Origin of the sequence: Streptomyces sp. NPDC101160, from assembly GCF_044768205.1 — a bacterium.
Taxonomy (GTDB): Bacteria; Actinomycetota; Actinomycetes; order Streptomycetales; family Streptomycetaceae; genus Streptomyces.
On sequence record NZ_JBIWPJ010000002.1, the window covers coordinates 780,976 to 865,821 of the forward strand.

Annotated in this window: 78 protein-coding genes and 1 pseudogene (1 of these 79 only partly in view); 43 read left to right on the plus strand and 36 right to left on the minus strand. The window is 72.6% G+C overall.

What is annotated here, in order from left to right; genetic code table 11:
* The 3 genes from ACIRSU_RS09050 to ACIRSU_RS09060 form a co-directional block, all read right to left on the minus strand.
* On the minus strand, window positions 1-487 hold the 5' portion of the coding sequence (locus tag ACIRSU_RS09050) for an alpha/beta hydrolase (RefSeq protein ID WP_403790066.1). It extends 587 nt beyond the left edge of the window; only the first 487 of its 1,074 coding nucleotides appear in the window; it begins with the start codon at window positions 485-487; its stop codon lies off the left edge, out of view.
* A complete protein-coding gene (locus tag ACIRSU_RS09055) occupies window positions 484-2,043 on the minus strand; it encodes a flavin-containing monooxygenase (RefSeq protein WP_403790067.1) in 1,560 nt (519 codons plus the stop codon). The genes ACIRSU_RS09050 and ACIRSU_RS09055 overlap by 4 nt, the downstream gene beginning before the upstream one ends.
* 232 nt (window positions 2,044-2,275) lie before the next feature.
* Complete coding sequence (locus ACIRSU_RS09060; protein WP_403790068.1) at window positions 2,276-3,481, minus strand: PucR family transcriptional regulator; 1,206 nt, start codon at window positions 3,479-3,481, stop codon at window positions 2,276-2,278.
* A 1,017-nt stretch (window positions 3,482-4,498) separates the two neighbouring features.
* On the opposite strand from ACIRSU_RS09060, the gene ACIRSU_RS09065 reads away from it, so the two are divergent.
* The 3 genes from ACIRSU_RS09065 (at window position 4,499) to ACIRSU_RS09075 (ending at window position 8,785) form a co-directional block, all read left to right on the plus strand.
* Window positions 4,499-5,362 carry a phytanoyl-CoA dioxygenase family protein gene (locus tag ACIRSU_RS09065; RefSeq protein ID WP_403790069.1) on the plus strand — a complete coding sequence of 288 codons (864 nt, stop codon included), beginning with the start codon at window positions 4,499-4,501 and terminating at the stop codon, window positions 5,360-5,362.
* Between the two features lie 428 nt (window positions 5,363-5,790).
* Window positions 5,791-7,044, plus strand: coding sequence for a nitrate/nitrite transporter (locus tag ACIRSU_RS09070; protein WP_403790070.1), 1,254 nt, complete (start codon window positions 5,791-5,793; stop codon window positions 7,042-7,044).
* A gap of 193 nt (window positions 7,045-7,237) precedes the next feature.
* The gene (locus ACIRSU_RS09075) at window positions 7,238-8,785 is read left to right on the plus strand and encodes a long-chain fatty acid--CoA ligase (RefSeq protein WP_403790071.1); all 1,548 of its coding nucleotides are present in this window, start codon (window positions 7,238-7,240) and stop codon (window positions 8,783-8,785) included.
* A gap of 173 nt (window positions 8,786-8,958) precedes the next feature.
* Here ACIRSU_RS09075 and ACIRSU_RS09080 read toward each other — a convergent pair whose 3' ends face one another.
* Window positions 8,959-10,341, minus strand: a complete 1,383-nt coding sequence (locus tag ACIRSU_RS09080; RefSeq protein WP_403790072.1) for a flavin monoamine oxidase family protein — start codon at window positions 10,339-10,341, stop codon at window positions 8,959-8,961.
* Between the two features lie 297 nt (window positions 10,342-10,638).
* On the opposite strand from ACIRSU_RS09080, the gene ACIRSU_RS09085 reads away from it, so the two are divergent.
* The 4 genes from ACIRSU_RS09085 to ACIRSU_RS09100 all read left to right on the plus strand — a co-directional run bounded on the left by ACIRSU_RS09085 (window position 10,639) and on the right by ACIRSU_RS09100 (window position 14,454).
* Window positions 10,639-10,977 (plus strand): hypothetical protein, encoded by a 339-nt coding sequence (locus ACIRSU_RS09085; protein WP_403790073.1) that lies wholly within the window; start codon window positions 10,639-10,641, stop codon window positions 10,975-10,977.
* A gap of 349 nt (window positions 10,978-11,326) precedes the next feature.
* Window positions 11,327-11,809: a hypothetical protein gene (locus ACIRSU_RS09090; RefSeq protein ID WP_403790074.1), complete on the plus strand. Its 483-nt coding sequence runs from the start codon at window positions 11,327-11,329 to the stop codon at window positions 11,807-11,809.
* Window positions 11,810-12,211: 402 nt separating this feature from the next.
* Window positions 12,212-12,637 carry an aspartate 1-decarboxylase gene (panD, locus tag ACIRSU_RS09095; RefSeq protein WP_403790075.1) on the plus strand — a complete coding sequence of 142 codons (426 nt, stop codon included), beginning with the start codon at window positions 12,212-12,214 and terminating at the stop codon, window positions 12,635-12,637.
* A 413-nt stretch (window positions 12,638-13,050) separates the two neighbouring features.
* Window positions 13,051-14,454 carry a transglycosylase family protein gene (locus ACIRSU_RS09100; RefSeq protein ID WP_403790076.1) on the plus strand — a complete coding sequence of 468 codons (1,404 nt, stop codon included), beginning with the start codon at window positions 13,051-13,053 and terminating at the stop codon, window positions 14,452-14,454.
* Here the strand turns inward: ACIRSU_RS09100 and ACIRSU_RS09105 are convergent.
* Window positions 14,335-15,318 carry a DMT family transporter gene (locus tag ACIRSU_RS09105; RefSeq protein ID WP_403790077.1) on the minus strand — a complete coding sequence of 328 codons (984 nt, stop codon included), beginning with the start codon at window positions 15,316-15,318 and terminating at the stop codon, window positions 14,335-14,337. The two genes, ACIRSU_RS09100 and ACIRSU_RS09105, sit on opposite strands and share 120 nt — an antisense overlap.
* Before the next feature lie 116 nt (window positions 15,319-15,434).
* Window positions 15,435-16,145 carry a carbonic anhydrase gene (locus ACIRSU_RS09110; RefSeq protein WP_403790078.1) on the minus strand — a complete coding sequence of 237 codons (711 nt, stop codon included), beginning with the start codon at window positions 16,143-16,145 and terminating at the stop codon, window positions 15,435-15,437.
* 237 nt (window positions 16,146-16,382) lie between these two features.
* Here ACIRSU_RS09110 and ACIRSU_RS09115 point away from each other — a divergent pair, with 237 nt between their 5' ends.
* The 3 genes from ACIRSU_RS09115 to ACIRSU_RS09125 all read left to right on the plus strand — a co-directional run bounded on the left by ACIRSU_RS09115 (window position 16,383) and on the right by ACIRSU_RS09125 (window position 19,066).
* Window positions 16,383-17,051 carry a (2Fe-2S)-binding protein gene (locus tag ACIRSU_RS09115; RefSeq protein WP_403790226.1) on the plus strand — a complete coding sequence of 223 codons (669 nt, stop codon included), beginning with the start codon at window positions 16,383-16,385 and terminating at the stop codon, window positions 17,049-17,051.
* A gap of 72 nt (window positions 17,052-17,123) precedes the next feature.
* Complete coding sequence (locus tag ACIRSU_RS09120) at window positions 17,124-18,620, plus strand: SDR family NAD(P)-dependent oxidoreductase (RefSeq protein ID WP_403790079.1); 1,497 nt, start codon at window positions 17,124-17,126, stop codon at window positions 18,618-18,620.
* 275 nt (window positions 18,621-18,895) lie between these two features.
* Window positions 18,896-19,066, plus strand: a complete 171-nt coding sequence (locus ACIRSU_RS09125; protein WP_403790080.1) for a hypothetical protein — start codon at window positions 18,896-18,898, stop codon at window positions 19,064-19,066.
* 73 nt (window positions 19,067-19,139) lie between these two features.
* Here ACIRSU_RS09125 and ACIRSU_RS09130 read toward each other — a convergent pair whose 3' ends face one another.
* The 4 genes and pseudogenes from ACIRSU_RS09130 to ACIRSU_RS09145 all read right to left on the minus strand — a co-directional run.
* On the minus strand, window positions 19,140-20,567 hold the full coding sequence (locus ACIRSU_RS09130; protein WP_403790081.1) for a lipase maturation factor family protein: 1,428 nt from the start codon (window positions 20,565-20,567) through the stop codon (window positions 19,140-19,142).
* A 22-nt stretch (window positions 20,568-20,589) separates the two neighbouring features.
* Window positions 20,590-20,760: a hypothetical protein gene (locus ACIRSU_RS09135; protein WP_403790082.1), complete on the minus strand. Its 171-nt coding sequence runs from the start codon at window positions 20,758-20,760 to the stop codon at window positions 20,590-20,592.
* A gap of 48 nt (window positions 20,761-20,808) precedes the next feature.
* Complete coding sequence (locus tag ACIRSU_RS09140) at window positions 20,809-21,366, minus strand: DUF1990 family protein (protein ID WP_403790083.1); 558 nt, start codon at window positions 21,364-21,366, stop codon at window positions 20,809-20,811.
* Window positions 21,367-21,611: 245 nt separating this feature from the next.
* Window positions 21,612-22,436: pseudogene (locus tag ACIRSU_RS09145) on the minus strand (YndJ family protein); the annotation flags it as partial.
* 213 nt (window positions 22,437-22,649) lie between these two features.
* Between ACIRSU_RS09145 and ACIRSU_RS09150 the strand changes: the two are divergent.
* From ACIRSU_RS09150 to ACIRSU_RS09180, 7 genes are all read left to right on the plus strand, one after another.
* The gene (locus ACIRSU_RS09150) at window positions 22,650-23,879 is read left to right on the plus strand and encodes a DUF6777 domain-containing protein (RefSeq protein WP_403790084.1); all 1,230 of its coding nucleotides are present in this window, start codon (window positions 22,650-22,652) and stop codon (window positions 23,877-23,879) included.
* A gap of 95 nt (window positions 23,880-23,974) precedes the next feature.
* Window positions 23,975-26,101 (plus strand): SpoIIE family protein phosphatase, encoded by a 2,127-nt coding sequence (locus ACIRSU_RS09155; RefSeq protein WP_403790085.1) that lies wholly within the window; start codon window positions 23,975-23,977, stop codon window positions 26,099-26,101.
* 279 nt (window positions 26,102-26,380) lie between these two features.
* Window positions 26,381-27,262 (plus strand): Fpg/Nei family DNA glycosylase, encoded by an 882-nt coding sequence (locus ACIRSU_RS09160; RefSeq protein WP_403790086.1) that lies wholly within the window; start codon window positions 26,381-26,383, stop codon window positions 27,260-27,262.
* Window positions 27,263-27,302: 40 nt separating this feature from the next.
* A complete protein-coding gene (locus ACIRSU_RS09165; protein WP_403790087.1) occupies window positions 27,303-28,061 on the plus strand; it encodes a LytR/AlgR family response regulator transcription factor in 759 nt (252 codons plus the stop codon).
* Between the two features lie 84 nt (window positions 28,062-28,145).
* Window positions 28,146-28,529, plus strand: a complete 384-nt coding sequence (locus ACIRSU_RS09170; RefSeq protein WP_403790228.1) for a hypothetical protein — start codon at window positions 28,146-28,148, stop codon at window positions 28,527-28,529.
* A gap of 25 nt (window positions 28,530-28,554) precedes the next feature.
* Window positions 28,555-30,378 (plus strand): cation acetate symporter, encoded by a 1,824-nt coding sequence (locus tag ACIRSU_RS09175; RefSeq protein ID WP_403790088.1) that lies wholly within the window; start codon window positions 28,555-28,557, stop codon window positions 30,376-30,378.
* A complete protein-coding gene (locus tag ACIRSU_RS09180) occupies window positions 30,375-31,580 on the plus strand; it encodes a sensor histidine kinase (RefSeq protein ID WP_403790089.1) in 1,206 nt (401 codons plus the stop codon). Before ACIRSU_RS09175 ends, ACIRSU_RS09180 begins: the two co-directional genes overlap by 4 nt.
* A 4-nt stretch (window positions 31,581-31,584) precedes the next feature.
* On the opposite strand, the gene ACIRSU_RS09185 is transcribed toward ACIRSU_RS09180, so the two are convergent.
* The 3 genes from ACIRSU_RS09185 to ACIRSU_RS09195 all read right to left on the minus strand — a co-directional run bounded on the left by ACIRSU_RS09185 (window position 31,585) and on the right by ACIRSU_RS09195 (window position 33,223).
* Entirely contained in the window at window positions 31,585-32,028 is a 444-nt protein-coding gene (locus ACIRSU_RS09185; RefSeq protein ID WP_403790090.1) for a hypothetical protein, read from the minus strand.
* Window positions 32,029-32,216: 188 nt separating this feature from the next.
* Window positions 32,217-32,636, minus strand: coding sequence for a PaaI family thioesterase (locus ACIRSU_RS09190; protein WP_403790091.1), 420 nt, complete (start codon window positions 32,634-32,636; stop codon window positions 32,217-32,219).
* 5 nt (window positions 32,637-32,641) lie between these two features.
* Window positions 32,642-33,223, minus strand: a complete 582-nt coding sequence (locus ACIRSU_RS09195; protein ID WP_403790092.1) for a sigma-70 family RNA polymerase sigma factor — start codon at window positions 33,221-33,223, stop codon at window positions 32,642-32,644.
* A 239-nt stretch (window positions 33,224-33,462) separates the two neighbouring features.
* Here ACIRSU_RS09195 and ACIRSU_RS09200 point away from each other — a divergent pair, with 239 nt between their 5' ends.
* Window positions 33,463-34,671 (plus strand): CapA family protein, encoded by a 1,209-nt coding sequence (locus tag ACIRSU_RS09200; RefSeq protein WP_403790093.1) that lies wholly within the window; start codon window positions 33,463-33,465, stop codon window positions 34,669-34,671.
* Between the two features lie 27 nt (window positions 34,672-34,698).
* Here ACIRSU_RS09200 and ACIRSU_RS09205 read toward each other — a convergent pair whose 3' ends face one another.
* Window positions 34,699-35,145 (minus strand): universal stress protein, encoded by a 447-nt coding sequence (locus ACIRSU_RS09205; protein WP_403790094.1) that lies wholly within the window; start codon window positions 35,143-35,145, stop codon window positions 34,699-34,701.
* A gap of 90 nt (window positions 35,146-35,235) precedes the next feature.
* Here ACIRSU_RS09205 and ACIRSU_RS09210 point away from each other — a divergent pair, with 90 nt between their 5' ends.
* Window positions 35,236-36,144, plus strand: coding sequence for a polysaccharide deacetylase family protein (locus ACIRSU_RS09210; RefSeq protein WP_403790095.1), 909 nt, complete (start codon window positions 35,236-35,238; stop codon window positions 36,142-36,144).
* Window positions 36,145-36,211: 67 nt separating this feature from the next.
* On the opposite strand, the gene ACIRSU_RS09215 is transcribed toward ACIRSU_RS09210, so the two are convergent.
* The gene (locus ACIRSU_RS09215) at window positions 36,212-36,874 is read right to left on the minus strand and encodes a class F sortase (RefSeq protein WP_403790097.1); all 663 of its coding nucleotides are present in this window, start codon (window positions 36,872-36,874) and stop codon (window positions 36,212-36,214) included.
* Between the two features lie 387 nt (window positions 36,875-37,261).
* Between ACIRSU_RS09215 and ACIRSU_RS09220 the strand changes: the two genes are divergently transcribed.
* Window positions 37,262-37,795: a hypothetical protein gene (locus ACIRSU_RS09220; protein WP_403790099.1), complete on the plus strand. Its 534-nt coding sequence runs from the start codon at window positions 37,262-37,264 to the stop codon at window positions 37,793-37,795.
* A gap of 161 nt (window positions 37,796-37,956) precedes the next feature.
* Here ACIRSU_RS09220 and ACIRSU_RS09225 read toward each other — a convergent pair whose 3' ends face one another.
* The 3 genes from ACIRSU_RS09225 to ACIRSU_RS09235 form a co-directional block, all read right to left on the minus strand.
* Window positions 37,957-38,520 (minus strand): hypothetical protein, encoded by a 564-nt coding sequence (locus ACIRSU_RS09225; RefSeq protein WP_403790101.1) that lies wholly within the window; start codon window positions 38,518-38,520, stop codon window positions 37,957-37,959.
* A 180-nt stretch (window positions 38,521-38,700) separates the two neighbouring features.
* The gene (locus tag ACIRSU_RS09230; protein WP_403790102.1) at window positions 38,701-39,465 is read right to left on the minus strand and encodes a hypothetical protein; all 765 of its coding nucleotides are present in this window, start codon (window positions 39,463-39,465) and stop codon (window positions 38,701-38,703) included.
* Window positions 39,466-39,504: 39 nt separating this feature from the next.
* Window positions 39,505-40,122, minus strand: a complete 618-nt coding sequence (locus tag ACIRSU_RS09235) for a hypothetical protein (RefSeq protein ID WP_403790104.1) — start codon at window positions 40,120-40,122, stop codon at window positions 39,505-39,507.
* Window positions 40,123-40,618: 496 nt separating this feature from the next.
* On the opposite strand from ACIRSU_RS09235, the gene ACIRSU_RS09240 reads away from it, so the two are divergent.
* A complete protein-coding gene (locus ACIRSU_RS09240) occupies window positions 40,619-41,431 on the plus strand; it encodes an SAM-dependent methyltransferase (RefSeq protein ID WP_403790106.1) in 813 nt (270 codons plus the stop codon).
* Complete coding sequence (locus ACIRSU_RS09245) at window positions 41,428-43,668, plus strand: putative bifunctional diguanylate cyclase/phosphodiesterase (protein WP_403790108.1); 2,241 nt, start codon at window positions 41,428-41,430, stop codon at window positions 43,666-43,668. Before ACIRSU_RS09240 ends, ACIRSU_RS09245 begins: the two co-directional genes overlap by 4 nt.
* A gap of 76 nt (window positions 43,669-43,744) precedes the next feature.
* Here the strand turns inward: ACIRSU_RS09245 and ACIRSU_RS09250 are convergent, their stop codons facing one another.
* The gene (locus ACIRSU_RS09250; protein ID WP_403790110.1) at window positions 43,745-44,641 is read right to left on the minus strand and encodes a LysR family transcriptional regulator; all 897 of its coding nucleotides are present in this window, start codon (window positions 44,639-44,641) and stop codon (window positions 43,745-43,747) included.
* Window positions 44,642-44,736: 95 nt separating this feature from the next.
* On the opposite strand from ACIRSU_RS09250, the gene ACIRSU_RS09255 reads away from it, so the two are divergent.
* The 4 genes from ACIRSU_RS09255 (at window position 44,737) to ACIRSU_RS09270 (ending at window position 49,173) form a co-directional block, all read left to right on the plus strand.
* On the plus strand, window positions 44,737-45,474 hold the full coding sequence (locus tag ACIRSU_RS09255; protein WP_403790112.1) for a succinate dehydrogenase: 738 nt from the start codon (window positions 44,737-44,739) through the stop codon (window positions 45,472-45,474).
* Window position 45,475: 1 nt separating this feature from the next.
* Window positions 45,476-47,428: a fumarate reductase/succinate dehydrogenase flavoprotein subunit gene (locus ACIRSU_RS09260; protein WP_403790114.1), complete on the plus strand. Its 1,953-nt coding sequence runs from the start codon at window positions 45,476-45,478 to the stop codon at window positions 47,426-47,428.
* Window positions 47,425-48,213 carry a succinate dehydrogenase/fumarate reductase iron-sulfur subunit gene (locus ACIRSU_RS09265; RefSeq protein ID WP_403790116.1) on the plus strand — a complete coding sequence of 263 codons (789 nt, stop codon included), beginning with the start codon at window positions 47,425-47,427 and terminating at the stop codon, window positions 48,211-48,213. The genes ACIRSU_RS09260 and ACIRSU_RS09265 overlap by 4 nt, the downstream gene beginning before the upstream one ends.
* 126 nt (window positions 48,214-48,339) lie before the next feature.
* Complete coding sequence (locus ACIRSU_RS09270; protein ID WP_403790118.1) at window positions 48,340-49,173, plus strand: class II glutamine amidotransferase; 834 nt, start codon at window positions 48,340-48,342, stop codon at window positions 49,171-49,173.
* Between the two features lie 27 nt (window positions 49,174-49,200).
* On the opposite strand, the gene ACIRSU_RS09275 is transcribed toward ACIRSU_RS09270, so the two are convergent.
* Window positions 49,201-51,597 (minus strand): ATP-binding cassette domain-containing protein, encoded by a 2,397-nt coding sequence (locus tag ACIRSU_RS09275; protein ID WP_403790120.1) that lies wholly within the window; start codon window positions 51,595-51,597, stop codon window positions 49,201-49,203.
* 9 nt (window positions 51,598-51,606) lie between these two features.
* Window positions 51,607-52,647, minus strand: coding sequence for an MsnO8 family LLM class oxidoreductase (locus ACIRSU_RS09280; RefSeq protein ID WP_403790230.1), 1,041 nt, complete (start codon window positions 52,645-52,647; stop codon window positions 51,607-51,609).
* An 80-nt stretch (window positions 52,648-52,727) separates the two neighbouring features.
* Between ACIRSU_RS09280 and ACIRSU_RS09285 the strand changes: the two genes are divergently transcribed.
* A complete protein-coding gene (locus ACIRSU_RS09285; RefSeq protein ID WP_403790122.1) occupies window positions 52,728-53,216 on the plus strand; it encodes a hypothetical protein in 489 nt (162 codons plus the stop codon).
* Between the two features lie 13 nt (window positions 53,217-53,229).
* Here the strand turns inward: ACIRSU_RS09285 and ACIRSU_RS09290 are convergent, their stop codons facing one another.
* Complete coding sequence (locus ACIRSU_RS09290; RefSeq protein ID WP_403790124.1) at window positions 53,230-53,445, minus strand: dodecin; 216 nt, start codon at window positions 53,443-53,445, stop codon at window positions 53,230-53,232.
* Between the two features lie 235 nt (window positions 53,446-53,680).
* On the opposite strand from ACIRSU_RS09290, the gene ACIRSU_RS09295 reads away from it, so the two are divergent.
* From ACIRSU_RS09295 to ACIRSU_RS09305, 3 genes are all read left to right on the plus strand, one after another.
* Entirely contained in the window at window positions 53,681-54,928 is a 1,248-nt protein-coding gene (locus ACIRSU_RS09295) for an extracellular solute-binding protein (protein ID WP_403790126.1), read from the plus strand.
* A 181-nt stretch (window positions 54,929-55,109) separates the two neighbouring features.
* The gene (locus ACIRSU_RS09300; RefSeq protein WP_403790128.1) at window positions 55,110-55,937 is read left to right on the plus strand and encodes a GNAT family N-acetyltransferase; all 828 of its coding nucleotides are present in this window, start codon (window positions 55,110-55,112) and stop codon (window positions 55,935-55,937) included.
* A gap of 14 nt (window positions 55,938-55,951) precedes the next feature.
* A complete protein-coding gene (locus tag ACIRSU_RS09305) occupies window positions 55,952-56,983 on the plus strand; it encodes a lysophospholipid acyltransferase family protein (RefSeq protein WP_403790232.1) in 1,032 nt (343 codons plus the stop codon).
* Here the strand turns inward: ACIRSU_RS09305 and egtD are convergent.
* From egtD to egtA, 4 genes are read right to left on the minus strand one after another with little or no spacing between them, the layout of a single operon-like run.
* The gene (gene egtD / locus ACIRSU_RS09310) at window positions 56,878-57,843 is read right to left on the minus strand and encodes an L-histidine N(alpha)-methyltransferase (RefSeq protein WP_403790130.1); all 966 of its coding nucleotides are present in this window, start codon (window positions 57,841-57,843) and stop codon (window positions 56,878-56,880) included. The genes ACIRSU_RS09305 and egtD overlap by 106 nt on opposite strands.
* On the minus strand, window positions 57,840-58,592 hold the full coding sequence (gene egtC, locus ACIRSU_RS09315; protein WP_403790132.1) for an ergothioneine biosynthesis protein EgtC: 753 nt from the start codon (window positions 58,590-58,592) through the stop codon (window positions 57,840-57,842). The genes egtD and egtC overlap by 4 nt, the downstream gene beginning before the upstream one ends.
* Complete coding sequence (gene egtB / locus ACIRSU_RS09320; RefSeq protein ID WP_403790134.1) at window positions 58,592-59,911, minus strand: ergothioneine biosynthesis protein EgtB; 1,320 nt, start codon at window positions 59,909-59,911, stop codon at window positions 58,592-58,594. The genes egtC and egtB overlap by 1 nt, the downstream gene beginning before the upstream one ends.
* Window positions 59,908-61,176, minus strand: coding sequence for an ergothioneine biosynthesis glutamate--cysteine ligase EgtA (egtA, locus tag ACIRSU_RS09325; RefSeq protein WP_403790135.1), 1,269 nt, complete (start codon window positions 61,174-61,176; stop codon window positions 59,908-59,910). The genes egtB and egtA overlap by 4 nt, the downstream gene beginning before the upstream one ends.
* A 129-nt stretch (window positions 61,177-61,305) precedes the next feature.
* On the opposite strand from egtA, the gene ACIRSU_RS09330 reads away from it, so the two are divergent.
* The 3 genes from ACIRSU_RS09330 to ACIRSU_RS09340 all read left to right on the plus strand — a co-directional run bounded on the left by ACIRSU_RS09330 (window position 61,306) and on the right by ACIRSU_RS09340 (window position 62,829).
* Window positions 61,306-62,136: a TIGR02452 family protein gene (locus ACIRSU_RS09330; protein WP_403790137.1), complete on the plus strand. Its 831-nt coding sequence runs from the start codon at window positions 61,306-61,308 to the stop codon at window positions 62,134-62,136.
* Between the two features lie 65 nt (window positions 62,137-62,201).
* Window positions 62,202-62,372: a hypothetical protein gene (locus ACIRSU_RS09335; protein ID WP_403790139.1), complete on the plus strand. Its 171-nt coding sequence runs from the start codon at window positions 62,202-62,204 to the stop codon at window positions 62,370-62,372.
* Between the two features lie 82 nt (window positions 62,373-62,454).
* Window positions 62,455-62,829 carry a hypothetical protein gene (locus tag ACIRSU_RS09340; RefSeq protein WP_403790141.1) on the plus strand — a complete coding sequence of 125 codons (375 nt, stop codon included), beginning with the start codon at window positions 62,455-62,457 and terminating at the stop codon, window positions 62,827-62,829.
* A gap of 160 nt (window positions 62,830-62,989) precedes the next feature.
* Here the strand turns inward: ACIRSU_RS09340 and ACIRSU_RS09345 are convergent, their stop codons facing one another.
* From ACIRSU_RS09345 to ACIRSU_RS09355, 3 genes are all read right to left on the minus strand, one after another.
* Window positions 62,990-64,402: a flotillin family protein gene (locus tag ACIRSU_RS09345; protein WP_403790143.1), complete on the minus strand. Its 1,413-nt coding sequence runs from the start codon at window positions 64,400-64,402 to the stop codon at window positions 62,990-62,992.
* Window positions 64,403-64,484: 82 nt separating this feature from the next.
* Window positions 64,485-64,709, minus strand: coding sequence for a hypothetical protein (locus ACIRSU_RS09350; protein WP_403790144.1), 225 nt, complete (start codon window positions 64,707-64,709; stop codon window positions 64,485-64,487).
* A gap of 74 nt (window positions 64,710-64,783) precedes the next feature.
* Complete coding sequence (locus tag ACIRSU_RS09355) at window positions 64,784-66,058, minus strand: MFS transporter (RefSeq protein WP_403790146.1); 1,275 nt, start codon at window positions 66,056-66,058, stop codon at window positions 64,784-64,786.
* 225 nt (window positions 66,059-66,283) lie between these two features.
* On the opposite strand from ACIRSU_RS09355, the gene ACIRSU_RS09360 reads away from it, so the two are divergent.
* The 3 genes from ACIRSU_RS09360 to ACIRSU_RS09370 all read left to right on the plus strand — a co-directional run bounded on the left by ACIRSU_RS09360 (window position 66,284) and on the right by ACIRSU_RS09370 (window position 68,959).
* Window positions 66,284-67,306: a LacI family DNA-binding transcriptional regulator gene (locus tag ACIRSU_RS09360; RefSeq protein WP_403790148.1), complete on the plus strand. Its 1,023-nt coding sequence runs from the start codon at window positions 66,284-66,286 to the stop codon at window positions 67,304-67,306.
* Window positions 67,307-67,339: 33 nt separating this feature from the next.
* Window positions 67,340-67,660 (plus strand): hypothetical protein, encoded by a 321-nt coding sequence (locus ACIRSU_RS09365; RefSeq protein WP_403790150.1) that lies wholly within the window; start codon window positions 67,340-67,342, stop codon window positions 67,658-67,660.
* 111 nt (window positions 67,661-67,771) lie between these two features.
* Window positions 67,772-68,959 carry a thiolase family protein gene (locus ACIRSU_RS09370; RefSeq protein ID WP_403790151.1) on the plus strand — a complete coding sequence of 396 codons (1,188 nt, stop codon included), beginning with the start codon at window positions 67,772-67,774 and terminating at the stop codon, window positions 68,957-68,959.
* Between the two features lie 99 nt (window positions 68,960-69,058).
* Here ACIRSU_RS09370 and trxA read toward each other — a convergent pair whose 3' ends face one another.
* The gene (gene trxA, locus ACIRSU_RS09375) at window positions 69,059-69,424 is read right to left on the minus strand and encodes a thioredoxin (RefSeq protein ID WP_403790153.1); all 366 of its coding nucleotides are present in this window, start codon (window positions 69,422-69,424) and stop codon (window positions 69,059-69,061) included.
* Window positions 69,425-69,543: 119 nt separating this feature from the next.
* Between trxA and ACIRSU_RS09380 the strand changes: the two genes are divergently transcribed.
* Window positions 69,544-70,977, plus strand: a complete 1,434-nt coding sequence (locus ACIRSU_RS09380) for a dihydrolipoyl dehydrogenase family protein (RefSeq protein WP_403790154.1) — start codon at window positions 69,544-69,546, stop codon at window positions 70,975-70,977.
* On the plus strand, window positions 70,974-71,930 hold the full coding sequence (locus tag ACIRSU_RS09385) for a hypothetical protein (protein ID WP_403790156.1): 957 nt from the start codon (window positions 70,974-70,976) through the stop codon (window positions 71,928-71,930). The genes ACIRSU_RS09380 and ACIRSU_RS09385 overlap by 4 nt, the downstream gene beginning before the upstream one ends.
* Here the strand turns inward: ACIRSU_RS09385 and ACIRSU_RS09390 are convergent.
* A complete protein-coding gene (locus ACIRSU_RS09390; protein WP_403790158.1) occupies window positions 71,927-72,478 on the minus strand; it encodes a TetR/AcrR family transcriptional regulator in 552 nt (183 codons plus the stop codon). The two genes, ACIRSU_RS09385 and ACIRSU_RS09390, sit on opposite strands and share 4 nt — an antisense overlap.
* 222 nt (window positions 72,479-72,700) lie before the next feature.
* On the opposite strand from ACIRSU_RS09390, the gene ACIRSU_RS09395 reads away from it, so the two are divergent.
* The 4 genes from ACIRSU_RS09395 (at window position 72,701) to ACIRSU_RS09410 (ending at window position 80,285) form a co-directional block, all read left to right on the plus strand.
* Window positions 72,701-74,146 (plus strand): purine-cytosine permease family protein, encoded by a 1,446-nt coding sequence (locus tag ACIRSU_RS09395; RefSeq protein WP_403790160.1) that lies wholly within the window; start codon window positions 72,701-72,703, stop codon window positions 74,144-74,146.
* Between the two features lie 54 nt (window positions 74,147-74,200).
* The gene (locus tag ACIRSU_RS09400; protein ID WP_403790162.1) at window positions 74,201-75,850 is read left to right on the plus strand and encodes an amidohydrolase; all 1,650 of its coding nucleotides are present in this window, start codon (window positions 74,201-74,203) and stop codon (window positions 75,848-75,850) included.
* Between the two features lie 60 nt (window positions 75,851-75,910).
* The gene (locus tag ACIRSU_RS09405) at window positions 75,911-76,354 is read left to right on the plus strand and encodes a VOC family protein (protein ID WP_403790163.1); all 444 of its coding nucleotides are present in this window, start codon (window positions 75,911-75,913) and stop codon (window positions 76,352-76,354) included.
* A 181-nt stretch (window positions 76,355-76,535) separates the two neighbouring features.
* Window positions 76,536-80,285 (plus strand): choice-of-anchor D domain-containing protein, encoded by a 3,750-nt coding sequence (locus ACIRSU_RS09410; RefSeq protein ID WP_403790165.1) that lies wholly within the window; start codon window positions 76,536-76,538, stop codon window positions 80,283-80,285.
* Between the two features lie 116 nt (window positions 80,286-80,401).
* Here ACIRSU_RS09410 and ACIRSU_RS09415 read toward each other — a convergent pair whose 3' ends face one another.
* The 3 genes from ACIRSU_RS09415 to ACIRSU_RS09425 form a co-directional block, all read right to left on the minus strand.
* Window positions 80,402-81,043 carry a DUF305 domain-containing protein gene (locus tag ACIRSU_RS09415; RefSeq protein ID WP_403790167.1) on the minus strand — a complete coding sequence of 214 codons (642 nt, stop codon included), beginning with the start codon at window positions 81,041-81,043 and terminating at the stop codon, window positions 80,402-80,404.
* Window positions 81,044-81,138: 95 nt separating this feature from the next.
* Complete coding sequence (locus tag ACIRSU_RS09420; RefSeq protein WP_403790169.1) at window positions 81,139-81,558, minus strand: DUF6153 family protein; 420 nt, start codon at window positions 81,556-81,558, stop codon at window positions 81,139-81,141.
* Window positions 81,559-81,752: 194 nt separating this feature from the next.
* Window positions 81,753-82,040, minus strand: coding sequence for a tetratricopeptide repeat protein (locus ACIRSU_RS09425; RefSeq protein WP_403790234.1), 288 nt, complete (start codon window positions 82,038-82,040; stop codon window positions 81,753-81,755).
* 188 nt (window positions 82,041-82,228) lie between these two features.
* Between ACIRSU_RS09425 and ACIRSU_RS09430 the strand changes: the two genes are divergently transcribed.
* Window positions 82,229-83,194: a pirin family protein gene (locus tag ACIRSU_RS09430; RefSeq protein WP_403790171.1), complete on the plus strand. Its 966-nt coding sequence runs from the start codon at window positions 82,229-82,231 to the stop codon at window positions 83,192-83,194.
* 103 nt (window positions 83,195-83,297) lie between these two features.
* Here ACIRSU_RS09430 and ACIRSU_RS09435 read toward each other — a convergent pair whose 3' ends face one another.
* Window positions 83,298-84,197, minus strand: a complete 900-nt coding sequence (locus ACIRSU_RS09435) for an ABC transporter permease (protein ID WP_403790172.1) — start codon at window positions 84,195-84,197, stop codon at window positions 83,298-83,300.
* The coding region (locus ACIRSU_RS09440) for an ABC transporter ATP-binding protein (protein WP_403790174.1) at window positions 84,184-84,846 on the minus strand (663 nt) is incomplete at its 5' end. The genes ACIRSU_RS09435 and ACIRSU_RS09440, both read right to left, overlap by 14 nt.

Consider the following 84,846-nt stretch of genomic DNA (forward strand, 5'->3'; position numbering starts at 1 on the left):
GCGGGGCGGGGAAGGGATGCTCCGGAGCGAGCCGGTACTCGACGGAGAGCACGTCGACACCTGCCTTGAGAGCCAGGAGCTTCACCGGAGAGTCGTAGGAGGCCCGGCTGCCGAGGACGAACCCGCCCCCGTGGAAGAACAGGACGAGTCCGCGCGACGAGGAGCCCGCCCGGTAGCGGGTGGCCTGCAGGCCGCCGGGCAGCCGGAGTTCTTCCTGGATCGCGAAGGACGGCATCCGGTCGGCGAATATCCGCGACTCCGCTTCGACCACTTCGCGGGCGCCCGCCGGAGCGAGGTCGCTGTAGTCGTCGCCCGCCTCGGTCATCCGCATCAGGAGGGCGATCTCGGGCGCCATCTCCTCGCCGTCGGTGTTGACAGGCACGTCCGCCAATCGGCGAAGGACGGGCTGGGGAAGGCGACAGGCGAGGACACCCATCGCCCGCTGGATCCGCTCCGCCAGGGTGAGCTTGGCCCGGGACGAGGTCATCGTGTCGCTCCCCGCCGGTGGGAAGTGGTGGTCTGCGGCTTCCCGCCCTCGGACCGCACCGGCGCCGAGTTCCTGGCGCTGAAGCGCAGGTGCCTGTCGAACAGGGCACCCTTGAGGAGCTTGGCGTCCTGACGGTACGAGGTCAGCATCCGCCAGGGCAGCCCGGTGCCCTGGCGCGGAAGCGTGTCCATCGACCTCGTGACGTAGCCGGCGGTGAGATCGAGCAGCGGCCGCGTGGGCATGCCCGCGTCGGGCACCGGGACGGCGATCTCGTGACCGTGGGCGTCCATGTGCTTGATCAGGTCGCAGATGTAGCGGCTCGTGAGCCCCACCTTCAGGGTCCACGACGACGACTTGGTGTATCCGAGCGCCACGACCCAGTTGGGAACACCGGAGAGCAGCATCCCGCGGTAGGTCACCGTGTCCGCGAGGACGACCGGCTTCCCGTCCACGCTCTGCCGGACTCCTCCGAAGAACCGCATGTTGAGACCGGTCGCCGTCACGATGACATCGGCCTTCAGCTCGCGTCCCGAGGTCAGCAGGATGCCGTTCTTCGTGAAGCGCGCGACCCGGTCCGTGACGACGGATGCCCTCCCGTCGCTGATGGCCTTGAAGAAATCGCCGTCCGGGGTGGCGCACAGGCGCTGGTCCCACGGCTCGTACGGCGGATTGAAGTGGGTGTCGACGTCGAAGTCGGCCGGGAGAGCCTTCTTGGTGTAGTGACGGATCAGGGCGCGTCCGGCTCGCGGAAACGTCTGCACGAACTTGACGAAGGTCTGGTCGCGCCAGATGTTCTTGCGCCTCGTCAGCGCGTATCCGCGCTCGGGGCCGAAGAGTTTCGTCAGCTGCAGCGACAGCGCGTCGACACGCGGCATCTCCATGATGTAACTCGGCGTCCGCTGGAGCATCGTGACGTGGGCCGCCGCGCCAGGACCCACCGTCATGGCCGGCAGGAGGGTGACCGCCGTGGCGCCACTGCCGATGACGACCACCTTCTTGCCGGAGTAGTCGTAGTTCTCCGGCCAGTGCTGCGGATGAAGAATGTCACCGGTGAACTCGTCGCGGCCCTCGAAGTGGGGCGTGTACCCCTCGTCGTAGCGGTAGTAGCCGGTGGCGCCGTACACCCAACGCGCCTTCATGGCCAGCTCGGTGACCGCTCCGCTGCCGTCAGTGGTCCGCACCGTCAAGGTCCACAGAGCCTCGTCGCTCGACCAGTCCGCCGACACGACCTCGTGCCGGAGCCGGATGAGCCTTTCCAGGCCGTACTCCTCGACGGTCTCCCGCAGGTAGTCACGAATCAGGTGGCCGTCGGCAATGGCGGATTCGTGGCGCCAGGGCTTGAATTCGTATCCATACGTGTGCAGATCGGAGTCCGACCGGATCCCGGGGTACCGGAAGAGGTCCCAGGTGCCTCCGATGTTGTCGCGCCCCTCGAGCACCGCGATCTTCTTGCTGGGGAACTCGTTCGTCAGGTAGCAGGCGGCTCCGATTCCGGAAATACCCGCCCCGATGACGACGACGTCAAAACACTCTGCCGAAACGGTAGAGGCATCCATGCCACCACTCCCTTGCATCTGTGGTTCAGCGGCTGGGCTTCATGGTGCCTAGGTTTGGTGTGGCGCTATACACACAGAACGCGCGAGTTCCGGTGGAAGGTGGTGCACCCTGCACACTTCCGGTGTCTGAGCGTCGAACGGGGGGCGAACTTTGAGTCCGCTGACGCCGATCAACGCAACGGCCCCGCCGGCCGGTGCGGGCGGGGCCTACGAGGAGGGGACAGAGCCCTGGTCAGTCGCTCGGCTGCTGGTCCTGCCGGAGCTCCAGGAGCATCAGGGCTGCGTCGACCCCGGTCGGGTCCTGATCGAGAGGTCGCGGCAGCATGGCCCGTGCCCGGGCCAGCCGGCGGTCGACCGTGTTCCGGTGCGCGAACATCCGTTCCGCGGTGCTCGAGATGTTGAACCGTTCACTCACGTACATGCGGACCGTGCGCTGGATGACCGGGTCGGCTGTCGCGAGCTCACCCAGAGTGGTGGCGACGAACTGCTCCGCCTTGGCGAGATCGGCGCTGAGCAGATCGACGAGGTAGGCATCCTCGTAGCGCACGACGGCGTGCGGAGACCGCAGCCGCGCGAGGAGTCGCTGCGCCGCGACGGCGTCCAGATGGCTGGTGCGGAAGCCCTCGACGTCCCGGGCCGGCCGCCCGAACGCCACCCGGATGCCCGGCGTCTTGGCGAGGACCTTCTGGATCTCCGCTACCGGCGGAACGGTCCTGACCGGCATCCACAACCACTGGGAGGAGGTGCTGACCACCAGCGTCAGACGACGCGTGGCACCGCATGCCCGCATGACGTGCTCGGCCACTTCCTCCAGGTGGGGGGCATGCTCTTCGGAATCGGCCCACACGATGGCCGCGACGTGATGCCCCGTCAAGGCGTAGCCGAGCTGCTCCTCCGCTCGTACGCGGCTGATGGGTGCGCCTTCCAGCAGGAGCTGCGTGGTGGCGAAGCGCTGGGTGTGGGCACCGCGTCCCAGCTCCGACCGTACGTCGTCCGTGTACGCCGCCACTGCGGCGATCGAGTCGTCCACGAACGCCGTCATCGAATTGCCGGACACCTCGACCAGTTCGCGCAACTCGTCGTGATCCGTGGTGGCGGCGAAGCAGGCGTCGATCCACCACTGCCAGCCGACCCGCTGCGCCGCCCTCCACGACCCGAGGTCGTTGATGTCCATGCCGCGCAGCACCAGGTCCCGGGCGTAGATGTACATCTCCGGGTCCCTGGACGGCTCCACTCGCCGGCCCGGAGCGTGCAGGTTCGACACGAGCCAGTGCGTCATGTTCGCCTTGTTGAGGCGCCGGTCCGCTTCCGCCAGCACGGGATCTTCCACGATTGCCCGCTCGCTCGTACCACCCAGCGAAGCGGCCCACAGCCTGTCCAGAACGTCCTCTGACAGGGGCAGCATCTGCTCAGCGATTGCTCGGATCAGCTCGGACACCCGTGCGGATGGCGCTGGCCACAACTCTTCCATAGCGCGCACAGCGTACTCTCGGCGGCCGTGTGTGGTGAACCGCCGGGCGGGGACGAACCAGCCTCGGCAGCGCTCGTATCCGCGCTCGACGTCGGATACCGATGAGTAGGCTCCTGCGTCGTCACCGATGAGGCACGCAAGGTCATCCGGGCCGAGGTCGCGGAGCATCACGGTCGTTTGACAGGCCGTAGGGGGATCCGTGATCCTCCTGACCACTGCAAGGCGTGCGACAGGCAGCCGCTTTTGAGGTGCCCACTGTCGCAAGTCTCTGGCTGGCGGTCCGTGCCCGCCCCCTCACCTGCGTTCACTCGCCCGGCACATCGCACCCTCGCCACGCAGGAAGACAACCCGGAAAGGCTCTACACCGCAGACCGGTCGCTCTCACCAGTCTTCAACGGGATCGCCATGGCGGGCGAGCAGATCACTGTCATCAATCTGTTGGCACTCCCCGGAGGCATCGCCCTTTTCGGATACGACGGGTTCACCGTCGCCGTCGACTACGTCGCAGCGCTGGGCGTACTACTGCTCCTTGCCCAGAAGATCCGCAACAGCGGCCGTGGTGGGCGGCAAGGACATCGGCGCCGTCGGCGCCAATGGGCAGTCGTCCCCGATTCTGCTCGCTGCGAGCCTGCTGTCCGACAGCTCGGCGGCGCGCGTCTGGCCCGGCTTCCGGCGGCGCGGACTCCTCAGAGATGTCGCCGCGTTTCGGCCATGCCGCCGGGGCGAGGATGCGCTCGACCCTCCCGTGTGCAGTGCGGAGTGTGCAGTGTGCACCACCATCTGTGCGAACTGGAGGTGAACTGATGTGGTACGGCGCGGCGCGCCAGGCGCACCCTGGAGACCCAGGTCACAGGCGACGGACGTACAAACACCGGTTTCAGCCAGCCGAGGGCCTGCATTCGACTGAGGCCGCGCCTACGAGAGAGGCCCAGGAGTCCCTGCCGAGGACAGTCGTCCCGCGCCCCGAGTACGAAAAGGTATGGCATGACCATCTCAAAGATTTCCCTGCGCCGGATCCCGGCCTCCGCACCGGTCGAGGAGATCCTGGCCGTCTTCCGCGAGGACGGTGGCGTCATCATCGAAGGGCTCCTCAGCCCGGACCAGGTCGAGCGGTTCAACCGCGAGATCGATCCGTCGATGCGAGAACTGTCCGCCGGCTCGAAGCACGACGACGAGTTCGTCGCCGAGTTCCACGGCAAGAACACCAAGCGGCTCACGAACCTGGTCACGCTCAGCGAGACGTTCCGGAACGAGATCATCGAGATCGACCTGGTGCACGCCCTCGCCGACGCCGTCTACCTGGAGGAGTCGGGAACCTACTGGATGACCACGGCGCAGGTCATCGAGATCGGGCCCGGAAATGCGGCCCAGTACCTCCACCGGGACCTGGAGAACTACTTCCCGTTCATCGGCATGGGGCCGGCCGGCCCCGAAGTGACCATCAACTTCTTCACCGCCCTCACCGACTTCACCGAGGAGAACGGGGCCACCCGAGTCATCCCGGGAAGCAACCACTGGGAGAACTTCGCCGAGGATCGCGGGGCCCCCGAGCAGACCGTCCCGGCTCTCCTGCGTGCGGGCGATGCGCTCTTCTTCAGCGGCAAGACCGTGCACGGTGGTGGAGCCAACGTCACGTCCGACAACTACCGGCGGGCGCTGAGCGTCAACTTCAATCCCGGCTACCTGGTCGGCGAGGAGGCCTACCCCTTCCTCATCGACTTGGACCTGGCCAAGACGCTCTCGCCGCGGGTCCAGAGCCTCATCGGATTCCGCTCGCAGTACCCGAAGGGCTCCCCGGGACTGTGGGGGGTCGACTACGGCGAGCTCGCGGACCACCTCGGGCTGTGATGCCCGCTCTAGCGAGACGCTGAAACGACGACGGCGACACCCCGACGCACCCGCCTGACAACGGGCATCTCTGGCAGCAGAGGTCCTGCGGAGTGCAACCTGTCGTGTCGCGTCGGAGCGACCCGGCTGTCCCTGTCCCCGCCTGCCGGCGCGGGCAGGGACAGCCGACCTCCGCAGGGTCATGGTGTGTTGTGCACCGCCATCGACGTGACCGCGGGATTTCTTGTCCTGGCTCGGTGCTGTCCGCAAAGGCACCGGGGGTGCCCCACGGACCGCTGCCTCGTGTTTCCGAGCCACCCCCGAGAACCCGAACCGACGGCCAGGCCGCACGCCGCGCAACCTCCTCGGCCAGGCCCTCCGGTGAATCGCGAGCATCGCATAATGAGGAGCAATTCGTGCAGTCAAGGCCATCAAACAGCAAGTGGCGCATGCTTGCGGTCTCCTTTCTGATCATCGTGGGCATGTCTCTGCCGTACTACGGCTGGACGCCCAGCCTGACCGCGATCGCGTCGGACCTGTCCCTCGGCTACGCGCAGGCCGCTTCACTCATGTCCGTGACCGCCGCGATGGGCGGCATCGCAGTGGTTCTGGGCGGAGCGCTCGTCGTCAAAGTGGGGCCCAAGAGCGTCATCCTCGCGGCGCTGGCCCTCGCCATCGCAGGCCAGATGGCCTTCGCCTACGTGGACGGCTACACCGGTGCGCTGGTGGCACGCGCCGTCAGCGGCGCAGCCGTCGGCCTCCTGATCGTGGCTCCCTACACGCTGGCCATCAGCTGGTTCCTCGAGTCGGGGCAGGCCGGCCGGGCCGCCGGCGTGATGCTGGCGGGTGACGGCATCGGCGTACTGTTCGCACTCGTGGTGTTCGCCATGGTGCTCGGATCCGTGGACTGGCGCAACGGGCTGCTGGTGCAGGCCGGCTATCTCGCGGTTCTTTTCCTCGCGGCCCTCTTCTTCCTGAAGAACGCCCCCGCACCGGAAGCGGCCGAAGTACGAGGGAACGACGCCGAAGGCACGCGGACGAAGGCGTTCGGCGCGATTCTGCGCGCGGTCCGCACGCGGCCCGTGCTCTCCGCGATGGCGTTCTACACGGGGACGTGGGGGCTCTTCTCGCTCGTCGTGAGCTGGATGCCCACCATCCTGATGAACGCCGGCTGGCCGGATGCCGTCGCGGGACTGTTCTCGTCCTCGTCCAGCCTTGCCGGCATCGTCACCGCTGTCGCCTTCGGCCTGCTGTCACACAGGTTCACCGGCCGCCGCAAGGCCATCATCGTCCTCGCCGGATTCACGACGACGGCGTTCGTCGGTCTGCTCTGCTACTCGGTAGCGGAGGGTAACTACACCCTGGCGGCGGTTTCCCTCCCGCTGATCGGCTTGGCCGCCTACGCGGGAGCCTCGCTCTCGCTCACCGCCGCCAACGAGTCGGTCGACGGTGAACACGTCGGTGCCGTCAACGGTCTCGTCCTCGGCTGCGCCCTCCTTGTCGGCGGCGTCCTCTACCCCTACGTGGTGGGGGTCATCCGAGACATGACGGGGAGCTTCACCGTCGGATTCCTCGTGGTCGGCGTCTCCACGTTCGTTCTCTGTGTCGTCGCCCCGCTGTTCGGGTTCGACGAAGGAAGATCCCAGGCGCAGTCGCCGAAGGCGGCAGTCCGGCCAGAAGTACCGGCCACAGAAGCCGGATGAGCCCTGCCCCGCCGTAGGTGACCGGAGTCGCCGCCCCTTCCAGAGGCGGCATGCCGACTCCAACCACACGGCGGGGCACACCCGTCGGGCCGCATCACGCCCCGACTCCATTACGGCGGCCCCGGAGACAACCTCTGGCGGCCGCTTACGCACACCCGCACCCGCACCCGCACCCGCACCGTTAGAAGGAATCATGCTCAATCTCGCCTCGCTCCTCGAAGACAGCGCCCGCTGCCACCCCACCCGCGACGCACTGGTCCTCGGCGACGCCCGGCTCACCTACGCCCAGGTCGACAGCGCCGCCAACCAGGTCGCCAACCTTCTCGTCGAGCGCGGCATCGGGCCCGGCGACAAGGTGGCCCTCAGCTGCCCGAACCTGCCGTACTTCCCGATCGTCTACTACGGCATCCTGAAGGCCGGCGCGGTCGTGGTGCCGCTCAACGTGCTGCTCAAGGGCCGTGAGGTCGCGTACCACCTCGCCGACTCCGAGGCGAAGGCGTACTTCTGCTTCCAGGGCACCCCGGAACTGCCGATCGGCGCCGAGGGCTTCGCCGGCTTCGAGCAGGCCAGTGGTTGCGAGCACTTCTTCCTGATCACCGCCGACCCGGCCGCGGCCAGCCCGATCGAGGGCGCGGAAACGCTGGGCGCGGCTCTCGCCGGCAAGGCACCCGCCTTCGACAGCGCAGTCACCTCGAGCGACGACACCGCGGTCGTCCTCTACACGAGTGGTACGACCGGCCAGGCCAAGGGCGCCGAACTCAGCCATGCCAACCTCGTGCTCAACGCGCTCACCTGCAACGGGCTCTTCGGCAACCGCCCCGCGACCGACAGGCACCTGCTCACTCTGCCGCTGTTCCATTCGTTCGGCGCCACCGTGCAGATGAACGCGGGCTTCTCGATGGCCGCCACGCTCGTCCTGCTGCCGCGCTTCGACGCCGCGCAGGCGGTCGCGCTCATGCAGAAGGAGGACATCACCTTCTTCGCCGGCGTGCCCACCATGTGGTGGGGACTGCTCGGCGCCCTCACCGACGACGTCGACGTGGACCGGATCGCCCGCAACCTCCGGGTCGGAGTGTCCGGCGGCGCGGCCCTGCCGATGGAGATCATCAGCCAGGTCAGGAAGCGGTTCGGCATCCAGATCCTGGAGGGCTACGGCCTGTCGGAGACCTCGCCGGTCGCGACGTTCTCCGACCCTCAGCGCGAGCCGAGGCCGGGCTCGATCGGCATCCCGATCTGGGGGGTGCAGTGCAAGCTGATCGACCGGGGCTGGAACGAGGTCACCGAGGCCGGTGCGGTCGGCGAGATCGCGATCAAGGGCCACAACATCATGAAGGGCTACTACAACCGCCCCGAGGTCACCGCGGAGGCCATGCGTGACGGCTGGTTCCGCACCGGCGACCTGGGCAGGAAGGACGAGGACGGCTTCTACTACATCGTCGACCGCACCAAGGACATGATCATCCGTGGCGGCTTCAACGTGTACCCACGTGAAGTCGAGGAGGTCCTGATGACCCACCCCGACATCTCGCTCGCGGCTGTGATCGGCGTACCCCACGACAGCCATGGTGAGGAGGTCAAGGCCTTCGTGATTCGCGGCGCCGACGCCGATCTCTCCGAAGGCGAGCTGATCGACTGGGCGCGGCAGCAGATGGCGGCCTACAAGTACCCCCGCATCGTGGAGTTCGTCGAATCGCTCCCGATGACGGCCACCGGAAAGATCCTCAAGCGCGAACTCGGCTGACCCGTGTCGGGTCAGCCGAGCGGACGGCCGGAGGGGGCCGGCCGTCCGAGCGCGTTGACGGAGTGCCCAGGCCGGAAGACGGCCTGGGCTCACGCTGATCGGGTTGTCCCGATCAGCGTGAGCCCGTCTTCAGGAAGGCGTTCAGCTGCGACAGCAGTCTCGGAACGAGCCCGTCAAGCGTCGACCAGCGGCGCCGCCTCGGCCGCCGCTCGTTCGCCGGCGAGGACCGCGCCCTCCATCGTGCCCGGCCACACGGGCGAGGTCTCCGAGCCGGCGAAGTGCAGGCGCCCGGCCGGTTCGGCGTAGCCCGGCCCGCAGGTGGTGAGCAGGCCGGGCGACCAGATCGGGATGCACCCCGACGTCCACCGCTCCTCGGTCCAGTTCATCTCGTGGTACTCGACCGGGCTCAGGGCCTCCTTGCCGAACGCACGGGCCAGGCCGGAGAGGACGGCCTCGCGGCGTCGGTCCTGGTCACTCGGCATCGGGTCGGGCAGATCCGAGCTGATCGCGCCATCGCCTCGCGCGAATCCGACGAGGACACCCTGCTTCTCCCCGGGCGGCGTGTCGTCGAAGGTCAGCAGCAACGGCCCGGTGTCGCTCATGGTGGCACCGTTGAGACCCTGCTCGCGCCAGAAGGGCGACGAGTAGACCACGTGAACCTTGAAGGCATGGCACATCGACAGACGCTCGCCCAGTGTCCGTTGGGGCAGTGGGAGTTGGGGATCCACGCCGATGGCTGCCCGGTCGGCAGGGCTCATCGCGATCACCACGCGACGGGCGTGATGGGTCTGGCGGGGTGTGTCGACCTCTACGTGGTCGTCGTACTGCCGGATCGCACGGATCGGGGAATCGAGGACGACCCGGTCTCCGAGGCCGGCCGCCATCCTCAGGCACAGCTCGGCCGACCCGCCGGTGAACGAGCGCTCGTCGCCGCCGAAGAGAGACGCCAGGAGGGTCTCGACCCCGCCCATCGAGCGCAGGTTGCGCAGGACGTAGAACAAGGACACGTCGCCGGGCTGGGACCCGAGCGTCAGTGCGGTGATGAGGGCCCACAGCGTGCGGGCCGTGGCCGTCTTGGTGGTGCGGTTCACCCATGTCGCGAAGGTGAGGGCGTCGAGCTTGGCCGCCTCCGGTGTCCTCAGCGCGTCGTCTCCCGGCCAGCGCTTGCACTGGCGGTCCAGACGGAGCAGGGACTGCGTGAAGTCCGCCGAACCCAGCGGGTCTGCGCTCCATGGCATCGATCCGCTGAACTTCATGATGCGACCGCGGCGCTCGAACACCGTCTTGCCGTGCTCGTTGTGGGGCCAGGTCGATACGCCGAGCTCTTCTCCCAACGCGATGAGCCGCTTGTACTCGGGACCGACCAGTTGCCCGCCTTCCTCGACGAGCCGCCCGTTCCCGAGCCGGTGGAGCTTGGTCCGCCCACCGACCCTGTCCCGGGCCTCGAGCACCCGCAGCGATGTGATGCCCGCCTGGTCCAGGCGCCGCGCCGCGACCAGCCCTGAAAGACCGGCCCCGATCACGATCACGTCCACAGTCGCGCTGTCGCGTTCCATGCTCTCCTCGCTCTACCCAGACAATGCCTCAGGAGTCCCACTTTCACGGCCTGGCAACGCCGGCTCTACGGCGATTCCGCCCAGGTGCGCGTCTTGAACGGTGCACTCCGCACCACGGCAGTCGTCGGTCCCCGTTCACCCACAAGTCACCCGTGGGCCAAGGCGGGGTCGTTGCTCGTCATCGTCGCCACGACGAAGGGGAATCGGGGGTCGAGCTTCGCGGTCGCCGCACTCACAGGTCCGGCATGACGGGCTGGAAGCCGACGAACAGCTCAACCCGAACTCCGACCGCTGCCCGTGAGCTCACTCGGCCTCTCGCTGCAGCTGACTCCCTGGGACGTCCTGCATTCCCTGGGCCGGGCCAACGTCCTCGCCCGCCAAGGCGCCGGACGGGGGCTCGCCGAGCACTGGGCCAGTCTGAAGTACTGTCAGGCCCTCACGGGCAACGACGGCCGCTACATGGCCTTGTCGGGCGAGGGGCGGAACCCGAGGCAGCACTACGCCGCCACCCAGTCGGGGGAACTCGGCATCGGCTTCGCACTCGCGTTGGCCCGACGTGTCCTCTCCGAGAAGTACCCCGACCAATCCGTCTCGGTGATCGACGCCGAGACAGCCATGCGGCCGGGTGGTCGCTGACGGGCAAGGAGGCCGGCCGCAGCAGCGCCCCACGCCGCCCCGGGTTCTTCCTGGAGCTCTGGAAGCCGGGCGCGCCGTCCACGGTCATACCCGTCACGTGTAAAGGCACCCACGGCAACGCCGCCCAGGTGCACAAGCAGCTCGCCACCGCCTCCGCCGACGTCGAGGCCATACACATCGGCCCGTACGACGGCACGCCGGCCCTCGTGTTCGGGACGACGCTGCCGAAGAAGAACGAGAGCATCACGGTGTACCTGCTCCACGCCCCGGGCAATGGCACGTTGGAGGTGCCGACGGCGGTGGCCCTCGACCTCCGGTCGAGGAACGGGCCGTCGTCCCCGGAGTCCACGTGCCCACCGAGCCGAACGAGCGCCCGGTCGTCCTGCCCGGGTACCACCTCCACCCCGAGCACCACAGCTGGTTCGCCCGCGTCCTCGCGCAAGCAGACGCCGCGAGCCTCATGGCGTTCACCGGCGGTGGTGAACCCGCTGCGCGCTACCTCACCGAGAGCCAGGGCAAGCGGCACTTCGACACCTTCACCCACGCCGGCACCGGCATCGTCCAGGACGTCACCCACATCATCCACGGCAAGAGGTTCGTGGGCACCGACCACGTCTTCCGCCTCAACGGCGTCCGGGTGGAGGCCTTCTCCGGCTTGGCAGAGGACCTCTTCGACCACCTCCGGGAGGGCAGGGTCCAGCAATACCGCCACGAGGCCCACGCGCTGCGTGACTCCTGGCCCAGCGACCCGTGGGACGCAAAGGGGCGCGGCCCCGTCTCGCTCCATCCCGACGGCACCGTCATGGCCCTGCGCCGCCTCCGCCTGAGCTGATCGTGACCGCGGCCGGTCTTCGGGTGCCGCAGATCTCCCCTGCGCCATGAAACGGCGACCACCGGCCGATGGCCAAAGAGACCGCTTTCCATGAACCAGAGCGATGTCGGTGCCCGACGGATCCGTGGTGCGTGGACGCGCGTCGTCAGTGTGTGCAGAGCGGCCTCCCACATGCCTGATGACTCATCAGGAAAGTCGGCATCCGGTCAGCATGAGGCGCCGGACGTTCCCGGAGGATTGCCTGAACAGGCGCCGGTGACGGCGCGAAAGCCCAGGTGGGAAGCCGTCCAGACCGATCGGAGCGATGTTCCTCACAACCATCGGACGGGGGTGCCGGTGTAAGGTCGAGGACGCCCTTGACCTGCAGAAAGCAGGCAGGGAGCCGTCTCAGAGGAGTCCCAAGTGCTGCGTACTCTGTTCAAGTCCAAGATCCATCGTGCCACCGTGACCCACGCCGACCTGCACTACGTCGGCTCCGTCACCATCGACGCCGCGTTGATGGAGGCCGCCGACCTGCTGCCCGGTGAGCTGGTGCACATCGTCGACATCGACAACGGGGCGCGCCTGGAGACGTACGTCATCGAGGGCGAGCGCGGCTCCGGTGTGATCGGGATCAACGGGGCCGCCGCTCATCTGGTGCACCCCGGGGACCTGGTGATCCTCATCAGCTACGCGCAGGTTTCGGACGCGGAGGCGCGGGCGCTCGTGCCGCGTGTCGTGCATGTCGACGCGGAGAACCGGATCGTGGAGCTGGGCGGCGACGCGTCCGCGCCCGTGCCGGGGAGCGACACCGTGCGGGCTCCGCACGCGGTGCCCGCGGGGAGCTGACCCTCCGGGCCGGTCGGCGGCCGGGGCGCCACCCGAATGAATGGGCTCCGCGAGCGGGGGAAGGCGCAGCAGGGGACGCTGGAGCGGGCATCTGCCCGCCCTGTCTCGATTCCCCGGTCCCGTCCACGGAGCGCGTCATGACACAGCCACCCGTCCCGGATCCCTGGCCGACGCCTCAGCCGCCGCCGACGCCTCAGCCGGTGCCGCCGCCCGGGCCCGTACCGACGCCGCCGCCCAACCCCGTACCCGTGCCGGAGCCCGAACCGCAGCCGGCGCCCGGGCCCGCCGGGCTCTGAGGCCCGGGTTCGCGGTGCGGAGGTGACGGACGATACGGGGGATTGGGCCGAAGCCCTTGTCACGCACGGTTGCCCGCCCTTACCGTGGGCGACTGCCGATGCGTTCGAGGGGGGCCCATGGCCGTACGCGGAACACGCGGAAAGCACCGCCGGTACCAGCCGAGCCGGATCAACCGGGCCTCGCTGACCGTCACCGCCGGCGGCGCCGGCATGGCCCTGCCGCTGATCGGGGCCGGGACGGCGCAGGCGGCCTCGCTGGACGTCTGGGAGAAGCTCGCCGACTGCGAGTCCTCCTCCCACTGGCAGATCAACACCGGCAACGGCTACTTCGGCGGACTCCAGTTCAGCCAGTCCACCTGGGAGCGGTACGGCGGCACGCACTACGCGCCGCGCGCCGACCTCGCCTCCAAGGACCAGCAGATCGCGATCGCCGAACGCGTGCTCAAGGGCCAGGGCCCGGGCGCCTGGCCCGCCTGCGGCCCGCGCGCCGGGCTCCACCGGGGCGACGACGCCCGCGACGACGCCCCCGACCACGGCCCCGGCGGCGCCACCACGCAGACCGAGCGCACCCGCCCGCTCTCCCAGGCCTCCTTACCCGCTCAGCGGACGAAGGCGGTCACCCCCACGACCGTGCCGACCGTGCGCGAGATGTACACGGTCGAGCCCGGCGACTCGCTCTCCAAGATCGCCCGCGACGAGCACGTCCGGGGCGGCTGGCCGCGCCTGTACGAGGCCAACCGCACCGTCGTCGGCGGCGACCCCGACCTGATCCTCCCCGGTCAGCGGCTCACGCTGCGGATGACCGCTCCGGCGGCCCCCGCCAAGCCCAAGCCGCACCCGGAGACCAAGCCCGACACCCGGCCCCGGGCCAAGCCGGACACCCGGCCCCAGGCCAGGCCCGACACCCGGCCCCAGGCCAAGCCGGACACCCGGCCCCAGGCCAGGCCCGACACCCGGCCCGAGTCCAAGCCGCAGACCAAGCCGGCCCCCCGGCCGAAGACCGGCAGCAGGCCCAAGACCGAGACCAAGCCCGCCACGCACCCCACGGCCAAGCCGCCCGCCGCCAAGCCCGTGCACAAGCCGGCCCCGAGGCCCGCTCCCGAGCATCCGGCGCAGCACTTCACCTCGCCCGTCGCCGACACCGACATCGGCACCCGTTACCGCGTCGCCGGCTCCTCCTGGTCCAGCGGCTACCACACGGGCGTCGACTTCCCCGTCCCCACCGGCACCTCCGTGCGGGCCGTCGCCGCCGGCCGGGTCGTGTCCGCGGGCTGGGGCGGGGCGTACGGCTATCAGGTGGTCATCCGGCACGCCGACGGCCGCTACAGCCAGTACGCGCACCTCTCGGCGCTCACCGTGCGCGAGGGCCAGCGGGTCAACACCGGGCAGCGGATCGGGCGTTCAGGGTCGACCGGCAACACTTCGGGGCCGCACCTCCACTTCGAGATGCGTACGGGTCCCGGGTACGGCTCCGACATCGACCCGCTGGCCTACCTCAGGGCCCGGGGCGTCTCGATCTGACACGTTCACGCGCTCTGACACTGACGGGGAGTCCTCGGGACGCTTCATCTGCTCCAGGGTGAGCTGGACCAGGCCGCCCGCCGCCACGGCGCCGCAGATCAGCGCGGCGACGCCGCCGGCCGTCCCGTACCGGAAGGACTCGCCGAAGAGGGTGAGGCCGACGGTCGCGGCGATCACGGGGTTGACCACTGTGAGCGTGGCGAGCGGTGCGGCGAGCCCGGCGCCGCGGTACGAGGCCTGGGAGAGCAGCAGTCCGGTGACCGCGAGCGCGGAGAGGACGAGCAGGCTCGGCCACTGCGCGAGCGGTGCGTCGAGGCGGAAGTCGACGGCGACGGTCTTCGTGAAGACGGAGGCGATGCCGAAGGCGATGCCGGCCGCGGTGGCCAGGACGACGCCGCGCAGCGCCGAGCGGCCGATCAGGTGCGCCACGGCGAAGAGCAGCGCCACCGCGCCGAAGGTCACGAACGCGAGCAGCCGCCGGTCGCCCGCGGCGAGGGACTGGGAGGCCGTGCCACCGGTCAGGCTGAGCAGTCCGGCGAGCCCGGCGGTGGCCATGAGCGCGCCCCGCCAGGCCGTGCGGCCGGCCCGGCGGCCCGCGAAGAGCGCCGCCATCGGCAGCGCGAACACGATCGTGAGGGCGCCCAGCGGCTGGACCAGGCTCAGCGGCCCGTACGCGAGCGCGGCCACGTGCAGGGCCGCGCCCACGCCGGTGAGCAGCACGGCGCCCCACCACGCCGGGCGGCGCAGGGGCGCGTAGCGGGGAGCGGCGGCCGAGGCCGCCACCCGCTCCTGCACGATCGCCGCGGCGGCGTAGGCGACCGCGGAGGCCAGCGAGAGGAGCACGGACAGCACCAGGGAGCTCATGACTCCACGATCTCTCTTCAGCGCGCTCCCGTCGTCGTACCCGGGAACGCGATCGGAGGTACCGCGGATGGAGTACGAAGCCGCCTCGTACGCCCTGGGGTGTACGCCCGCGCAGGTCAGGCGTGGTGGAACGCGACCTTTCCGGTGTCCAGGTCGAAGCGGGCGCCGACGACGCGCGCACCGGAAAAAGCCGCATCCCGAGCCAGTCGGCGGGTGACCCGGTCCACATTGGCCCGCACCGTGTTCTCCACCCAGTCGCCGGGCAGGTCCCGGGTCGCGCGGGCCGCCGGCGCCAGCTCCTCGATGACCCGCTCCAGGTGCCCCTCGACCGGGTTTCCGGTGCGCACGTACTCGACGGCGGCGGCCGCGGCCCCGCAGCGCTCGTGGCCGAGGACGAGGACCAGCGGTACGTGCAGCTCCTCGACGCCGTACTGGAGGGAGCCGAGCACCGCCTCGTCGAGCGCCTGGCCCGCCGAGCGCACGGTGAGCAGGTCGCCGAGGCCCTGGTCGAAGACCAGCTCCGGCGGGACGCGCGAGTCTATGCAGCCGATGACGGTCGCGAAGGGGTGCTGGGCGACGGCGACGTCTGCCCTTCGGGCCGCGTCCTGGTGCGGGTGCCGCTGCCGGAGCGCGGCGAACCGGGCGTTGCCGGCCCGGAGTTCGGCGAGCGCGGCGGCCGCGTCGAGCGGGCCGCCCGGCGCGTGGCGGGGCGCCGGCACGGCGACCGGGGCGGCCGCCCCGACGGTGGCCGTCGTCAGGGCGGCCAGGCCGAGCGTGAGGACGCCGCGGCGGCCGGTCTTCGTGGGGGTGGGAGTCGTGACAGACATGCGCTGAGAGTCGCGGCCCACCTGCACTCTTGAGGCCTCCTTGGTCTCTAGTTGACCAGTAGATGACCAAAAGTGGCCGGACGTGATCGGTTTCATCTCAAGGGATGGAAGGATGCCCGCGTGGATGTCGACGGACTTGATCACAGCGCACAGCTCGGCGGCTTCTTCGCGCTGCGCACCGCCCCGCCTGCCCCGCCCACTCCGCCTGCCCCGCCCACTCCGCCGGGCCCGCCCGCCATGCGCGGTCGGCCGGTCCCCGCCGCCCACCGCCCGCTCGCCGAGCTGTACGCCGGCCACGACGACGGCCCGCTCACCGCGCGCGTCGACACCGTCGCCGCCCGCCTCGGAGTCACCGAGCGACGGGTCGCCGCCTCCGTCGCCCAGCTCGGCCTCGCCGCCCGCCTCTGGTCCACCGCCCTCGGCCCGGCCGCCCTGCACGGCCGCTTCCCCGACCTCGCGCCCGAGACCCTGCACTGGGACGGCGCCCTCGCCGCGCCCGACGACCTCTGGTGGTCCGGCACGGCCACCCGCCCCGCCACCGTCGCCGAGCTGCGCGCCGCCGTCCACGACGCCCACCTCGTCCCGCTGCACGCCGCCTTCGCCCGTGACAGCCGGATCTCCCCGCGCCTGCTCTGGGGCAACGCCGGCTCCGCGCTCGCCGGCGCGCTGCGCGAACTCCTCCGCTGGGCCCGCGCCCACGGCCGCCCCGACGCCGCCGAACGCGCCGCCGCCCTGGTCCGGGGCCTCCTCGACCACCCCGACCTGGCCGGCACCGTCCGCGGCCCGGCCCTGCGCCGTACCAGCTGCTGCCTCTACTACCGGAGCCCGTCCGGCGGTCTGTGCGGCGACTGTGTGTTCGACCACCCTCCGCGCACAGGTTTGGAGCGGCGGCCCCTGGCTCCGTAAAGTTGCGTCTTTGGAAGTACCGGAAGTACCGGAAGTACTGCAGGCGCGAGCGATCGAGGAACGACGAAGGCCATGACGGTGACCGAAGAGACCCAGTCCCAGGAGTACGGGTCCCAGGAGTACGGGCCGGGAATCGACCCCGAGCGCCTGGCCGTCTGCCTGAGCGTGCTCGACGAGCTCGACCAGCTCGACGTCGACCACCCGGACGCCATCGCCGTCCGCCGTGCCACCGCCGGCATCTACCGGACCGTGAAGCAGCGCCGCCGCCAGGAGCGCCGGGCCGCCAAGACCGCCCACGACAAGGCGGTCACCGAGGCCACCGCGACCGGCTCCGCCCAGCGCATCGACGACGAGACCGAGGGCATCCTGCCGTCGTCGATCACCGAGGAGGGCAAGATCGCGGGCATACTCCAGCGCCCGCGCTCCTGCTACACCTGCAAGACCCGCTACGTCGAGGTCGACTACTTCTACCACCAGCTCTGCCAGGACTGCGCCCGTCTCAACCGGACCAAGCGCGACGCCCGCGCCGACCTCACCGGCAAGCGCGCGCTGCTCACCGGCGGCCGCGCCAAGATCGGCATGTACATCGCGCTGCGGCTGCTGCGCGACGGCGCCCACACCACCGTCACCACCCGCTTCCCCAAGGACGCCATCCGCCGCTTCAAGGCGATGGAGGACTCCGCGGACTGGATGCACCGCCTGGAGGTCGTCGGCATCGACCTGCGCGACCCGGCGCAGGCCGTGGCCCTCGCCGACCAGGTCGCCGACGCCGGCCCGCTCGACATCCTGGTCAACAACGCCACCCAGACCGTGCGCCGGCTGCCCTCCGCGTACGCCGCCCTGGTCGAGGGCGAGAGCGCCCCGCTGCCCGCCGGGGAGCTGCCCGCGCACCACGTCATCGGCGCCTTCAACTCCGGTGCGGTCGACGGTCTGGCCGCGCTGCCGGTCGGCGTCAGCGGCCTCGACGCGCAGAAGGTCGCCGACCTCGCCCTCGTCGCCGGCAACGCCAGCATCGAGCGGCACCACGCCGGCACGGCCATCGACGCCGGCGGCCTGGTCCCGGACGTCGTGGAGTCCAACACCTGGGTGCAGACCATCGACCAGATCTCCCCGGTGGAGCTGCTCGAGACCCAGCTGTGCAACTACACCTCGCCGTTCATCCTGATCAGCAAGCTGCGTCCGGTCATGGCCGAGGCCGCCGCGAAGGCCGCCAGCAAGCGCGCGTACGTCGTCAACGTCTCCGCCATGGAGGGCGTCTTCGGCCGCGGCTACAAGGGCGCCGGGCACCCGAACACCAATGCCGCCAAGGCCGCCATGAACATGGTGACGCGGACCAGCGCGCAGGAGATGTTCGACGCCGACGGCATCCTCATGACCTCGGTCGACACCGGCTGGATCACCGACGAGCGTCCGCACTTCGACAAGCTGCGGCTCGCCGAGGAGGGCTTCCACGCCCCGCTCGACCTGGTCGACGGCGCCGCCCGGGTCTACGACCCGATCGTCCGCGGCGAGCAGGGCGACGACGTCTACGGCGTGTTCCTGAAGGACTACAACCCCGGCAAGTGGTGACCGGATTCTGATCGATGATCGAGCGTTTCGCCTGGTGAGAGCCGCTAAACGGGCCAACGTCACTCGATCGCGTCACACTTTCGCGCCCCATAGAGCGCTGAGGCGCTCATCTGGTTAGTCTGATGTCCACGGTCGGCCATCCGAGGTTTCACCAAACCTCCACGGCCGGCCGGGGGACTGGCCTGCCACCAAGGCCGCGGTCCCGCCCGGAAGACGGCGCAACCGCGACCGAACGGCATATGTCCCCATCGACACGCGACACGGAGGAGTGCGCGGTGACACCAGAACTGACGCAGCAGGAGCAGGGCCCGGCCGAACCGACCGAGCGGAAGCGCCGGCCCGGAGAGCTGGGCAGCCTCGAAGTGTGGGCCCGCTCGGCCCCGATCCGCCTCGCCGGTTACGAGGACGACCTCGCCGAGCCGCACATCCTGCCCGGCATCGACTGAACCGCAACGACGCTTCGCCCCGTGCCCCCGCCGAGCCCTCTCGGTCGGGGGCACGGGTATGTCCGACGCGGCTTCAGTCCTTCTCCGCCGGCTCCCGCAGCCGTACCGGGGGCATGTACTCCCGCAGCAGCGTCCGGTGCCACCACGCCCCGGTCTCCCGCAGCTCCCGCCAGGTCGTGTACCGGTAGCGGTAGAGCCGGGCCCGCACATGGGTCGGCGGCGCGTCCGGGAACGGGTTGTGGCGCAGCAGCCGCAGGGTGTCGCGGTCCCCGGCGAGCAGCCGCTCCACGAACGGCCCGAACCAGTCGCGGGCGTAGCCGGGGGAGAGCGCCGCGAACCACATCAGCCAGTCGAGCCGCAGGTGGTACGGGGCGAACTGGCGCGGCAGCCGGCGCGGGTCGCCCGGCTTGCCCTTGAACCCGTACTCCCGCCACACCGTGCCCGCGTCCGGCTCCGGGTCGTCCGTGCCCTCGACCGCGATCTCGTCACGCACCCGGCCGACCGTGCCGAAGGCCCCGTACGTGTTGACCAGGTGCAGCGGGTCGAAGGACCGGTTCATCGCCTGGCTGCGGGAGAGCAGGTTGCGCACCGGGTGCCGGCTCTGGACGAGGATCAGGACCGCCGCCGCGCACACCACGACCACGTACCAGAGCGGCGCCTCGGGCTGCGGGTGGTCGTGGCCCGCGACGAGCGAGCCGTCCAGGGCGGACAGCGCGAGGACGATGGTCAGCCAGTTCAGCCAGGCGAAGTTCCCGGAGAGCACCAGCCACAGCTGGGTCGCGATCATCAGCCCGGCCGCGACCGTCGCCACCGGCTGCGGGGTGAAGAGGAGCACCGGCACGCCCAGCTGCACGACGTGGTTGGCGGCGCACTCGACCTTGTGCAGCGGCCGCGGCAGATGGTGGAAGAACCAGCTCAGCGGGCCGGGCATCGGCTGGGTCTCGTGGTGGTGGTAGAGACAGGTCAGGTCCCGCCAGCAGGGGTCCCCGCGGATCTTGATCAGCCCGGCGCCGAACTCGACCCGGAACAGCAGCCAGCGCAGCAGGAACAGGACGACGATCGGCGGGCCGGTGTCGTCGTTGCCCAGCAGCACGGCGAGGAAGCCGGTCTCCAGGAGCAGCGACTCCCAGCCGAAGGAGTACCAGGTCTGCCCCACGTTCACGATCGACAGGTACAGCGCCCAGACCAGCAGCCACAGCAGCATCGACACGGCGAGCGGCACCGCGTCGCCCGCGCCCGCCACCAGGGCGAGGGCCAGCGCGGCGCCGCTCCAGGCGACGCCCGCGAAGAGCCGGTCGGAATAGCGCCACTGGAACAGGCTGGGCGCCCGGCGGGCCGGCACCCGGAGCACGTACTCCGGCACGGGCAGCATCCCGCGCTCGCCGATCAGCGCCCGGAACTGGAGCGCCGCCGACAGGAACGCGACGAGGTAGAGCCCGGCGAGGCCCCGCTGGAAGACGATCCGGGTCAGCCAGTAGTCGGGAGCCGTGAACCAGTCCATCGCCCGCGGTCAGCGCGGCCGGTCAGCGCTTCCGATCGTCCTCTTCGTCCGCCGTCCGCTCGCCCTCGGCCTGGGAGGGAGTGGTACGGGTGACCTCGGCGTGGATGTGCGCCTTCTGCGTCGCGTCCATGTCCTCGTCGAGGCGCTCGCCCTCGGCCTGCGAGGGGTTGGTGTACTCGTCGTACTGGCTCATGGCCGCCTCCTTCGAGGAGCACGGGTGAGTACAGAATGAGCGTAGCTCTCATCGGTCCTCGGGGAGATCCGCGACGAGGTCCGTGAGGGCCCGGCCGAGCATGCGGGCGTACGCGTGCTGCAGCGCCCGTACGACCGGGCCGCCGAGCCGGGCGTACCAGGCGGCGGCCCGGCTGAACGCGGTCACCGTGAACCACACCGAGCCGTCCTCGCGCAGGTCGACCACGAAGGACTCCTCGCCGCACTCCGGGTGCCCGGCCCTGGTGCCGTACGCGAAGCCGGTCTCCGACGCGGTGTACGTCGTCCAGATGACCTGGCACGGCGCGGTGAACCGGACCGGGCCGAAGCCCAGCGACACCTCCAGGGTCACCCCCGGCTCGGCGCGCCCGGCCGCGCTCGTCACCCGGGCGCCGGTCGCCCGGTGCATGGCCCAGGTCGTCACGGCCTCGCCCGCGGCCCGGTACGCGGCGGGCCCCTGGCCGACCCGGACGGTGTGGTGCAGGTGGTGGTAGCCGACGGGCAGCGGGCGGGTGCGGGTGGCGCCTACCTCCGGGTAGTTCGGCCCGGTGGTGGTGTGGTCGGAGAGGCTGCGGATCAGACGGCTCATGCCGGGAACTCCGTTCGGCGGGCGGGGGCGGTGAGGGTGGTGGCGGTGGCAGTGGCGGTGGCAGTGGTGGTGGTCGCGGTGGCGGCCGCGGGCGTACGCGGACGAGCGGCCGGGGCACGGGCCGGCGCGGTGGCGCGGGGCCGGGCGGCCCTGTCGCGGGGTGCCGGCGCGGCGGTGCGGGGACGAGCAGCCGGGGCGCCTGCCGCAGCCGTACGGCCCTGAGCGGCCGGGTCGCCTTCCGCGGCGGTGCCGGTTCGGCCGAGGCGGCGCCAGGCGAGCAGCGAGCAGACCGCGAAGCCGAGCGCGTTGCCGAGGCCGTGGGTCGCGGCCATCCAGGTCAGGCTCGGGTGCGGGATCCCGGTCGCCTCGCCGAGCGCCCAGCTCAGCGCGAGCAGCATCGTCGCCACCAGGACCGCGGCCGAGACGCCCAGCAGCGCCCGGGTCACCGGATCGGGTGCGGCGGGCCGCAGCTCGCGCCAGGTGGCGAGGGCGACGGCCCACATGCCCGCGGTCAGGACGAGGGCGCCGGCCAGCTCGGCCCAGTCGTCGACGAAGTAGCCGAGCAGCACGAGCAGGGTGCCGAGCGGCACGCTCACCGCAGCGAAGCGGGTCGCCCGGCTCTCCGTCGCCCGGCAGACCAGGCCCGCGACCAGCGCGGCGGCGAAGCCCGCGAAGTGGAAGTGCGGGACGGTGAGGGCCAGGATGCCGAGCTCGAAACCGAACAGCTCGTGCCCGGCCCGCTCGGCGACGAGCGCGAGGGCGGCGACGGCCGGCGTGGCGAGGGCGGTGAGCGCGGCGACCTCGGCAGGCGCCAGGCTCCGGGTCCGGGCGAGGCGGGCCGGGGCGTGCAGGGCGAGGGCCAGGGTGCCCAGGGCGTACACGCCCGCGAGGGCGGTGGCGAGCGGCGAGCGCGGGAGCCAGAGCGAGACCGCGCCGGGCGCGGCGAGCAGCGGCCAGACCCGGCACAGCAGCCGCAGGCTGCCCGGCGGGGAGTCGTCCAGGAGCCGGAGCCCGACCGGCACCACGGCGAACATCCCCAGCATCACGATCAGTCCGACGAGCACGGACATGGCACCGGCACCCCCCCCTGTTGAACACGTTCAAGCCTTCGTTCGACGAGCGTAGAGGTTTCCTTGAACGCGTTCAAGCGCGGGGGGTGCGCGGAGTCCCGGCCGGCCTCCCGCGCGACCGGCGGCCGAATGGCCGCGCCCGGATTGCGGCGCCCCTGGCCCTGCGGCAGACAGGAAGGAACGATCAACGGCAAGGACGAGGTGGGAGACCCCGTGCGCGACGCAACCAGACGACGGCCCTCGCGGCCCCCCACCGCCCCGTACGTCCTCGCCGTGCTGGCCTCGGCCGCGCTGCTCGCCGGCTGCTCCCTGCGCGGCGACACCGGCGAGCCGGGCGCGGAACAGTCCGCCGCCCCCGCCGCCGCCCGCGAGGTACTGCTCCAGCCGGCCGGCAGCCAGGGCCCCGCCCCCTTCACCGCCTCCACCACGCAGGAGGGCGCCCCGGCCGGCACCGGCGCCCCGCCCGCCACCGGCGTCGACGGCCCCGCACCGGCCGGCCGCGCGCTGACCGGCGCCACCCCCGGCCTCTACGGCGGCACCCGCTCCGTCGCCAGCTGCAACGTCGAGCAGCAGGCCGCCCTCCTCACCGCCGAACCCGCCCGCGGCCGCGCCTTCGCCGAGGCCGCGGGCATCCCCGAGGCCAACCTCGGCGGCTGGCTGCGCGGCCTCACCCCGGTCCTGCTGCGCGCCGACGCCCGGGTCACCAACCACGGCTACCAGGACGGCCGCTTCACCACCTTCCAGTCCGTGCTCCAGGCCGGCACCGCCGTGCTCGTCGACCGCTACGGCACCCCGCGGGTCCGCTGCGCCTGCGGCAACCCGCTGCGCTCCCCGGCCGCCGCCCCCGGCGCCGTCCACGCGGGCCAGCCCTGGCCCGGCTACCGCCCCGACCGGGTCGTCACCGTCACCCCGACCAGCACCGTCGTCACCAGCCTGGTGATCGTGAACGCCGCCGACAACACCTGGATCGAGCGGCGTACCGGAAGCGACGGCGAAGCGGACCGCCGGCCCGACGTGCTCCCGCCCTGCGACCCGGCCTCCTGCGACATCGTCACCGCACCGCCCGCTCCGCTGCCGGACGGCCCCACCGCCCCGCAGCGGCCGACGAACCCCACGAACCCCACAGGCCCCACGAATCCCGGCACTCCGACCGGCCCGTCGACGCCGGACCGGGGCTCGCCCGACCCCGTGCGCCCCGCGCCGGACGGCGGCAGGACCGTACCGGCACCGGACACGCCGGGCACCCCGGATACGCCGAACGCGCCGGACACGCCGAACGCGCCGGTCGGGCCCGACGCGCCCGTGGGGCCGGACCTGCCCGCCCTGCCCGACGTACCGGGCGGTCCGAGTGACCTCCCGATCCCCGAGCCGCCGCCCTCCGCCGACGACCTGTTCCCGGCCGACACCGCTCCGCGGCAGCAGCCCGACACCTTCCAGGGCTGACCGGCCGGCCGGTGCCCGCGCTCACCCGGATGTTGTTGCGAATCTGTTCCGATCTTCGCCGTGCGCTCAGCCGGGGCTGCGCCTAGCGTGGCCCCATGAGTGCGGGACGACCGGGTGGGGAGGCGGCCGAGCAGTGCCGCTGCGAGGCGGGACCGGCGGGGCAGACGTGCTGCTTCCTGCACGAGTTCGGCCAGGAGTTCCGGATGGGCAGCTTCGACTGGGACCTGGTCACCGGCCGGATGGCCATGGACGAGGGCGCCCTGAACGTCTTCGACATGGACCCGGACGACTACGACGGCCACCCCGCCACCCTCGGCTCCCGCGTGCTGCCCGACGAGGGCCGCCGCCTCGACACCCTGGTGGCCCAGGCGCTCAAGGACGGCAGCGACCACTACGGCGCCTACTTCCGGATCCGCACCCGGGCCGGCGCCCAGCGCTGGACCCACACCCAGGGCCTGGTGCGGCGCGACGACACCGGCCGCCCGGTCCGCATCGTCGGCGTCATCCGCGACGCCTCCGAGGAGCTCACCGAGTCCGCCGCCCGGCTCGGCCTCGACGAGGGCCGCAGACAGCGCACCAGCGTCGTCGAGGGCACCACCGCCGCGCTCGCCCACGCCAATACCGTCCAGGACATCATCGACCTGCTCGGCGACTCCCAGGGCCTGGAGTACTTCGGCGCCGCCAGCCTCGTCGTCGGTCTCATGGAGGCCGGCCGCATCCACCTGGTGGCCGAGGGACGGGAAGGCGCGTTCGTGCCCGGCACCCGGTTCACCCGGGTGGACGAGCCGTACCCGATGAGCGAGGTCATCCGCACCCTGCGCCCCCGCTTCATCGAGTCGCCCGAGGACTTCGCCGCCTCCTACCCGATCCTCTGGCCGCACATCAGCGGCCTCGGCATCACCTCCGCCGCCTACCTCCCGCTCATTGCCCAGGCCCGCCCCATCGGTGCCCTCGGCCTGCTCTACAGCGACCGCACCGGCTTCAGCGCCGACGAGCGCAACCTGCTCGTCGCGCTGGGCAGCTCCATCGCCCAGAGCCTCCAGCGGGCCATGCTGTACGAGCAGGAGCACGACCTCGCCGAAGGCCTCCAGCAGGCGATGCTGCCGCGCCGGATCCCCGACGTGCCCGGCGCCCAGATAGCCGTCCGCTACCGCTCCGCCCGGCTCGGCCGGGACATCGGCGGCGACTGGTTCGACGTCATCCCGCTGCCGGGGGGCACCTCGCGGGCCGGCGGCTCCGGGGGAGGCCGGGTCGCGCTCGTCATCGGCGACGTCCAGGGCCACGACACCCACGCCGCCGCCGTCATGGGCCAGCTGCGGATCGTGCTGCGGGCCTACGCCGCCGAGGGCCACACCCCGGCCACCGTGATGGCCCGGGCCTCCGTCTTCCTCCACGAGCTGGACACCGACCGCTTCGCCACCTGCACGTACGCCGAGGCCGACCCGGCCACCGGGCTCGTCCAGATCGTCCGCGCCGGCCATGTCGACCCGCTCGTCCAGGACCCCGACGGCACCGCGCGCCGCGTCCCCGTCGAGGGCGGGCTCCCGCTCGGGCTCTCCGCCGAGTTCGGCCGGCTCGACTACCCCGTCACCACCCTCGAGCTCGACCCCGGCAAGACCCTGCTGCTCTACACCGACGGACTGGTCGAGAAGCCGGGCGCCGACCTCGACGAGGGCCTCCAGTGGCTCTGCTCCCTGGTCAAGCGCGGCCCCCGCGACCTCGACGAACTCGCCGACCACCTCTGCGAGGTGGTCGACGAGCGCGGCGGCGAGGACGACGTCGCCGTCCTGCTGCTGCGCTGCGAGGGCGCCCACCCGGACCGGCCCGGCGGCCGGCTCCAGCAGCACGTCGGGCAGAACGACCCCGAGGCGCTCAGCTCCGCCCGCCACATGATCCGCGCCGCCGTGCGCGCCTGGGGCGCGGGCAGCCGCGCCTTCGAGATCGAACTCGTCGCCGACGAGCTGATGACCAACGCCCTCATGCACACCGACGGCGGCGCCATCGTCACCCTGCGGATGCTGCCCGGTCCCGAACGCCGGCTGCGGGTCGAGGTCGAGGACCGCTCCAGCGCCCTGCCGCGCCGCCGCGAGGCCGGCGACTCGGGCGTCTCCGGCCGCGGGCTGCTGCTCGTCGACAACATCTCCGACGCGTGGGGCGTCGAACCGCGTGGCGGCGGCAAGTGCGTGTGGTGCGAGTTCGTCATCGAGCAGCCGGAGGAGTGACCGGGCCCGGGACCCCGATCCGCACGGGACCCCCTCCGGCAGCGGCTCCCTGCTCCGGCAACGGGACCCCCTCCGGCAGCCGGTCCCGGCTCCGGCAACGGGACCCGGATCCGGCATGGGACCCGGCTCCGGCAGCCGGTCCCTGCTCCGGCAACGGGACCCCCTCCGGCAGCCGGTCCCGGCTCCGGCAACGCGACCCTGCTCCGGCACGGGACCCCGATCCGGCAGCGGTCCCGGCTTCGACGGGCGCCCGCCCCGCCCGTACGGCAGGGTGGGGACATGCCCGAGCTGCCCGAGGTCGAAGCCCTCCGCGAGTTCCTCGACGAGCACCTCGTGGGCAAGGAGATCGCCCGCGTGATGCCCGTCGCGATCAGCGTGCTCAAGACGTACGACCCGCCCGTCACCGCCCTCCAGGGGGCTCGGGTCACCGGCGTCGCCCGGCACGGCAAGTTCCTCGACATCGCCACGGAGGGCGCCGAGGGCGGTGCGGGGGAGCTGCGACTGGTCACGCACCTCGCCCGGGCCGGGTGGCTGTACTGGAAGGACGTGCTGCCGTCCGGACCGCCGAAGCCCGGGAAGGGCCCGCTGGCGCTGCGGGTCGCGCTGACCGGCGGCGACGGCTTCGACCTCACCGAGGCGGGCACCACCAAACGGCTCGCGGTGTACGTGGTCCGCGACCCCGCCGACGTACCCGGCATCGCCCGCCTCGGCCCCGACCCGCTCGCCGAGGGCTTCGACCTCGCCGCCTTCACCGCGCTCCTGACGGGCGAACGGCGCCAGATCAAGGGCGCGCTGCGCGACCAGAGCCTCATCGCGGGCATCGGCAACGCGTACAGCGACGAGATCCTGCACGCGGCGAGGATGTCCCCGTTCAAGCCCACCCAGAACCTGACCGCGGAGGAGACCGCCGGCCTCTACGAGGCGCTGCGCACCACCCTCGCCGAGGCCGTCGCCCGCTCCCACGGGCTCGCCGCCGGCCGGCTCAAGGCAGAGAAGAAGAGCGGACTGCGCGTCCACGGCCGCACCGGCGAGGCGTGCCCGGTCTGCGGGGACACCATCCGCGAGGTCTCGTATCGAGACTCCTCGCTCCAGTACTGCCCCACCTGCCAGACCGGCGGGAAGCCGCTCGCCGACCGGCGCCTCTCCAAGCTCCTGAAATAGCCCCGGTTCCACGGGCACCGGCCCGCGTAGACTCCCGTCCATGCTGCGCGTACTGGCCGTCGACGACGAGGCGCCGGCCCTCGGCGAACTCCTCTACCTCCTGCGGGCCGACCCGCGCGTGCGCGCCGCCGAGGGTGCCGCCGACGCCACCGAGGCGCTGCGCCGCATCGGCCGGGCCCTGGACGCCGGACCGGACCGCGACCACGGCGACGGCATCGACGTCGTCTTCCTCGACATCCACATGCCCGGACTCGGCGGGCTCGACCTGGCCCGGCTGCTCGGAGGCTTCGCCCGGCCGCCGCTCATCGTCTTCGTCACCGCCCACGAGGGCTTCGCCGTCCAGGCGTTCGACCTGGAGGCCGTCGACTACGTGCTCAAGCCCGTGCGCCGGGAACGGCTCGCGGAGGCCGTGCGCCGCGTCCACGAGCTCGTCCACGCCTCGACCGTCGCCCGGAAGGCGCCCGCGCCCGAGCAGATCCCGGTCGAACTCGGCGGCGTCACCCGCTTCGTGTCCGTCGACGACATCGCGTACGTCGAGGCCCACGGCGACTACGCCCGCCTGCACACCGACACGGGCAGCCATCTCGTCCGCATCCCGCTCTCCACGCTGGAGGAGCGCTGGGCCGCCCGCGGCTTCGTCCGCATCCACCGCAGCCACCTCGTCGCCCTCGGCCGCATCGACGAACTCCGCCTCGACGGCGGTGCCACCTCCGTCCGCGTCGGCACCGCCGAACTCGCCGTCTCCCGCCGCCACGCCCGCCAGCTGCGGGACCTGCTGATGCGGCGGGCGGGCGGCTGACCACGGCAGACGCCCCCTACCGCACCGCTCGGCCGCTGCGTAGACTCACGGGCCCGACCGATCGTGACCGACCGTGAGACGCCGATGCCCGAGCACCATCCCCCGCGCCGGCCGCGCCGCGAGACCGTCACGTACGCCTCGGCCGTCGGCAGCTGGTCCGTCCTCCGGCCCCGTACCCGGCCGCAGCACCCGCCGGCCCGCTCCGAGATCAGCGAACAGACCACCCTCGGCCACACCTACGTCCGCTCCCTGATGCGCAGCCAGCTCCGCGCCGCCCTCATCGGGCTCGGCTGGCTCACCCTGCTCGTCGGCTCGCTGCCGCTGCTGCTCGCGCTGCCCGCGCCCGAGGCCGCCGTGTGGCTCGCGCTCGGCATCGGCGTCCACCCGGTGGTCTGGGCCGTCGCCCACTGGTACGTGCGCCGCGCCGAGCGCAACGAGCGCGACTTCACCGGCCTCGTCGAGCGATGAGCCCCCGTCACGGACGAGGGCACGCGTGAACCACACCTACGCGATCGCCGCCGTCACCGCCGTCGCCCTCGCCACCGTCCTCATCGGCGCCCTCGGCCTGCGCATCTCCCGTACCACCTCCGACTTCTACGTGGCCTCCCGCACCGTGGGCCCCCGCCTCAACGCCGCCGCCATCAGCGGCGAGTACCTCTCCGCCGCCTCCTTCCTCGGCGTCGCCGGACTCGTCCTGGTGCAGGGCCCGGCCATGCTCTGGTACCCGGTCGGCTACACCGCCGGCTACCTCGTGCTGCTGCTCCTCGTCGCCGCCCCGCTGCGCCGCTCCGGCGCGTACACGCTCTCCGACTTCGCCGAGGCCCGGCTCGAATCGCCGCAGGCCCGCCGGGTCGCCAGCCTCTTCGTCGTCGGCATCGGCTGGCTGTACCTGCTGCCGCAGCTCCAGGGCGCCGGGCTCACCCTGGAGATCCTCACCGGCGCCCCCGACTGGCTCGGCGGCCTCGTCGTCGCGCTCGTCGTGACCGGCATCGTCGCCGCCGGCGGCATGCGCAGCATCACCTTCGTGCAGGCCTTCCAGTACTGGCTGAAGCTGACCGCCCTGCTGGTCCCGGTGTTCTTCCTGATCGGCGCCTGGTACGGGGACGGCGCCCCGCGCGCCCACTTCGACGCGCCCGCCGTCATCCGCGCGCACACCGCCGCGCGGGTCGCCGAGACCGTACGGATCGAGGTCGCCGCCCCGGTCACGCTCACCGTCACCGGCCGCGTCGACGGGCGGACGTACGAGCGGGCCACGGTCACCCTGCACGAGGGCACCCACCGGGTGGAGCGGGGCACCGAACTCGCCTTCCCGGCGGGGGCGCGGGTCCCCGAGCGGGCCTCGACCGACGCCGACCCCCTCGGCTGGTCGCAGCCCCTCGCCGGCGGCCGCGACGGGCACCAGCTGTACGCCACGTACGGACTGATCCTCGCCACCTTCCTCGGCACCATGGGCCTGCCCCATGTCGCCGTCCGCTTCTACACCAGCCCGCACGGCCGGGCCGCCCGCCGCACCACCCTGGTGGTGCTCGGCCTGGTCGGCGTGTTCTACCTGCTGCCGCCGCTCTACGGGGCGCTCGGCCGGATCTACGCCCCCGAACTCGCCCTGACCGGCGCCGCCGACGCCGCCGTGCTCGTCCTGCCGGAGCGGATGCTCGGCGGCGTCCTCGGCGATCTGCTCGGCGCGCTGCTCGCCGGCGGTGCCTGCGCGGCCTTCCTGTCGACGGCCTCCGGGCTGACCATGTCGGTGGCCGGCGTGCTCACCCAGGACGTGCTGCCCGCGCGGGGCGTCTCCCGGAGCGCTGCCCGGAGTGCCGCCCGGGGCGCCTCCCGCGGCGGTGTGCGGCACTTCCGGCTCGCCACCCTCCTCGCCACCGCCGTGCCGCTGAGCGCCGGGATCGTCGCCACCGACGTGCTGGCCGCCGACGCCGTCGGACTCGCCTTCGCGGTCTCCGCCTCCTCCTTCTGCCCGCTGCTCGTGCTCGGCATCTGGTGGCGCCGGCTCACCCCGCCGGGCGCCGTCGCCGGACTGCTGCTCGGCGGCGGCTCGGCGCTGACGGCCGTGACGGCCACCCGGGCCGGACTCGCGCCCCCGGGCTGGCCGCACACCCTGCTCGCCTGGCCCGCGGTCTGGTCGGTGCCGCTCGGCTTCCTCAGCATGATCCTGGTGTCGCTCGCCACCCCGCGCCGCGTCCCCGCCGGCACCCCCCGCATCCTGGCCCGGCTGCACCTGCCCGAGGAGTTCAGCGGCAAGGCGCAGCCCGGCGAGGCGAGTCGGGGGACCGCCCGGCCGGAGGCCGGGAGAGGGGCCGAGCGGTGACCGGCCTCGCCCTGGCCGCGGCGGGCGCCGTCGGCGCCGTGCTGCTCTCCGCGGGGTTCGTCCTCGGCCGGTTCACCGCCCGGCGCGGGCGGCGCGCCGCGGACCTCGCCTTCGGCACCCCCGTCGAACGCGCCACCTTCCACACCCTGCACACCGCCTCGCTCGCCGCGCCCCCGCTGCGCGCCGGACTCACCGAGGAGACCGCGGGCAGGGCCGCCGGCCGGCTGCGCTCCCTGCTCGGCACCGAGGCGCTGTGCCTCACCGACCGGTCCGCGGTCCTCGCCTGGGACGGCCCCGGCGAGGCACACCACTGCGAGCACGTACGGGAGCTGGTCGGAGAGACGCTCGACTCCGGCCGCAGCCGCTCCGCCCACACCCGGTGCTCCGACGACGACTGCCCGCTGCGCTGGGCCGTGGTCGCGCCGCTGACGGGCGAGGACGGGGTGCTCGGCGCACTCGTCGCGTACGGCTCGCGCGAGTCGGCGGTCCTGGTGCGGGCGACGACCGAGGTGGCCCGCTGGGTCTCCGTCCAGCTCGAACTCGCCGAGCTGGACCGCTCCCGCACCCGGATCGTCGAGGCCGAGATACGGGCGCTGCGCGCGCAGATCTCCCCGCACTTCATCTTCAACTCCCTCGCCGCCATCGCCTCCTTCGTCCGCACCGACCCCGAGCAGGCGCGCGAACTCCTCCTGGAGTTCGCCGACTTCACCCGCTATTCCTTCCGCCGGCACGGCGAGTTCGCCCAGCTCGCCGACGAACTGCGGGCCATCGAGCAGTACCTGGCGCTCGCCGGGGCCCGCTTCGGCGACCGGCTCAAGGTCACCCTGCAGATCGCGCCCGAGGTCCTTCCGGTCGCGCTGCCGTTCCTCTGCCTGCAGCCGCTGGTGGAGAACGCGGTCAAGCACGGCATGGAGGACTCCGCCGAGGGCTGCCGGGTGACGATCGCGGCACGCGACGCGGGCGCGGAGGCCGTGGTCACCATCGAGGACGACGGCGTCGGCATGGATCCGGAGGTGCTGCGCGCCGTCCTGCGCGGCGAGCGCCCCTCGGCCGGCGGCGTCGGTCTGTCCAACGTGGACGAGCGGCTGCGCCAGGTGTACGGGGCGGAGCACGGCCTGGTCATCGAGACCGGGATCGGCGCGGGCATGAAGGTGACGGTCCGGATCCCCAAGTACCGCCCGGGGGTTCACCCCGCCGGCTGAGCGGTCAGCACAGGTGCAGCGCCAGATGCCCGAGGGCCACGCCCAACTGCCAGGCGGGCAGCCACACCTGGCGCTCCTCGTCGATGCCGCGCGGCCCGGCGAGCCCGGCGAGGCCCGCCAGGTCTGCGGCGCGCAGCTCGGTCGCCCGCAGCCGGCGCCAGGTGTCCCGGGCGAGGTCCAGGTCCGCGCCCGGCACGCGCGCCCCGGCCTCGGCGAGCCGTTCCTCGACCCACGCGGACCACGGATGGTCGTGGGCCGTGCGGCGCAGCCAGCCGTCCGTCCCGGCGCCGTCCGCGCCGGCCCGGGACAGCAGGATGGTCAGCGCCAGGGTCTGCACCCCGGCCCGGAACTCCAGCGAACCCGGCGCGACGAGCCCGCTGGTGCGCAGCAGGTCGTCGGCGACGTACTCGGCGCACAGCCAGTCCATGGGGATGCTTTCGGGCAGCACCGTTTCCACCTTCTCCCGGATGTCCTGGACGAGGCCCCGACACCGAGCCTGCTCCGAGAACGGCACGCGCGGGGCGCACTTGGCTCAACTGGCCCGTACGGATTCGGATACGGATCCCGGCCGCATCGGTGCAGGCGGGAGCCGTGTGACGGGAGTGAGGTCCGGAGCCGGAGGAGGTGGCGGGAGGCTCAGCCGAGCAGCGCGTAGACGGCCGTCGCCCGGGCGGCGAGCTCGTCCGTGCCGTCGGCGGTCATGGTGATGTCCGCGAACGCCATCCGCTTGCCGGCCTTGGTGAGCCGGGCGTGGACGAGGACGTCCGTGCCGAGCACCGCGCGCTGGAAGCTGATCGACTGCTGGACGGTGGTCATGGGGACGAAGCCGCCGCGGGCCGCGGCCACCGCGATCACGGTGGCCGTGTCGGCGGCGGCCATCAGCGCCTGGCCGGAGAGCCCGCCGCCCTCCCGCGCGAGCCGGTCGGACCAGGGGAGGCGGAGGACGGCCTGGTGGCCCTCGGTGTCGACGGAGGCCACGGAGAGCCCCAGATCGAGCACCCAGGGGGCGAAGTTGTCGGCGAGGACCTTTTCGGCGGCGGCGAGAGTCAGCGTCACGAAGGTCATTGTGGGGCGGGGCCCGCGGGCCGGGCAACGGCCGGGCCGCCGCAGGCGGAAGGCCGGCGCGGCCGGTAGCCGGGCAGCCGGTGGCCGAGCTGGCGCAGCGCGTAGTGCGAGCGGGACTTGACGGTGCCGGCCGGGATGCCGAGCTCGGCGGCGGCCTCGCTGACGGTCAGTCCGCGGAAGTAGAGCCGGACGAGGACCGCGCGATGCTCCGGGCTGAGGCCGCGGACCGCCGCCCGGACGTCGAGCGCGGCGTCCCGGGACTCGGTGGTGTCGGCCGGGTCGGGGGTGAGGGCGAGCAGTCCGTCGCCCGTCTCGGCGGGCCGGGCGAGCCGGGAGCGGCGCGCGTCGATGGCGAGCCGCCGGGCCACCGTGAACAGCCAGGGCCGCATCGAGTCGTACGCGGAGTCGAACGCCTCAGGGTGCTGCCAGGCCCTGACCAGGGTCTCCTGAACCAGGTCCTCGGCGCGCTGCCGGTCGCCGTGGGTCAGTCCGAGGAGGAACGCGAGCAGCGCCTGGCCGTGCTCACGCTGGAGCTCCACCAGGTCCCGCTCGTCCGTGGTTGCCGTCGCCGTCGTCATGTGCCGTATCGGAACGCATCCGTGCGGTGCCGGACAGGGATCGGACACGGGTCTGCGACGAACGGTCGCGCTGAGCGGCGAATGGCACGACGAGCGGTCGGGCCGGCGGTCGAGCGGAAGCGTTGCGTCCGATTCAGCGGGTTTGCGGCGAACTGCGGCATTGGGCCTTGACTGCGGCTTTTCCGCAAGGTGAATTCGGCTGAACAGATGTTCATCCTACGAACCAGCGGAGCCGGCAGATGACCTCACGCACCCGACCCGGCGCGGCGGCCCTTGCCGTCGTCCTGCTCACCGCGGCCACCGGCTGCGCCGTCACCGCCCACCACTCCGACCGCACCCCGAGCGCCTCGGGCGCCTCGGGCCGGGGCCAGGCGCCGCACCGGCCCGCCGTGTCCGGGGCGGCGTCCGCGCCGGCCCCCTTCACCCTCGTCGCCTCCGGTGACGTCCTGCCGCACGACTCGATCATCCGCCAGGCCGCCGCCGACGCCGGCGGCGCGGGCTACGACTTCCGCCCCATGCTCTCCGGCGTCAGGTCCGTCGTCTCCCGCGCCGATCTGGCCATCTGCCACATGGAGACCGTGTACGGCGAGGAGGGCGGCCCCTACACCGGCTACCCCGCCTTCAAGTCGCCGCCCGAGGTCGCCGCCGCCCTCAGGGCGACGGGCTACGACTCCTGCTCCACCGCCTCCAACCACTCCCTCGACGACGGCGCCGCCGGCCTGCGCCGCACCCTCGACGCGCTCGACAAGGCGGGCGTACGGCACGCGGGCTCCGCCCGTACCGCCGCCGAGGCGGCCCGGCCCACGCTGCTCAAGGCCGGGCGGGCGACCGTGGCGCAGCTCGCCTACACCTACGACACCAACGGCTATCCGCTGCCCGAAGGGCAGCCCTGGGCGGTCAACCTGATCGACGAGCACAAGATCGTCGAGGACGCCCGGGCCGCCCGGAAGGCCGGTGCCGACGTCGTGGTCGTCTCCCTCCACTGGGGCACCGAATGGGAGAGCGCTCCCGACGAGCGGCAGCTCACCCTCGGCCGCGCGCTCACCGCCTCGCGCACCGGCGGCCGCCCCGACATCGACCTGATCATCGGCACGCACAACCATGTGCCGCAGCCGTACGAGAAGGTCAACGGCACCTGGATCGTCTACGGCATGGGCGACCAGATCGCCGGCGACATGATCAACTACGAGGGCGCCCACGACCGGCGCGGCAACATGGGCACCCTGGCCCGCTTCACCTTCGCCCCGCCGGCCGCGCCCGGCCGCCGCTGGGAGGTCACCAAGGCGGAGTTCGTGCCGCAGTTCTTCGACACCGCGCGCGGCCGGGTGGTGAACCTCGCCGCCGCCGTCAAGGAGGGCGAGGGCCAGTACTCCGAGACCCGGGACGCCATCCGCGAGGTCGTCCTCGACCGGGGCGCCGCCCGCGACGGCCTGGTCATGGGGGAGTAGGGCAGGCCCTGGCCGCCCCGCCGGGGCTCACGGCACGACGGTGACCGGCCAGCGGCCCGCCTTGACCAGGCGCACCGCGACCGAGCCGACGATGCGGTGGCCGGCCGACTCCGAGGCGCCCACGACCACCGCGTCCGCCTTCAGCTCGTCGGCGGCCGCCACCAGACCCGCGTACGCGTCGCCGCGGAAGGTGTGGAACTCCCAGCGCACCTGCCAGGTGTCCTTGACGTGGTCGACCGCCTTCCGGATGTCGGCCACCAGACCCTCGGCGATCTCCTCCGTGGTGTCGGCGACCGGCGCCCCGAGCGCGGCGCCCGCCGCGAGGACGGGCTGGACGTAGACGAGGACGAGGAGCGCGTGCTGGCGCCGGGCGAGCCCGGCCGCGTAGGACGCGGCGCGCATCGAGGAGGCGGAGCCGTCGAGCCCGGCGACGATCACCTTCGGGCCGTCCGTGCCCCGTTCGAAACCACTCACCCTTCGAGGTTATCGGCTCATCAGGTGTTTTCGGACGGGGGGCCGGTGTCGCTGCGCGGCCCGGGCCGTCCACCGTTCGCACCATTGGTCATGAAAAAGGATGAGACGACCACCGGGCGCCGGTCGCTGCTCCGCCTCGCCGCCGCCCTGGGTGCCACCGCCGCCGTCGGAGTCTTCGCCACGGACCGCCTGACCGGCTCCGACGCGACCACCTCCACCGGCGCCGCCCCGCCCGGGCCGGCCACCTCGCCGTCCGCGCGGACCACACCCGCCGCGGCCGGCCCGCAGGCCCGGGCCGAGGCCGGGGCCCGCGCGCAGGCCGCCCGGCAGCGGCCCGCCGCGTACCGGCTCCAGCCGATGACCGGCTACGCCCCGCCCGCCTACCGCCGGGCGCTCCCGCCCGTGCGGACCAGGCCCTTCCTGCATCTCACCGACGTCGGGCGGTCGATGGTGCTCACCTTCGACGACGGCCCCGACCCCCGCTACACCCCGGAGATCCTCGCCACCCTCCGCCGCCACGGCTGCCGCGCCATGTTCTTCGTCTGCGGCGAGATGGCGGTCGACAACCAGGACCTGCTCAAGGAGATGGCCGAGGACGGCCACATCGTCGGCAACCACACCTGGACCCACCTCCTGGTGCCCAAGCTGCGGCCCTCCCGCATCCGCAAGGAGCTGGGCTCCACGAGCGAGGTCATCGAGCGGGCCATCGGCGCCCCGCCGCTCTGGTACCGGGCGCCCTACGGGGCGTGGAACAAGCTGTCGTTCGAGATCGGTGCCGAGCTCGGCATGGAACCGCTCGCCTGGACCGTCGACACCATGGACTGGACCGAGCCGCCCACCGACACCATCGTCGGCCGGGTCCTGGACGGCGCGGCTCCCGGCGTCATCGTCCTCAACCACGACGCCGGCGGCAACCGTTCCCACAGCGTCGCCGCGCTCAAGCGCTATCTGCCCGAACTCCTCGACGCGGGCTACAGCCTCACCGTCCCGCGCCGCTGAGCGGTACGGGGCGGGCGTACGCGAAGGGCCCCGGCACCACCTCGGTGCCGGGGCCCTCGTACGCGCCCTAACGCGAGCCGACCAGCCGGGCGTAGACGACGACGTTGCCGTCGTAGCCGTGCGCGCGGGTGTAGCCGCCGCCGCAGGTGATCACGCGCAGTTCGGGCTCGCCGGTGTCCGCGTACACCTGGACGCCGGGGAAGTCGTTCTTCGCGTAGACCTCGACCCCGTAGATCTCGAAGACGGCCACCCGGCCGTCGTACCGCTCGACCTCGATGTGCTGACCTCGCTGCAGCGAGCCGAGGCCGTAGAAGACGGCGGGCCCGGCCATGTTGTCGACATGGCCGACGACGACGGAGGTGCCGCGCTGGCCGGGCGCGATGCCGTTCTGGTACCAGCCGGCGAGGTTGGCGTCCTGGGGCGGAGGGGCCGCGATCCAGCCGTTGTCGTCGAGACCCACGTCGACGATGGGGGCCGCCACGTTGATCGCCGGGATCCGGATCCGCGAGGCCGGGGCGAACGGCAGCGCCTCCAGGCCGGAGGCGGTCGTGGGCGCCGGGGCGGCCGGCCGGGAGACGGGCCGCGCGGCGGCGGTGGGCTGCGGCGGGCCGGACTCGAAGCCGACCCCGTTGCGCATTATGGCCACCCCGGAGAGCATGACGAGAGCCAGGGCGCCCCAGGGCTGGCGTCTCCTGGCGGCTTCGAAGAGGCTGAAGTCCTTGGGACTCATGGTTCTCTGGTCTCCCTCGACGGCGTCACGGGAACGGTAAGGGCGCGTGCGCCGCCCCGCGATCCGAGCGCGTGCGAACGGGTGGCGGAGGTCCGGGCGAAGGCCGCCGCTGGGCGCCGGGACCGGTGCCGTGGCGGCGCGGACGGGTGGCCGTGTGGGTGACGGGATGATCATCCATCCGAGTAATCGTCAGATCATCACGCCGACCTCGTGTGACCTGCGGATCCGTCAGATCCGCCCCCCGTTCGGCCGCTTCCGGGACTCACCGGGGTGGCCCAGCGCCGACATGCGCGCCTTCTTCCGGCTTGTGATGGTTCGTCATGGAAGGCGTACTCGTCGAATCTCCCGGAGCACCGCTTTGGGGCGCCTTCCAGTGGAGGTTCAACCATGCGTGCTGCACGCACTCTGGCGGTGACGGCGACCGCGTTCGCGGCGCTCGGGCTCGCGGCCCCCCTCGCCACCGCCACCAACGGGCCCAGCAGCGTGACCGTCGGCTCCTTCCAGGCCCCCACGGGCGGCGACAACAACCGCGACGGGGTCACGGTCTCCCCCTTCGCGGTCCACCAGGGCGGTCTCCTCACGATCACCACGAGGGACTGCGCCGGGGGCACGGTCTCGTCCCCGGCCTTCACGGCCGCCACCCTCTCCGGCCTCAACAACGGCTTCGCCACCGCCACCGTCCGCATCTTCAACAACGCCACACCCGGCACGTACACCGTGACCGCCCAGTGCATCAACGGCCGGACCCTCACCGGGCAGTTCCGGGTGCTGGCCGGCCAGGGCGCGGCGGGCGGCCTCGGCGGTTCGCTCGCGCCGACCTCCACCGAGATGGCCGTCGGCGGCTCGCTCGTCGCCGCGGCGGCGCTGGGCGGCGGTGTGTTCGTCGCCCGCCGGCGCCGCATGTCCGGCGCGGGGGCCTGACCGGCCGAACCTCCCCGGTCGGCCCGCAACGCCCGTCGCCCCCGAGTCCTGGCCAGGACCCGGGGGCGACGGGCGTTGCGGGTGTCGCGGACGATCCCGCGGTGCCGGTTGGGCGGGCACCGTCCGCGCCGTTACCGGTGCTGCGGGCACCGTCCGCGCCGTCAGTGGCGCCGGCCGGCGGCCGCCTTGCGACGGATCACGTAGACCACACCGCCCACGGCGACGAGCACCATGGCCCCGCCGCCGGCCATCGTCCAGGTGTGGGCCGAGTTCATCGAGCCGCCCAGACCGCCCTGTACCCCGCGCGGCGCGACGGACACGGTCGACCGGGCCGTGGGCGTCGAGGTCGCTCCGCCGCTGATGGTCAGGTCCACGGAGCCCTGGACGCCACCCGTGCAGTTGAACGAGACGGTGTAGACGGCACCCCGCTTGGCGTCGAGGTCCACCGTGGCGGTGGCCGCCGAGCCCGGCGCGATGGTGACCGTGTCGAAGATGCCGGACGAGGCGGTCGCCGTACTGGCGCAGCCCGGGGCACTGAGCGTGACCCGGCCGCCCGGCGCGACCACCGAGGGGGAGACGACGAAGAGGCTCGCGACCTTCCCCGGCTGTCCGCCGCCCTTCGGCGCGGGGACGCCGTCGGCGGCCGCGGACACGGCGGCGGGGGCGGCCAGGGCGAGGGCGGCCGCCCCCAGAACTGTGATGGACGCGGCACGTATCGCGCGCATGGTAGACCTCCGGGTCCCCGAGGAGCAGCTGCGGAAGGGGTTTCCACAAAGGCAGGAGATGCACCTCGATGCCCGAAACGCTAGGAGCCCCCTATCACAGCCGCGATCCCAGGCGCGCGAATGGGGCACCCAGGTCACCCGAACGGTCCCCGGGAGCCGACCGCCGTCGCGGCCCTCGCGTCACCCCGTGAGCTGCGGGAACAGGTCGGTGAACGGCCCGGCGGTGGCCGCGATGCCACGGCCGAACGGCGCGTCGAAGTCCCAGATGAGGAACAGCAGGAAGGCGATGAGCGCGCTGAACAGGCCGGCGAGCAGCAACTCCCGTCCGGTGCGCCTGATCTGGAGCGTGAAGATCAGGCCCACCGTCACCAGCGCGCCGATGATGAGGCCGAACCAGACCACGCCCGGCATCGTCTCGCCCGCGTTCTGCCCGCGCGCGCCGCGCGCGTCGTCGACGACGGCCACCTGGTCGACGAGCGGCTGGTACGCCTGGCCCTCGAAGTCGTTGGCGGGCTGGTAGTCCGTCACACCGCGGCGGACCTTCTCGAGCAGCTCCGTCCCCTTGTCGTTCAGCTCGCCGTGGTCCGCCATGTAAGGGAACTCGTCGTCGACGACGTACGCCACGTACGCGTCGATGTCGGCCCGGATCTTCTGCCGTACCGGCAGCGGGTACACCTCGACCCGCTCGGAGATCTCGTGCAGCGCCTGCGCCTCCTGCCGCACGGTCTCCTGGGCGGCGCTGCGGGCCTCCCAGACGCCGGCGATGGCGAGGCCGAGGACGATGGCGTACACCACGCCGATCATCATCGTCATGTACTCGATGACGTCGGGGGTCTCACTGGGGTCGTCGTCCTCGGGGATCCGGCGATGGTTGAAGACCACGATGGCGAGCACGACGGCGCACGCCGCGGCCATCGCAAGGGTGAGAACAAGCCATTCGGACAAGGTTTCTCCAGAATCGTCAGCAAGAGGTCGATCAGGCGGTCAGCGGGACGAGCGGGGGCGCAGGATCGCCGTCGCGAGTACCGCGGGGGCCGTGACGAGCAGGGTCGTGGTGAGCACGTTCGGGGAGCTCTTGGGCTTGACCCGGGCCGCGCGCTTGTAGTGCGGCAGGGCCACCGGCCCGGGGGCCGGCGGGCGCGGGCGCACGGTCGGCGACGGCGACGGCGACGGGGGCGGCGGTGGCGTCGGCTCCGGCACGGCCGGCGCGGGGCGCGGCGGCGCGGGCCGGGGCGGCACGGGCTTCGGCGGGGGAGCGGGCCGCGGCGGCTTCGGCGCGGGCGGAGGCGGCGCGGGCGGAGGCGGTGTGGGCTCCGGCTCCGGCTCCGGCGGCTTGGAGGGGTGCGGCGGATGCGTGGGGTGCGGAGGGTGCGACGGGTGCGGGGGATGCGGCGGGTGCGGAGGGTGGCTCGGGCGACAGGGCCCCGGCCCGACGGACACGATGGCGACGCTCGATCCGTCCGGCCCGGTCGAGGCGTACGCGCACGCGTCGGCGCTCGCGGGCACGGGCGTGGCGAGCAGCCACACCAGCGCGCCGGCCGCGAGCGGCCGCGTCAGGAGCGGTCCGTAGCGGGACAACCCGTTCTGAGACAAGAGAGACACGCCGAGCAGCTTGATCAGACGCGCCGCCCCGACAGGCCGGAACGGCCCCGGATTCCCCGGATGGAGCGGATCTTGCGCGGTGCAGGTTTGACGTTTCGCCGTCTTCTGTCGTCTCACGCGTGATCAACGCCGCCAACGCCCTTGCCGTTGCGGGTGGTTCGGAGGTATTGAGTGACGTTCGACGAGGCCGGGAGCCGCCCGTGCCCGGAACTGGCCGATTGTCGCCCTTCGTTGGTCGGGGCCGGCCGGGCCGCGTCCCTCCGGGCTGCGCCGGAAGCCCCGTTCGTACCTCCGCACGGCCATGTGCACGTGAAGGTGCACGACCTGAAGGCGTGAACTCTTCCTTACCCGCCGCACGTGCCAATGGCGTGTGACCAAGAACGGATCGCGAATTTCCGTTTCTACTCGCTCTCTCGGCGGGCGATCAGTAGCCTCAGCTCGAACGTCGGCCGCTCGCACCTGGCCGCATCCCCATGGCGACTTGTTGGAGACTTTGATGGAGCGTCCCGCCTGGGCTCCGCCAGGCATCGATATCTCGGTGCCGAGCGTGTCCCGTATGTACGACTTCTATCTGGGCGGCTCGCACAATTTCGAAGTGGACCGGGACGCGGCCCGGAAGGCCATGGAGTTCCTGCCGGGGCTGCCGAAGATCATGCAGGCGAACCGTGCCTTCATGCGCCGCGCCGTACACCACGCCGTCGACAACGACGTCACCCAGTTCCTGGACATCGGCTCCGGCATACCGACCTTCGGCAACGTCCACGAGGTCGCCCAGGCCGCCACCGACGAGGCGCGCGTCGTCTACGTCGACCACGACCCGGTCGCCGTCGCCCACAGCCGGGCCGTGCTCGCCGGCGACGACCGCTCGGCCGTGGTCGCCGCCGACCTGCGCAAGCCGCGCGAGATCCTGCACAGCCCCGAGGTCGGCGAACTCCTCGACCTGGACCGCCCGGTGGCCCTGCTGCTCGTCGCCGTACTGCACTTCCTGGAGGACGCCGACGAGCCCGCCGCCGCCGTCGCCGAGCTCCTCGACGCGCTCGCGCCCGGCAGCCTCCTCGTCATCACCCACGCCTCCTACGAGGGTGTCCCGGTCCCGCAGGAGCGGGCCGCCGGCACCGTCGGCGTCTACCGCGACATCCGCAACCCGCTGGTGATGCGCTCCCACGAGGAGATCAGCCGCTTCTTCGACGGCACCGACCTCGCCGCGCCCGGACTCGTCCCGATGCCGCTGTGGCGGCCGGACAGCCCGGACGAGGAGGAGGATCCGTACGCCTTCTCCGGTTACGCAGGGGTGGGGCGCAAGCCGTGAAGGTGCCCTCCACGACCTCCGGCTCCGTCGCCGACGCCGACGGCCCCGAAGACAGACTCAGGCGGTTCGTGACCATCTGGAGCCGCGCCGTGTTCCCGGTCACGGCCACCTCGATGACCCGCCAGGAGTTCGAGCGGCACCTGCTGCCGCCGGCCCGGGAGCTGTGCGCCGCCCTGCACGCCAGGCCCTTCGACACCACCCCGGCGCACGGCGTCGGGCAGGCCCTGGTGGCCGCCCACTGCACCGACCCGGACGCGCTCGCCCGCAGCCTCGGCGTGGTCGACGCGTATCTGGTGCTCTACTGCGCGGAAGGCGCCGAGGGCGCGGGCGCGGCGGACGGTGCCGCGCCCCGCACGGCGCCCGACACGGCGCGCGACGCACCGCTCGACGCGGAGGAGCTGCGCGCCCGCTGCGCCCGGCTGCAGCACGCCATGGCCGCCGGCTTCGCCCAGGCCCTGCGCGAGCGGACGCTCGCCGAGCAGGAGTCCATCGCCCACTCGGCGCTCTCGGCCCGCAGCGCCGCCGAGTTCGCGCTGCACGCCACCGAGAGCCGCTTCCGCGCCGTCTTCGAGGGGGCGGCCATCGGCATCGGCATCGCCGACCTCGAAGGCAACGTCCTGGAGGTCAACGAGACCCTCACCCGGATGTTCGGCGGCCTGGAGCAGACCGTCCTCACCCGCAACATCGTCGAGTGGGCGCATCCCGAGGACGGCCCGCACGTCTGGCGGCTCTACGACGAGCTGGTGCGCGGCGAGCGCGAGAACTACCGCGTGGAGAAGCCGTTCTACCGCAGCGACGGCACCGCCCTGTGGACCAACCTCACCGTCTCGCTGCTGCGCGACGCCGCCGGCGTCCCCCGCTACCAGCTGGCGCTCATGGAGGACACCACCGAACGGCGGCTGCTCAACCTGCGGCTGCGGTACGAGGCGACGCACGACGCCCTCACCGGCCTGCCCAACCGGACGCTGTTCTTCGAACGCCTGGAGAAGGCCCTCGGGCCGGGCGCCGACAGCCGCTTCGGGCTCTGCTACCTCGACCTCGACGGCTTCAAGGTCATCAACGACAGCCTCGGCCACTCCACCGGCGACCGGCTGCTCGTCGAGGTCGCCGACCGGCTGCAGAGCTGCGTCACCGCGCCCGGCGAGATGGTCGCCCGGCTCGGCGGCGACGAGTTCGTCGCCCTGACCACCGGGCCCGGCACCGAGCGCCAGGTCGCCGAGCTCGCCGACCGGATGCTCGCCGCGCTGGCCACTCCCATCGGCATCGACGGCCGCGAACTCAGCGTGCGCGGCAGCGTCGGCATCGTCGAGGGGCCGGCGGGCGAGCGCACCGCGGCCGAGGTGCTGCGCAGCGCGGACATCACCATGTACCGGGCCAAGTCGGCGGGCGGCAACCGCTTCGAGTACGCCGACGCCGAGGCCGACGCGCGGGCCATCACCCGGCACGGGCTCACCACGGCGCTGCCCGCCGCGCTGGAACGCGGCGAGTTCTTCATCGAGTACCAGCCGCTGGTCCACCTCGGCGACGGCAGCGTGCACGGCGCCGAGGCGCTCGTCCGGTGGTGCCACCCGCAGCACGGGGTGCTCGGGCCCGACCGGTTCATCCCGCTCGCCGAGAACACCGGCCTGATCGTGCCGCTCGGCCGCTGGGTGCTCCAGGAGGCCGTGCGGCAGGCCCGCTTCTGGCAGGACGAGGCCCCCGGCGGCCAGCCCGCCACCGGCCCGCTGCGGATCAACGTCAACCTGTCGCCGACCCAGCTGCACCACCCGGGTCTGGTCGCCGAGACGGTCGACGTCCTGGAGCGCGCCGGGCTCGAACCGGGCGCGCTCTGCCTGGAGGTCACCGAGTCGGCCCTGATCGGCGCGGACGAGGACCTGCTCAAGCCGCTGCGGCAGCTCGCCGAGATGGGCGTGGACATCGCCCTCGACGACTTCGGCACCGGCTACTCCAACCTGGCGAACCTGCGCCGGCTCCCGGTGAGCGTCCTCAAGCTGGACCGTTCCTTCACCCAGGGCATGCAGCAGCATCCGGCGGACCCGGTCGACCTCAAGATCGTCGAGGGCATCGTCCAGCTCGCCCACAGTCTGGAGCTTGCCGTCACCGTCGAGGGCGTCGAGACCGGCGCCCAGGCCCAGCAGCTCCGCGAGCTGGGCTGCGACACGGCCCAGGGCTGGTACTACGCGCGTCCGGGCGCCCCGGACCGGATCCGCTCGCTGGTGCTCGCGGACGCGATCTAGCCAGGGCCTGCCCGGCGGATCAGGGCCGGGCCCGGTCATGATCCGCCGGACAGGCCCTGGGGGGCCTTGAGGAGGCCTACGGCTCCGGGGTGCCCCGGCGGGAGGCCATGAGCAGCTTCTGCAGCTCGCGCGCCGCCCGCGGGGGCGCCACGTCGCTGCGGTGCGCCAGCGCGATCGTCCGGCGCAGGCCCGGCCGGGCCAGGGCCGTGACCCGCAGGTCGCGGCCCGTCCGCGCCGCGACCATGGCCGGCACGACCGCAAGGCCGAGCCCCGCCCGTACGAAACCGAGCACCGCGTCCATCTCGCCGCCCTCCACCGTGAACGACGGCTCGAAGCCCTCCGCCCGGCAGGCCGCCACGGTCAGCTCCCGCAGGTCGTAGCCGTGCCGGAACATCACGAGCGGCTGGTCGCGCAGATCCGCGATCCTGACCGGCCGGCGCGGCGCCGGCGCCGAGGCCGCGGAGACCACCACCAGGTCCTCGGTGAGCAGCTCCACCGTGGTCAGCGCGGGCGACGCCGTCGGCAGCGGCAGCACCACGAGCGCCAGGTCGAGCGCGCCGCGCGCCAGGTGCCGTACGAGATCGTGCGAGCCGCCCTCCTCGATGAGCAGCCGGATGCCCGGGTGCAGGTCGTGGAAGGTGCGCAGCACGTCCGGCAGCAGCCCGGTGCACAGGCTTGGCGTCGCCCCGAGCCGCACCCGGCCCCGCCTGAGCTGCACCAGCTCCTGCACCTCGTGCCGCGCGGTGTCGGTGTCGGCGAGGATCCGGCGGGCCAGCGGCAACAGCGCCTCGCCCGCGTCGGTCAGCGTGATGTTGCCCCGGGCCCGGCTGAACAACTCGGCGCCCAGCTCCTGCTCCAGGGCCTTGATCTGCTGCGAGAGCGAGGGCTGCGAGACATGGACCCGCTCGGCGGCCTGGGTGAAGTGCCGGGTCTCGGCCACGGCGACGAAGTAGAGGAGCTGCTGGAACTGCATGGCACCAGCCTACCCCGGTTCATAGCCTGCACCTATCGAGATCAGCCGAACCATGTCTTGGACCTCTCGGGTCCTTCGCCCCTACCGTCGCTGACATGGCTCAGGCAACCAAGTCCGAACGGCGGACCGCCCCGCCGCCCGCCGCCCTCACCCGTGCCGCCCCCACCCGCGGCTTCTGGGCGTCGACCATCGGCAAGAAGACCGTGATGGCCGTGAGCGGCCTGATCATGCTCGCCTATCTCGTCGCCCATGTCGCGGGCAACCTCAAGGTCTTCTTCGGCCCCGAGGAGTTCAACGGCTACGGCCACTGGCTGCGCGTCATGGGCGCCCCGGTCCTGCACCACCACTGGGGCCTGTGGATCGCCCGCGTCGTGCTGCTCGCGTCGGTCGTGGCGCACGCCGTCTCCGCGTACCAGCTCAGCCGGCGCGACATCAAGGCCCGGCCCACCCGCTACGTACACCGCCGCAAGGGCTCCTCCTACGCCACCCGCACCATGCGCTGGGGCGGCGTGATCGTCGGCCTCTTCATCGTGTGGCACGTCCTCGACCTGACCACCGGCACCGTGCACCCCGGCGGCTTCGAGGAGGGCAAGCCCTACCAGAACGTCGTGGACACCTTCTCCACCTGGTACGGCGACGTGATCTACATCGTCGCCATGCTGGCCGTCGGACTCCACGTCCGGCACGGCTTCTGGAGCGCCGCCCAGACCCTCGGCGTCGGCGACGCGCGCCGCGAACGCGCCCTGAAGTTCCTGGCCAACGCCCTCGCGCTCGTCCTGACCGCGGGCTTCGTCTCCGTACCCGTCGCCGTCATGACCGGAGTGGTGAGCTGACATGACCCTTTCCGAACACGCCGATTACGAGGTCGGCGAGCCGATCGCCGACACCAAGGCCCCCGCCGGCCCCATCGCCGACCGCTGGGACACCCGCCGCTTCCAGGCCAGGCTCGTCAATCCCGCCAACCGCCGCGGCCACCGGATCATCGTCGTCGGCACCGGCCTCGCCGGCGGCTCCGCCGGCGCCACCCTCGCCGAACAGGGCTACCAGGTCGTCCAGTTCTGCTTCCAGGACTCCCCGCGCCGCGCCCACTCCATAGCCGCCCAGGGCGGCATCAACGCCGCCAAGAACTACCGCAACGACGGCGACTCCATCCACCGCCTCTTCTACGACACCGTCAAGGGCGGCGACTTCCGCGCCCGCGAGTCCAACGTGCACCGGCTCGCACAGATCTCCGTCGAGATCATCGACCAGTGCGTCGCCCAGGGCGTGCCCTTCGCCCGCGAGTACGGCGGACTGCTCGACACCCGCTCCTTCGGCGGCGTCCAGGTCTCCCGTACCTTCTACGCCCGCGGTCAGACCGGACAGCAGCTCCTCCTCGGCGCCTACCAGGCGCTGTCCCGGCAGATCGCCGCCGGAAACGTCGAGCTGCACGCCCGCACCGAGATGCTCGACCTGATCGTCGTCGACGGCCGGGCCCGCGGCATCGTCGCCCGCGACCTCGTCACCGGGCGGATCTCCACGCACTACGCCGACGCCGTCGTGCTCGCCACCGGCGGATACGGCAACGTCTTCTACCTCTCCACCAACGCGATGAACTCCAACGCCACCGCCGTCTGGCGAGCCCACCGGCGCGGCGCCTTCTTCGCCAACCCCTGCTTCACCCAGATCCACCCCACCTGCATCCCGCGCACCGGCGACCACCAGTCCAAGCTCACCCTGATGAGCGAGTCGCTGCGCAACGACGGACGCATCTGGGTACCGAAGGCCGTCGGCGACAACCGCCCGGCCGCGGAGATCCCCGAGGACGAGCGCGACTACTACCTGGAGCGCATCTACCCCTCCTTCGGCAACCTCGTCCCGCGCGACATCGCCTCCCGCGCCGCCAAGAACGTCTGCGACGAGGGCCGCGGCGTCGGCCCTGGCGGGGAGGGCGTCTACCTCGATTTCGCCGACGCCATCCGGCGGATGGGCCGGGCCAGGGTGGAGGAGAAGTACGGCAACCTCTTCGACATGTACGAGCGGATCACCGCCGAGAACCCGTACGAGGTGCCCATGCGGATCTACCCCGCCGTGCACTACACGATGGGCGGACTCTGGGTCGACTACGACCTCCAGACCACGATCCCCGGCCTCTTCGCCATCGGCGAGGCCAACTTCTCCGACCACGGCGCCAACCGGCTCGGCGCCTCAGCCCTCATGCAGGGCCTCGCCGACGGCTACTTCGTGCTCCCGGCCACCATCAACGACTACCTGGCCCGCCACCCGCACGCCGAAGCCGTCACCGACGCCCACCCCGCCGTCCGCGAGGTCCTCGCCGAGACCGAGGACCGGCTCCACCTCCTGCTCGCCGTCGACGGCGACCGCACACCCGACTCCTTCCACCGCGAACTCGGCGAAGTCATGTGGGAGTTCTGCGGCATGGCCCGCACCGACGAGGGCCTGCGCAAGGCGCTGCGCCGCATCCCCGAGATCCGCGAGGAGTTCTGGCGCCGCATCAAGGTGCCCGGCACCGGCGAGGAGTTCAACCAGTCCCTGGAGAAGGCCAACCGGATCGTCGACTACCTGGAGCTCGCCGAGCTGATGTGCCTCGACGCGCTGCACCGCGAGGAGTCCTGCGGCGGCCACTTCCGCGAGGAGTCCCAGACCGCGGACGGCGAAGCCGCCCGCCGCGACGAGGAGTTCGCGTACGCCGCCGCCTGGGAGTTCCGGGAGTCCGGCGGGCCGGTGCTCCACAAGGAAGCCCTCACCTTCGAACACGTCCACCCCACCCAGCGGAGCTACGCATGAGGCTCACCCTGCGCGTCTGGCGCCAGAAGAACGCCGGCGCCGAAGGCGCCATGGCCACCTACGAGGTGGACGGGATCTCCTCCGACATGTCCTTCCTGGAGATGCTCGACACCCTCAACGAGGAACTCGTCCTGCGCGGCGAGGACCCCGTCGCCTTCGACCACGACTGCCGCGAGGGCATCTGCGGCGCCTGCAGCCTCGTCATCAACGGCGATGCCCACGGCCCCAATGGGGCCTCCCCTGCTCGAGCGGAGTCGAGAGCTTGGGGAAGCACCACCAGCTGCCAGCTGCACATGCGCTCCTTCCGCGACGGCGACACCATCGACGTCGAACCCTGGCGGGCCGCCGCCTTCCCCGTCGTCAAGGACCTGGTCGTCGACCGCTCCGCCTTCGACCGGATCATCCAGGCGGGCGGCTACGTCTCCGTCCCCACCGGCTCCGCCCCCGAGGCCCACGCCACGCCGGTGCCCAAGGCCGACGCCGACTTCGCCTTCGAACACGCCGAGTGCATCGGCTGCGGCGCCTGCGTCGCCGCCTGCCCCAACGGCTCGGCGATGCTCTTCACCTCCGCCAAGGTCAACCATCTCGGCGTGCTCCCGCAGGGCGCGCCCGAGCGCGAGACCCGCGTGCTCGACATGGTCGCCCAGATGGACGCCGAGGGCTTCGGCGGCTGCACCCTCACCGGCGAGTGCGCCACCGCCTGCCCCAAGGGCATCCCGCTGCCGTCGATCGCGGCCATGAACAAGGAGTGGCTGCGGGCGCGGCGCAAGGCCGGGCGTTCCTAGCCGGCGTCGCTGTGGCGCCCTCCGGCCGGGGCGCCGACAATGGGAGGGCCGGAACGTGAGCACGGCGACGCCCGCCCGCGGAGGGGTCCCCGCCCCGAGATCCGGCAGGGACCCAGGTGATCAGGGATGTGCCGCTGGCTCGCGTACCGGGGAACACCGGTGCTGCTCGACACCATTCTCTACAAGCCGGCCCACTCGCTGATCGACCAGAGCCTGCATTCCAAGCTCGGCGTGGAGACCACCAACGGCGACGGGTTCGGCGTCGGCTGGTACTCGCCGGAGAACGACACCCCGGCACTGCTGAGAGACGTCGGCCCGGCCTGGAACAACCGCAATCTGCGGGAGCTGGCCGACCACGTCAGGTCCCCGCTGTTCTTCGCCCACATCCGGGCGTCGACCGGGACGGCGGTCCAGCAGTCGAACTGCCACCCCTTCCGGCACGGCCGCTGGATGTTCATGCACAACGGCGCCATCTCCGGGTTCCACCTCGTGCGCCGTGAGCTCACCCTGGGCGTCGACCCGGGGCTGTACGCGGACATGGAGGGCACGACGGACTCCGAGGTGATGTTCTATCTCGCCCTCACCTTCGGCCTTCACCAGGACCCGCCCGCCGCCGTCGCCAGGATGGCGGGCGTCGTCGAGCGCGTGGGCCGCGAGCACGGCATCGACAACCCCCTCCAGATGACGCTGGCCGTCACCGACGGCGAGCGCGTCTGGGTGTTCCGCTACTCCAGCGCCCAGGCCTCCCGCTCGCTGTTCTACAGCAGTCAGGTCGAGGCGCTGCGCTGGCTCCACCCCGACGTCGCCTTCCTGCGGGAGGTCTCCGACGAGACCCGCCTCGTCGTCTCCGAACCCCTCGGGGACCTGCCCGGCGCCTGGAACGAGGTGCCGGAGAACAGCTACGGCGTCGTCCAGCCCGGCGCCGACGAACTGCACCGGTTCGCCCCGACGCCGGCCTGACGGCGTCACCCGCCGGGCGCCGCGGCGTCACCGGCCGAGCCGGGCCGCGAGGTAGGGCGCGGTGCGGCTCGCCCGTACCTCCGCGACCTCCGCCGGGGTGCCCTCCGCCACGATCCGGCCGCCCTCCGCGCCGCCGCCCGGACCCATGTCGACGACCCGGTCGGCGGTCGCGACGACGTCCATGTCGTGCTCGACCACGACCACCGTGTGGCCCGCGTCGACGAGGCCGTGCAGCTGCCGCATCAGCACCTCCACGTCCGCCGGGTGCAGCCCCGTCGTCGGCTCGTCCAGGACGTACAGGGTGTGCGCCCGCCGCGGCCGCTGGAGCTCGGCGGCCAGCTTGATGCGCTGCGCCTCCCCGCCCGACAGCTCCGTCGCCGGCTGGCCGAGCCGCAGATGGCCGAGGCCCACGTCGAGCAGCGTGCGCAGACTGCGGGCCGCCGCCGGGGTGTCCACGAAGAACTCGGCCGCCGCCTCCACGGTGAGGTCGAGCACCTCCGCGATGGTCAGCCCGCGCAGCCGCACCTGGAGCGTCTCCGGGTTGTAGCGGGCGCCCCGGCAGTCCGGGCACGGCGCGTACGTGCTCGGCAGGAACAGCAGCTCGACGGAGACGAAACCCTCGCCCTGGCAGGTCTCGCAGCGCCCGCCGGTGACGTTGAAGGAGAAACGCCCCGCCTTGTACCCGCGCGCCTGCGCCTGCTCCGTCTCCGTGAAGAGCTTGCGCACCACGTCGAACAGGCCCGTGTACGTGGCCAGGTTGGAGCGCGGGGTCCGGCCGATCGGCTTCTGATCGACCGTCACCACCCGTGCCACGGAGTCCTGTTCTGCGGCCGCCTCGGTCAACGCGCCCACCAGCGTCGACTTGCCCGAGCCCGACACACCCGTGACCGCCGTGAGCACCCCGAGCGGGAACGCCGCGCGCAGACCGCGCAGATTGTGCCGGGTGACCGGCCCGAACCGCAGCCAGCCGGCCGGCTCGCGCACTTCGCGCTCCTCGGGGGCCGCCCGGTCGAAGAGGAAGCGGCGGGTCGCCGACTCCGCGACCTCCGCGAGCCGCTCCGGCGGGCCGCTGTGCAGCACCCGGCCGCCGTGCTCCCCGGCCCGCGGCCCCACGTCGACCAGCCAGTCGGCGCGCCGCACCACATCCAGGTGGTGCTCCACCACGAACACCGTGTTCCCGGCCGCCTTCAGCCGCTCCAGGACCACGAGCAGCGCCTCCGTGTCCGCCGGATGCAGCCCGGCGGACGGCTCGTCGAGCACGTACACCACCCCGAAGAGGCCGGACCGGAGCTGGGTGGCGAGCCGCAGCCGCTGCAGCTCCCCGTTGGACAGCGTCGGCGTCGCCCGGTCCAGGCTCAGATAGCCGAGACCCAGCTCCGTGACCGTACCGATCCGCGCCACCAGGTCCCCGGTGAGCACACGGGCGGTCTCCGACCCGCCCGAGCCGTTCTCCAGGGCCCGTGCCAGCTCGTTCAGCGGCAGGGCGGCGAGCTCGGCGATCGTACGGCCCGCGAAGGTCACCGCGAGCGCCTCGGGCCGCAGCCGGCTGCCCTCGCACACCGGGCACGGCGCGCTGGAGAGGAAACGCTCGGCCTTCGCCCGCAGCGTCGCGCTCTTCGAGTCGGAGAAGGTGTGCATCACATAGCGCCGGGCGCTCATGTACGTGCCCTGGTAGGGGCGTTGGATGCGACCGGCCTCCCGGACCGGATGCACCGTCACCACCGGCTGCTCGTCGGTGAAGAGGATCCACTCCCGGTCCTCGGCGCTCAGCTCCCGCCACGGCCGGTCCACGTCGTATCCGAGTGTGTCCAGCACGTCCCGCAGGTTCTTGCCCTGCCAGGCCCCCGGCCAGGCCGCGATCGCGCCCTCCCGGATCGACAACTCCGGGTCGGGCACGAGGAGTTCCTCGCTCGTCTCGTGCACCCGGCCCAGGCCGTGACACGAAGGACAGGCCCCGGCGGCGGTGTTGGGGGAGAAGGCGTCGGAATCGAGGCGCTGCGCCCCCGGCGGATAGCTGCCCGCGCGGGAGAACAGCATGCGCAGCGAGTTGGACAGCGTCGTCACCGTGCCCACGGAGGAGCGCGCGTTCGGCGTCGCCCGCCGCTGCTCCAGCGAGACCGCCGGCGGCAGCCCCGTGATCTCCCCGACCTTCGGCGCGCCCACCTGGTGGATCAGCCGGCGCGCGTACGGCGCCACCGACTCGAAGTAGCGGCGCTGCGCCTCCGCGTAGATGGTGCCGAAGGCGAGCGACGACTTCCCCGAACCCGACACTCCCGTGAAGACGGTCAGCGCGTCCCGCGGGATGTCGACGTCGACGCCCCGCAGATTGTGCTCACGCGCGCCCCGGACCCGTACGAACGGGTCGTGGGGCGCGGCGGGTGCGGCGGGGCTGGTGGGAAACGGGTCGGTGCCGGTGTCGCGCATCCGCCGATTCTAGGCCCGGCTTGCCGCGTTTGCCCTGGTCAGCCCGGTCAGCCGGGCGAGTGAGCGGTACGAGTCGAGCAGCGCGCCCCGGTCGTGGGTGCTCGTCGTCACCAGGACCTCCTGCGCGCCGGTCTCCCGCACCGCGTGCGCCAGCGCGCCGGCGACCTGCTCCGGCGTGCCGTACACATGGCCGCGCAGCCCCGACTCGTAGAAACCGCGCTGCTTCTCCGACATGTCGAGCGCCTCGATCCGCTCGGGGGGCAGCAGCGGCGGGAACTCGCCCCGGGTCCGCGAATAAGCCATCGACCACGCCTCCGGCATCAGCAGCCGCCGCGCCGCCTCCTCCGTCTCCGCCACGGCGACCGTGCCCGCGACCGCCACGTACGGCTCCGCGGCCCACCGCGACGGCCGGAACGCGGCCCGGTAGGTGTCGACCGCCTCGCGCAGCCGGGCCCGGCCGCGCAGGTCCCCGACGACCAGCGGAAGCCCGGCCGCCGCGGCGATCGCCGCGCCCTCGCCCGTCGCGAGCACGAACGGCGGCACCCGAAGGCCCTCGGCGGGGCGGGCGTGGACCTGGGGGTGGGCGGTCTGCTCGCCGGTGAACCAGCCGAGCAGCTCGTCCAGTTGCTCCGCGAACCGGTCCGCGTCCTCCTTGTCCCGGCCGAGCGCCCGTCGGATGCCGTCGGTGAAGCCGACGGAACGTCCGAGGCCCATGTCGATCCGCCCGGGGAACAACGACTCCAGGACGCCGAACTGCTCCGCCACCACCATCGGCTGGTGGTTCGGCAGCATCACCCCGCCCGTCCCGACCCGGATCCGGGTGGTGGCCGCCGCCACGGCGGCCGCGAGCACGGTGGGCGCCGAGCCCGCCACACCCGGCACGCTGTGGTGCTCCGACACCCAGAACCGGTGGTAGCCCAGCGCCTCCGCCTCGCGCGCCAGGAGCACCGTGTCGCGCAGCGCCTGGCCGCCGTCCTCGCCCTCCCGGGTACGGGAGCGGTCGAGAACGGAGAAGCGGATGCCGTCGAAGGCGGGCGGGGGCGTCGTCATGGTGCTCACGAAGGGTTCAACACCACGCGGCGCCGGGGATTCCCCGTGGCGCGGCGCGGCGCGCTGCCTAGGCTGGGGGAGTGACCCGACACCGCAGGCCCGTGGCCGTCTTCGACCTCGACAACACCCTCACCTCCACCGCCCACCGCCAGCACTTCCTCGAAGGGCGTCCGCGCGACTGGGACGGCTTCTTCACCGCCGCCCCCCAGGACCCGCCGCTGGCGCAGGGCGTCGCGCTCTGCCTGGAGACCGCGGAGGAGTGCGACATCGTCTACCTCACCGGCCGGCCCGAGCGCTGCCGCCGCGACACCCTCGACTGGCTCGCCGCCCACGGGCTCCCGGAGGGACCGGTGCACATGCGCCGCGAGCGTGACTTCCGCCCGGCGCGGCAGACCAAACTGGACGTGCTGCGCCGGCTGGAGCGCGAGCGCGAGGTGCGGATGCTCGTGGACGACGACGAGCTGGTGTGCGACGCCGCGGAGGCGGCGGGGTTCACCGTCGTACGCGCCCGGTGGGCGGCGGAGTCGGAGGCGCTGAAGGAGGCGCAGGAGAAGGAGGGGCGTACCTGAGGCGTCGTGGGCCTCAGGCGCCGTCCTCCAGTCGGAAGCCCACCTTGAGACCGACCTGGTAGTGCTCGATCGCCCCGTCGACGAGATGGCCGCGCATCTGGGTGACCTCGAACCAGTCGAGGCCCCTCAGGGTCTGCGAGGCCCGCTCGATCCCGTTGCGGATGGCCTGGTCGATTCCTTCGGTGGACGTGCCGACGATCTCGGTGACGCGGTAGGTGTGGTTCGACATGGAGCCGGACTCCTCTCGGGGTGCCCTCGGTGCGTTCCCTCCACCGTGCCCCACCGGCCCGAGGTCCGCGACACGTCCGCCGCCGGCCGGGCGCCGCGCCGATGCCCTGGATCGTGCCGCGAGGACTTGACCATCCCCATTGGTCCAGACCAGAATCCAGGCCACCAACCCGCGCGAACCTCCCGTTCGGTCCCCCCACACGTCGGGTCAGCCCCCTACGCAGAAGGTGACCTACGTGAAGAACCGCCGTCTCGTCTGCCCCCTGGCCGTCGTCTCCGCCCTCTCCCTCGCCGGGTGCGGGCTGCTCCCGGGTGGCGGGAGTCCGACCAGGACGGTGAACGTGTGGCTGATGCGGGACAGCGTCAGCGACGACTTCCTGAAGCGCTTCAAGGAGTCCTTCGAGGCCGAGCACGACGGCGTCGAACTCCGGGTCACCATCCAGGACTGGACCGGCATCGGGAAGAAGGTCACCGAGGCCATCGAGGGCCCCGGCGGCCCGGACGTCATCGAGGTCGGCAACACCCAGGTCGCCCGGTACGCCGACACCGAGAAGCTCTACGACCTCACCCTGGAGTCCGTCCGCGACCTCGGCAGCCAGGACTGGCTGCCCGGTCTCGCCCAGCCCGGCAGCATCGACGGCGCCCAGTACGGCATCCCCTGGTACGCGGCCAGCCGCATCGTCATCTACAACAAGGACCTCTTCGAACAGGCCGGCGTCAAGCCGCCGAAGAGCCGCGCCGAGTGGCTCGCCGAGACCGAGAAGCTCGACAAGGGCGACCAACAGGGGATCTACCTGGCCGGCCAGGACTGGTACACGCTCTCCGGCTTCATCTGGGAGGAGGGCGGCGAACTCGCCGTCGACAAGGGCGGCGTGTGGGCCGGTGCCCTCGACACCCCGGCCGCCCTGCGCGGCATGGAGTTCTACAAGGAGCTCCAGTCGCTCGGCGACGGCCCGAAGAACGCCGACGAGCAGAACCCGCCGCAGGCCGAGGTCTTCGCCAGGGGCGACGTCGCCCAGATCATCGCGCCGCCCAGCGCGGTCCCCGCCATCACCAAGGCCAACCCCGGCCTCAAGGACAAGCTGGGCTACTTCCCCATACCCGGCAAGAAGGCCGGACGGCCCTGCGCCGTGTTCACCGGCGGATCCGACCTGATCGTCCCGGAGAACGCCCCCGAGCGCGCCGCCGCCATCGACGTCGTCAAGGCCCTCGCCGGCGAGAAGTGGCAGGGCGAACTCGCCCGCGCCATGAACTACGTCCCCAACAAGACGACCCTAGCCTCCGTCGTCGCCGGCCAGGAGGCCACCGCCACCATGGCCGTCGCCGCCGCCCGCGGCCGCGCCACTCCCAACTCGCCCCAGTGGGCCGACGTCGAGGCCGACAACCCCATCAAGCCCTACATGACCTCCGTCCTCATGGGCGACGACCCCGAGAAGGCCGCCGAGAAGGCCTCCGACAAGATCACCGACAGCCTGGCCGAGTAGGGCGCGTCCCGAGGACCGGGGCCGGCCCGGACCGCTCCGCCCACCATTCAGCGCCTCCACACCAGCCGGCCCCCGGACGGTCACGTCGAATCCAGCCGGCAGCGGAAGAAACGAGGGGCCGGGCCACCGCTCGCACGGCCCGGCTCCGACCGTCCCTTCCGTACCGCCGGAGGAGCCCGACATGGCCGCCGTACCCCTCGCCCAGCCCGTCGCCGTACCCGTGGACGGACCCCTCGCCGCCGTACCGGCGCAGCCGCGCCCCGACGGCGCCCCGCAGCCCCGCTACGTCGTGGGCCTCGCCCGTGACCAGGAGGACGTCCGGGCCGCCCAGCGGCTGCGCCACCTGGTCTTCGCAGGCGAGATGGGCGCCCACCTCGACGGCCCCGAGCCCGGTCTCGACAGCGACGCCTTCGACGCCTACTGCGACCACCTCCTCGTACGCCGGGAGGACACCGGCGAGGTCGTCGGCACCTACCGGGTGCTGCCGCCCGAGCGGGCCGCCGTCGCCGGACGGCTCTACTCGGAGAGCGAGTTCGACCTGACCCGGCTCGCCCCGATCCGCCACGACCTCGTCGAGGTCGGCCGTTCCTGTGTGCACCCCGCCCACCGCAACGGCGCCGTCATCGCCCTCGTCTGGGCCGGTCTCGCCCGCTACATGACCCGCACCGGGCACAACTGGCTGGCCGGCTGCTGCTCCGTCCCGCTCGCCGACGGCGGCGCCCTCGCCGCCGCCACCTGGGACACCGTCAGGACCAAGCACCTCGCCCCCGAGGAGTACTGGGTCACCCCGCACCGGCTGTGGACCCCCGACGCCGCCGTGCCGCCCGCCCAGGGCCGCGTCGAACTGCCCCCGCTGCTGCGCGGTTACCTGCGGCTCGGCGCCTGGGTGTGCGGCGCGCCCGCGTACGACCCCGACTTCGGCTGCGCCGACCTCTACGTCCTGCTGTCGCTGGACCGCACCAACCCCCGCTACCTGCGCCACTTCCTCTCGCTCGCCCCGGCCCGGTGAGCACCCCCGCCGCCGTGTCGCCGTGGCTGCCCACGGCACCCTGCACGCCCGGCCGGTGCGCCGCGCACCCCGGGCCCGCGGCCGCGGCCCGCGGCGCCGCCGCGGGCGTGCTCCGGCTGACCGCCGGGCTCGCCGTGGTCCTGCTCGGCGTGGTGCTGTCCCCGCTCACGGCCCCGCTGCCCGCGGCGGGGCGCCGGTTCCTCGTCCGGTGCTGGTGCCGGAGCGTGCTGGCGGCCTTCGGCGTCCGGATCCGGGTCACCGGCCGTGCCGTGCCCGATGCCGGGCCGCTGCTCGTCGTCGCGAACCACATCTCCTGGCTGGACGTCCCGCTGATAGCCGCCGTGCTCCCGGGCCGGATGCTTGCCAAGCGCGAGGTGCGCGGCTGGCCCGTGCTCGGACGGCTCGCCGCGCTCGGCGGGACGCTGTTCATCGACCGTGACCGGCTCAGGAGCCTGCCCGGCACCGTCGGCGCGATGTCCTGCGTCCTCGCCGGCGGCGGCCGGGTGATCGTCTTCCCGGAGGGCTCGACCTGGTGCGGGCGGGCGCGGGGGGTGTTCCGGGCGGCCGCGTTCCAGGCCGCGGTGGATACCGGATCCGATATCCAGCCCGTACGGATCGATTACACGCCCGTGGGAGCCGCCGCGTACGTGGGCGTGGACACGCTGGGAGCCTCGCTGTGGCGGATCGCGACGGCGCGGCGGCTGGTCGCGGAGATACGGATATTGGATCCGATATCCAGCACCCAACATCCGGCATCGAGCAGCCGATATCCGGGATCCAATAGCCAGTATCCGGCCCGTCGCGCCCTCGCCCGCGCCGCCCACAGCGCCGTCGCCCTGGATCCGATCTCCCACATCCTGGATCCGATATCCGACATGCAGAATCTGATATCCGACATCCAGGATCCGCCCTCCCGGGCCACCCTCCCCGCCGTCCCCGCTCAGCCCACCGTCGCCAGAGAGAGCGCGAACCTCCCCGCCTCGTCCGTCCACCAGCGCGACAGCGTCAGTCCCGCCTCCGCCAGCTCCGCCCGCACCCCCTCCTGACGGAACTTCGCCGAGATCTCCGTCCGCAGCTCCTCACCCGCCTCGAACGGCACCACCAGATCCAGCTCCGGGATCTTCACCACGAGCGCGTGGCGCGCCTTCAGCCGCATCTCGATCCACTCCCGTTCCCGGTCCCAGAGCGCCACATGGTCGAAGTCCTCGGGGCGGGCGTCCGCCCCGAGCTCCCGGTCGATGACGGCGAGCACGTTCTTGTTGAACGCCGCCGTCACCCCGGCCGCGTCGTCGTAGGCCGCGACCAGCGTCGCCTCGTCCTTCACCAGGTCCGTGCCGAGCAGCAGCGCGTCACCGGGCGTCAGCATCCCCCGTACCGCCCGCAGGAACTCGCGCCGCTCGTCCGGCAGCAGGTTGCCGATCGTGCCGCCCAGGAACGCCACGATCCGCGGCCCCGGCGTCGCGGGCAGGTCGAGGCCATGGGTGAAGTCGGCCACCAGGGCGTGCACGGCCAGCTCCGGCAGCTCCGCGAGCAGCGCCGCGCCCGCGCCCTTCAGCGCCGCCTCGCTCACGTCCACCGGTACGTACGCGACCAGCCCCGGCAGCAGCGCGTCGATCAGGTACCGGGTCTTCTCGGAGGACCCGGAGCCCAGCTCCACCAGGGTCCGCGCCCCGCTCGCCGCGGCGATCTCCGCGGAGCGGGCGATCAGGATCTCCCGCTCGGCGCGCGTCGGGTAGTACTCGGGCAGCCGGGTGATCTCCTCGAACAGGTCGCTGCCGTGCGCGTCGTAGAACCACTTGGGCGGCAGTTCCTTGGGAGTGCGGGTCAGGCCGTGGAGGACGTCGGCGCGCAGCGCGGCGTCCGTGGCGTCCTCGGGCAGGGTGCGGGTCAGCTGGAAGGGGCTCACGGGGAGGGCTCCTCGATGGGGCTGAGGACGACGCCGGTGCGGGCGGCGGTGAGGACCGTGCGGTCCGGCACCGCCGTCCAGCGCGGATCGTCGTCGTACGGTTCGGAGGCCACGACCGTCCGGTCGGGCCCGGTGAGGTAGCAGAGCGAATCCCCCCACGTCGTCGCCGCGATCGTCGCCCCGTCGGTCAGCAGCAGATTGAGCCGGGCGCCGGGGGCGGCCTCCGCCACCTCCCGTACGGTGCCGGCGAGCGCCCGCCCGGGCGGCTCCCCGTTCCGCAGCCGGTGCAGCGCCAGCGCCCAGATCAGCGCCGAGTCCGTCCGCGCCTCCAGGGCGAGCAGCGCCGGGGCCGGCAGGGTCGCCGCCACCGGGGCCAGCACGTCCGGCCAGCCCGGAACGGCCCCGTTGTGGCTGAACAGCCACCGGCCGGACGCGAACGGCGCCGCCGCGGCCTCCCCGTCCGGGCCCGCCACGGTGGCCCCGCGCACGGCGGCCAGCAGCGCCCCGGTCCGTACCACCCGGGCCAGATCGGCGAAGCCCGGGTCGCCCCAGATCGGCGTGGCCCGCCGGTAGCGGGCGGGTACCGGATCGCCCTCCGCGTACCAGCCGACCCCGAAACCGTCCGCGTTGACCACGCCGCTGCGCTGCGTCTTCGGCTCCCAGGACTGCCGCTCCAGGGAGTGCGGGGGACGAAGGAGCAGTTCGCCGAGCGGCAACGGGTGTCCGAGAAAGGCGAGGTGACGGCACATCAGGCGGGCTCCGCGTTCCGGGCGGTGCGGAACCCGGAGAAGATCTGCCGCCGCACCGGCAGGTCCCAGTTGCGGAAGGTGCCCCGGCAGGCCACCGGGTCGACGGCGAACGAGCCGCCGCGCAGCACCTTGTGGGCGGGCCCGAAGAAGACCTCCGAGTACTCCTTGTACGGGAAGGCCCGGAAGCCCGGATACGGCAGGAAGTCGCTCGCCGTCCACTCCCACACGTCACCGATCAGCTGCCGCACCCCGAGCGGGGACGCGCCCCCGGGATAGCTCCCGGCGGCCGAGGGCCCCAGGTGCCGCTGCCCCAGATTGGCGAGAACGGGCTCGGGGTCGGCGTCGCCCCACGGATAGCGGCGCGAGCGGCCCGTCGCCGGGTCGTGCCGGGCGGCCTTCTCCCACTCGGCCTCCGTGGGCAGCCTGCGCCCCGCCCAGCGCGCGTAGGCGTCCGCCTCGTACCAGCTCACGTGCAGCACCGGCTCGTCCTCGGCCACCGGCTCGGTCACCCCGAACCGGCGGCGCAGCCACCGCCCGCCCTCGCGCCGCCAGAACAGCGGCGCCTCGATGCCGTGTTCACGGATCTGCGCCCAGCCCTCCGGCTGCCACCACCGCTCGTCGCGATAGCCGCCGTCGGCCATGAAGGCCAGATAGGAGCCGTTGGTCACGGGCACGGTGTCGATGAAGAACGACGGGACGATCCGGGTGTGCGCGGGGCGCTCGTTGTCGAGCGCCCACGGCTCGTCGGACGTCCCCATCGTGAACGGGCCGCCCGGCACCAGGACCTCACGCTCCAGCGGGCCGCCGGACTCCTTCACCGGCGGGGGAGGGGCGGACAGGGCCGCGGGCCCCTTCCGCAGCTGATGGGTGATCAGCATGGTCTCGTCGTGCTGCTGTTCGTGCTGCGCGATCATCCCGAAGGCGAACGCCGCCTCGACCAGCGGCCCGGCCCCGTCGAACCGGGCGCCGTCGAGGACGTCGAGGATCCGGCCGCGTACGTCCGCCGCGTACGCCCGCGCCTCGGCCGGCGCGAGCAGCGGCAGCGACGGGCGCGCCGCGCGCGGGTGCTGGAAGGCGTCGTACAGCGGGTCGATCTCGGGCCGCAGCGCCTCCCGCCCGCCGACCGCCCGCCACAGCCACTGCTCCTCCTGGTTTCCGATGTGCGCCAGGTCCCACACCAGGGGCGACATCAACGGCGAGTGCTGGGCGGTCAGTTCACCGTCGTCCACGCACGAGGTGAGCAGCGCCGTCCGCTCCCGTGCCCTGGTCAGCGCCACCACCGCCCGCTGCTTCAGATCCCGTTCGGCCGGCGCGGTCATGACGCCACCTCCTGCAGCTCGTCGGCCGGGCACGCGCCCCGCAGTACGTATCGTTCGCGGAACGCGGCCACCGCGCCCGTCACCTCGGCGGTCGCCCCGATCCGGGGCAGCGCCTCCAGCGCGGCGGCGAACACCGAACGCGCGGCGGTGCGCAGCCCCGGATCCGTGAGGCCGTCCCGGGCGGCCGTCCGCCACAGCGGATTGCGCGGCGCCGGACCGGGACCTGCGAGCGCCGCCAGCGGCGCCACCGCCCGCTCGGCCGCCTCGGCGGCCACCGGATCCTCGAAGAGCGCCGTGGTCACGGCCACCGGCACCATCCAGCCGTCCCGGCCGGACTGTGCGTCGATCATGCGCAGCTCCATGTGCCCGCGCGGCCGCACCGGCGGGAAGAGGGTCGTCATGTGATACCGCAGGTCGTCCGTGTCGGCGCGGCGCGGCGCGCCCGTGCGCAGCCACTCCCGGAAGGTCAGCCCCTCCGGCAGCGCCCACGGCCCGCGCTCGGTCCGTACGCACATCACCGGCGTGTCCAGGACGTGCGCCGCCCACTCGGCGCGCGGCTCGCCGTCCGCCGGCGGGGCCAGCGCCCGCGACGGATCGAGCTCCGTCCACAGCGCCTGCCGGGTCGACCGCCAGCCGGTCCGCCGCCCGCCGTGCACCGGAGAGTTGGCGAACGCCGCCACCAGCACCGCGCCCAGCAGATGCGCGAGCCGCCAGCGCCGCCGGTAGCCCAGCGGCCCGGAGTCGTCGAGCCCGGCGTCAAGGCAGACCTGCACGGACGCCGACTCGCACATCATGGCCCGCCCGGCCGGACCCGTCCGGCCGAGGACGATCTCCATGGCGTCGTAGCGCGGCTCGTGCAGCACCCGCGCGCGGGGCGCGTGCCACGGGTCCACCCCGTAACCGCTGAGGCCGAGTCCGAGACGAGCGAGCGCCTCCCGCACGGCCCGCAGGTCGGCGGCGAGCGAGTCCAGGCACTCCATCAGGGAGGCGGCGGGCCGCGAGCTGAGCTCCAGCTGCCCGCCGGGTTCGAAGGTGAGCGCCGCCACCAGCGGCAGCGCCCGTACGGTGTCGATCGCCGCGGCCAGCCGGCCCGGCGGAACGGGAAGACGGGGATCGCGCAGTTCATGGACGAGCCACTCCAGCTCGGCCCCTACCGTGCGCGGCGGCCCCGTCTTGAAACAGATGCCCCGCAACAGGGCCTCGGCCTCGCTCTCGGACAGCGGAGGACCGCCCCGGGGTATGCCGCCCGACGACGGTGTCGTCATCGCTTCACCTCCTGGGAAAGCGCTGATTCCACCTAAAGCCACGACTCCCGGGCGTGCAAGAGCGCCCCTCGCGCCTCTGCCCGAAAACCCTTTGTCGCCGCCCACCCGGGTCGATCATGCTTCCGGGACATGAGCGCACGACTGCGGGCCCTCGCCCGCGAGACCGAGGAGATCGTGGCGGCGGGCCGCTACACCGCACCCGACGGCCGGACCGTCGACCTCGCCGGACAGCTGGCCGCCGCCCTGGCCGGAACCGCACTGCACGGCCCCGGAACGGTCGCCGTCACGCCCGACACCGACCGCACGACCACCCTCCAGGTCACCGGCGAGAGCAGCCTCGCCGCCGCCCGCCGGATGACCCGCGAGAACCCCGGCGCCCCCGTCGCCGTCCTCAACTTCGCCTCCGCCCGCAACCCCGGCGGCGGCTACCTCAACGGGGCCCAGGCGCAGGAGGAGGCCCTGTGCCGCTGCTCCGCCCTGTACGCCACGCTGCTGCGCGCCCCGGGGTACTACGAGCACCACCGCGCCGAAAGAGACCCCTTCTACACCGATCGGGTCATCCACTCGCCCGGCGTGCCCGTCTTCCGCGACGACGGCGGGCGCCTGCTCGACGAACCCTTCACCGCCGGCTTCCTCACCTCACCCGCCCCCAACGCCGGGGTGATCCGGCGCCGCACCCCCGAGCTCGCCGACCGTGTCCCGGCCGCCCTCGCCGCCCGCGCCGAACGGGTCCTGGAGACCGCCGCCGCGCACGGCTACCGCCGGCTCGTGCTCGGCGCCTGGGGCTGCGGGGTCTTCGGCAACGACCCGGCCGTCGTCGCGGGCGTCTTCAGGGCGCTGCTCACCGGCGACGGACGGTTCGCCCGCCACTTCGACGAGATCGTCTTCGGCGTCCTGGACCGGACGCGCGACCGGGCCACCCTCGGGGCCTTCCAGCACGTCCTGGGCCGGCCCGGCTGACATGCGGCTTTCGTACCCCCGTGCGAGTCTGGAACGAGATCCAGCCAGGAACGGGAGGCACGATCGTGGGCAAGAAACAGACCCGGGTCAACAAGGGCGCCCGGACCGGCGGCCATGAACACCGGACGGCCGCCGCCCCCAAGGAGACCCCGCACGAGCCCGCCAGGTCCGAGGCACCGCGCCCGACCCTGGACGTACCGTCGCACCGCAGGGAACGGAAGTTCGGCCACAACTGAGTCACGGAGCAGGAGCGGTTGACCGGCGAAGGGGCGAGGTGTGGATGATGTACCTCCGTTCACGCTCGTCCCTGGGGGGAACATGCGAACCATCCGTCGCACGGCCGGCGCCGCCGTCCTGTCCGCCGCCCTGCTCGCCGGACTCACCGCCTGCGCCGCCTCGAAGTCCGACGCCGACGCGACACCGGAACCGGCCACCTCGGCGCCGACCGCTCCCGCGAACATGGCGCAGGGCGGCGGAGAGTTCATGGCCGACCTCAGGGGCGGCAGCGTCGAGAGCGCGATGGGTCAGCTGACCGCGACCATGCAGGTCGAGGACGTATCCGGCCAGGGGCGACAGGTCCCCATGAACGCCACCGACTGGAAGATCTGCACCCAGGATCCCGCGCCCGGAGCCCGGATCGAGTCCGGGAAGACGATCGTCCTCGGCGCGGTGAAGAAGGACGAGAACTGCTGACCGTACGAGCACGCCGTACGAGGACGTCTTACGAGGACGTCGGACGAGGACGTCGGACGAGGACGTGGTACGAGAACGTCGTACCGGCACGCCGTACGCGAACGTCGTGCGCGAAAGGGCCCGGCGCGATCTTCCGCGCCGGGCCCCTTCGCTCACCCGATCACGCGCCCGGTGACGTGTCGTCGCCGACCGTGATCTCCTCCGTACGGGGCGCGGGCACCGCCGCAGCGGCGGGCGCGCTCGCGTCCGGCTTGATGTTGCCGAGCAGCTGACGGGCCAGGCCGAGCCCCGCACCGCCCATGGTGAGCGCCTTGGCGAACATCTCCGCCATTCCGTCGGCGCCGTTGAGCAGCACCATCTGGTCGACGTTGCCGAACGCCGACGCGCCGGCCTCGACGATCTCCGGCCACTTCTCGGCGAGCTGCTGCGCGACCACGGCCTCCTGGTTCTCGGCGAGGGCCGCGGCCCGCGCCTTGATCGCGTCGGCCTCGGCGAGGCCCTTCGCCCGCGTCGCCTCCGCGATCGCGAGACCCTTGGCGTGAGCCGCGGCCGCCTCCGCCTCACCCGTCACCCGGGTGGCCGTCGCGGTCGCCGCGCTCGCCAGTTCGGTCTGCTTGGCCTCGGCCTCGGCCGCCAGGATGCGGGCGTCGCGCTCGGCCGCCGCCAGCGTCCGCTGCTCGTAGGCGCGTGCGTCGGCCGGCTTGCGGACGTCCGCCTGGAGCTGCTGCTCCCTGCGGTGGGCCTCCAGCTCGGCGACCCGGGTCTCCTCGACCACGACCTCCTGGCGGGCCGACGCGTCGGCGAGCGGGCCCGCCTGCCGGGCCTTCGCCGCCGCCTGGTCCCGCTCGGCCTGGTAGCCGGCCTGGAGGATCTCGCTGTCTCTGGTCGCCTCCGACATGCGCGCCGCGGCCTGCTGCTCCGCCTCGGTCGCCCGCCGGTTCGCCTCCGCCTGTGCGATACGGGCATCGCGCTGGACGGCCGCCGCGTGCGGCGCGGCCAGGTTCTTGATGTAGCCGGTGGGGTCCTCGATCTCGTGGATCTGCAGCGAGTCCACGATCAGACCCAGCTTCTCCATCTCCGTGCCACAGGCCGAACGGGCCTGCCCGGTCAGCTTCTCCCGGTCACGGATCATGTCCTCCACCGTCAACCCGCCCACGATGGCGCGGAGATGGCCGGCGAAGACGATGTGCACCCGCTCCGACATCAGCTTCTGCTGGTCGAGGAAGCGGCGGGCGGCGTTGGCGATCGACACGAAGTCGTCGCCCACCTTGAAGATCACGACACCCCGCACCTTCAGCGGAATGCCCTGGTGCGTGACGCACTCCACGGACAGCTGGGTCTCGTTGAGGTCGAGCGACAGCTTCCGCACCGCCTGTACGCCGGGGATCACGAGCGTGCCCCGTCCGGTGACGATCCGGAAGCCCATGCCTTCGCCGAGGCCCTCCGTCTTGTGGTTCGAACCCGAGATGACCAGCGCCTCGTTGGGCTCGGCGACGCGCCACATCAGTTTGAAAAGAGCGATCAGAACAACGACGGCGCCTGCGACGGCGCCCGCCAGGATCCCGAGGCTCATGGGCAAGGTCCCCCTTCACCGGACCCGTGCGGTTCCGGTGAAGGGAGTGTGCGCCCGGGGCGCCCGGCGATCAATGGATCGGTCAACTGTCGTACGCGGCTGTGACATACACGGTGCGCGGAGGGAGATGTTCCATGACCATGACGACCGTGCCGACCTCGATCCGGTCGCCGCCCGAGGCGGGGTACGCGAGGAAGTGCTCGGCGCCGCCGCGGATCCGGACGATCACTTCGCCCACGAGGCCGGGTCCGACGGTGCCGGTCACCCGGCCGAGCAGGCCCACCATCGAAGCGTCGTCCATGACCACACGGTACGTCAGAACCCGCTGCTCCGGGCCCGGACGCCGGCTCGGGGACCGGCTCGGCGCACGGGGCGGACCGGTCAGCGCACGCCGCGGATCGGGCGCACCGCGAGCGCGCCGAGCACCGAGAGCACGGCGGCGACGAGGAACAGTGCCGTGTAGCCGCCGCTGAGCGAGACGATCAGCGAGGCGACGAACGGCGCCACGATCTGCGGGCCGGCGTTGGCGACGTTCAGCACGCCCATGTCACGGGCGGCGTCCTCGGCCTTCGGCAGCACCATCGTCACCAGGGCCGTGTCCACCGCCATGTAGCAGCCGAAACCGAGGCCGTTGACGACGGAGAAGGCGAGCATCGCGCTCCAGCTCGTCGAGACGGCCGGGATGACGAGGGCGACGGCGGCGAGTGCGGCCGAGGCGCCGACGAACAGCTTGCGCCGGTCGAAGCGGTCGGAGAGCCAGCCGCCGAGGACCGTGGAGACGACCATGGCCACCGAGTTGAGCGGCGTCAGTATGGCCACCGCCGCCTCGGCGGACATCCCGGCGGGCAGGTCGGTGCGGTCCTTGAGGATGTAGAGCTGGAAGCCGGCCACCGCGAAGTAGCCCAGGATCAGCAGCGCGCGGCCGATGAACGCCCAGCGGAAGTCATGGGCCTTCAGCGCGCTGCCGAAGGCCGCGAGCTGCGCCTTCACCGGCATCGGCGCCTTGCCCGGCATCCGCTCCTCGCGGGCGCAGGAGGTGAACAGGACGGCGGTCGCGGCGACGATCGCGCCGAAGACGAGGTAGCCCGTGCGGTAGTGCTCGGAGAAGGCCGCGCCGACGAGCGCGCCGATGGTCGAGCCGATCGGCAGGCCGAGGCCCACGGCGGCGGACGCCTTGCCGCGCGAGGTGAGCGGCACGCGGTCGGGCACCACGGAGGTGAGCGCCGCCTGGTAGATGTTCATGACGGCCTGGCCGAGGCACCAGGCGATCATCACCAGCAGGATCGAGTGCACGCTGCCGAGCAGCAGCATCACCGGCAGGGCGAGCAGGCCGCCCGCGAGGATCCACGGGTTGCGGCGTCCCGAGCGGTCGGAGAGCGCGCCGGCCACCGGGTTGAAGACGGTCGCGAAGATCGCGGAGACACCCGAGACCAGACCGAAGTTGGCCACCTTGTCGGCCGGGGCGATGTCCTCGATCTGGAGGGCGAGGAGCATGCCGGGGACGCCGATGTAGAGCGCGTACATCGCCGTGTTGCCGGCGAGCAGCAGCGGCAGCAGCCCGCGCGTCGGCCGCGGCCCGGCGGGGGAGGCGGGGCGGGCGTCGGCGTCGGCGCCGGGAGCGGCGCCGGGGGACGTACCGGGGGAGGAAAGGGCCACGGTGCCCTCCTGGAGTCATCGCCCGATGCGGGGGCGGGAGCGGAAATGAACGAGGGGGTGGTGCGGGTGGTGCCGGTGATGTGCACGTGATGTCCCACGGGCTGCTGGGGCACGTGGTGACGGAGTGGTGACACGTGTCAGTGACGCGTGTAAACCTTGTGTAGCACTCGTTTCCGGCCATCCGCCAGACCCTGCGCCGGATCGTTCTGGAAAGATGCCGAACCGATGAGCCAGTCACCCAAGGCGTCCGCCGGACGCTCCGTCCCCACCAGCGCCGATGTGGCGCGGCTCGCGGGGGTCTCCAGGGCCACCGTGAGCTACGTCCTGAACAACACCGCGGCCGTGCGGATCAGCGAGCCCACCCGCCGCCGCGTCCGGGAGGCCGCCGAGGAGCTGGGCTACGTCCCGCACGCGGCCGCCCGCAGCCTGCGCGCCGGCCACAGCCGGACCGTCCTGCTGCCCACCGCCCACGTGCCGATCGGCCCCCTCTACAGCCGCTTCCTCAGCGAGCTCCAGTGGGCCCTGCGCCGGCTCGACTACACCGTGGTGCAGCACGGCAGCATCGGCCTCGACCCGGACGAGGCCGCCCGCGCCTGGGCCGAGCTGCGCCCGGTCGCGGTGATCTCGCTCGGTCAGGTGGAGCTGACCGCCGCCGGCGTCGAACTGCTCAAGCGGGCCGGTGCCAGGGCGGTCATCTCGCTCGGCCCGCAGCGGATCGAGGGCACCCACGCCCTCGTCCTGGACCAGACGCGGGTCGGCCGCGTCGCCGGGGCCCACCTCGTCGAGCGCGGCCGGCGGGCCATCGGCGTCGTGATGCCCGAGGAGCCCGGCCTGGAGATGTTCTCCGTCCCGCGGCTGGAGGGCGTCCGCGCCGCCGCCGAGGAGGCCGGTGCCACCGTCGTACCGCTGCCGCTGCGGTACGAGGAGGAGCCGGCGAACGCGCTCGCCGCCCGCTGGCGTGAGCTGGGCCTGGACGCGGTCTTCGCGTACAACGACGAGTACGCGATGCTGCTCATGCGGGCCCTCCAGGACGCCGGGATCGCGATCCCCGAGGAGACCGCCGTGGTCGGCGCGGACGACCTGGTGCTCGGCCGGCTGCTGCGGCCCCGGCTCAGCACGGTGCACGTCGACATGGTCGGTGTGCGGGAGCTCGCCGAGCTGGTCGACCGCGCGGTCCGCGACCCCGATGCCGCTCCCGAGCGGCACGAGCTGCTCGACTCGCAGGTGGTGCACCGCGAGTCCAGCTGAGCGCCGACGGCCCCACCGGCTTAGCGTCGGTTCATGAGCACACACGCCAAGAGGCCGCAGCCGAAGGGCGGGCGCCCGCAGCGCTTCGAGATCCTGCTGGTGCCCGAGCACGTGGAGGACCGGGGCGGGGACTCCGTGGAGAACAGCGCCGTCCGCTCGGCGGTCGTCGAGTCGAGCGGACGGGTCGGCGAGTCCGGCTATCCGATCTACGAGGGTCACGGCCTCGTCGCGGAGATCGACCCCGAGACGCGGACGGTGGAGAAGCTGCTCGTCGACGGCCGGGAACTCGACTACGGCCTGACCGCGCTGATCAGAGGGCCGGAAACCGCTCGCGGCGGCCCGAAGGGGCGTTGACAGAACGGACGGTCGGGCGGAGACTCGGGCGCGACGGGAGCGAAGATTGCTTCACCAGGCGAACGGCGCTCCCGGACCGTCCGTCACAGCAGGTCACGTGGGAGAGAACCGATGAGCATCCGCGACGTCTACATCGTCGACGCCGTCCGCACCCCGATCGGAAAGTTCGGTGGCGCGCTCTCCTCCGTCCGCCCCGACGACCTGGCCGCGCACGTCGTCCGCGCCCTCGTCGACCGCAGCCCCGCCCTCGACCCGGCCCGCGTCGACGACGTCTTCTTCGGCGACGCCAACGGCGCCGGCGAGGACAACCGCGACGTGGCCCGCATGGCCGTGCTGCTCGCCGGGCTGCCCGTCTCCGTCCCCGGCGTCACCGTCAACCGGCTCTGCGGCTCCGGTCTGGAGGCCGTCATCCAGGCCGCCCGCGCCGTCGCCCTCGGCGACGTCTCCGTGGCCATCGCGGGCGGCGTCGAGTCGATGTCCCGTGCCCCCTGGGTGCTGCAGAAGCCCGAGCGCGCCTTCCCGGCCGGCCACCAGCAGCTGCACTCCACCACCCTCGGCTGGCGGATGACCAACCCGCGGATGCCCGCCGAGTGGACCGTCGCCCTCGGCGAGGGCGCGGAACTGATCGCCGACAAGCACGCCATCAGCCGCGAGCAGCAGGACGCCTTCGCCCTCGCGAGCCACCAGAAGGCCGCCGAGGCATGGGCCAAGGGGCTGTACGACGGTGAGGTCGTCCCCTACGGGGGCGTCGACCTGGCACGGGACGAGTGCATTCGCGACAGCACCTCCATGGAGGCCCTGGCCAAGCTGAAGCCCTCCTTCCGCCGCGACGGAGGCACCGTCACGGCCGGCAACGCCTCCCCGCTCAACGACGGCGCCGCCGCCCTGCTGCTCGTCGACGAGGCGGGCCTGCGCGAGACCGGGCGCGAGCCGCTCGCCCGGATCCGCGCGTCGGCCGTCACCGGCATCGAGCCGCAGCTCTTCGGACTCGGCCCGGTGGAGGCCGTGCGCCGGGCGCTGGCCAAGGCCGGCCGCGGCTTCGCCGACCTGACCGCCTTCGAGCTGAACGAGGCCTTCGCCGCGCAGTCCCTCGGCTGTCTCGCCGAGTGGCCGGAACTGGACCCCGCCGTGGTCAACCCGCGCGGCGGCGCCATCGCCATCGGCCACCCCCTCGGCGCCTCCGGCGCCCGCCTCGCCGGCGCGGTCGCCCACCAGCTCGCCGCGGCGGGTTCCGGCACGGGCCTCGCGGCGCTGTGCATCGGCGTGGGCCAGGGGCTCGCGCTGGTCCTGGAGCGCTGACCCCCCCCGCGTACGCGAAAGAGGGTTCCGGACACACCCGGAACCCTCTCTTCGTCGTCAGACCGCGGCCCCCGCCTCCGAGCCTGCCTACCGCACCCGTTACGGCTGCTGCGCCTCGGCGATGGACTTGCGCACCTCGTCCATGTCCAGCTGACGGGCCTGGCCGATGACGTCCTCGAGGGCCGCCTCGGGCAGGGCGCCCGGCTGGGCGAAGATCGCGACCTTGTCGCGGACGATCATCAGGGTCGGGATCGAGCGGATCTCGAACGCCGCCGCCAGCTCCTGCTGCGCCTCGGTGTCCACCTTGGCGAAGACGAGGTCCTCGTGGCGCTCGGACGCGGCCTCGAAGACAGGACCGAACTGACGGCACGGACCGCACCAGGAAGCCCAGAAATCGATCAGAACGAAGTCGTTGTCGCTGACGATCTGGTCGAAGTTGTCCTTGGTGAGCTCTACGGTGCTCATGCTTCCTGCCTCTCCGGGGCGGTCTCCTGGCGGTTTCCTCACGGTCCCCTCGGGACCCGCCACGCACAACGGCGTATCGAGCCGCGCTATTCCACGCCGCCGCCCCCAGACTGGAACCCATGACACTCGAGTACGACGTGGTGGTCCTGGGCGCGGGACCGGTCGGGGAGAACGTGGTGGACCGGGTCCGGGCGGCCGGGCTCAGCTGCGCGGTGGTGGAGGCCGAACTGCTCGGCGGCGAGTGCTCGTACTGGGCCTGCATGCCCAGCAAGGCGCTGCTGCGGCCCGCCATCGCCCGCTCCGAGGCCCGCAAGGTGCCCGGGCTGCGCGGCCACGCCTTCGGACCGCTCGACGCCCACGAGGTCTTCGCGCACCGCGACTCCGTCGTCGGGAACTGGCAGGACGACGGCCAGGTCGACTGGGTGCGGTCGACCGGCGCCGACCTCTACCGCGGTCACGGGCGGCTGGACGGCCCCCGCCGCGTCACCGTGCAGGCGCCCGAGGGCGACCACTACGCCCTGACCGCACGGCACGCCGTCGCCGTCTGCACCGGCAGCCGCGCGGTGCTGCCCGAGCTGCCCGGGCTGACCGGCGCCCGGCCCTGGACCAGTCGCGAGGCGACCAGTTCCAGCCAGGTGCCGGACCGGCTCGTCGTCGTCGGCGGGGGAGTGGTCGCGGCCGAGATGGCGACGGCCTGGCAGGCCCTGGGCTCGCACGTCACCGTGCTCGTACGGGGCGGGGGACTGCTGTCCCGGATGGAGCCGTTCGCCGGCGAGCACGTCGCCGCCGCCCTCACCGAGCGAGGCGGCGAGGTCCGTACGGGTGTCTCCGTCACCGCGGTGGTACGGGACGGCAGCACCGGCCCGGTCACCGTCGTCCTGGCGGACGGCGACCATGTCGAGGGCGACGAGGTGCTGTTCGCGACCGGCCGCAAGCCGCGCACCGAGGACATCGGCCTGGACACGGTCGGCCTGGAGCCCGGCTCCTGGCTGGACGTCGACGACAGCATGCGGGTGGCCGGATCCGACTGGCTCTACGCCGTCGGCGACGTCAACCACCGTGCGCTGCTGACCCATCAGGGCAAGTACCAGGCCCGGATCGCCGGAGCCGCCATCGCCGCCCGCGCCAAGGGCGACGCGGACCCGGTCCCCTGGGGTCCGTACAGCGCGACCGCCGACCACGCCGCCGTGCCCCAGGTCGTCTTCACCGACCCCGAAGCCGCCTCCGTCGGACTCACCCTCTCCGCCGCCCGGGACGCCGGCCGCCCCGCCCGTGCCGTCGACCTCGACCTGGCCTCGGTCGCCGGCGCGGGTCTCTTCGCGAGCGGCTACCGCGGCCACGCCCGCCTGGTCGTCGACCCGGAGCGCGAGACCGTCCTCGGCGCCACCTTCGTCGGCCCCGGCATCGCCGAACTCCTCCACTCCGCCACCGTCGCCGTCGCCGGCGAGGTCCCCATCTCCCGCCTCTGGCACGCCGTGCCCGCCTATCCCACCCTGAGTGAGGCCTGGCTCCGGCTCCTGGAGGCGTACCGCGACGGAGCGGGCACCTCGTGACCCCGCCGGAGCGCGTCAACGAGTACGACGCCTCCTGCGCCCGCTGCGGCGGCGAGGTCCCCGCGGGCACCGGTCTGCTGCGGCACGGCCCCAAGGGGTGGGAGGTCTACCACCCGGATCACGCCCCGGAGCCGGGTCCGCCGCCGCGCGGTGACCATCCGGGCTGGCACCGGCGGCCGTTGCTGTCACTGGACATCGGATCCACCGGCCATCGTCCGGCCGTCGACCGGATCCGATCCGCGGCGCTGCGCGGCAGCGACGGCACGGTTCGCGATTGGGTCCTGGATATCGGATCCGACGTCCAGGATTTCGGATCCGACATCCACGGTCTCGGATCCGGCGTCCAGGATCTTGGATCCAACGTCCAGGATCCTGGATCCGGCGTCCCGGATATTGGATCCAGGAGCTCAGACATTGGATCCGACACCCAGGATCCCACCGCCGCCCTCGACGAACTCGCCACCCTCGTCGCCGCCCACCTCGCCGCCCATCAGCTCCTCGTCGTCTGGTACGCCCCCCACGTCCTCTCCACCCTCCACGCCGAGCTCCTCCGCCACGACCTCGCCCCGCTCACCACCCGCCTCCCCGGCGGCGTCGCCCCGATCTGCGACCCCCTCGTCCTGGACCGTCACGCGGACCGCTACCGCGCCGGCAGCCGTTCCCTCCGCTCCGTCGCCGCGTGGTACGGAGTCCCGCACGCCCACCCCGGCGACCCCGGCTCGGACGCCGAGGCGGCGCTGCTGCTCGCCGACGAGATCGCCGCCCGGCACGCGCCGCTGGCCCGGCTCTCGCGGCCCGCCCTTCACACCGAGCAGATCCTGTGGCACGCGGAACAGATGAGCCGTCACCCCGAGGCCGCGGACTGGCCGTTCACGCCGGTGCAGCCGCAGCCCTGGGAGCCCGTGCCCGATCCGGCACCCAGGGAGCCGGTCCAGCCGGTGCAGCCGGACTAGCCGGCGTCGACGCGCGGCACCAGCAGTGCCGCCGCCGCCCGCGCCGCCTGCAGTGCGGGCCGCGGGTCCCGGCCCGGTTCCTCGCCCAGGACGACGCGGGTGCTCAACCCGTCGAGGAGCGCGAGCAGTTCGGAGGCGCGGGCGGTGACGTCCATGGCGGCGAAGCGGCCCTGGGCGACGCCCTTGGCGAGGAGCAGCTCCAGGTCCTCGTGCCAGCCGCGGTCGAGTTCGCGCTGGGCGGTGCGGAGTTCCTCGTTGGCCGGGATCCGGGCCCAGAGTTCGATCCAGAGCGTCCAGCGCGGGTCGCGGGGGCCGCGCGGGAGATAGAGCTCGAGGAAGAGGTCGAGGCGGCGGGGTGCGGTGAGGCGGCGGGCGAGGAGGGCGCGGCGCTCCTCGGCGAGGGCCGCCTCGCTCCAGCGCAGGGCGGCGAGCAGGAGCAGGTCCTTGCTGCCGAAGTAGTAGAGGATGTGGCCGCCGCTGGTGCCGAGCCGGTCGGCGAGGGCCGACATGGTCAGCGCGGCCAGGCCGTCCTCGGCGATGGCGTTCATGGCCTCCTCGAGCATCCGCTCGCGCGTGATGCTCCCGTCCCGTCGCCGTCCCGCCCGCGCTGCCGCTGCCACCGGTGCCGTGCCCTTCCTGGTCGCCCACTGCCGTACGGGCACGACCCTAACCGCTTCGCGCCGGGGTCTTGACGCGGCCGGAACCTCTCCCACATCTTGAATGACGTTCAAGAACTTAGAACGCTATTCAAGGAACGAGAGGGGTGCGGTATGCCCGGACACGAGACGACGCCCGACGCGGCCGACTCAGCCGGCACGGTGGCCAGAGCGGACACCGCCGGCCCGGCGGGCCGCGACGAGGTCTTCCAGGTCGAGGGCCATGGCATCGACCCCATCCCCGACGCCGAACGCCACGGTGGCGCCAAGGACCTCTTCTGGCTGTGGTTCGGCTCGAACCTGACCTTCACCTACGTCATCAACGGCGCCCTCGCCGTCGCCTTCGGCCTGTCCTTCTGGCAGGCCACCCTCGCCGTGGTGCTCGGCGGGCTCTCCTTCTTCGTCATCAGCGCCGCCGGGCTCAGCGGCGTCCGCACCGGCACCGCCACCCTCGTCATCTCCCGCGCCGCCTTCGGCGTCCGCGGCAACTGGCCCGCCGGACTGCTCAACTGGGTCGTCAGCATCGGTTACACCATCGTCAACACCGTGGTCGGCACCCTCGCGCTCGAAGCGTTCCTCGCCGACCTCGGCTGGCGCGGCGGCCACCTGCCGCGCGCCTTCGCCCTCGCCGTCACCCTCGCGCTGACCTTCGCCGTCGCCCTCTGGGGCCACGCCACCGTCCAGTGGGCCGAGCGCTGGATGGCCTACGTCCTCGCCGTCGGCTTCGCCGCGCTGCTCGTCCTCGTCCTGCCGGGCGCCGACACCACCGCCCCCGCCGCCGCGCCCGGCGCCTCCGGCTGGAGCATGGCTCTCGTCGTGATGCTGGCCGGCCCCTTCTCGTACGTACCGATGCCCGCCGACTACACCCGCTACCTGCCGCGCACCACCAGCCTCAAGGCGCTCACCTGGAGCGGCGGCCTCGGCGGACTGGTCTCGTCCGTGGCCCTCGGCATCGCCGGAGCCGCCGCCGCCACCCAGGCCGACATGACCGACGCCGTCGCCGGTACGGAGGGACTGCTGCCGGGCTGGTTCCAGCCGCTGTTCCTCGCGCTCGTCCTCGGCGGTTCGGTCACCAACTCGATCATCACGCTCTACTCCTCCAGCCTGAACCTCCAGGTCCTCGGCATCCCGTGGAGCCGCGCCCGCGCGATCCTGATCAGCGCCGCCGTCACCGCCGCCGGTTCCCTCGGCGCCCTGTTCCTCGCCGACTTCACCACTTCGCTGCTCTCCTTCCTCTCCCTCCTGATCATCGTGTTCGCCCCGTGGGGCGGCGTCTTCCTCGCCGACATGGTGCTGCGCCGCTGCCGCTACGACGCCGAGGCGCTGCACGCGCACGGGCACGGCCCCTACTGGTACCGGTCCGGCTGGCATCCGGCCGGCACCGCCGCCCTGCTCGCCGGGATGACCTTCGCGGCCCTCACCTGCGACTCCGAACTGTGGACCGGACCGCTCGTCGCCCCGCTCGGCGGCGCCGACCTCTCCCTCCTCGGCGCCGCCGTCTCCGCCGCCGTGTATGTCCCCCTCGCCCGCCGCACCGTCCGCCCCGTCACCACCCCCTGAACCCCCGTCGCCTCCTCACCCCGGCCCCACCCGCAGCACTGGAGAAGCAGCCCCGTGAACCACCCCGCCGACCTCCTCCTCATCCACGCCCGCATCCACACCGTCGACCCGGCCCTGCCCGAGGCCGAGGCGCTCGCCGTCCGTGACGGACGGATCGTCTGGATCGGATCCGACGCCGACGCCGCGGCCGGAGCCTGGGCCGGACCCGGCACCCGGGTCATCGACGCCGGCGGCAGGCTCGTCCTGCCCGGCTTCGTCGACGCCCACAACCACGTCCGACTCGGCTCCGACGACGCCTGCGTCCAGCTCGCCGGCGCCCGCGACCTCCACGAGATCCACGCCCGGATCCGCGCCTGGCGCACCGCCCACCCCGACGCCCGCTGGATCGAGGCCGAGGCGTTCGACTACTCCGCGATCCCCGGCGGCCGGATGCCCACCGCCGCCGACCTGGACCCGGTCACCGGCGACACGCCGGCCCTCGTGCTCTCGTACGACGTCCACACGGCCTGGCTCAACACGGCCGCCCTGCGCCGTCTCGACGTCCGCGCGGACCGTACCGACCTGCCCTTCGGCACCGCCGTCACCGACCCGGCCACCGGCGAACCCACCGGATTCGTCAAGGACTTCGCCGTCAAGGGCCTCTCGCGCGACGGCCACCGCGCACTGCGCGAGCTCGGCGTGCCGTGGGCCTCGGCCGACCGCCAGTACGGGCGGCTCGCCAAGAGCCTCGACGACGCCGTCGGCTATGGCATCACCACCGTCGTCGAGCCCCAGAACTCCCTCGACGACCTCGCCCTCTTCCGGCGCGCCCGTGCCGAGGGCCGGCTGCGCTCACGGATCGTCGCCGCGCTCTTCCACCCGCGCGGCACCACCGACGCCGACCTGGACGAATTCGCCGCGGCGGCCCAGGAGTTCGCCGACGACCGGCTGCGCGTCGGCCCGCTCAAGCTCTACATCGACGACGTCGTCGAACCCCGCACCGCCGCCCTCCTCGAACCGTACGCGGGCTGCGGCCACCACCGCGGCGACACCTTCTACCCGCCCGAGGAGTTCGCCGAGCTGCTCACCCGCCTCGACGCCCGCGGCTTCCAGTGCTTCGTGCACGCCACCGGCGACCGGGGCATCCGCACCGTCCTGGACGCCGTCGAACGGGCCCGCGCCGTCAACGGGCCGCGCGACGCCCGCCACCAGATCGTCCACGTCGAATGCCTCGACCCGGCCGACACCCCGCGCTTCGCCGCCCTCGGCGTCACCGCCTGCATGCAGCCCCGGCACGCCGCCCCCGACATCGCGGGCCCCGGCCAGGACTGGGCCGAGAACATCGGCCCCGAGCGCTGGCACAAGGCGTGGCCGCTGCGGAGTCTGCACCGGGCCGGGGCCCTGCTCGCGCTGTCCAGCGACTGGAACGTGGCCGAGATGGACCCCATGATCGGCATCCACGCCGCCGTCACGCGCCGCCCGCCCGGCGGCGGCGCGGCCTGGACCGCCGAGGAGACCATCGACGTCACCACCGCCGTCGAGGGCTACACGATGGGCTCCGCCCGCGCCAACTTCCTGGAGCACGAACGGGGTTCGCTCACCGTCGGCAAGCTCGCCGACTTCGTCGTGCTCTCCCGCGACATCCTGCGCGTCGAGCCCGACGCCATTCCGGGCACGGTCGCCGAGACGGTCGTGGTCGGCGGCGAGGTGGTGCACACCGCGTAAAAGAGCCACTGACGCACCCGGGGTGGTGGGGCCCGGTTCCAAGATCGTAAGGTCGACGTCATGACGGAACATGCCCCCACCGAGCCGGGAGGTCCCCGGGTGATCGACGCCACCACCCATGTCCGCGTGGCCCGTCCCTCCCGGGACCTCGCCGCCGCCGAGCGGTTCTACGTCGACGGCCTCGGCCTCGACGTGCTGTGGCGCAAGGCCGACCCCGCCCCCGGCGAGCACGAACTGCTGATGGTCGGCCCGGCCGGCGGCGGCTGGCACTTCGAGCTGACCCTCGACCCGGCCGCCGAGCCGCCCCTCGTACCGACCCCGACCGTCGACGACCTCTTCGTCGTCTATCTCGGCCGGCCGGTCGAGGACACCCTGATCGACCGTCTGATCGCCGCCGGTGGCACCCGGGTGACGTCCCACAACCCGTACTGGGACGAGTACGGAGCCACCGTCGCCGACCCGGACGGCTACCGGCTCGTGCTCTGCTCCCGCACCTGGGGCTGAGGCCGCCGGGCGTCCGGGCGGCGGCAGGCACCCCCGTCCAGCGGGTTCCCGGCCACCCGACCAGGTGAAGTACGCCGTTTCGGTGCGCCGACCCCGCCGAGTACGGCAGGCTCGCTCCACCATGTCCTGGGCGGGGCACACTCCGGTCTCCGCCCCACGCGCGCACACGAGGGTGGAGACGATGACCGGCAGACGCAGGGCGCTCGCCAGAATCCTGACGCTGTGCCTGATCCTCGGCACCGGCGGTGCGTTGCCCTCGGCAGCCACCGCCGGTGCCGCCGAGGCGGCCCCCGGCGCCGCGGCCGACGACCGGGCCGCCGCCGATCAGAACACCATCTCCACCGACAACCTGCGCACCGGCTGGGACCGCAACGAACCCGGTCTCGCCCCCGCACAGGTCTCCAGCTCCGACTTCGGCCAGCAGTTCTCCACCACCGTCGACGGCCAGGTCTACGCCCAGCCCCTCGTCGTCGACGGCACCCTCGTCGTCGCCACCGAGAACAACAAGGTGTACGGGCTCGACCCGGCCTCCGGCAAGATCAACTGGACCAGGAACCTCGGCGCGCCCTGGCCCGCCTCCACGATCAACTGCGGCGACCTCGTCCCCAACATCGGCGTCACCTCCACTCCCGTCTACGACCCGGCGAGCGGCTCCCTCTACCTCACCTCCAAGGTCGACGACGGCGCCGACACCCAGCACCCCAGCTGGTACGTGCACGCCCTCGACCCCACCACCGGCGGCGAACGCAGCGGCTGGCCGGTCAAGGTCGCGGGCGCCCCCACCAACGACCCGAGCCGCTCCTTCAACCCGTACACCGCCGCCCAGCGCCCTGGGCTGCTCCTCATGAACGGCTCCGTGTACGCCGGTTTCGCCTCCCACTGCGACCGCGGCCCCTACGTCGGCTACGTCCTCGGCGTCAACACCAGCACCCGCAAGACCACCCTGTGGGCCACCGAGGACTCCTCCGCCGACGGCAAGGCCGGCATCTGGCACAGCGGCGGCGGCCTGGTCTCCGACGGCGCCGGACGGATCCTCTTCACCACCGGAAACGGCGTCACCCCCGCGCCCGGCCCCGGCAAGATGCCACCCGGTCAGCTCTCCGAATCCGTCGTCCGGCTCGGTGTCAACAGCGACGGCACCATGTCCGCCCAGGACTTCTTCGCCCCGAGCAACGCCAACCAGCTCGACCTCAACGACACCGACCTCGGCTCAGGCTCCCCCGTCGGCCTCCCCGACAGCTACTTCGGCACCAGCGCCCACCCCCATCTCCTCGTCCAGATCGGCAAGGACGGCCGGCTCTTCCTCCTCGACCGCGACGACCTCGGCGGCCGCAGCCAGGGACCGAACGGCACCGACAAGGTGCTCGGCGCCTTCGGACCGTACGAGGGGGTCTGGGGCCACCCGGCCGTGTACGGCGGCGAGGGCGGCTACGTCTACACCGTCGGCTCCCGCGGCCCCCTGCGCGCCTTCCAGTACGGCCTCACCGGCGCCGGGAAGCCCGCGCTGACCAACACCGGCCGCAGCCCCGAGAACTTCGGCTACACCTCCGGCTCGCCCGTGCTCACCTCCACCGGCACCAACTCCGGCTCGGCCCTCGTGTGGTCGATCTACTCGGACGGCGCCAACGGCGCGAACGGCCAGCTCCGCGCGTACGACGCCGTCCCCGTGAACGGCACGCTCAAGCTGCGCTGGTCCGCGCCGATCGGCACCGCGTCCAAGTTCGCCACCCCCGCCACCGACGGCGGACGGATCTACGTCGGCACCCGCGACGGCCACGTCCTCGCCTTCGGCCGCCCCGCCAACGCCGCTCTCAACAGCAACCCCGTCGACTTCGGCAAGGTCGCCGTCGGCAGCACCGGAAACGCCACGGCCACCGTCACCGCCACCCGTGACGTCACCATCAACTCCGCGAGCACCCCGTCCGGCAGCGCCTTCTCCGCGAGCCCGAGCGGCCTGCCCCGTACCCTGCACGCCGGCGACACCTACTCCGTACCCGTCTCCTTCACGCCGGCCACGCCCGGTTCCGACAGCTCGGTGCTCACCCTCGCCACCGACCTCGGCGAGAGCGCCGTCGGACTGACCGGTTACGGCACCCGGCCCGGCCTGTACGCCTCGCCCGCCTCGCTCGACTTCGGCACGGTCGCCACGTCCACGAGCAAGTCGCTCGGCATCACCTTCACCAACACCGGCACCGGGCCCGAGACCGTCTCCGCGTCCGCCCCGCCCGGCGCACCGTTCACCGCGACCGGACTCCCGGCGAACGGCACCGTCGTCCAGCCCCAGCAGTCCGTCTCCGTCCAGGTGACCTACGCCCCGACGAGCGACGGCACCGACTCCGGCAGCCTCTCCGTCACCGGCCAGAACGGCACCGCGACCGTCGACCTCAAGGGCACCGCCGTTACCGGCCAGGCCAAGCTCACCATCACCCCGACCTCGACCGACTTCGGCACCGTGAAGGTCGGTCAGTCCCTCACCAAGACCTTCGACATCAGCAACAGCGGCAACATCCCCCTCACCGTCACCAAGGCCAAGGCGCCCGCGGCCCCCTTCCAGGTCAGCACCCCCCTCAGTGAGGGACAGGTGCTCAACCCCGGCGACGTGATCCACCAGGCCGTCACCTTCGCGCCGACCTCCGTCGGCACCGTGAACGCGAGCTACGAACTCACCGCCGACGACGGCCAGGGCGCCCTCGCCGAGCGCCTCGTCGGCACCGGAGCCGCCGGCACCGGCGTCACCGTCCCCGGCCCCAACGCCGGCGGCTGGACGCTCAACGGCAACGCCCAGATCTCCGGCAACGACCTCCAGCTCACCCAGGCCACCCCGAACCAGCGCGGCACCGCCGTCTGGCCCGTGCCCGTGCTCACCGACGGCCTCAAGGCCACCTTCACCACCGCCATCGGCGGCGGCACCGGTGCCGACGGCCTCGGCTTCGCCCTCCTGGACCCGGCCGGGACCACCCCGAGCGCGCTCGGCGCCCTCGGCGGCGGGCTCGGCTACAGCGGACTGCCCGGCGTGGCCGTCACCTTCGACACGTACGACAACGGCACCAACGACCCCTCGGCCAACTTCGTCGGCATCGCCACCAGCGGCAGCGGCTCCAGCCTCACCTACGCCTCGACCACCACCAACGTCCCCAACCTGCGCTCCGGCACCCACGCCGTGACCGTCGCCGTGAGCGGCAAGACCCTCACCGTCTCCGTCGACGGCACCCAGCGGCTCAGCACCAGCGTGGCCTCGCTCCCGCCCAGCGCACTCCTCGCCTTCACCGGCGCGACCGGCGGCAAGACCGACATCCACGCCGTCCGCAAGGCGACCGTCACCGCCACCGCGTACGCCGTTCCGCCGCCCGGCCCCAACGGCTGGACGTACAACGGCAGCGCCGCGATGTCCGGCACCAGCCTCGAACTCACCCCGCTCCAGACCTACCAGCGCGGTTCGGCCGTCCAGGCCACCGCCGTGCCCTCGGCGAACCTCAAGGCCCGCTTCACCGCCACCATCGGCGGCGGCACCGGCGCCGACGGGATGACCATGATGCTCCTCGACGCGAGCAAGGCCACCCCGAAGGCGCTGTCCGCCAACAGCGGCGGCAGCCTCGGCTTCGCCGGACTGCCCGGCGTGGCCGTCACCCTCGACACGTACGACAACGGGGCGAACGACCCCTCGGCCAACTTCGTGGCCGTGGCCACCGGCGGCAGCGGCACCACCCTCACCTACGCGGCCACGGCCACCAACGTGCCGAACCTGCGCTCCGGCAGCCACACCGTCGACGTCGTCGTCACCAGTACGGGCCGCCTCCAGGTCAGCGTCGACGGCACCCGGGTCATCGACGTCGCCGTGACCCTGCCCAAGAACGTCCTGGTCGGCTTCAGCGGGGCGACCGGCGGACGCACCGACCACCACACGGTCACCGGGGTGCGGATCGGATACTGACGTCAGCCCGGCGACACCGCGCTCACGCGCATACGGGCGGCGGCGGCCTCACCGGCCGTCGCCGCCCGTCGGCCTGCCGCCCCGAGTCCGCCGGCGGCGGACGGGGCGGGTCAGGGTCAGAGCCGCGCGAGGATCTGCTTCAACCGGTCGATCTCGGCGGTCTGCGTCCGCACCACGTCGTCGGCCACCCGCTTGGCCTCCGGGTCGCCTCCGCTCTGCTGCTCCGTCTTCGCCATGGACACCGCGCCCTCGTGGTGGGCGATCATCAACTCGGCGAACTTCCTGTCGAAGGCCTTGCCCTTCGCCGCGGCCAGGTCCTTCATCTCCTGGTCGGTCATCATCCCGCCCATGCTGTGGCCGCCGCCCATGGACTCGGGCCTGCCCCAGCTCTTGAGCCAGGACCTCATCTTCCGGATCTCCGGGTCCTGCGCCTTCTCGATGTCCCCGACGATCTTCCTGATGCCGGGGTCCTGGGCGCGGGTGCCGGCGAGCTTCGCCATTTCCAGGGCCTGCTCGTGGTGCGGGATCATCATCTGCGCGAACATCACGTCGGCGTCGTTGAACGTGCCGTTCCCCTGCTCGCTCCCGTCGGCGGAGGCCGTCGCGCTCGTGGTCGCCCTGCCGCCGTGGTCCATGCCGGCCATGGAATCGCCGTCGGAGCCGCCGCAGGCGGCGAGCAGCAAGGCGGCGGCGGCCACGCCACCGGTCAGGGCGAGCCTGCGGGCGGTGCGGTTCTCGAAGGTCATGAAGGCACGCATGTGGATCACACCTCGTGTGTGTCGATGGTTCTGGGGTGGGTCGTACGCGTTCGCGGGCAGGGCGGCGTGAAGTGCCCGCCCGACGGCGGTACGGCCTATATCCGCAGGATCGACAGCGAGGCGAGGTCGGGCGGCCGCGGCGGCGGCGCGTGGGGGCCGAGGCCCGGACGCAGCCGGGCCGGGAGCGGCACGGTGCGGCCGGGGCGGCGGGCGAGGGCGGCGCGGACGAGCGCGGCGAGCAGCCAGGCGCCGAGGACGGCCACGCAGAGCGTGGTCATGTCCATCCCCGTGCCGGTGTCGGTGCCGTGGCCGGGGGCGTGCGAGGAGGGCGCGGAGTCCTCGGAGTCCTCGGAGTGGGCCTGGGTGGACGCGTGTGTCATGGCCCCGCCGTCCATGGCGGCGGCCGGGCCGTCGGGGTGGCCGACCGAGTGCATCACGAAGACGCCGAGCGCGAGCACGACGACGAGCAGCAGCCGCGCCAGGGCGCCAGTGTGCCGCTCTCGTCCGGTGCGCACGCTACGACCTCCTCCCGCGCTCCTCTCGGGCCGACCTTACCGGATACCCCAGGTGGGTACCTCCGCGCATCGGGCGCGTGTCGGCGATGCGCGGGCGGGTGACCGCCCCGTGAACGCGCGGAGGCCGGCGGGCGCCCCGCGTTCGCGGAGCGCCCGCCGGCCTCCTCCTCAGGTCCTGGCGGCCGGTGGTCGTGTCACTCCGGAAGGTCGCCGACCATCGCGCCGGCCAGACGCAGATGCGGTGCCGCCTCCTCGCTCCGGCCCTGCCGCTCCAGGGTGCGGCCGAGCATCAGCCGGGCGTAGTGCTCGACGGGGTCGCGCTCCACGATGACCCGCAGCTCCTCCTCGGCCCGGCCGAGCTGGGCCGAGTGGTAGTACGCCCGGGCGAGCAGCAGCCGCTGCGCCGTCTGCTCCGGGTGCTCGGCGACCAGGCCGCGCAGGATCCGGGCCGCGGTCGGATACTCCTTCGCCTCGAAGAACATCTGCGCGCGGTCCCAGCGGTCGGCTGCCGTGCCGAACTCGTAGTAGGTCTCGTCGCTCACCGGGCCTCGTCTCTCCTGTCGTTCGTGCTGACGGCTGTCACAACACCCGATGGTGGTTGAACATTCCACCAATATTGTGGTGCGGGTCCCCGCCCCACGGCGTCCCCGACAGGAATAGGTTGAGCGCCATGAGCAATCTTGATCGCCAGGCCGCCCTCCAGGTCTGCGGCGGCCGGGGCTTCGTGGTCGCCGAACCGGTACGGGAACTCCTCAGCCCCCGCCACGTCCAGCTCGGCGAATCCACCGAGGTCCGCCGACTGCTCCCCAACCTGGGCCGCCGCATGGTCGGCGCCTGGGTCTTCGTCGACCACTACGGCCCCGACGACATCGCCGACGAACCCGGCATGCAGGTCCCGCCCCACCCGCACATGGGCCTGCAGACCGTCAGCTGGCTCCACGAGGGCGAGGTGCTGCACCGCGACTCCACCGGCAGCCTGCAGACCGTCCGCCCGCGCGAACTCGGCCTGATGACCTCCGGCCGGGCCATCTCCCACTCCGAGGAGAGCCCCAAGGCGCACGCCCGCTATCTGCACGGCGCCCAGCTCTGGGTGGCCCTGCCCGACGCGCACCGGCACGTCGAGCCGCACTTCCAGCACCACGCCGAGCTCCCGCACGTCACGGCCCCCGGCCTCACCGCCACCGTCATCCTCGGCGACCTCGACGGCGCCGCCTCGCCGGGCACCACGTACACCCCGATCGTCGGCGCCGACCTCGCCCTCACCGCCGGCACCGAGACCCGGCTGCCCCTCGAACCCGACTTCGAGTACGCGGTCCTCGCCATGTCCGGCGAGGCACACGTCGACGGCGTGCCCGTGCTGCCCGGCTCGATGCTCTACCTCGGCTGCGGCCGCACCGAACTCCCGCTGCGCGCCGTCTCCGACGCGGGCCTGATGCTCCTGGGCGGCGAGCCCTTCGAGGAGGAGATCGTCATGTGGTGGAACTTCGTCGGCCGCACGGACGAGGAGATCCGCAAGGCGAGGGAGGACTGGATGACCGGCGACCGCTTCGGCGAGGTGAAGGGGTACGACGGGGGCCGGCTGGACGCCCCGGAGGTCCCGCCGACCCAGCTGAAGGCGCGGGGACGGGTGCGCTGATCCGGTCTTCTGGCGAGGCCGCCCCGAGCTGCCGGCGTACGAGGTGACCCGCTGCCGTGTCGGTGAACAGCACCGTGAGGCTCCCCGGGCGCTGAGGGGATGCTCAGCCCTTCACCAGCAGGCCGCGGCGGCGCAGCACGGCGCGTTCCAGGGGGCTGAAGATCAGCAGGTCGATGGCGACGCCGACGAGCAGGATCAGGATGATCGCGAGGAAGATGCCCGGCATGTCGAAGTTGTTGCGGCCGTTTTCCAGGAGCTGGCCGAGGCCGAGGCCGAGGTCGGGTGAGGAGGCGATGATCTCGGCGGCCATCAGTGAGCGCCAGGAGAATGCCCAGCCCTGCTTGAGGCCGGCGAGGTAGCCGGGCAGTGCGGCCGGCATGACGATGTGCCAGGCGCCCTTGAGGCCGGTGGCGCCGAGCGTCTTGCCGGCCCGCAGGTAGAGCGGTGGTACCTGGTCGACGCCGGCGACCAGGCCGTTGGCGATGGAGGGGACGGCGCCGAGCAGGATGACGGCGAACATCATGCTGTCGTTGAGGCCGAGCCACAGGACCGCGGGTGCCACCCAGGCGACCGAGGGCAGCGACTGCAGGCCGGACAGGATGGGGCCGATCGCGGTGCGGATCACGCCCACCCGGGCGACGAGCAGGCCGAGCGGCGTGCCGATCGCGAGAGCGAAGAGGAAGCCGAGCAGGGCGCGCGACACGCTGGTCCACAGCACGTCGAGGAGCGTGCCCTCCAGCCACATCGCGGACAGGCTGTCCCAGACAGCGGATGGAGCCGGCAGCTTGCCCTCGTCGGCGACCTTCAGGACGACGAGCAGCTGCCACGCCGCCACCACGAGCGCGACGGCGAGGAACGGTGGCAGGATCTTGTTCAGGAGGATCTCGCGCACCGGGGTCCGGCGGATGTGCACCGTGTCGAGAGCGTCGAGCCCGGCCTCCAGACCCGCGAGGTCGTCGACCTTGGCGAGTTCGCCGGCCGCGGTCGTCTCAGTGCTGGCCATGGCGGCGGATCTCCCCACGCAGGTGTTCGGTGATCTCGAGGGACAGTTCGGCGACGTCGGCGTCCTCGATGCGGCGCGGTTGCGGGATGTCGATGGTCCACTCGCGGGCGATGCGGCCGGGGCGGGAGGAGAGCAGGACGACACGTTCGGCCAGGCGCACGGCCTCGCGGACGTTGTGGGTGACGAAGAGGACCGACAGCTTCGTTTCGCGCCAGATGCGGGTGAGTTCGTCGTGCAGCACGTCGCGGGTGATGGCGTCGAGCGCGGCGAACGGCTCGTCCATCAGGAGCAGGTCGCTGGCCTGGGCGAGGGCGCGGGCCATGGCGACGCGCTGGCGCATGCCGCCGGACAGCTCGTGCACCCGCTTGCCGTACGAGCCGCCGAGCCGGACGAGGTCGAGGAGCCGTTCGGCCTCCGGGCGGCGCTCCGCCTTCGGCACGCCGCGCAGCTTGAGGGCGAGTTCGATGTTCTTGCCCGCGCTGAGCCAGGGGAACAGGGCGTGTTCCTGGAACATCAGGGCCGGCCGGCCGCCGGGGGTCTCGATGGATCCCGCAGAGGGCCGGTCGAGCCCGGCGACCAGGTTGAGCAGGGTGGACTTGCCGCAGCCCGAGGCCCCCAGGAGGGTGACGAACTCGCCGGGGGCGACATC

Bases quoted from the DNA above. Each gene is read 5' to 3' on its own strand.
- ACIRSU_RS09410 (WP_403790165.1), top strand. From the start codon at position 76,536: ATGACCGGCAGACGCAGGGCGCTCGCCAGAATCCTGACGCTGTGCCTG.
- ACIRSU_RS09160 (WP_403790086.1), top strand. From the start codon at position 26,381: ATGCCCGAGCTGCCCGAGGTCGAAGCCCTCCGCGAGTTCCTCGACGAG.
- ACIRSU_RS09100 (WP_403790076.1), top strand. From the start codon at position 13,051: ATGGCCGTACGCGGAACACGCGGAAAGCACCGCCGGTACCAGCCGAGC.
- ACIRSU_RS09110 (WP_403790078.1), bottom strand. From the start codon at position 16,145: ATGTCTGTCACGACTCCCACCCCCACGAAGACCGGCCGCCGCGGCGTC.
- ACIRSU_RS09070 (WP_403790070.1), top strand. From the start codon at position 5,791: ATGCTTGCGGTCTCCTTTCTGATCATCGTGGGCATGTCTCTGCCGTAC.
- trxA (WP_403790153.1), bottom strand. From the start codon at position 69,424: ATGAGCACCGTAGAGCTCACCAAGGACAACTTCGACCAGATCGTCAGC.
- ACIRSU_RS09065 (WP_403790069.1), top strand. From the start codon at position 4,499: ATGACCATCTCAAAGATTTCCCTGCGCCGGATCCCGGCCTCCGCACCG.
- ACIRSU_RS09130 (WP_403790081.1), bottom strand. From the start codon at position 20,567: ATGGACTGGTTCACGGCTCCCGACTACTGGCTGACCCGGATCGTCTTC.
- ACIRSU_RS09390 (WP_403790158.1), bottom strand. From the start codon at position 72,478: ATGAACGCCATCGCCGAGGACGGCCTGGCCGCGCTGACCATGTCGGCC.
- ACIRSU_RS09225 (WP_403790101.1), bottom strand. From the start codon at position 38,520: ATGCGCGCGATACGTGCCGCGTCCATCACAGTTCTGGGGGCGGCCGCC.
- ACIRSU_RS09105 (WP_403790077.1), bottom strand. From the start codon at position 15,318: ATGAGCTCCCTGGTGCTGTCCGTGCTCCTCTCGCTGGCCTCCGCGGTC.
- ACIRSU_RS09380 (WP_403790154.1), top strand. From the start codon at position 69,544: ATGACACTCGAGTACGACGTGGTGGTCCTGGGCGCGGGACCGGTCGGG.
- egtA (WP_403790135.1), bottom strand. From the start codon at position 61,176: ATGACGACACCGTCGTCGGGCGGCATACCCCGGGGCGGTCCTCCGCTG.
- ACIRSU_RS09170 (WP_403790228.1), top strand. From the start codon at position 28,146: ATGCCCGAGCACCATCCCCCGCGCCGGCCGCGCCGCGAGACCGTCACG.
- ACIRSU_RS09200 (WP_403790093.1), top strand. From the start codon at position 33,463: ATGACCTCACGCACCCGACCCGGCGCGGCGGCCCTTGCCGTCGTCCTG.
- ACIRSU_RS09195 (WP_403790092.1), bottom strand. From the start codon at position 33,223: ATGACGACGGCGACGGCAACCACGGACGAGCGGGACCTGGTGGAGCTC.
- ACIRSU_RS09280 (WP_403790230.1), bottom strand. From the start codon at position 52,647: ATGACGACGCCCCCGCCCGCCTTCGACGGCATCCGCTTCTCCGTTCTC.
- ACIRSU_RS09260 (WP_403790114.1), top strand. From the start codon at position 45,476: ATGACCCTTTCCGAACACGCCGATTACGAGGTCGGCGAGCCGATCGCC.
- ACIRSU_RS09290 (WP_403790124.1), bottom strand. From the start codon at position 53,445: ATGTCGAACCACACCTACCGCGTCACCGAGATCGTCGGCACGTCCACC.
- ACIRSU_RS09220 (WP_403790099.1), top strand. From the start codon at position 37,262: ATGCGTGCTGCACGCACTCTGGCGGTGACGGCGACCGCGTTCGCGGCG.
- ACIRSU_RS09265 (WP_403790116.1), top strand. From the start codon at position 47,425: ATGAGGCTCACCCTGCGCGTCTGGCGCCAGAAGAACGCCGGCGCCGAA.
- ACIRSU_RS09075 (WP_403790071.1), top strand. From the start codon at position 7,238: ATGCTCAATCTCGCCTCGCTCCTCGAAGACAGCGCCCGCTGCCACCCC.
- ACIRSU_RS09330 (WP_403790137.1), top strand. From the start codon at position 61,306: ATGAGCGCACGACTGCGGGCCCTCGCCCGCGAGACCGAGGAGATCGTG.
- ACIRSU_RS09430 (WP_403790171.1), top strand. From the start codon at position 82,229: ATGAGCAATCTTGATCGCCAGGCCGCCCTCCAGGTCTGCGGCGGCCGG.
- ACIRSU_RS09360 (WP_403790148.1), top strand. From the start codon at position 66,284: ATGAGCCAGTCACCCAAGGCGTCCGCCGGACGCTCCGTCCCCACCAGC.
- ACIRSU_RS09135 (WP_403790082.1), bottom strand. From the start codon at position 20,760: ATGAGCCAGTACGACGAGTACACCAACCCCTCGCAGGCCGAGGGCGAG.
- ACIRSU_RS09365 (WP_403790150.1), top strand. From the start codon at position 67,340: ATGAGCACACACGCCAAGAGGCCGCAGCCGAAGGGCGGGCGCCCGCAG.
- ACIRSU_RS09165 (WP_403790087.1), top strand. From the start codon at position 27,303: ATGCTGCGCGTACTGGCCGTCGACGACGAGGCGCCGGCCCTCGGCGAA.
- ACIRSU_RS09415 (WP_403790167.1), bottom strand. From the start codon at position 81,043: ATGCGTGCCTTCATGACCTTCGAGAACCGCACCGCCCGCAGGCTCGCC.
- ACIRSU_RS09370 (WP_403790151.1), top strand. From the start codon at position 67,772: ATGAGCATCCGCGACGTCTACATCGTCGACGCCGTCCGCACCCCGATC.
- ACIRSU_RS09210 (WP_403790095.1), top strand. From the start codon at position 35,236: ATGAAAAAGGATGAGACGACCACCGGGCGCCGGTCGCTGCTCCGCCTC.
- ACIRSU_RS09300 (WP_403790128.1), top strand. From the start codon at position 55,110: ATGGCCGCCGTACCCCTCGCCCAGCCCGTCGCCGTACCCGTGGACGGA.
- ACIRSU_RS09405 (WP_403790163.1), top strand. From the start codon at position 75,911: ATGACGGAACATGCCCCCACCGAGCCGGGAGGTCCCCGGGTGATCGAC.
- egtB (WP_403790134.1), bottom strand. From the start codon at position 59,911: ATGACCGCGCCGGCCGAACGGGATCTGAAGCAGCGGGCGGTGGTGGCG.
- ACIRSU_RS09275 (WP_403790120.1), bottom strand. From the start codon at position 51,597: ATGCGCGACACCGGCACCGACCCGTTTCCCACCAGCCCCGCCGCACCC.
- ACIRSU_RS09155 (WP_403790085.1), top strand. From the start codon at position 23,975: ATGAGTGCGGGACGACCGGGTGGGGAGGCGGCCGAGCAGTGCCGCTGC.
- ACIRSU_RS09080 (WP_403790072.1), bottom strand. From the start codon at position 10,341: ATGGAACGCGACAGCGCGACTGTGGACGTGATCGTGATCGGGGCCGGT.
- ACIRSU_RS09140 (WP_403790083.1), bottom strand. From the start codon at position 21,366: ATGAGCCGTCTGATCCGCAGCCTCTCCGACCACACCACCACCGGGCCG.
- ACIRSU_RS09395 (WP_403790160.1), top strand. From the start codon at position 72,701: ATGCCCGGACACGAGACGACGCCCGACGCGGCCGACTCAGCCGGCACG.
- ACIRSU_RS09120 (WP_403790079.1), top strand. From the start codon at position 17,124: ATGACGGTGACCGAAGAGACCCAGTCCCAGGAGTACGGGTCCCAGGAG.
- ACIRSU_RS09270 (WP_403790118.1), top strand. From the start codon at position 48,340: ATGTGCCGCTGGCTCGCGTACCGGGGAACACCGGTGCTGCTCGACACC.
- ACIRSU_RS09435 (WP_403790172.1), bottom strand. From the start codon at position 84,197: ATGGCCAGCACTGAGACGACCGCGGCCGGCGAACTCGCCAAGGTCGAC.
- ACIRSU_RS09115 (WP_403790226.1), top strand. From the start codon at position 16,383: ATGCGCGGTCGGCCGGTCCCCGCCGCCCACCGCCCGCTCGCCGAGCTG.
- ACIRSU_RS09255 (WP_403790112.1), top strand. From the start codon at position 44,737: ATGGCTCAGGCAACCAAGTCCGAACGGCGGACCGCCCCGCCGCCCGCC.
- ACIRSU_RS09250 (WP_403790110.1), bottom strand. From the start codon at position 44,641: ATGCAGTTCCAGCAGCTCCTCTACTTCGTCGCCGTGGCCGAGACCCGG.
- ACIRSU_RS09215 (WP_403790097.1), bottom strand. From the start codon at position 36,874: ATGAGTCCCAAGGACTTCAGCCTCTTCGAAGCCGCCAGGAGACGCCAG.
- egtC (WP_403790132.1), bottom strand. From the start codon at position 58,592: ATGTGCCGTCACCTCGCCTTTCTCGGACACCCGTTGCCGCTCGGCGAA.
- ACIRSU_RS09055 (WP_403790067.1), bottom strand. From the start codon at position 2,043: ATGGATGCCTCTACCGTTTCGGCAGAGTGTTTTGACGTCGTCGTCATC.
- ACIRSU_RS09425 (WP_403790234.1), bottom strand. From the start codon at position 82,040: ATGTTCTTCGAGGCGAAGGAGTATCCGACCGCGGCCCGGATCCTGCGC.
- ACIRSU_RS09345 (WP_403790143.1), bottom strand. From the start codon at position 64,402: ATGAGCCTCGGGATCCTGGCGGGCGCCGTCGCAGGCGCCGTCGTTGTT.
- ACIRSU_RS09240 (WP_403790106.1), top strand. From the start codon at position 40,619: ATGGAGCGTCCCGCCTGGGCTCCGCCAGGCATCGATATCTCGGTGCCG.
- ACIRSU_RS09340 (WP_403790141.1), top strand. From the start codon at position 62,455: ATGCGAACCATCCGTCGCACGGCCGGCGCCGCCGTCCTGTCCGCCGCC.